The 89,044-nt window shown below is 37.0% G+C and carries 71 protein-coding genes and 2 pseudogenes; 24 read left to right on the plus strand and 49 right to left on the minus strand.

Going from position 1 to position 89,044, the window contains the following annotated elements:
• Positions 1-256 precede the first annotated feature (256 nt).
• The 11 genes from V6256_RS04205 to V6256_RS04255 all read right to left on the minus strand — a co-directional run bounded on the left by V6256_RS04205 (position 257) and on the right by V6256_RS04255 (position 13,619).
• Positions 257-1,399, minus strand: coding sequence for a cytochrome-c peroxidase (locus V6256_RS04205; RefSeq protein ID WP_341596811.1), 1,143 nt, complete (start codon positions 1,397-1,399; stop codon positions 257-259).
• Positions 1,396-2,310, minus strand: a complete 915-nt coding sequence (locus V6256_RS04210) for a sterol desaturase family protein (RefSeq protein WP_341596812.1) — start codon at positions 2,308-2,310, stop codon at positions 1,396-1,398. Before V6256_RS04210 ends, V6256_RS04205 begins: the two co-directional genes overlap by 4 nt.
• On the minus strand, positions 2,300-3,286 hold the full coding sequence (locus tag V6256_RS04215; RefSeq protein ID WP_341596813.1) for an imelysin family protein: 987 nt from the start codon (positions 3,284-3,286) through the stop codon (positions 2,300-2,302). Before V6256_RS04215 ends, V6256_RS04210 begins: the two co-directional genes overlap by 11 nt.
• Entirely contained in the window at positions 3,283-4,683 is a 1,401-nt protein-coding gene (locus V6256_RS04220; protein WP_341596814.1) for a di-heme oxidoredictase family protein, read from the minus strand. The genes V6256_RS04215 and V6256_RS04220 overlap by 4 nt, the downstream gene beginning before the upstream one ends.
• Before the next feature lie 131 nt (positions 4,684-4,814).
• Positions 4,815-6,221 (minus strand): imelysin family protein, encoded by a 1,407-nt coding sequence (locus V6256_RS04225; RefSeq protein ID WP_341596815.1) that lies wholly within the window; start codon positions 6,219-6,221, stop codon positions 4,815-4,817.
• 129 nt (positions 6,222-6,350) lie between these two features.
• Entirely contained in the window at positions 6,351-7,223 is an 873-nt protein-coding gene (locus tag V6256_RS04230) for an FTR1 family iron permease (RefSeq protein ID WP_341596816.1), read from the minus strand.
• 3 nt (positions 7,224-7,226) lie between these two features.
• Positions 7,227-7,643, minus strand: coding sequence for a cupredoxin domain-containing protein (locus tag V6256_RS04235; RefSeq protein ID WP_341596817.1), 417 nt, complete (start codon positions 7,641-7,643; stop codon positions 7,227-7,229).
• Positions 7,644-7,974: 331 nt separating this feature from the next.
• Complete coding sequence (locus V6256_RS04240; protein ID WP_341596818.1) at positions 7,975-9,747, minus strand: sodium:solute symporter family transporter; 1,773 nt, start codon at positions 9,745-9,747, stop codon at positions 7,975-7,977.
• A 265-nt stretch (positions 9,748-10,012) separates the two neighbouring features.
• Positions 10,013-10,657, minus strand: coding sequence for a hypothetical protein (locus tag V6256_RS04245; protein ID WP_341596819.1), 645 nt, complete (start codon positions 10,655-10,657; stop codon positions 10,013-10,015).
• A gap of 89 nt (positions 10,658-10,746) precedes the next feature.
• Complete coding sequence (uxaC, locus tag V6256_RS04250; RefSeq protein WP_341596821.1) at positions 10,747-12,147, minus strand: glucuronate isomerase; 1,401 nt, start codon at positions 12,145-12,147, stop codon at positions 10,747-10,749.
• An 11-nt stretch (positions 12,148-12,158) separates the two neighbouring features.
• Positions 12,159-13,619, minus strand: coding sequence for a fructuronate reductase (locus tag V6256_RS04255; RefSeq protein WP_341596822.1), 1,461 nt, complete (start codon positions 13,617-13,619; stop codon positions 12,159-12,161).
• A 317-nt stretch (positions 13,620-13,936) separates the two neighbouring features.
• Here V6256_RS04255 and uxuA point away from each other — a divergent pair, with 317 nt between their 5' ends.
• Both uxuA and V6256_RS04265 read left to right on the plus strand, forming a co-directional pair.
• Positions 13,937-15,115: a mannonate dehydratase gene (gene uxuA / locus V6256_RS04260; RefSeq protein ID WP_341596823.1), complete on the plus strand. Its 1,179-nt coding sequence runs from the start codon at positions 13,937-13,939 to the stop codon at positions 15,113-15,115.
• Positions 15,116-15,306: 191 nt separating this feature from the next.
• Positions 15,307-16,128 carry an FCD domain-containing protein gene (locus tag V6256_RS04265; protein ID WP_341596824.1) on the plus strand — a complete coding sequence of 274 codons (822 nt, stop codon included), beginning with the start codon at positions 15,307-15,309 and terminating at the stop codon, positions 16,126-16,128.
• A gap of 80 nt (positions 16,129-16,208) precedes the next feature.
• Here V6256_RS04265 and V6256_RS04270 read toward each other — a convergent pair whose 3' ends face one another.
• Complete coding sequence (locus V6256_RS04270; RefSeq protein ID WP_341596825.1) at positions 16,209-17,513, minus strand: NRAMP family divalent metal transporter; 1,305 nt, start codon at positions 17,511-17,513, stop codon at positions 16,209-16,211.
• 490 nt (positions 17,514-18,003) lie between these two features.
• Between V6256_RS04270 and V6256_RS04275 the strand changes: the two genes are divergently transcribed.
• From V6256_RS04275 to V6256_RS04315, 9 genes are all read left to right on the plus strand, one after another.
• On the plus strand, positions 18,004-19,095 hold the full coding sequence (locus V6256_RS04275; RefSeq protein ID WP_341596826.1) for a class I mannose-6-phosphate isomerase: 1,092 nt from the start codon (positions 18,004-18,006) through the stop codon (positions 19,093-19,095).
• Positions 19,096-19,366: 271 nt separating this feature from the next.
• A complete protein-coding gene (bcsE, locus tag V6256_RS04280) occupies positions 19,367-20,932 on the plus strand; it encodes a cellulose biosynthesis protein BcsE (RefSeq protein WP_341596828.1) in 1,566 nt (521 codons plus the stop codon).
• Between the two features lie 205 nt (positions 20,933-21,137).
• A complete protein-coding gene (gene bcsG / locus V6256_RS04285; RefSeq protein WP_341596829.1) occupies positions 21,138-22,754 on the plus strand; it encodes a cellulose biosynthesis protein BcsG in 1,617 nt (538 codons plus the stop codon).
• A 65-nt stretch (positions 22,755-22,819) separates the two neighbouring features.
• Entirely contained in the window at positions 22,820-23,029 is a 210-nt protein-coding gene (locus V6256_RS04290) for a hypothetical protein (protein WP_341596831.1), read from the plus strand.
• A gap of 2 nt (positions 23,030-23,031) precedes the next feature.
• Positions 23,032-23,817 carry a cellulose biosynthesis protein BcsQ gene (bcsQ, locus tag V6256_RS04295; protein WP_341596832.1) on the plus strand — a complete coding sequence of 262 codons (786 nt, stop codon included), beginning with the start codon at positions 23,032-23,034 and terminating at the stop codon, positions 23,815-23,817.
• Positions 23,810-26,428: a UDP-forming cellulose synthase catalytic subunit gene (gene bcsA, locus V6256_RS04300; RefSeq protein ID WP_341596833.1), complete on the plus strand. Its 2,619-nt coding sequence runs from the start codon at positions 23,810-23,812 to the stop codon at positions 26,426-26,428. The genes bcsQ and bcsA overlap by 8 nt, the downstream gene beginning before the upstream one ends.
• A gap of 1 nt (position 26,429) precedes the next feature.
• Positions 26,430-28,784: a cellulose biosynthesis cyclic di-GMP-binding regulatory protein BcsB gene (bcsB, locus tag V6256_RS04305; protein WP_341596834.1), complete on the plus strand. Its 2,355-nt coding sequence runs from the start codon at positions 26,430-26,432 to the stop codon at positions 28,782-28,784.
• Between the two features lie 5 nt (positions 28,785-28,789).
• Positions 28,790-29,956 (plus strand): cellulose synthase complex periplasmic endoglucanase BcsZ, encoded by a 1,167-nt coding sequence (gene bcsZ, locus V6256_RS04310; RefSeq protein ID WP_341596835.1) that lies wholly within the window; start codon positions 28,790-28,792, stop codon positions 29,954-29,956.
• Positions 29,944-33,732 (plus strand): cellulose synthase subunit BcsC-related outer membrane protein, encoded by a 3,789-nt coding sequence (locus V6256_RS04315; RefSeq protein ID WP_341596836.1) that lies wholly within the window; start codon positions 29,944-29,946, stop codon positions 33,730-33,732. The genes bcsZ and V6256_RS04315 overlap by 13 nt, the downstream gene beginning before the upstream one ends.
• A 255-nt stretch (positions 33,733-33,987) precedes the next feature.
• Here the strand turns inward: V6256_RS04315 and V6256_RS04320 are convergent, their stop codons facing one another.
• Positions 33,988-34,536 (minus strand): HPP family protein, encoded by a 549-nt coding sequence (locus V6256_RS04320; RefSeq protein ID WP_341596837.1) that lies wholly within the window; start codon positions 34,534-34,536, stop codon positions 33,988-33,990.
• A 604-nt stretch (positions 34,537-35,140) separates the two neighbouring features.
• Here V6256_RS04320 and V6256_RS04325 point away from each other — a divergent pair.
• Positions 35,141-35,914, plus strand: a complete 774-nt coding sequence (locus V6256_RS04325; protein WP_341596838.1) for a siderophore-interacting protein — start codon at positions 35,141-35,143, stop codon at positions 35,912-35,914.
• Positions 35,915-36,285: 371 nt separating this feature from the next.
• Here V6256_RS04325 and V6256_RS04330 read toward each other — a convergent pair whose 3' ends face one another.
• On the minus strand, positions 36,286-36,807 hold the full coding sequence (locus V6256_RS04330; RefSeq protein WP_341596839.1) for a TetR/AcrR family transcriptional regulator: 522 nt from the start codon (positions 36,805-36,807) through the stop codon (positions 36,286-36,288).
• Between the two features lie 481 nt (positions 36,808-37,288).
• Between V6256_RS04330 and V6256_RS04335 the strand changes: the two genes are divergently transcribed.
• Both V6256_RS04335 and V6256_RS04340 read left to right on the plus strand, forming a co-directional pair.
• Positions 37,289-37,657, plus strand: coding sequence for a VOC family protein (locus V6256_RS04335; protein WP_341596840.1), 369 nt, complete (start codon positions 37,289-37,291; stop codon positions 37,655-37,657).
• Between the two features lie 230 nt (positions 37,658-37,887).
• A complete protein-coding gene (locus V6256_RS04340; RefSeq protein ID WP_341596841.1) occupies positions 37,888-38,580 on the plus strand; it encodes a cupin domain-containing protein in 693 nt (230 codons plus the stop codon).
• Between the two features lie 75 nt (positions 38,581-38,655).
• On the opposite strand, the gene V6256_RS04345 is transcribed toward V6256_RS04340, so the two are convergent.
• A complete protein-coding gene (locus tag V6256_RS04345) occupies positions 38,656-39,576 on the minus strand; it encodes a DMT family transporter (protein ID WP_341596890.1) in 921 nt (306 codons plus the stop codon).
• A 169-nt stretch (positions 39,577-39,745) separates the two neighbouring features.
• Between V6256_RS04345 and V6256_RS04350 the strand changes: the two genes are divergently transcribed.
• A complete protein-coding gene (locus tag V6256_RS04350) occupies positions 39,746-40,645 on the plus strand; it encodes a LysR family transcriptional regulator (protein WP_341596843.1) in 900 nt (299 codons plus the stop codon).
• A gap of 256 nt (positions 40,646-40,901) precedes the next feature.
• On the opposite strand, the gene V6256_RS04355 is transcribed toward V6256_RS04350, so the two are convergent.
• Positions 40,902-42,143 carry an NAD(P)/FAD-dependent oxidoreductase gene (locus V6256_RS04355; RefSeq protein WP_341596844.1) on the minus strand — a complete coding sequence of 414 codons (1,242 nt, stop codon included), beginning with the start codon at positions 42,141-42,143 and terminating at the stop codon, positions 40,902-40,904.
• Positions 42,144-42,174: 31 nt separating this feature from the next.
• A complete protein-coding gene (locus V6256_RS04360; protein WP_341596845.1) occupies positions 42,175-43,569 on the minus strand; it encodes an aminotransferase-like domain-containing protein in 1,395 nt (464 codons plus the stop codon).
• A gap of 186 nt (positions 43,570-43,755) precedes the next feature.
• Here V6256_RS04360 and dctP point away from each other — a divergent pair, with 186 nt between their 5' ends.
• From dctP to V6256_RS04380, 4 genes are all read left to right on the plus strand, one after another.
• On the plus strand, positions 43,756-44,772 hold the full coding sequence (gene dctP, locus V6256_RS04365; protein ID WP_341596847.1) for a TRAP transporter substrate-binding protein DctP: 1,017 nt from the start codon (positions 43,756-43,758) through the stop codon (positions 44,770-44,772).
• Positions 44,773-44,870: 98 nt separating this feature from the next.
• Positions 44,871-45,317 carry a TRAP transporter small permease gene (locus V6256_RS04370; RefSeq protein ID WP_341596848.1) on the plus strand — a complete coding sequence of 149 codons (447 nt, stop codon included), beginning with the start codon at positions 44,871-44,873 and terminating at the stop codon, positions 45,315-45,317.
• A complete protein-coding gene (locus V6256_RS04375; protein ID WP_341596849.1) occupies positions 45,314-46,624 on the plus strand; it encodes a TRAP transporter large permease in 1,311 nt (436 codons plus the stop codon). The genes V6256_RS04370 and V6256_RS04375 overlap by 4 nt, the downstream gene beginning before the upstream one ends.
• 319 nt (positions 46,625-46,943) lie before the next feature.
• Positions 46,944-47,804, plus strand: a complete 861-nt coding sequence (locus V6256_RS04380; RefSeq protein ID WP_341596850.1) for an NAD(P)-dependent oxidoreductase — start codon at positions 46,944-46,946, stop codon at positions 47,802-47,804.
• Positions 47,805-47,983: 179 nt separating this feature from the next.
• Here the strand turns inward: V6256_RS04380 and V6256_RS04385 are convergent, their stop codons facing one another.
• From V6256_RS04385 to V6256_RS04425, 9 genes are all read right to left on the minus strand, one after another.
• On the minus strand, positions 47,984-48,349 hold the full coding sequence (locus V6256_RS04385) for a Na+/H+ antiporter subunit G (protein ID WP_341596852.1): 366 nt from the start codon (positions 48,347-48,349) through the stop codon (positions 47,984-47,986).
• A 9-nt stretch (positions 48,350-48,358) separates the two neighbouring features.
• Positions 48,359-48,628 (minus strand): K+/H+ antiporter subunit F, encoded by a 270-nt coding sequence (locus tag V6256_RS04390; RefSeq protein ID WP_341596853.1) that lies wholly within the window; start codon positions 48,626-48,628, stop codon positions 48,359-48,361.
• Positions 48,622-49,122, minus strand: coding sequence for a Na+/H+ antiporter subunit E (locus tag V6256_RS04395; protein WP_341596854.1), 501 nt, complete (start codon positions 49,120-49,122; stop codon positions 48,622-48,624). The genes V6256_RS04390 and V6256_RS04395 overlap by 7 nt, the downstream gene beginning before the upstream one ends.
• On the minus strand, positions 49,122-50,633 hold the full coding sequence (locus tag V6256_RS04400) for a monovalent cation/H+ antiporter subunit D (RefSeq protein WP_341596855.1): 1,512 nt from the start codon (positions 50,631-50,633) through the stop codon (positions 49,122-49,124). Before V6256_RS04400 ends, V6256_RS04395 begins: the two co-directional genes overlap by 1 nt.
• Entirely contained in the window at positions 50,633-50,983 is a 351-nt protein-coding gene (locus tag V6256_RS04405) for a Na+/H+ antiporter subunit C (RefSeq protein ID WP_341596856.1), read from the minus strand. Before V6256_RS04405 ends, V6256_RS04400 begins: the two co-directional genes overlap by 1 nt.
• Positions 50,983-53,778, minus strand: coding sequence for a monovalent cation/H+ antiporter subunit A (locus V6256_RS04410; protein ID WP_341596858.1), 2,796 nt, complete (start codon positions 53,776-53,778; stop codon positions 50,983-50,985). The genes V6256_RS04405 and V6256_RS04410 overlap by 1 nt, the downstream gene beginning before the upstream one ends.
• Positions 53,779-54,195: 417 nt before the next feature.
• Positions 54,196-55,548 (minus strand): NADP-specific glutamate dehydrogenase, encoded by a 1,353-nt coding sequence (gene gdhA, locus V6256_RS04415; RefSeq protein ID WP_341596859.1) that lies wholly within the window; start codon positions 55,546-55,548, stop codon positions 54,196-54,198.
• 345 nt (positions 55,549-55,893) lie between these two features.
• Positions 55,894-56,685 carry an aspartate dehydrogenase domain-containing protein gene (locus V6256_RS04420; RefSeq protein ID WP_341596861.1) on the minus strand — a complete coding sequence of 264 codons (792 nt, stop codon included), beginning with the start codon at positions 56,683-56,685 and terminating at the stop codon, positions 55,894-55,896.
• Between the two features lie 60 nt (positions 56,686-56,745).
• Positions 56,746-57,618, minus strand: a complete 873-nt coding sequence (locus V6256_RS04425) for a DMT family transporter (protein ID WP_341596863.1) — start codon at positions 57,616-57,618, stop codon at positions 56,746-56,748.
• Between the two features lie 778 nt (positions 57,619-58,396).
• On the opposite strand from V6256_RS04425, the gene V6256_RS04430 reads away from it, so the two are divergent.
• The 3 genes from V6256_RS04430 to V6256_RS04440 all read left to right on the plus strand — a co-directional run bounded on the left by V6256_RS04430 (position 58,397) and on the right by V6256_RS04440 (position 62,733).
• The gene (locus V6256_RS04430) at positions 58,397-59,341 is read left to right on the plus strand and encodes a formate/nitrite transporter family protein (protein WP_341596864.1); all 945 of its coding nucleotides are present in this window, start codon (positions 58,397-58,399) and stop codon (positions 59,339-59,341) included.
• Positions 59,342-59,413: 72 nt separating this feature from the next.
• Positions 59,414-62,140 (plus strand): aconitate hydratase AcnA, encoded by a 2,727-nt coding sequence (gene acnA, locus V6256_RS04435; protein ID WP_341596865.1) that lies wholly within the window; start codon positions 59,414-59,416, stop codon positions 62,138-62,140.
• Between the two features lie 395 nt (positions 62,141-62,535).
• On the plus strand, positions 62,536-62,733 hold the full coding sequence (locus V6256_RS04440) for a hypothetical protein (RefSeq protein ID WP_341596866.1): 198 nt from the start codon (positions 62,536-62,538) through the stop codon (positions 62,731-62,733).
• A gap of 200 nt (positions 62,734-62,933) precedes the next feature.
• Here V6256_RS04440 and V6256_RS04445 read toward each other — a convergent pair whose 3' ends face one another.
• The 15 genes and pseudogenes from V6256_RS04445 to V6256_RS04510 form a co-directional block, all read right to left on the minus strand.
• A complete protein-coding gene (locus V6256_RS04445) occupies positions 62,934-64,907 on the minus strand; it encodes an acyltransferase family protein (protein WP_341596867.1) in 1,974 nt (657 codons plus the stop codon).
• A gap of 471 nt (positions 64,908-65,378) precedes the next feature.
• Complete coding sequence (locus V6256_RS16405) at positions 65,379-65,483, minus strand: IS3 family transposase (protein WP_424141045.1); 105 nt, start codon at positions 65,481-65,483, stop codon at positions 65,379-65,381.
• A 117-nt stretch (positions 65,484-65,600) separates the two neighbouring features.
• On the minus strand, positions 65,601-65,954 hold the full coding sequence (locus V6256_RS04450; RefSeq protein WP_341596868.1) for a hypothetical protein: 354 nt from the start codon (positions 65,952-65,954) through the stop codon (positions 65,601-65,603).
• Between the two features lie 204 nt (positions 65,955-66,158).
• Positions 66,159-66,507, minus strand: a pseudogene (locus V6256_RS16410) (transposase); the annotation flags it as partial.
• 195 nt (positions 66,508-66,702) lie between these two features.
• Positions 66,703-67,035 (minus strand): hypothetical protein, encoded by a 333-nt coding sequence (locus tag V6256_RS04460; RefSeq protein ID WP_341596870.1) that lies wholly within the window; start codon positions 67,033-67,035, stop codon positions 66,703-66,705.
• A gap of 294 nt (positions 67,036-67,329) precedes the next feature.
• Positions 67,330-67,911 carry a GNAT family N-acetyltransferase gene (locus V6256_RS04465; RefSeq protein WP_341596871.1) on the minus strand — a complete coding sequence of 194 codons (582 nt, stop codon included), beginning with the start codon at positions 67,909-67,911 and terminating at the stop codon, positions 67,330-67,332.
• Positions 67,912-68,087: 176 nt separating this feature from the next.
• Positions 68,088-68,990, minus strand: a complete 903-nt coding sequence (locus V6256_RS04470; protein ID WP_341596872.1) for an HPP family protein — start codon at positions 68,988-68,990, stop codon at positions 68,088-68,090.
• Positions 68,991-69,417: 427 nt separating this feature from the next.
• Positions 69,418-69,585, minus strand: a pseudogene (locus tag V6256_RS04475) (transposase); the annotation flags it as partial.
• A gap of 214 nt (positions 69,586-69,799) precedes the next feature.
• Positions 69,800-71,641, minus strand: a complete 1,842-nt coding sequence (locus V6256_RS04480) for an FG-GAP repeat protein (protein ID WP_341596873.1) — start codon at positions 71,639-71,641, stop codon at positions 69,800-69,802.
• A gap of 219 nt (positions 71,642-71,860) precedes the next feature.
• Entirely contained in the window at positions 71,861-72,865 is a 1,005-nt protein-coding gene (locus V6256_RS04485) for a putative transporter (RefSeq protein ID WP_341596874.1), read from the minus strand.
• Between the two features lie 29 nt (positions 72,866-72,894).
• The gene (locus V6256_RS04490) at positions 72,895-73,746 is read right to left on the minus strand and encodes an energy transducer TonB family protein (RefSeq protein ID WP_341596875.1); all 852 of its coding nucleotides are present in this window, start codon (positions 73,744-73,746) and stop codon (positions 72,895-72,897) included.
• Positions 73,743-74,180, minus strand: coding sequence for an ExbD/TolR family protein (locus V6256_RS04495; protein ID WP_341596876.1), 438 nt, complete (start codon positions 74,178-74,180; stop codon positions 73,743-73,745). Before V6256_RS04495 ends, V6256_RS04490 begins: the two co-directional genes overlap by 4 nt.
• Positions 74,177-74,803, minus strand: coding sequence for a MotA/TolQ/ExbB proton channel family protein (locus V6256_RS04500; protein WP_341596877.1), 627 nt, complete (start codon positions 74,801-74,803; stop codon positions 74,177-74,179). The genes V6256_RS04495 and V6256_RS04500 overlap by 4 nt, the downstream gene beginning before the upstream one ends.
• Positions 74,804-74,858: 55 nt before the next feature.
• Entirely contained in the window at positions 74,859-77,645 is a 2,787-nt protein-coding gene (locus tag V6256_RS04505; RefSeq protein ID WP_341596878.1) for a M16 family metallopeptidase, read from the minus strand.
• Between the two features lie 89 nt (positions 77,646-77,734).
• A complete protein-coding gene (locus V6256_RS04510; protein ID WP_341596879.1) occupies positions 77,735-79,729 on the minus strand; it encodes an FG-GAP repeat protein in 1,995 nt (664 codons plus the stop codon).
• A 401-nt stretch (positions 79,730-80,130) separates the two neighbouring features.
• On the opposite strand from V6256_RS04510, the gene V6256_RS04515 reads away from it, so the two are divergent.
• Entirely contained in the window at positions 80,131-82,650 is a 2,520-nt protein-coding gene (locus tag V6256_RS04515; protein ID WP_341596880.1) for a TonB-dependent receptor plug domain-containing protein, read from the plus strand.
• Positions 82,651-83,202: 552 nt separating this feature from the next.
• Here V6256_RS04515 and V6256_RS04520 read toward each other — a convergent pair.
• From V6256_RS04520 to V6256_RS04530, 3 genes are all read right to left on the minus strand, one after another.
• A complete protein-coding gene (locus V6256_RS04520; protein WP_341596881.1) occupies positions 83,203-83,493 on the minus strand; it encodes a DDE-type integrase/transposase/recombinase in 291 nt (96 codons plus the stop codon).
• A 270-nt stretch (positions 83,494-83,763) separates the two neighbouring features.
• Entirely contained in the window at positions 83,764-84,042 is a 279-nt protein-coding gene (locus tag V6256_RS04525) for a hypothetical protein (protein ID WP_341596882.1), read from the minus strand.
• Positions 84,043-84,369, minus strand: a complete 327-nt coding sequence (locus V6256_RS04530) for a hypothetical protein (RefSeq protein ID WP_341596883.1) — start codon at positions 84,367-84,369, stop codon at positions 84,043-84,045.
• A 177-nt stretch (positions 84,370-84,546) separates the two neighbouring features.
• Here V6256_RS04530 and V6256_RS04535 point away from each other — a divergent pair, with 177 nt between their 5' ends.
• The gene (locus tag V6256_RS04535) at positions 84,547-85,503 is read left to right on the plus strand and encodes a TDT family transporter (RefSeq protein WP_341596884.1); all 957 of its coding nucleotides are present in this window, start codon (positions 84,547-84,549) and stop codon (positions 85,501-85,503) included.
• A 353-nt stretch (positions 85,504-85,856) separates the two neighbouring features.
• Here V6256_RS04535 and V6256_RS04540 read toward each other — a convergent pair whose 3' ends face one another.
• From V6256_RS04540 to V6256_RS04560, 5 genes are all read right to left on the minus strand, one after another.
• A complete protein-coding gene (locus V6256_RS04540; protein ID WP_341596885.1) occupies positions 85,857-86,120 on the minus strand; it encodes a sunset domain-containing protein in 264 nt (87 codons plus the stop codon).
• Between the two features lie 146 nt (positions 86,121-86,266).
• Entirely contained in the window at positions 86,267-86,602 is a 336-nt protein-coding gene (locus V6256_RS04545) for a hypothetical protein (RefSeq protein WP_341596886.1), read from the minus strand.
• Between the two features lie 130 nt (positions 86,603-86,732).
• Positions 86,733-86,984 (minus strand): hypothetical protein, encoded by a 252-nt coding sequence (locus tag V6256_RS04550; protein WP_341596887.1) that lies wholly within the window; start codon positions 86,982-86,984, stop codon positions 86,733-86,735.
• Positions 86,985-87,191: 207 nt separating this feature from the next.
• The gene (locus tag V6256_RS04555) at positions 87,192-88,061 is read right to left on the minus strand and encodes a DUF4238 domain-containing protein (RefSeq protein WP_341596888.1); all 870 of its coding nucleotides are present in this window, start codon (positions 88,059-88,061) and stop codon (positions 87,192-87,194) included.
• Entirely contained in the window at positions 88,019-88,894 is an 876-nt protein-coding gene (locus V6256_RS04560; protein ID WP_341596889.1) for a hypothetical protein, read from the minus strand. Before V6256_RS04560 ends, V6256_RS04555 begins: the two co-directional genes overlap by 43 nt.
• Between the last annotated feature and the right edge of the window lie 150 nt (positions 88,895-89,044).

Here is an 89,044-nt window from a genome sequence, read left to right on the forward strand (position 1 = left end):
GACCGCCTGTTACCATGGAATTTCAAAAAATAGGTGTGGTTTGCTAGACGCTTACTCTTATTATAGACTAAGTGCTATTTCTAGCTAAGTAGATGGATTGATTAAACACAAAGGTAGAGTCTTAAGGGATAGAGCAGAAGCTCTCTGAAAGGTAAACATGTGAGTGTATTACACTGGATAACTGTGCAGAGGGTAAAGCATTAAACAATATGACGGCTATACCAAGATCTTCTTGATATAACCGCCAATAATCAATCTATTTATCATCAATTAATGATTCAAAGCGTTGATCGGTTAATATTTTCATAAAGGCAATTAAAGCATCAATTTTACGATCCGTTAATGCCTGTCCCTTAAGATCTTCCATATCTATGGTAAGAGGAACTTCAGGGGCACGCCAAGGTTCGCCTGTTTCAGGGTTAATAGTACGTTCAAGGTTATTATAGTGATCATAAAACTCCATCACTGTACGTAACTCTTTAAACACGCCATTGTGCATATAAGGGGCTGTAACAGCGACATTACGTAATGAAGGTGTTTTGAATTTACCATCATATTTTGGATCATCCACTAAAGGGTTCTCCAATAAACCATGATCAATAAAATCGATCTTTAAATGGCCAAGACTAAACAGATCAACATTTGAAGGTACACCAATATTACGGTATTGATGATTAGTAAAAGGCTCTTTTTCGCTGTCTTCGGCTTTTAGTAAATGGCAAGTACTGCAATTCACATTATTATTAGAGAAAAATAAGGTACGCCCTAAATCCTCCAACACTGTTAACTCATACTCGCCTTTTAAAAAACGATCGTACTTACTGTCATAAGTGGAAAATGCGTCAGTCTTTTCAAAAGCTTGTATTGCATTAGCAAAAGCTTGAAAGGCAGGTAATACCTCATCAGTGGGTTTAGCATCAAAAACGTCATCTCCGTATAACTCTTTAAAAGTAGAGACATAAAAAGGATTTTCTTTAATGCGGTCAACAACCGTTTGTGCGCTTGGCAATCCCATTTCAACTAAATTAAGAGGCGGTCCCATCGCTTGGTCGGCTAAAGTATTAGAACGACCATCCCAAAACTGCCCTCCAACATACTCGTTTAATTCCTCATTAAAATGAAATGAAGGCGATGTATTCGCATAAGCAGCCATTGGCGTATTACGAGTTCCAAAAGAACTGAGGTCATCACCTAAGGAAACTATCTTCTTGCCTGCATTTACACGCTGATCTGCAAAGCTTTTAGTAGGCTCATGGCAAGTTGCGCAAGACATGGTTCTATTAACAGAAAAGCTCGGATCAAGAAACAAAACCTGTCCTAATTGTGCCTCTGTTAGTTGAGCAGCATTAACTTGGGAAAAAGTCATACCGATGAAGAATAAATAAAGAATTTTTTTCACTTAAGTGTCCGTTTTATACTTGTCATTATATTAAAAAAGGGGCGAGTCATAATTTTGATCACACTATCAAAATCTTGTCTTTTACCTTCCCCTAAACCAAATTTTTGCACCGTAGCCGCATCCTTGGTTAGCCTCAACGATCCAAATAACCAATCCCATAAGGCTAATACACTACCGTAATTTTTTCGCATACTCTCTTGTTGATGATGTACTTGATGTTGAGCTGGAGAAATTAATAATCGCTCCATCCAACGCCCATAAGTTAAACGAATATGACTATGTCTTAGGTTTCCAGTAAAAGAAAATAAGATAACCACAAACAGGTTACCGCCTAACACCGTATATAAATCAACACGAGCACCAAAACAAAAGATGAAAACACCTGTTACCACACCTGCAACAATCGCGTTGCGTAATGCAAATAACAATATCTCTACTGGATGCAAACGATAGAAGGTTAATGGATTTAATGACTCAGCACTATGATGTACCTCATGAAACTTCCATAACCAACGATTTGTATGCATCAAACGATGTAGCCAATAACGACTTAAATCACCTAATACAAATAAACAAAGTGTATAAGACAAGATAATATCGCGATAATACCAAGATAGGAACAACGGTTCATAATGAGAGTTGAGATAATTTAACACCCACAGTGCCACCGTTTGGCCTGATAATAATAATGGAATAATGAGCAGTTTTTTTAACAGCCAATTAACCAAAAAATAACGATAGTCGAGTTTAGCATCAGCATTTAACCAATAGGCTTTGATATTAGTGACAGAAAACTTATGGCCCTGCCACACATACCATATGGTTGCGATCAACGCGCTAGCAATTAGGTAGCCCCAAAATATACGTTGGCTACCATTTAAGAACAGCGCTAATGGAGTATCAATCGCCATCTGCATCGATTAAGTTCGCAGACACGCCGATACGGCTTACTAATTCTCTATAAAATGCTTTTTGTACATCTAATAAACCTTGAAATAATGGGATCATGTCATTCAAGTTAAAATTATGGTCAGCAGGTGTATTGTTATAAGCTTCTACCGAAGCCGTTAATGCATTTTGCACTGCTTTAATACCTTCAGCGCCGTGTTTCTCATAAGCGATTGTAGCAACATTAGGTTGTTTATCTTCAGCTAATAGTTGCTGATTAGTTTCTAATACGCCACCAATAAATGCCCACGAAGCTTCACTGTATGGAAATTGCTGATGTTCAGGCTTTGTTTCACCTAAGTTAGCTTTTGTTAACCCGCTAACTTGAGCAATACGCCAATCTCGTGTTTTATAGATATGTTCAATTTGCGCATTAACAACTAATGATAAACCTTTATCAACATCAAATAGGAATGCATCACGGTTTGCTTTATAGCCGTCACTAATTTGTGTAAATCGTTTACAAACGTTAGCAACCATCACTTCTGCAAACTCTTTTCTACGTTCAGACCATTCTCCACTAAACATCACCGAATCGATTGCGGTCATGGTTTTATAAGAGTTTTTATACAATGCAGTCTGTGGTTTTGAATCACGACTAATTAAACGCTCAATACTGGCATGAATATCTTCATTACCACTGTGGAAAAAATCCACCATCAATGGATAATCCATGGCATTCATATCATAACCACCGAGTATATAACTTGCTTGTACTTGTCCCCAGCCTTTTGCTAGTTGCTCAAACGCTTGATGGCGAACCTCACCTGAGTCACTGTCTAAAGCACTTTGTAAGTTTGTACAATATTGCACGGCATTATCTGCATTTTGCTGAAGAACATGATCATAAATAGCCGCATAAGGATCTTTCTCCTGTGCACTGCTTAAAGCAGGTATGCTAAGTAAACACATAAATGATAAAGAGGTAAAAATTTTCATAGTTGCTCCAGAAAGTGTAACAAGGCCAAGCGCTGATCTTGGTCTAGTTTAATAAATTTTGATTTAGCTGTTTGCGCTTCTCCACCATGCCATAGAATCGCTTCTTCTGGTGTTTTTGCACGTGCATCATGTAAAAATCGGTGTTGTTTACGAACACGCTGTCCGACACCCCATAATGGCGCAGTACGAAACTCGCGTTCAGTCGCTAAGAACTCAGGACGTCCATCTTGTAGTTCCTCGCCCATATCATGTAAAAGTAAATCGCTATAAGGGTTAAACTCAACACCATCAGATGTTGTTAACGTACTACGATGACAAGCATTGCAACCTACTTCATTAAATAGCTTTTGTCCATGACGCCCTTTAGCATCTAAGTTAACCGTTTTAGGCGCTTTATGGTCACGTATAAAAGCAGCAATTGCTTGTAAACGCAACATCGGAAGGTCTAAATGTCCTAATGGTGTATCGTCTCCCTTAGGCGCTGCTAAACAATCTTTTTGTGCTGGCTGACAACGTTCTTCCATGAAAAAGGGATTAGTTAACCCTAAGTCATGCGCCGCTGCATTTGCAGTTTGATTAACAATGCCTGCAGCACTACTTTTCCAATTAAGGCGTCCTAGTATTTTTTCATCTTGATCTGGTGAGTTTAACCAGTTTGCTCGTCCGCTAATGCCATCTTGATTTTTATCTGTTGGATCTTCCCAAGCTAGAATCTCTTCATTTGGGACTTGTTCAATTAATCTTAAACCAGCTAATGTCGGCGGTTGTCTTAGCGAGATCGTTGTCTCTTTTGCTAATGGACCATAAGCTAACTTGTCTAAATAAGGTTTAAATTTTGTTAAGGTCAATGTCTGCCGATCAGGGTAAGTAAAGGGAACAGACTCTACTTTTAATCGAGTTTGAGCTTCTGGTTTTACTTTACCGTTACCTCTAATTGATACTTGTACACCGTAGACAGGATCAGGTACGTTATCATGGGCTGGTGTATCAATATTATTAATTAACCAACGTGAGTCATGTTTACTAGGCTGGGTTAATTTAAATACCAATGCTCTTAGCGGCTGGTTTTTACTACTTAATGTTGGTGCGCTGCCGTTATTTTCATGACAACTAACACAAGTATTGGAACTAAAATGTGGGCCTAAACCATCTCGAGCAGTAGTCGCACTTGGCGCCTCTACCCAAGGGATAGTAAAAAATGAACGGCCAAGTATATATTGGTCAAACTCTTCATCATTCATTTTAATTGGATGTGAAAAAGGTTTACTGCCACTCGCATTACTAAACTCATTTGTGTTGAACTGGCTAGTATCACCATGTGCAACAGTATTGCACCCTAACAACAAAAAAATGCCGCGAAGAAGATGCTTCGAGACCTTGGAATAATTACTTTTCATAGTTCACTTTCAAAATGAATGGTCTGCCATAATGTGTATAAATAACGCAAAACGCCACCGACCGAATACGGCAAGTGGCGTCTGATCTTTCATAACTGCACTACATGACTGTATTGCAGTGATAGAAGTCCTTACAGCTGAGTTTCTTCAGCATCAGTTACATCGTTTGTTGTTAACGAAATACCGTAAGCTTTAGAGACTACAACCATTTGGTCACCTAAACGGCGTAATTGGTTTTTAAGCGTTACAATATTTTGAACACTTTCTTCGTTTTCTGGACGAATTTGGTAATCAAAGTGCATTGTTGTTGTTGCTAGAGTGTTGATTTTAGCAATACGCGCTTCAATGTCTGTCATTAATTCAGTAATAGCAGCTTTTTCTTCATCGGATACGTTATCAATGAATCCAGGGCCTACTTTTTTACCTTTGTATTCACCTAGTAATACGTTTTTAATACCTTGATAGTTCAAGTCAATATCACGGTGTGTATTATCAGAGAAACATGAATGCTCATCTTCTTCACTTGGTGTTAATACTGCAACAGCAATACGCTCATTTGCTAATTCTGATTTAGAGAATACACCAACACCAGCAAAAATTTGTTTAAGTGCAGTTGGTAGTTCAATATTTTTAGACGCTTGATCACCTGTTAACTGCTCTAATAAAGCGGCACGGTAAAGACCTTTATCACCCTCTACTTTATCTTCCCAAGCACTTGCTACAACTGATAAATCATCAACCATTTTTTCAGCAACAGCACCAAGATAAGCAAGACGACGCTCAGCTAATTTATCAGTAGTGAAATCAGTTAATGGACGTTGACCAGCAGTCATTGCACCATTGCTGATAGTATCTTCAATCATGTTGTTGTAATCTTGATCCTGACCCCAAAGCATGAACTCGATTGCATGGTAACCAGCTGCTACGTTAGCATCACCACCATTAGTATTTAGCTCACCTAGCACTTCAGGTGTGATCGTTGTTACATCAACAGCTGTTACGTCTTCACCACCTGGTGTAAATGTACCTTGAGTGTCAATAATGTTACCACTTGTACGCTCATTATTTGCGTTCACAGTGTAATCGATCATGTTTTCATCTAGTGGCCATGAGTTAAGTTCACCTTCAACGCCACCGTAAGTTTCAGCAACCCAACCGTCTTCAGCATCGATTGGACCGTTAGAAAGACGGAAAATTTCTGTTGTACCGTAGCTTTCACGTGATACTAACCATGCATCTTTTGCTGCTTGTAATGTCGCTTCAGTCGGCTCAGCTACAAAAGCACTGATTGCTTCTTGTAACGTTTTTGCATCTTTTACTGCATCAGAGTAGTTCGCAGACGCAATGTTTGCATAAGTTGATAAGGTTGCTAGTTTATCGCTAGTTGATAAACCTGTTGTCGCTGCTTCACTCGGAGCAACCGCTTCTACTGCTGCAGGTGCTTCAGTTTGCGCTGCAACTGGCTCTTCAGTTTCTGAGTTACAAGCAGAAACTAATAAAGCTCCTGCAATCATTGTGCTTAACATTGTCTTTTTCACTGTAATACTCCTGGATGTACCATAAAAACGTTAGTGAGCTTTACCATCATTAATAAAACTCATTGTGTTAATTGCTTCCTGCACTGTGTTAACTGTGTTCTGCAATTGTTTATAAAAATATTTTACTGTTTAAGCTTGTTCTGCAGTGGCTTGAACAGTAGGTGTTACTTTTGCTTTCATTTGCCACTTAAGAATAGCAATGACAGTCACCCAATAAGCCCCTAGCACTGCTAAGTCCCATCCTATTGGTTGTGAGCGATAAGCAAACAAAGAGGCTAATAAGTTACCTAATATTGAGCTGTCACTTAATACACTACTCATATCCCAAACGTTGCTATACAGCCAAGCTGGTAAATCAGTTGCAGCAAGCGGGCCACCTAATAATTTCTCTGAAGCGGCTAGGAACAATGCAGATCCAAGGAATAACAACATAATTTCCGTTACCTTGAAGAACCATTTCCAAGAAATAAACTTGCCACCTAGCTGTAATGCATAAAACATCACCATGGCTAAGGCTAAACCAATAGCGACAGCACTAAAAAAGCTCACATAAGAAGCTAAGGTACCCAGTTGTAACAATGAACCATATAGGAACATCACTGTTTCAGAACCTTCACGACCAACGGCAATCATTGCCAGGAAAAATACGCTCCACCAACTTTTCTTGCCTTGTAAGCTTTTTTCTAAACCAGCTTCTAATTCTTTCTTTAATGTTCGGCCGTGAACTCTCATCCACAGCACCATTTGTACAATCAATGCACTAGCAAACGTTAACATACCGATTTCAAACCAAGCGCGGCTTTCACCACCTAGTAGGTCTGAAACACCAATTAACGTTAACGTTAATAACGCAGCTAAACCAAAGCCAGCAACTACACCTGCAAACAACCATTTTTTACCCGTTGCTGCATCCGCTCTTCCATCCATCCAAGCATAAAGAATTCCGATCACTAAGAGTGCTTCAATGCTCTCTCTACAGACGACAAATATTGTTTGTCCCATCTTTTAATCCTTAGCTTTTACTACTATTTTACCGTGTGTTGTTGGTGCGAAATCATCAAAATAATCATAAGTACCGACATCAAGCGGTATGATCACTAACGTTGTTTCCGCATTCATAAATAACACTTTCTCTTGACGTAACTGGTTACTTTCAAACTCAGCAGGTTTATTGCCAAGATTACGCACTACCAAGCGAAATTTAGTTTTTTCAGGTACCACTAGTTCAGCAGGGGTTAGTACGCCATCCTTCATTTCGACAAGATAGGTTTTTAATTTTGTATAACGAGGATCATTCATTTCTACACTGAAACCATCAGCACCTAGTTGTGCAGTATTTGGCGCTTCACTAGCCACAGCTAATGATTTGAATGTAATAAGTGCAATAAATGAGGTAAGAAAAAATTTACTAATAGGCTTCATTGATAATATCCAACTATCTAAGTTAAAAACGGCGGGTTAAAAAAACGCACCAATTCTATCACTTTTTATTTTGAGAACTACATAATAAAGCAATAATCATTTTCATTCAATAATAACTATCATTAAGCTTTACTTGTGAAAGTAGGGACAAAAAACTAACTAGATAATGGCAAAAACACGATAAAGAAAGCTATCTCGTAGGTTATAGTTACTAAAAAGTAACTCTTATTACTTTACGTTTTTTAAGCGAAGATGAGAAAGCCACCTGAGAAGGTAGGGTCATATCTTAACAGATGGCTTTTATTAAAAAGGATACTTACTTAAAAGAAAATTAAAGTGATAATTTTTTCAATTTCACATCTTCCATTTTAGCGGCACGTAACAATAACCATGCAATAAAGCCTACTATTCCCGCCATTAATACAAATAACATTCTCCCCCACATTTCATTTGGTATTAATGTTAAAAGAAGCAGAGCGATACTGGTTGCTACTAATACTTTTCCAAGTAATTTATATTGGTGTCTATCAGCTTCAAAGCTTTGACGAGATTCTTCAACTACAATCGGCGTTGCAACATTACTAAAGAATTCATTAATTTCTTCCGCACGTTTACCTGTAGGCTCTTTATAAAAGAGTTGTGTTAACAAGAAGAAGCCGCCAGTAATAATGATATGCCCTGTCACACCCATCGTAATCGATTTCAACTCAGCAAATTCACGTTTAGACAAAGGCTCAGCTAGATTAAATATACTCTCAATCATTGGTGCGCTGGTCATCGCGATAACAAAAGAAACACATGCCCCCACAGCAATGGTCGCCCAACAAGACCAATCAGGTGTTTTCTTAATAAAGAAACATAGTAGTGAAGGAATTAAAACAGGGAATGCAACTAGTGTACTTACCATCATAAGCGCGTCGAATAACCCAAAGTCTTTCAATTTACTCATAAATAAGCCAGCGACAATAATAAGTAAACCAAATACCACTGTTGCGATTTTACTTGCAGCAAGAATTGATTTATCTGACTTATCTTTAGCAAAGTATGGTTCATATACATTTTTAATAAAGATACCAGCATTTCTGTTCAAAGCTGAATCCATTGAAGACATAGTCGCAGCAAACATCGCAGACATCATTAAGCCAACCATACCGAGTGGCATTTCATTACGAACAAACACAAAGTAAGTCGCATTTGAAATATCTTTTCCTAGTACATCTAACCCCCAAGTAGACATGTCAGGGTAGTTACCACTTACATACCATGCAGGTAAGAACCAAATAAACGGACCAATCGCCATTAAACAACAAGCTAAGATTGCCGCTTTACGTGCATTATTGGTGTCTTTAGCAGCAATATAACGGTAAGAATCAATCATATTATTCGTGCTGAAGAATTGCTTGATAAAGATACAAATAAACCAACCAACAAATAAGTAAGCGTAACTGTAACCTTCACCAACAAATCCTTGATCAGGTAAGCCTTTTTCTAAAATTGGGGTAACACCGCCTGCTTTTACAACAGCAACAATAGTCGCAATAAAAGTAACAACAGTGATAATAATCATTTGGATGAAATCAGATGCAACAACCGCCCAACTTCCTCCTACTAGAGACATGACCAGTACAACACCACCAGCAGCGATAATAGTTGTCTCAATTGGGATATTGAACACGGCACTGGCAAAAATAGCCAAGGCATTCAACCAAAGGGCTGCTTGTAATACACTTGAAGGAACCGTTGCCCAAGTCACAACTTGCTCACTCACAGGGCCAAAACGTTTACGAATCCCTTGAATCGGGCTGATCACTCTCATTTGACGAGCACGAGCGGCAAAGAATAGGTAGTTACAGAAGTAACCTAGTGCATTGGCAAAGAATATAATCGCAATAGATAAACCAACATCTAACGCTTTACCCATTACACCAGTAAAGGTCATCGCACTTAATGCCTGTAAAAAAGCAGTAGATCCAACCATCCACCACAACATTTTACCGCCCCCTCTAAAGTAATCACTTGTCGAAGAAGTCGCTGAACGAAACATCCAACCAACCACCAGGAGGAAAGCGAAGTAACCTATAACTATCACTATATCTATATTCATATATTAGCCTTAATCTTAACCTAACTCTACTCTTGGCATTTAAACACTAAACGCCTTACGTTGTGCCGGTAGCATATCGATTTATTTATTCTTTGGTCAACTTTGGAATACCAATAAGAAGTATTGGTTCACAGAAAAAGGAATGGCAACGATAAAGTAATTATAATTATGCGGGTTAATTTACACAATTCAATAACTTGCTAACGATTTGGCGTATCACCCACTTGGTGTACCAACTAATAATAATTAACGAACTATTAGTGAGCTATAGCTTAGCTTGCAAGTATTGCAGGCATAGCTCTGGACTACTATAGATGGGTAATCGACTCTCTTTTTTGATATCACTTAAAGCAGGAGCCATAGACGCTTGAGCAAGTAAGATAACATCGTATTCATTGCTGAAACGTGGGGATAATGCCATTAAATAATCTTTAATTGATTTAATATATCCCTCTGTATTGCCAGCAGCATAATACGCCCAAGCACCTTCGACTAACTCAGTATCAATAACTAAGTCCATTGCTTTATTAACTTGCTGTAATAAATGAATTGAAGGCTCAAATGTACTTTCAACAGCAGCAAGTATTAATACTTTAGAATAACCAACCGTCGCTTCAGCCATTGGGCGATCCACACGTAATACACATATATCGGAACTTACGTTGACTTCTTCCGCTAGTGCACCAATTGTTGAACAGCTACAAATAATGGTGTTAAACCCGTTTTCTATTAGTTTTTTTACTGCTTGGCTAACATCTTCTCTGACAGATTCGACCCCATGCGACATAGCATTTTTCAATAAACTTTCATCGACATAATGATGAACTAAAATACCAGGCAAGTACGCTTCTATATAAGGATTAAAAAGTTTTATATTGGCATCTAGTGTGTGTAGAAAAGCAATTTTCATCAGTACCTCCCAATAAATAAAGGCTCCAAAATAGAAGCCTTATTAAGTTATCAATAAATATTTCCAGTCAATGGTCGTGTTATATAGCGCTATTCAAAATATGATTTAGCATTATTAAAACAAATATCCTTAACCATTGTTCCTAATAATGATAAATCATTAGGCAACTCTCCATTTTCCGTCCAAGTACCTATCATATTACAAAGAATACGACGAAAATATTCATGCCGAGTGTAAGACAATAGACAACGAGAATCTGTCAACATCCCCACAAATTTGGTTAACAACCCCATTTGAGATAGCTGTAAAATTTGACGTTCCATCCCATCTTTTTGATCATTGAACCACCAACCAGAACCAAATTGAATTTTACCTGCTATTCCCCCCCCCTGAAAATTACCAATCATAGCGGCGATCATTTCATTATCCCGAGGATTTAAACAGTACAAAATAGTTTTGGGCAACTCATCAGTACGATCCATTTCATCAAGTAGATGAGCGAGTTCAAATGAGAACGTTCTATCACTCATTGAATCAAAGCCAGCATCCGCACCTAATAACTGAAACATACGTGAATTATTGTTGCGCTGAGCTCCTATATGCATTTGCATAACCCAACCTAAATTTGTATAACGTTTACCTAACCAAACCTGTACTGCAGTGGAAAACTGGGCAACTTCAAGCTCAGATAACGTTTCCCCCTGTAAGCGGCGTATAAATAATCTATTTAAATCTATATCAGATGGAATAGCTGCATAACGCACAATTTCAATACCATGATCAGCGGCACGACAACCATGTAAGTCAAAATGGAGTAGACGTTTATCTAATGCATTTAGTAGATCTGCATAGCTAGTAATATCAATATCGGCAGACTCTCCTAATAACGACATATAATCATTAAAGCCATCTGATTCAATTTTAAATGCTTTATCAGGACGCCAACTTGGTAAAATATCAACGTCAAATTCCTCATCGTTAGCAATCAATTTATGGCTTTCTAATGAATCAATAGGATCATCAGTTGTCCCAGCCATCACTACATTCATTTGCTTCAATATGCCACGAGCAGAGAATTCGGGAGTAGCTAACAGCTGGTTACACTCATTCCATATATCATCAGCAGTATCAGGTCCTAATAATTTTCCGGTCATTCCAAAAGGGCGACGAAGCTCTAAATGTGTCCAATGGTAAAGGGGATTACCTAACGTCTGTGGTACAGTTTTAGCCCAGGCCTGAAACTTTTCATAATCAGATACATTACCAGTAATTAATTTTTCAGGTACACCAGCTGAGCGCATGCCTCGCCATTTTAAATGGTCAGCTAGCCAGATCTGGGTCATATTTTCAAAACGACGATCGTCTGCTATTTCCAGAGGGTTTAGGTGACAGTGATAATCATAAATAGGCTGACTTGATGCATATTCATGATACAGACGGCGTGCAGTTTCATTGCTTAATAAGAAATCATCGCATAAAAACGCTTTCATTTTTTCTCTCCTTAAAGTGCTGAAACAGTGGCTTTAGCACCTTTATCTAGAAGAGATTGATAAGCAATATAGACTGCTTCGATGACTTTAGGATTTTGTCCGATAGCAGGATCAAAAATAGTTTCAATAGAGAGTAAAACAGGGACAACTGAAGCACTCGATTCATGCCTATCACAAACGTCTTTTAGCATTTTCGCCATTGGGTCATGAACGTCTATTTTGCTCCCATTTTCATCAACTCCAGAAACAAAGCGCATCCAGCCAGCAATGCCAAGTGCTAACCATTTAAAATCAGAGCCATTTTCTAAATGAAATTGTAAGCTTTTTCCCATACGTTGAGGTATTTTTTGGCTGCCATCCATTGCAATTTGAGCTGTTTGATGTTTTAAACTTGGATTACTAAAACGCTCAATAAGTGATATAGCATAGCCATTTAAATCAGTTCCTTTCGGCATAGATAACGAAGGGGCTTGAGCTTTAATCATCATATCAAATGCCGCCTTACGATAGTTTATGTCCTTCATGGTATCAGAAATATGTGCATAGCCACCGAGGTAGCCAAGGTAAGCTAAGAATGAATGGCTGCCATTTAGCATACGTAGCTTCATTTCCTCATAAGGAACAACATCAGCAACAAACTCAGCTCCCATTACATCCCAATCGGGACGTCCTGCTACAAAGTTATCTTCAATCACCCATTGACGAAAAGGTTCACAAGCAATGGCACAAGGATCTTCAACACCAATTAAGTCTGTAATCTCATCAAGTGTTTCTTTTGTCGCGGCAGGTACGATACGATCAACCATGGTACACGGGAAAGTAACCTTATCTTCTATCCATTGACTTAATTCAACATCTAATAACTTAGCGAAGCCTATAATTGCAGATTTCGCAATATGCCCATTTTCTTGGACATTATCACAAGACATAACTGTAAATGGTTTGATATTACGCTCCCGACGTAACCTAAGTGCTTGAACTATGTAACCAAGAGCAGACCTTGGTTGTAATGGATCTTTGAGATCGCTAACAATTAGTGGGTTACTTTGAGCTAATTGTCCCGTTGTATGATCTACACAATATCCTTTTTCTGTAACTGTCATTGATACAATAGCAACTTGTGGTTCAGCCATCTTTTCAATAATTGCAAGAGCACCATCAAAAGTTGGATGCAAAGATTCTTTTACAGCGCCCACAACTTTTACAACGGTTTCTGTAGCTCCTTTCTCTGCAACTGTATACAAATGATCTTGTTGACGTAAATCAGTGATTAATGCCTCACCATTAAATAAACTGACCTCACAAATTCCCCAATCACTGTTTGTTTTCTCCAACATTTGACTTGTATAGAGCCCTTGATGAGCGCGATGAAAAGCACCAAATCCTATGTGTACTATGCGACTTTTAAGATTATCTCTATTAACTTTAGTAGCAATAACTGCAGGGTTTAATGGCATTGTTGCGATAGACATAGCTTCTCCAAATTTTTTATTTGAAATAGCAAAACACATAACTTGGTATTCCAATTTAAAGTGTTAGCTCCTTTAATTTACTGAGCATAATAAAGAAATTATTATGAAAAGCTAAGAAATAAACAAGATAACCTCATTTGGCATACATATATAAATGAACGATCACACTTTTGGAATGCCAATTAGATAAATTGGTTGTAAGCAAAATAGGTAGACTATATATTTATCAATACTGTACGAGCAAAAATTGGAATTCCAATTTCAATTCGTTTAAATAATTTAGATTAACATGTTAATTGGTATAAGGAGACAGAATAATGGAACAAACTTGGCGCTGGTATGGCCCAAATGATCCGGTTTCGTTGAACGATATTCGACAAGCAGGAGCTACAGGCATTGTAAATGCTCTACACCATATTCCTAACGGCGAGGTATGGCAAAAAGAAGAAATTCTTAAAAGAAAAGCGATTATAGAAGAAAAAGGCTTAACTTGGTCAGTTGTTGAAAGCGTACCTGTGCATGAAGAGATTAAAACACGTTCAGGAGAGTATGTACGATGGGTTGAAAACTATAAGCAAACCTTAATAAACCTAGCAGAGTGTGGAATAGATACCGTTTGTTATAACTTCATGCCTGTTTTAGATTGGACTCGTACCGACCTAGAATATGAGATGGCAGACGGCTCAAAAGCTCTCCGTTTCGATCAAGTTGCGTTTGCAGCATTTGAATTATATATATTAAAACGTCCTGGAGCAGAAAAGGCGTATACAGCTCAAGAACAATCTCAAGCTCAGTTATACTTTAACAATATGTCACAAGCTGACATTGAAAAGCTAACTTCTAACATCATCGCCGGCCTACCTGGAGCAGAAGAAGGTTACACTTTAACTGAATTCCAAGCACAATTAGATCGCTATCAAGGCATAGATAAAAATCAATTAAGAGAGCATTTAGGTTTATTCCTAGAAGCATTAATGCCTGTGTGTGATATACACGGCCTTAAACTTGCCATACATCCAGATGATCCACCTCGTCCTATTCTTGGCTTGCCTCGGGTAGTTTCAACTATTGAAGATATCGAATGGCTCACCAATAAAGTACCTAATAAAATGAATGGTATCACGATGTGTACAGGCTCTTATGGTGTGCGAGGCGATAATGATCTAGTCAACATGATTAAACAATATGGTGACCGTATTTACTTTACGCATTTACGTTCAACACAACGAGAAGACAACCAACTGAGTTTTCATGAAGCGGCACACCTTGATGGCGATGTCGATATGTATAGCGTTGTTATGGAAATACTTAGAGAAGAACAACGAAGAGAAAAAAATGGTAATTTACGCTTAATTCCAATGCGTCCAGATCATGGTCATCAAATGCTGGATGATCTTAATAAAAAAACAAACCCAGGCTATTCTTGTATTGGCCGTTTAAAAGGACTTGCAGAGGTACGAGGCCTTGAGTTAGCGCTAAAACGCGCTTTTTTCTAGCCTGTAAACACTTCGGTATCCCCTTTTATCGAAGTGTTTTCCATTTTTCTGCCCCCCTTATCTATACTACCTCCCTAATATTTATGAAGTAAGCTCCATTGATTAAAAATAACAGCAAAATAATACATAATGGGTGATTCTGATTTTTCTATAGTATAATCAATTTAAATTGTCCGAGAGAAGTTATTAACATGCCTAGCACACATATTGAACCACAAAATACCAGACGCTATGTCGTTATTGGAAAAGAACTAAGAGAACAACTAGCGAATAACGTATACAAGATTGGTGACCGCCTACCAACCGAACGTGAGATAGCAGAATCTTATGGTGTCAGCCGTACCGTTATTCGAGAAGCCATTATTATGTTGGAAATTGAAGGTTTAGTTGAGGTACGTAAAGGTTCAGGTGTTTACGTAACTAGCTTACCATTATCATCTACTCTACCTTTTCAAAATATCAGTAATAATACAGATACCAATAATATGATATCTGCTTTTTCTGGGTTAACAGGCACAGACATTGGCCCTTTTGAACTATTACAGGCGCGTCAACTGATTGAAAGTAATATTGCAGAATTTGCAGCTCTTCAAATAACTAAAGCAGAAATAGATGCCATAAAGAAAGTATTACAGAAAGAAAAACGTTCTCTCGAAATAGGTGATAGTAATGAGGATTATGATCGACAATTTCATATTCTTGTTGCAGAAGCCACTAAAAACACCTTTTTTTCTGATGTCGTCAAACTGATGTGGAGAATGAGGTTAGAAAGTAAAATGTGGGCTCAACTGCATACACATATTGACACCATAGACTATCGAAAAACCTGGCTAAATGAGCATGCTGCGATACTATCAGCATTACAAAAAAAAGATGCCGCTGCAGCAAAACAAGCTATGTGGCAACACTTTGAAAGCATTAAGTCAACGCTACTTGCACTTTCTGATGTCGATGATGAAAATTTTGACGGTTATTTATTTGATTCATATCCACTAACAAAAGCTACAGTATAAGCTAAAGCTGCAATTGCATAATAAAAAAGGCCCCTTGCTACCGGACATAGCAAGGGGCCTAAATATTTATACAAAGTAATTTACATAAAAGACTCTATTAAACTTTTCATAGCTAAGAACCCCATACCTAAAGTAAATAGGCTAACTAAAGCAAATACCGCATTTTCCCATGGTTTACACTTATATTTACCCATTAAACTAGTTTGATTTGCTAAATAAAACATCGCTAACACTGTTCCAGGAAGAATGACTGCATTAAATGCTTGTGACGCAATCATAATAAATACAGGTCTAGCATCAAAAATAGGAACAACTAAACATAATAGCGATAATCCAGTCATTATCCACAGATAGGGCTTATGCGTTAATCCATTGTCATTATTTTTGATATCACTAATAAACCAAGGGGCAATTGCAATATTAGGGAACTGACTTGAAAATCCCGCGGCTGCAATACCAATAACAAAAATAAGTACAGCTCCTGGGCCTGCTAATGGACGTAACATTTCAATCATGTCTGAAGTGTTTTCTAGTGTTAAACCTTGCTTAAATAGTGTTGCGGCAGCTGCAGCCATTACAGCTGCACTGATAATAAACATTAATGTTGTACTAACAATTGCATCAAGGTTTTGCTCTTTAAGATTTTCCACTGTCCACTTAGCATTTTTAACTAGTGTTGTTCTCATTAAAAACATAGCAGGTGCAACAGTAGTTCCGACCATACTAGCAATAACTAGCATTGGGCTAATCGATGAATCAGTAGTGACTGGAATTGAAGGGATAAATCCATTTAACATATCAGCAACAGGAGGCATCATTAAGAAAAAGTTAATAATAAAAGCAAGCGCCATTAATGCGACAAGACCAGACAAAACTTTATCTACTAGGGTACCTTTATTTGTCCATAACACTGCATTTATAACAATCACTCCAGCCACCGCCCAAGATAAAGCAGATATACCTCCAGTGATAAAGCTTTGAGACCAGACGTATAACACATCAACAACAATTCCCATTACTCCCATAATTGAACCACAAGTTGCAGTAACAATCCCGATTAGAAAAAACATTGCTACACTTGGATGTAAGTGCTTTTTAAATGCAGTAAGCGCTCTCTCTCCAGTTACCGTTGTATAACGGCCATAAATCCTAATTAAAAAATAAGTAATAAAGCAAGATATTGCTAATGTCCACAGTAAGGAAACACCATAATTTGCTCCCGCTTTTGCCATTGATGTGATACTTCCGGTGCCAATGTTATAACCAATTAACATAATACCTGGAATAAAAACTGCTATTTTTTTTAATAAGCTAGATGATATTCCTCCATTACTTTCTCTTTTTGTGGAGCTTTCTTTATTAATATTTAAAGCATGATCATTCATTAGGTTATCCTTTGCTGTTTTATATTGTTTAAAGTTGCATTCTTGATATCTATAAGCACTTATCCCGTGCAGATACCCAATAAGACTACTTAAAACAAAAACTGGCAAACCAATTGACATTAAAACCCTACCCCGATCACCAATTGGAATACCAAAAATAAATAATATGTGATCTAGGCACATATGAAGGTAAACAATAAAATATCACTGCAAAAATCACGCTTTCTAAAAAATCTAATAAAAAAACAAAATAACACATAATAAACAACGACTTAATAAATTAAAATTAAAATTAGTTTGGCAATAAATATGGCTTCAAACAAAATAGACTAGCGACCTTTATCAATTTTAAATTATAAAATTTTATTACACGATCTAGTTCACATATAATTAACTCCACACAACAATTGGTACACCAAATGAATTAAGGTAAGCTTAAAGTAACCTACAAATATAATTAAAAATCAGATTTAATAAGGAGTAAAAAAACATGGACTATCAACAGCAGTTAGTCATTTTTAAACAAAATAGAGTATGGCGAACATATACTGGCGGCAAAGTGCTAGATGAAATGAATGGAGAGGCACAGCCCAAAGATAGTCACTTCCCAGAAGACTGGATAGGTTCAACAACGCAAGCCAAAAACATTGGTAGAGAAGAAGTTTGTGAGGGGTTATCGGATGCTTTTATTAATGGTAAAAAAACCAAGTTTGATCAACTAATTAAGCAAGATCCAGAATACTTTCTTGGAAAAAAACATGTAGCAGCTTTTGATAACAACCCAATGTTACTGGTCAAGTATTTAGATTCATCTGTTCGCTTGCATTTTCAGGCTCACCCAACAGCAGAGTTTGCACAAAAGCACTTAAACTCAAGGTGTGGTAAAGCAGAAGCTTATTATGTACTGGAATCCAGGGATAGCATTGAGCAACCTTATATCTATTTAGGTTTCCAACAATCACCAAGTCGCCACGACTTTAAAGATATGATTGAAAATCAACACATAGATAAAATGGAAGCTTGCTTTGAAAAAATCAATATATCTCCAGGGGATTGCTTTTATATTCCGGGCGGAATGCCTCATGCCATTGGCGAAGGTGTATTGATTATTGAAATAATGGAACCATCAGATCTGGCCGTTAGGTTTGAATTTGAGAAATCAGGTTATGTAATGCCTGTTGATGCTCGATTCATGAAAAAAGACCTCGATTTTTGCTTAGATGTTTTCGATTATAATCAATATTCAGTAGAAGATATTATTAACCAATACCGACAAACTGCCAATCTTGTCTGTAAGTACAATGAGAGTTCTTACAAAGAATCTTTGATTGATTCAGCAACGACACTTAGCTTCAGAGTAGCGAAGTCATCAATTACCGGTAAAGTAGATAAATCAGAAGAAGACTTTTATATTGGTATTGTAACAAAAGGTGATTGTGTCATTACCTGTAATGGGGAAACTTATCATCTAAAACAATATGAGCGATTCTTTTGTCCTGCCGGTTTGAATTTATTAACAATAGAGTCTACAACAGGTGTTGAAATATTAGAGTGTTACCCTCCTATTGCAGGAACGCTATAAGCTTAAAATTTCCTTACTTAATACAGGCTGTTTGTATCGACTATATCAACAAACGGCCCAATAACTCTCCTCTTAAAAAACCTTAATGTGGTATTTTTCATCATAAAATTAATGCTTCTAAAGTGATGCACTAATCACAAGATAAAAAGAAAACCTACAAGTAGGTATATCCAAAATAATTATAAATCAATTGTTATTGGTGGTTATACTTGACTAAAATAATATGCTATAAATAATAATTGATATGGGTATTGGTAGAGTAGCTTAACATATGTTTGGAATCAATAATTTAAGTACAAAACATCATGCACAAAATCCTTCTGGGTTATATGTGACAACAGCGATCAATTACAATATTTCAATACTTTATTTAAATACCCTATTACAATCAAAAGCTAAAAATACCTTCGTTTCATTTGCTCCACTTGCCATTATTTTGGAAGAACTCGAGAAACCCTTAAAAAACAAAATTCAAAATGTTTTTCAGAAGCAAACTTGTTTCTTTCTTAATCAATACAGTGCTAATAAAAGCTTAGACAAATTAAGTAAAGATATTAATAACATTCAATTTAAAAAAAATGACAGTGTTGTTTTTTATATTCCAGATCAAACGATTTTATTATCAGAGCATAAAAGCCGCATTCAGTTTTTCAAAAATATAAATAAGCTCGCTAAACTCAAAAAGCTCACCATTAGCATGGTGTTATTTGGCAGTGAATATCAAATTCTTAACCGGTGGTTAATGGAACATCCTGATCTTTTTTTCGGGATTAGTGCGATTCACAAAACTGATTCAACACAATATATCTATCAAATTAACTATTGGATTTCGCAAGGTCAAGTAACGGCTAATCACGAATATGAAATAACCCCGCAAAGTGATCAAACGTTCTCAACAACAGCAATATCAATACACAAGCAGCAAAATTTACAGGTTGATATTAATGATAAGAACACGATACATATCGTAGAAAACGCTATCGAGCCAACTCAGAAAATAACTGAATCGATGACAAGTTATACGACTAACCAAGTATTATTTGAGAAAATAGCTCAAGCTCACACCTGTATTATTGTACTGAGTATTTATCAACACCAAGAAGTTCATGATATTGCAACGGGCATATATCAATTGCGTCGAAAATTTGGACTTAAATTTAAGCTTGTATTAAGAGAAATGAAACAATGTATTCGTTACTCTGATGAAGTATTCCTCTCTAAGATAGGGGTTAACTTAATTTTAGCACCTAACATTAGTTTTTCTCGCATGATGAATATGTTGGAGACACTACAACGTCAAGAAACTAAAGCAGTGACACCAAACTCTGTAGATGAATTAATGTATCTTGAAAACACCTCTCGCTATTCATACAAAGGTTATATGGATACTGAAGAATTTATCCATAGATGTAATCGTTTGATTGAGCGACATGAGCAAACAAAGATCCAATATGCGCTAATTAAATTAGATTTGCTACCAGGGATTGAAATGGATTCCTGTTTAAGTATGTGTAATATAAAACGTGATGGCGATATTATCACTGCCTGTAGTAGTGCGCTTTACTTACTGCTTTCTTCAGTACGGGAAAATGACATACAACCAACATTAAGCCATATTTTTAAATTGCCTATTGCTGATATGTTTCGCAGTAATACAACCTATACAACACCGCATAGAATTAAGTCAGAGTTACCAGAAATTCGACTGCAAGCAGTTAAGATTAATAAAGACACAGCCAGCTTAACGACAACCCCAGCGCTGTTTACAACAGGCTCTGAAAATAAAAAAATGTATAAAGCATTTTCCTATGCTACGCACAAACCACTCGAGTTATAAATATGAACATTGATAACTTTATCTTAACCGTCAGTATCAGTCTCGCAGTAGGTTTACTTGCTGGATTTTTTTTAAGGGATTTTTTGCAATTTATTGCACATCTATACAAACGATTTATTCGTAAACCAAAGCATTTCCAACATACAACGTTTAAAGACTTAGATACTTTGACCCAAGACGAAACTCATGGAAAGAATGATTAGATATGAAGAAATATAGTGAAACAGAAAAAAGCATGATGTTAGGGCTAGGTTGGTGGAATGTATATTTCATCATCAAACTGGTTTTATTCTCGCAAGATACTATTGAGTTTCATCCAATAGAGAACTTTGCTTTTGTTATTTATTTAATCATTCCACTTCGCTCTCAACTATTAAAGGTTATTAGAACGATTGTCGCTTTCCCTATTGCATTCTATTTAGCGCACTATGACTCATATCTACCACCTTTAGAGCGTTTATGGAGTCAAATGGGCGCTTTATTAGACTTTAAATTCAATTACTTATTAGAGTTAGCCTCGCGTATTATTTCTTTACAAACATTGTTAGCAATCATTGTTTTAGCCTTTGCTTATTATTTTTTAAGTCGTATTTTCCGCGTTTCAATGTTTGTTATTATTGCTATGCTATATTTTAGCTTGCCAGAAAGAGCGCCTGATGTAACTCCACAGCTAGCAGCCGCGTCTCCAACCACAACGAAAACTCAAACAGCAAACCAAGCCGATGAAAGTGGGCCAGTGAATGATCAGATTTTAAACCTGGCTAAGCAAAGCTTTTTTGAGAAAGAAGCAGAGAGAGTATCAAGTCTTGCTCAAAGTAATGCCGATGCTGCCCCCTTTGATCTACTCTTTTTAAGTATTTGTTCTGTAGCCTGGGACGACCTTAAAATCACAGGGTTAGATAAACATCCTCTATTTGATGAATTCGATATCGTTTTTGATAAATTTAGTGCGGCAACCTCTTATAGTGGCCCAGCGCTTATTCACTTTTTAAGAGCAAGCTGTGGCCAACAAGCACACGAGCAATTATTTGAAGATGAGTTAAATCCGCAGTGTTACTTATTCGATAACCTCGCTAAGCTGGGATATGGTGAAACGCTAATGCTCAATCACGATGGCGCTTTTGAAGACTTTACAGGCTTACTAAAAGAAAATGAAGTTAAGGCTTCTGCAATGAGCAAATCAGGATTAGACCCATACCAAACAGCATTTGACGGTTCGAATATTTACCGTGATACCGATATGCTCAACCGTTGGTTAGCTAAGCGTGAAAATGATCCAACGGCAAAAGTTGCTGCATTATATAACACTATTTCTTTACATGATGGAAATCGTATTATCAGTGATAGCAGCAAAGTGGGAATGGAAAGCTACAAAATCCGTTTAACTAACTTACTAGATGATTTGTATGCCTTCTTCCAAACACTAAAAAAATCTAATCGTAATGTTGTCGTGATGCTTGTTCCTGAACACGGAGCAGGTATTCGTGGTGATAAAATGCAAATATCAGGTATGCGCGAGATCCCAACAGAAGCAATTGTTCATACCCCAGTGGCAATGAAAGTATTTGGTCCGAATATCAAACGACAAGGTGAAGCGTACCACATCGAAGAACCATCGAGTTATTTAGCCGTTTCCGATTTAATAAATCGCTTACTAGAAGAAGATATTTACGCTAAAGGTAACTTTTCAGCAGAAGCATTAGCTACGGATTTACCAAGTACGAAAATGCTATCGCAGAATGCCGGTAGTACGACAATGGAATATAATGGAAAAGTTTACGTTACCTTAGATGACCAAACTTGGCAGGAATACCCTGAATAAGTCTATTATAAATAATCATTCTTCTCGTTTTAAGTTAACGAGAAGAACCATTTAAAGGAATGAATATGCCTAATAGATTAAGCGATGATATTAGCGGTTTATTTAAAGCTTATAGTGTCGATCAACCTGAATACGAAGAGCTATCAGAACTTGAACGTTATCAAAAAGTAAAACAGAAATGGCAAGGTTTAAAAGCAACGACTAACCCTGCTGATTCTTTTAAAAATACTAATAATGAAAATGTATCTATTACTGGGAACAAGGAAAAGCCATAACCATGAAGCGTATCGTCATAACAGGAATTCAAGGAGGTGTGGGGGCTACGACAGTCGCTGCAAACCTGACAATAGCTTTGCATTCTATTGAGCAAAAAGCTCACGCTATTGATATGAATCCAACTAACTTTATGCGTTTACACTTCTCCATGGACCCTAATAATAACGATGGCTGGATGCTACGTAGATACCATCAAGAACCATGGCAACAAGCTGGTTATCAAAATCATCACCAAATACCATTTGTCCCTTTTGGAGAGCTGACAGAAGCACAATATCAACAGCAATTAACAGCACTCCAGCAACAGCCGATGACGTTGTTAAATAATATCAGCCCGGAAAATAAAGAAGCTGAATCAAAGTCTGACTGGCAGATTATTTTATTACCAGAAATAACCTCATTACAAAACTTTCATCGTCCATTGTTAGATGAGGCAGATTTAGTAATTTGTGTTGTACGACCAGATATACAAAGCTATCTCTCTTTACAGAAAAATAGGCATTATCAAGCGCTCCACGAAAAGCATAATATAAAACTATTAATGAATGCTTTTAATGCAAATAGTGAGGTTAGTCGAGATTTACAATTGGTGATAAAACATGAATATCAAGAGATGATTATTCCTACCTTAATGCATTTCGATACAGCTGTGCCGGAAGCGGTAGCAAACTTAACATCGGTTTTAGAAGCAGCACCATATAGCCAAGCAGCTCAAGATTACCGCTCTTTTGCTTTTTGGTGTTTAACGCACGTAAACCAAGAAATAATGGTAACGCCTAATGTTTAAATGGCTTTCTTTACTATTTCAACCACGTATTTTTATGCAGCTTAAGCAGCAGTTAAGCTTCTACGCTAATGGTGGCGCTGTGTCTCAGACGGGCAGGCTTTGCCTTTCCATTTGGTTTTTATTTGCCTTTCTTTTATTAAAACCAGCTATATCGGGAATTCCCTCTTGGAAACTTCCTTATTTGCTATTTCCAAATGTTAATTTTGCGCGTCCGCGTCCGCTGGATTTAATCAGGTTCATCGCACAAACACTTTGGCTAATCCTATTCCAGCAAAACCGAGCACCTAAAAAACCAATATCCTTACTATCTATTGCTTTTAGACTATTTTCGACCATAAAAAGTATCTTCTATCTGCCATTAAATTTACTGATTAAGTGGACCCAATGGCTTGAAAAGAAAGCAGAAAATATGGCTTATGAAACAACGCTGAAAATGAACCAAAAGAAACATAAAACAAGCTTCTTTTCATCGGTTATCAATGCTCTATTAATGCTCTTTATTATCATTTTAGCGGTTCTTTGTTTCACTGTGCCATTTAGCTTAGAAGCCCAAGCTTTTTTCGTTATCATATTGTGGGTAATGGCCATGATGTTCCGTAGAATGCCAGGCCGTTTTGCAACCATGCCAATGATTATACTTTCTGTAACGATCTCTTGTCGTTACCTATGGTGGCGAGTCACATCAACACTCAATTATGATGATCCTTTAGCATTGATTTTAGGTGTGATTCTATTAATGGCAGAAAGTTACTCTTGGTTAGTTTTAATGTTGGGTTACTTTCAGAATATCTGGCCATTAAAACGTAAACCCGTAGCAATGACTGGCGATCCTAAAGATTGGCCTGCCATTGATCTTATGATCCCAACCTATAATGAAGACTTAGATGTTGTCAGAGCGACTGTTTATGCCTCATTAGGAGTCGATTGGCCAAGTGATAAAATTAATATCTATATTTTGGATGATGGAAAGCGTGATAGCTTCCGCGACTTTGCTGAAGAAGTTGGCGTAGGTTATATCCGTCGTCCTAAAAACAACCATGCTAAAGCAGGTAACATAAACTATGCACTAGAGCAGACCTCTGGTGAGTATGTCGCTATCTTCGATTGTGACCATATTCCAACACGTGCTTTCTTCCAAATGAGTATGGGATGGTTTCTCAAAGATCCTAAACTGGCAATGATTCAAACGCCTCACCATTTCTTCTCTCCCGATCCATTTGAAAGAAACCTCTCAAACTTTAGAGACGTGCCTAATGAAGGTAACCTTTTCTATGGTTTAATTCAGGATGGTAATGACCTATGGGATAGTACTTTTTTCTGTGGATCTTGTGCGATTATACGTAGAGAACCGCTTGTTGCTGTGGGTGGTATTGCCGTCGAAACAGTCACTGAAGATGCGCATACGTCATTGCGTATGCATCGCTTAGGGTACCGCTCAGCTTATTTACGTAAGCCACTATCAGCAGGCTTAGCAACAGAAACCTTGTCGGCACACATTGGGCAGCGTATTCGCTGGGCCAGAGGCATGGCACAAATATTCCGAATCGATAACCCAATTACTGGTAAAGGGTTAAAATGGCAACAGCGACTGTGTTATGCCAATGCAATGCTGCATTTCTTGTCTGGTATTCCTAGAATTATCTACCTATTAGCGCCGTTAGCATTCTTGGTATTACATACCTATATTATTTATGCACCTGCATTAGCCATTATTTTATATGCGCTACCTAATATGATTCATTCTAGTATGACTAACTCTCGAATTCAGGGGCAATATCGCCACTCTTTCTGGGGTGAAGTATATGAAACCGTACTGTCTTGGTACATTGCAAGGCCTACAACCGTCGCACTATTCTTTCCAAATAAAGGAACGTTTAATGTAACCGCGAAAGGCGGGTTAATCGAAAAAGAGTACTTTGACTGGGGACTTTCAACACCTTATATCGCTTTAGTACTATTAAACTTATTGGGCATCTGTTTTGGGGTCTATAGATTAGTTTATGGCGCTAGTGAAGAGGTTGGCAGTGTACTGGTTAACCTCTTTTGGGTGCTTTATAACTTATTAATTCTAGGTGGTGCCGTTGCCGTTGCCGAAGAAGCTAAACAAGTACGTAAAAATCACCGTATAGAGGTTGATATTCCAATCCGTTTAGCACTTAAATCCGGACATATTATCCGTTGTACAATGAAAGACTTTTCATTTGGTGGTGTTAGTGTAGAACTTCCAAAGTCAGTTAATCTTAAATACGGTGAGCAATTAGATGTGATATTACAGCGTGGAGAGCAATCCTATGTTTTTCCTATGACACCTATCTATAGTCAAGATAAAATCCTAGGGTTAAACCTGATGGACTTAGATGAACAGCAACAAATTGATTACGTACAATGTACTTTTGCTAGAGCAGACACTTGGGCACAATGGCAAAGTGAATACCAAGTAGATAAACCATTAGTTAGTATGTACCGAGTGTTACGAATTGGAGCAGAAGGATACAGCCGTATTCTATTTAATGGCCCTCCTTTTGTCCGTATGCTAACCAGATCAGCAGTGACACTATGGCGTGTAATTTATTCATTAAAACCACAAAAGATAACATTAAAGAGCGAGTAATATGCGAATAAACGATAAAATTAAAGTACTGGCTTACGCAGTGAGTTTAGCATTTGGTAGCCCGCTGCTTGCGACCAATGCCTTGGCCGTTGAAACAAATGCAGAAGTTGCCACTGCTACAACATCAGCATTGACAACAAATACTCGCTCGACTTTAGATTCAGGGTCAACATCGCCACGTAAAGTATCGCCGAATGTTCAAGAGCGCATTCTAAACTTTAATGATCTTGGCTATTCAGGTTCGATTCTTATGCAAGGAAGTGAAAGCCAAGTTTATGTTGGTTTTGGCTCGCGTTTAGATGAAATAACATCAAAAGCAACTTTATCACTGGATTTCATTCCTTCACCAGCTTTGCTGTCTGTTGTGTCGCATATGAAAGTATATTTTAATAATGAATTAATGAGCGTTATTTCTATTGCTGATGGCACACAAGGTAAAAAAGTCCAAGCATCAATTCCTTTAGATCCTCGTTTGTTTAGTAACTATAACCAACTTCGTTTTGAAATGATCGGCGATATCGATCAGCTTTGTCGAGATCCAAACCATGCGAGTATTTGGGCAGAGATCAGCCAAAATAGTCATATTGCATTGCAAGTTCAAAAAACCCAAATTGCTAATGATTTAAGCCTTCTCCCTGCTCCCTTCTTTGATCAACGAGATATGACGTCATTGGTTTTACCAATGGTGATTGGCGACAATGCAGATATCGATGAGATTAAAGCATTAGGTATTGCCTCATCGTATTTTGGTTCTTTGGCTGAATGGCGTAAAACAAGTTTTCCTGTATTACAAGATGAAGCACCTGATGACCATGCCATTGTATTTGTGACCAATGATAATAAACCTGAATTTTTAAAGGATTACCCGGATGTAGATGGGCCTTATCTGCAGATGATCTCTCACCCAAGTAAACCCTATGTGAAATTATTGGTGGTTAGTGGACGAGATAATAAAGATCTAATTAAAGCAGTGAAAGGTTTAGCCTTTGGACAACACCTATTAACGGGTCCAATTGCAAAAGTAACACGTATTCAACAAATAAAACCGCGTAAACCTTATGATGCACCTAATTGGGTTAATACAGAACGCCCAGTAACACTGGCAGAAATGGTTAAAGATCAAAATCGTCTACAAATTGAAGGACAAACGCCTCCACCTGTGACTGTTGACTTCCAATTACCGCCAGACCTCTTCACTTGGCAAAGTAATGGTATTCCATTTGAGCTAGCATATCGCTACTCTCCACAAAATGACAATTCAGGCTCTCGTATGAGTTTGAGCATTAATAATCAATTTATTAAGGCATTTCCTCTCACTAGTGAAGGTGAATCCCAACACGCAGATCGATTACGTATTCCATTATTAGATGATGCATCGTTAAGTGATAAAGGTGAAGTACACATTCCAGCTTTCAAAGTGGGTAGCCGTAATAACTTAAAATTTGAGTTTGGATTTTCTTCTCCTACCAGTGGTGGAGCATTAAAAGATGGCGCGTTAACTTGTCAGAGTATACAACCAAGTAAACAATATGCAGCCATTGATGCAAACTCCTACGTAGACTTTTCTGGTTTTGCGCATTATATACAAATGCCTAATATGCGCTCATTTGCCAACTCTGGTTTTCCATTCACCCGTATGGCTGACCTATCTGATACTGTGATCGTGTTACCTGAACAGCCAACTCAAGGCGAAATAGAAACCTTTGCTAATATGATGGGAAGATTTGCTGCCAATACTGGCTACCCAGCTGTAAATATTGAGCTAACCAATAAATGGTCAGAAAAGGCTTTACAAGATAAAGATATTTTAACGATAGGTATTGAGCAAAACTTAAAAGAGGTCAGTGAAAACTACTCTCCTAACATGCTCTTAAATGATGAGTTACGCTTAAGTCAATTACCGAGTAAAAATGAGAATCAACAAGGTAAGAATTGGGTTTCTCCTGCGACTAGTGAACCTCAACCAGCCGATCTAGTTGAAATATCAGCAAAAGGTAATTTTGCGGCAATAACCAGTTACCAATCGCCATTTAGCCCTCAACGGACGGTTGTTAATATACTAGCTAACTCAGCACCTGCGTTAAATTTAGTTAATGAAGCACTGAACGATACAAGTAAAGTTGACAGCATGTTTGGCTCTGTTATTACAATCCGAGACAACTCAATTGCTAGCTTTAATGTCGGTGAACACTACTATGTTGGTCACTTACCGGTGTGGCAACTAGTGATGTACCATTTTTCACAATATCCAATATTAATGTCTTTTGCAGCCCTATTGTTAGTTATCTTAGTCACACTGGCACTTTGGCGCGTACTAAGACGTATCGCTAGAAGCCGAATTGAAGATACGGAGTAAACTCAATGAAATTAGTTCATCTTTTATTAGTTAGTTTCTTAGCTCTGCCAACATTAGTAATGGCCGAGGTTGAGTCAACGACTCAGCAAAACAGTCAAGCTGAGTTGTCCATCCAACAATGTGCTTGGCCACTATGGCAGCGCTTCAAGGATAACTATATTAAAGATGGACGAGTGGTTGATGATAGTGAGTCACGCGATATAACCACTTCAGAAGGACAATCTTACGGAATGTTTTTTGCTTTGGTTGCCAATGATCAAAAAGCCTTTGACTCGCTATTAGAATGGACTGAAATTAATTTATCTGATGGCGATCTAACGGCGCACTTACCTTCGTGGCTATGGGGTGCATTGCCTACAGGTAAGAAAGGGATTTTAGATTATAATACAGCATCAGATTCAGACTTATGGATAGCCTATAACTTAGTTGAAGCTGGACGACTGTGGGATAATTACTACTATCAAACACTCGGCTATGCGATAGCTGCTCGTATTCTAAAAGAGGAAACCATTGAAGTAGATAACTATGGCACCGTCTTATTACCAGGCCGAACAGGTTTTGTATCAGATAAGAACCATGTTCGCTTAAATCCAAGTTATCTACCAATGCAATTACTGGTTCGTATGCAGGCTTTATATCCAGATTATCAATGGCAAGCATTGATAGATAGCTCTAATAAGTTACTGCTAGATAGCATGCCCATGGGCTTTAGTCCTGATTGGGTTGAAGTGACCGCCAATGGACTACAAACCGATACAGCAACTCAAGGTATCGGTAGTTATAATGCAATTCGCACTTACCTATGGGCAGGACTACTCTCTGATCAAAGTTCACATAAAGCACCACTAATTAAGGCTATGCAACCGTTAGTTGAAGTATTAAAAGAAACGAATGCAATGCCTGAAACATTGAATGCTAACGATGGCAGTTATCAAGGTAATGCAGGGTTAGGTTTAACAGCAGCGATTACACCTTTATTAATGGCGTCAGGTGAAACCGATTTAGCGAAGCAAATCTTTAATCGTACTCAAGATAATCTAGCGAGTATTGAGCATAAACATTACTATCAAAGTGTCTTAATGTTATTTGCACAAGGTTGGATGAATAAGCTTTACCAATTTGATGCACAAGGTCGAGTAATACCTCATTGGTTAACATCATGTCAAAAATAACCCTGATAACAACAAATATGATCAATAGATATAAACCTTTTATGCCAGCAAAACGACTGGCATTGCTTATTACACCATTAATGCTCGGTACTTTCTTGTTTAGCCTTGTTTATACTAAAAATACATACGCTAATGAGAATACATCAAATTCAATCATTACCTATCAGCCCTTTACATTTACCACAGATCTTACTTCGGTGGACTCACAAGAGTGGCTGATCAACCAATTAGTATATGCACAACTATTAAATCGACCTGATATTAGCGAGGCAACATTAGAACGCTTGCTTGCCATCAACCCAAATAGCCTCGCAGGTTTAAAATATCAGGCGCTGTACTTATCTAAAATACAAAAAGTAGATAAAGCACAAGCGGCATTAAAAAAACTCCAATCTCAATACCCTAATGCACCAGAAACAAAGCAGGTGGCATCGTACTTATCTATATATTCAAGTAATCGTAATGACTATCAACAAGCAAAATTATTAAGCATATCAGGGCAGTATGCGGCTGCATTAGCAATATATAACAAGATTTTTAGCGACGGTATCCCAACTCCAGCACTGCAACTTGAATACATATTATTAGAAGATAATAAAACAGGTAATTGGCAACAAACTCAAAACAAACTAATTAAACTCAACAATGATTACCCGGGCACCCCACAATTTCAATTAGCGTTAGCGCGTCACACATTAAGTGAAAAACCAACTGATACTGAAGCATTAACCGCTTTACAACAATTAACTCTAGCCCCTTCGACGAGTAATAGTGCAGCTAAAATTTGGTTAGCACTTTTAGATAAGCAACGGATCACCGCTGATGTATTAAAACAATACGCCATCTTAAGCAGCTATAGATCCGGCGATCAAACCTATCTAAAAGCCTATGATGATGCAAAAAAACGCTTTGAAGAAGAGAAAGAAAGACTTAAAGATCCAACTTATATTACCAAGCTTGAAGGGTTGGCATTATTTGAGGCCAAACGCTATTATGCCGCGGAACCAAAACTGCTAGCAGCGCTAAAAACACGCCCCAAAGATCTTGAGATTGTTGCCGCACTTGGTTACGTATACTTAAGAACAGGTAGACAAGGGCTTGCTGTTAACTATTTTAAACAAGCTGAGCAATATGATCCTGATAAGCGTTATCAAAGTAGGTGGCAGGCATTGACCACCGAATCATTGTATTGGGTAAATATTGACCAAGGCGACCTTTATATGGAAAGAGGTCAATATACTAAAGCCAAACAAAAATACCAAGCGTCTGTGAAATTACAACCTGATACAGTAAACGCATATAATGCATTGGCAGAATTAGCATTTATTCAAAAGCAATATTCAGTTGCTGAAAAATACTATTTAATCACACTGAAAAAACAGCCATTAAATAAAAATGCACTTATTGGCCGAATTGATATTCGAGAAGAGCAGCAAAATAAATTAGCAGCTTATCGATTTTCGCAAGGCTATAGCGCAGCGCAACGCAAAGTAGTGAGAAGTCAAATAGGCGCTTTGTATAGTGATGTTTTATTAGCAGATCTCAAACAAGCACTAGCAGAAAATAACTATCAAACTGCCACGGACAAAGTCAATCAACTGCTGAAAAATCCTCCTTCTTCAGTTTGGGATAAAGCAGATATTGCTTATGCTTTGCAAACAATGGGCGAAGCGACACGTGCTGATAGATTAATGAAACAATGGTCATCTAATAAAGATCCAAACTTCCAATTTGCCTATGCTTTATATTTATCTCGGTATGGTGAAACTGAAACAGCAATAGAAGTGCTACAAGCAATACCACCAAAGCAGCGTACTACTGCGATGCAAAATAATCTTGATAGGTTAAGTTTATCTCTCGCTTTTGAGCAATTATCAGAGCTGGTTAAAACGGATCCCGATGCAGCAAAAGCGAAAATAGATCAGATGTTATTAGAGAATCAAAACCGCTCACAAGTATCGATCCAACTAATTACAATGAAATATCAGCTAGGTTTTGAACAGGAAGCATATACTGATATTAATAAGCAAAGCCCTGAATCGACTTGGTCTTATCAAACTCAGCTTGATTACGGTAATTTGCTTTATGAACTCAATATAGATAAGAAGTTTGTAGCTTGGAAAGATCAACTTCCAGCGCCCAAAGGTACCCAAGCTGAAGTTGTAAATTACACTCAACAACGCGATATACTATTCGCCAAGTACGCAATGGGTAACAAAGATTACGCTACCGCTGAGGCTTTATATTACCCAATTGCAACAGGTAATACTAACGATGCTATTGATGCACAATACGCTTTAGTTGATATTTATAGTGCACAAGGAAATACAGCTGCATTAGAGAAAATGACATTACAGCTGTACAAAGACAAACAGAAGCTAAGCAATTACCAAGTCGCTCAATTATCTCAATTATTGAATGAGCAAGGACAAACACAACAAGCTCTGACGCTCAGTAGACAATTATCAACAACCAAAAATGCAGGGGCTTTTGACTATCGAACAGGTATGAATGTAGCGATGGACAATCAAGAATATGAACTAGCCAAGTCGTTAGGCTATCAAGCATTATTAAGCGATCAACAAGCTAAGTCTCCTTCAACAACTACAAATGACAACAAAGATTTTCAACAGCTCTATGATGAAGCAGATGACTATTGGCTAACACGCAGTGTGAAGTCTGATATTGATACAATCCATAAACGCAACGATGGTTATATTGAATTTGGAATCGATTATAGCGGCCGTGATAGTGAAAATAATGCCACTCAAATTCCTGTAGAAATCAGTATTCCGATGCCAGATTACGATGGTCATTTAATATTACGTGCAGATATGGTGGCATTAAACTCTGGTGACTTAAATTATTTTAATAAAGATACTGGTAGTAATAGCGACACACAATTTAGCTCCACAGAAAATGGCATAGAATTAGGAATTGGTTGGAGAGCAAATACTTGGTCAGCAGATATTGGTACAACGCCGATTGGGTTTGAAACCCAAACCTGGGTCGGTGGATTGAATCTTTCTGGTGACCTAGGTGACTTTGGCTGGAGAACAACTTTATCACGTCGTTCCGATACCAGTAGCACATTATCATTTGGTGGTATGCAAGTACCTGATATCGACATTGAAAGTGATAATGAGCATATCGGAGAGTATTGGGGTAATGTTGTCCGTACTGGCGTCAAATTAGGCCTAAGCTATGATACAGGGGCTCCTGTCGGCTATTGGGGTGGGCTACAGTATCATTACATCACAGGTCATAACGTAGAAGATAATACCAGTTTAGCTTTACTTGGCGGGGCATACTGGAAGCTGATTAGTGAAAGAGATAAACAATTAAGCGTCGGGCTTAATAGCTTTTATAGCCAATACGATAAAAACTTAAGTGAGTATGCGTATGGTTACGGGGGCTACTATAGCCCTCAGCAATATATCTCATTATCCATTCCGGTAAATTGGTATCAACGTATTAATAATGATTTTTCATACTTAATCAGAGGCTCTATATCCAACTCTTGGTCAGAAGAAGATCCATTATATGGCGCGGCTGGTGAAAGTTCATCAGGTGGTGGCATTGGCTACTCATTTGAAGCTGCATTAGAAAAACGTGTTAGTGATCATTGGTATATTGGTTTAGCTGTCGATATGCAACTATCTGACTTCTATGAGCCACGTCATGGTCTATTGTATGCCCGCTATACTTTCTCAGACCGCTGGCAACCAATAGAAATGCCAGTTGACCCAATCAGTTTATACTCTGAGTTTGACTAGTACAATTAGCGATCAAATCGACTAATACCAATTATATTAAATAAGTGATCTAAATTTTGCGCAGGAAAAATGACTGATTTCAAGGCGTAATTTGAGTTAAATAGTTGTTCTATTTACGAAAATTACAACGAAGAAATAAGTTATTTTAACAAGTAAAATAGATCAGTTAATTAGTGTGATTGGTATAAGCCTCATGCAGAGGCTTAGTAACCACTTACTCTAAAATAATGTCAATAACTTAGAAGATAATGGGGTTTAAAGCCAATAACGAGGGTAATGCCTTGCTGGATTACTAGATAAGTTATTTACCGCTAAAGCAATGATCACAAGCATGATGGCACCAATGGCTATCGGGCTAATCACAAAATAATAACCGCTCTCAATAATATTAGTACTGCCTGAAATAGCAATTAATGCTGTAGCCCCACCTGGCGGATGGAGAGTACGCGTAAAATGCATGCCAACAATAGATAGGGAAACAGCGAGTGCTGCTAATAGCGCCATATCTAATGGAACATACTTCTGCAAAGTAACGCCGATAAAAGCACAAAGCACATGCCCACCAATAACATTTCTTGGTTGTGAAAAATCTGCTTGTGGTGCCCCATATAATAAAACAGAAGAAGCGCCAAACGATCCCACTAAATACATGCTATGTAATGCATCTAATTCAGTAAAACGATTTAAAATAGCAACGCAATATATGCCTAAGAAAGCCCCAAGCCAAGACCATGCCACTTTAGAAAGAGGCGTTCTAGGTGGGCAAATAGCACCACCTTTCATTCTGTAAAATATCTGTTTCACGCTAAAAACCTTTGCTCATTGGTGTGCATTAAAAATACAAATTCGCACCATACTAATGCATAAATAGGTATAAAATACAGTTTTCAAGGCAATTTTTCAAAATAAGCACCACTCTGAAACAAAAATAACAATATGCACCAATAAAGAACGAATAAACAATGACTTCCAAGGTAGCTAACAAAATGATCTTTGTAAGGCATATTCACTAAAATCTAAAAATAAGGACAGTGTGATTATTGTCAGTACCCGCTTAAATAACCTGTCATACCAATAACAAATTTTATTTATGTAAAACTCTTTAAATGATATTAAATATCATTTGCATGATTGAGAGGCGGGAAATATAATGACCTTTAAATTGTTAAGAATAGTAATGTAATTAGCATGATTAGAAGCCATTACATTTAATACGTTGATTACATTTGATAGGGAGATAATAAGATAATTAATCACACTCTATTAAATCTGGCATATTCAAGAGATACAAAAACAGCCTGCTATGCTAACTTTTCAAAAGATACTACATCCCCTTCTAGATAAAGACTGCTAATGTCTCTTATGCACACAATAACTTAAACACATTACATCATAAGCGAATATTAATATGAAAAAACCTATGCCTAAAAAAGTACAAGTTATTAAAACACAAAAAATTACAGAAAATTTGCAACGTATTGTATTAATGAGTGAGCAGCTTGATGCATTCCCAGATAACTGCGATGGCGGCTATTTCAAGCTACTTTTTAATGCTGAAGGCGGAACAGATTTATCTACTTTAGAAGAAGGTCAACGCCCTATAATGCGTACTTATACTATTCGAAAATTTTCTAGAGAAGATCATACAATTGAAGTTGATTTTGTACGTCATAGCGTCACCGATTTACAATGTGGTTTTGCTGCGCGCTGGGCAATTAATGCCAAAGTAGGAGACACTATTTCGATTAATGGTCCTGGTCTTATTGAAGATATTAATCCACAAGTAGATTGGTTTTTCATGGCGGCAGATATGACTTCATTACCCGCCCTATCTGCTAAAATAGCTAAGCTGCCTGAACAAGCTCAAGGTTATGCTGTTATTAAAGTGATCGATGAAGCTGATATACAAGCACTTAAAGCACCAGCTAATATTAAGTTTATTTGGTTAACAGAGAAGCAGTCACTTATAGAGCAAGTTCGCGCATTAACATGGTTACCCGGAGACGTCTCTGTATGGGCTGCTTGTGAGTTTGATAGCATGCGTGCATTACGCACCTACTTCCGTAATGAAAAACAGGTTAACAAAGAAAATCTTTACCTGAGCAGTTATTGGAAGCACGGTGTAACAGAAGATGGTCATAAAGTGATAAAACGCAAAGATGCACTAGAAACTCAGAACTAATCAGATTTCGACACAGAGGGTAATGGTAATACTCAACTGTCGATACTGATAACAGAGGTTTCGTCTCAGTTAGAATGAAATAATACCAATTATATTAAATAAGTGATCTAAATTTTGCGCAGGAAAAATGACTGAGTTCAAGGCGTAATTTGAGTTAAATAGTTGTTCTATTTACGAAAATTACAACGAAGAAATAAGTTATTTTAACAAGCAAAATAGATCAGTTAATTAGTGTGATTGGTATAAATATTGCTACTAATCCATATCGGTTTTCAGCAATATTTATTTTACTTAACCATCCTTGTGCTCAGTAAGCCATTAAATGGCACCTTATGGAATGGCAAAGCTAAGTGAAGGGCTTTATTAGGTCGTTATTTTGCAGTGGCAATTTTAAAATAGCTATGATCATTAAGTGCTTTGCTAATCATCATCGCCCCTTCTAATAAGCTGATAGTAGTAATAGCTGCCTGTGGAGGGTTTTCTTCCCCATTGGCTTCATGGGCAGCTGTCAGCCAAGTTAAATTCTTATGGAAAAAGCGTTTTACTTCTATTTGTACTTTTTCTGGTAAAGTTTCATTTTGTGCCCCAAGCAGTCCACAAAGACACATTTTATTATCAATCAATAATGCGCCATTGAATAGTCCAGTATAAACATCAATCGGGTTTTTCCCTTGTGCTTTTATGTCTTCAATATCACCTAATGCAGCTAAAAAATTATCTGTATATTGGTGTGCTAATTCAGCACCTAAATCAGCTTTTGTTGGAAAATGATAGTGAACACTGGAATTTTTGATACCAACTTCATTAGCAAGCTCTCTAAAACTAAAGTTACTATAACCTCCTGATCGCACTTTGTTTTCAGCAATCCTTAAAAGTTCTTCTTTTTTACCCATGTTCATCTTCCTACAACTGAGATAGTCATTTCTAATCACGATTATCTAATAGCCAAGATCCCATTACAAGGGCTTTCATTTTTACAAGTAACCTACACAACTTGATAATTTTTTATTTAAAAAAATGAGCACATTCTCAAACTAGAGTGGCAAACCATATCTAGCATCCTTCTGTCGTTTTTTTGCACCTAAAACCCTTTATTCACCTTTAACTTATTTTCAATACTTAATCGACTTTAACAAAATCACTATTTTATTAATTTATTTAAAAATAAATTACCTATTAAAAATCAGCAACCTAGGTAAATTTTTAAGACGTTAGTAAAAAGGAAAAGCAATAAAGTGACAAAACAACAGTTGACTACCTTCTGGTAGGTAGACTATTATTTAGTTGTTCAAAACAAAGTGCATGCTTATTCAATTAGCCTTATTTACACGCATGCTATCAAAAAATATAACTTATGATATGAAGGAATTAACAATGATTGGATATACTACAATTGGTTCAAAAAACTTAGATAACGCCGTTGCTTTTTACGATGCACTACTTGATCTAGTAGGTGGCAAAAGAGTGATGGAAATGGATCGCATTAAATTTTATGGTACAGAAGCCGGCGGTGCTATGTTAGCTGTTTGTACCCCACATGATAATAAAGAACAAAGTGCCGGTAATGGCCAACAAGTTGCTATTCCGGGCGGTTCTATTGAAGGAGCAAAAGCGCTTTACAATAAAGCAATTGAGTTAGGTGCAACTGATGCAGGTGAACCAGGCCAACGTTTTGATTTCTTCTACGGCTCATATGTATATGATCTAGATGGTAATAAATTATGTTTCTTCCACATGACTTAATAATTTAATATAAACACAAAAGAGGTCGATAATGACTAGGCCTCTTTAATTTTCACGCTATTAAGCCCCTTACTTGGTAGGCTTTAATAACAAAATACTTTATTGAAGTAAGCTAAAAACGTTAAACAAATTGCTCATCAAAGTATCGTTTAATCCGTTAAATTATTAACAATGAATATTAGCAATTATTATTATGCTGAATACCCAATAAAAAAATAAAGGAATTAAACATGAAAATTGCTGCTGATTTTGAACAACGTGTTGTTGTAGATAGTAACTCACTTGAATGGGTTCAATCGCCGATCAAAGGAGTGGATAGAAAACCACTTGATAGAGTAGGTAATGAAGTTGCAAGAGCAACAACTATTGTACGTTATGCACCACAAAGTACTTTTTCACCACATGTACATCCGGGTGGCGAAGAATTCATTGTTCTTGAAGGCACTTTTCAAGATGAACATGGTGACTTTCCTGTCGGTTCATACATTAGAAACCCACCGCAATCCAAACACCAACCGGGCTCTGAAAAAGGTTGCGTCATTTTTGTTAAGCTGTGGCAATTCCAACCTGATGATAGAACACATGTTCGTATTCAAACAAACCTTGTAGATAGCATCCCACACAAAGATTACGCCGGGTTATCCGTGACTCCTTTGTATAAAGATGCCTTTGAAGAAGTCAGCTTATTGCATTTTCAAGCACAAGCAGAAATAAGCATCGAAGCGAAGGCAGGTGCTGAATTATTGGTACTAGAAGGTTCACTACAGGAACAAGGTGACACACTCATAAAACACAGTTGGTTACGTACACCTATCAATAGTGAACTAAAAATAAAAGCAGGTAAAAATGGTGCGAAAGTATGGCTAAAAAAAGATCATTTATTAGATGTTGAAAATCAAATAAGTCGGGTAGAAAACGCATAAATAGGCAGTATAAACCACCTAGGAAAGATGCCTAAATCGTTAGGTATTTCAATTATTTATAGTAAAAATTAATGCTTATAAAGAAGATGCTGGCGACTTCTGATCCTTTTCCAATACCATTGGTAGGGTCTTAGTCTCACGTATACTGAGCGCAACAATCACTAATAGCATCGCTGTAACATCGAGTCGTGTCAGAGCTTGACCGAGAAAAAGAGCACTGGAAAGCATCGCTACAACAAGCTCAACCGCCCCCAAAATAACAATCACTTCAGGCTTTGTTCTAAGTGCACCGATAACAAATAAGTATTGCGGCAAAGCAGCAGCAATAAATGCTAAGCCTAATAAAGCCCACCAGCCGTTTATTTGCTCGGGTAAGGTTATTTCAGGTGATGCAAAAACAGCGAGGGGAATGAGAACAATTAAGTGCCCCATGGTACTCCAAGCCATTCGGCTTAACGCCGTTAAGTGTTGCTTTGGTTTAGCCAAATATTGTATTTGCAAAGCAAACACCATAGGTGCTAAAAAACAGCCCACTAATGCCCATGTCGAGGCGACCGATAACTGCGAAGGCTCTATCACTAAAGACGCAGCGATTAATACTAAAAATGCGGATAGCAAAGCATTTATACTTAGCGAACGCTTAAAGATCAACACGCCAATCAACAGAGAGAAAAAAGGGTAAGTATAATAAATTAAGATAGCAGTGGCTGGTGTTAAAGTCTGTAATGCATAAAAATAAGCGAGTACACCCAAAGCATTAGCAAAGCCAAGCATAAGCATTCGTATAACTTCTGGCCATAACAGCATGGAAGTACGTAAATAGAATGACAACAAAACGCCCGGTAAAATAAAGCGACACAATGTAACAACTTCTACTGACATTCCCTGTGCAAAAAGAATTTGTGCAAACAGCGGGTTAAAACCAAAACCCACCGCGGCCAATAGAACTAATACAGAGCCGTTCATTTTTGATGTTATTCCGCCTACCTTATTCATGTTATCCACATATCTCCCTTGTAAGCTCTAATAAAATGAAGTGTTAATATTGACGTTACTCTGTATTTTTGAAAGCTAGACATTAGCCCCTTTTACATTAATATATAAGTGAATTTTATAATTAATACATGCATATAATTCATCTTTTAACATTCTTATCTGGCCTTATATGAAACTCGATATTAGACACTGGCAAATGCTCAAAGCGCTCTCTGAAGTAGGTCATGTGGCACAAGCTGCTGAAATACTGGGTATTAGCCAATCAGCATTAAGTCATCGAATTGCAGAAGCAGAACGCCGTCTCGGTGGAAAACTTTTTGAAAAAGAAGGACGCCGCTTAAAATTAACACCTGCGGGCAAGTTGCTCACACAGGTTACATTGCAGACGTTACCCGCTTTAGCACGAGCAGAAGCCGATTTTGAACAAACGGCAGATCGCGAAAGTCAGGTTGTCCGATTAGGAGTAGCCTCTTATTCTAGCTATTACTGGATCCCTGAGTTTATTAAATATGTGAATCAAAAAGCCAGCCATCTCAAGTTAAGATTAGTCGCCTCAGCAACACAAAATCCGGTTTCCAGCTTACAACATGGCTCTGTCGATATAGTCATTGCACCGGGTTACTTGGCCACACCGGGTATTATTAACACACCGCTTTTTATGGATGAACTGGTCTTAGTTACTCCCTATAACCATTCACTCAGCCATCAAGCATTTATTAACCCTCAAGATCTCAGTGAGATTCAGTATTACACCTATAGTCAAACTGTTTTACCAGGCTTTGAATATGAGCGTTTTATTCGACCATCAGGGGTGATCCCAAAACAAGTAGAAGTTGTTGAAATGACCGATGCCATCATTGAGTTAATCAGCGCAGGTTTGGGTGTGAGTATATTGTCAAAATGGGCGGTGAGTGCTGCCCTTCAATCTCATAGAATCAGCTCGACTCAAGTTGGGCAACAGGGACTGGATCTTGCCTGGTCAGCGCTTACCCGAGAGAGTGAAATCAACAATAGTCCCAGCAAGCAAATCGCTAAATTATTAGCAGCTTGGTATAAACAGCTTAATTAAGTAAAAGAATAGAGGTTACTTTTGGGAAGAGAAATAATCTGACCATAAGCAGGCCAGATTATACCTAACATGTAGTTAATAAAGTCACTTAAGACTTAAGTATGCTTATTTTAAATATTATCGCTCTATCAATAAGCCAACACCTAAAAGCTGACCTTCTTCATATTTTATTACAGACATATATAACACTACACTGATGGAAGTTAACTCTTAATAAGTCCTGATAGCTCATCACAAAATTATTACATATAACATTTTATAAAAATCTTTTAGGTGAGAATGCAGATAAATCTAATGATTGCTCCCCTTTGGCCCAATCTGCAACTATTTTGCCTGTTATTCCAGCCAATGTAACACCAATATGTTGATGTCCAAACGCATACATAATTCTATTATCTTTAGAGGACTCACCAATAACAGGTAAATAATCAGGAAGAGTTGGCCTTAAACCAAGCTTTCTTTCAATAACAGGCGCATCTGTCTCTAATATTCTTCTTGCATGCTTCTCTACGTAATCTAAACGCTTTCTAGTTGCTTTAGGATCAAAATTACTTAATTCAACTGTACCCGCTGCTCTGATAACACCATTCCTTTGAGGTGTCATATAAAAAGCATTCGCTGATGGACAAATAGGTCTTTCTATAGGCATTTTGTCAAATTGAAATTCAACATGATAACCTCGTTCAGCAACCATCGGAATACGATCTCCAAGGGTTTTCGCCAAAGATTCACTCCATACACCAGTAGCCATTACTAAACGTTTTGTTTTCCAAGTACGGCCATCCGAAGATGTTACGTATATAGCATCACCTTTTGGTTTAATATCGATTACTTCAGCTTTTGTTATACGCTTTTCTTCTATCAAAGGAGTGGCTAATTGAACAAAAAATCCATTGGAGTTAGAGATATGGGAGGCAGTTGTAAAGTGTACTCCACCAGCCGTTTTCCCAGTAAGTATTGGCTCTAAAGCCTCCATTTCTTCACGAGACAATTGTTTTTGATTGATCCCCAATTGCTCCCTTAATTTAAAATTACTCTCTCCATTTTTAACATCCTTATTCGATGAATAAGAATATAAGCATCCCTTAGATGTCATCATACTTTTAGCGATTAAATTATCATTGAGCAGTGGAGAATAACCGTCATAAGTTTTAGATAATAAATTAGCCAATGCTTCCGAACTTTTTTCATACTTTTGTTGCGTACACGAACCTAAAAAGCGAAATAACCAAGGTGATAGCCCTAACGAGCTTAACCAGTTAATAACAAAGGGTGAATCCTTAGAATACAATAAACTGGGTAATGTTTTAATGATACTAGGTTGAGGGATAGGAGAGCAGGCGTAGTCTGCAATAGTGGCTGCATTACAATAAGTTGTTTGACTAGCAATATCATTTCTATCTAATGTTTCAACATCAAAACCTTGTTTACGCAACCATAAGGAAGCCCCAATGCCGGTAGCACCAGCACCTATAACGATAACATCTCTAACTTCCATTTCTAAATCTCCAAGTATTATAGGTAAATAATTATTTTGATTGTAAAACCGATACTATAATTTCTAATGCTGTTTTTAATTGTTCTCGATTTACTGCAGCACCTAGATTCACACGAACCCCTTGTCTATAGCCCTCTTTATTTAAATTAAATTCACTACCAGGTAGAAGTGCTACCCCTTGAGATATACAGGCTTTAGTAAATTCAATATCTGTCCATGAATCTGGCAGTAATAACCATGCATGAGGTGAATTACCGGATGTCCATATATCACAATCACCTTTATATTTATTAAGAATTGCATGACGAGCTCTTAATTCTTCTCTTTGAACAACGACCAAGTCACCAGCTCTACCTGATTCAATTAAGATCGTGGTTACTAGGGCAGTAAGAGTGGAGGTACACCAACAATTTATTCGTAAACTTGTTGAGATATCATCGACAAAATTAGGAGGAGAAACAATAAAGCCAGCTCTTAACCCAGGAGCAACACATTTAGATAAAGACGATATATATACAGTTCGCTCTGGTGCTAAATTTATGACTGGCTCAATTTTTATATCTAATAGCGCCTGATAAACACCATCTTCTATAATTAAAAAATCATATTTATCTGCTAAACTAGCAATTTTCTTCCTTGTCGCTAAAGATAAAGTCGCAGTAGTTGGGTTTTGAGATGAACTAGTTATAAATAATGCACTTGGACTTTTTTCTTTAACCGCTTTAGTCAAAGCTGGTATGGATATGCCATCATGATCTGTATTAATCCCAATTAAATCTATATCTAATGCTTTACAAGCTGCAATTAACCCTTGATATGTATAAGAATCCGTATAAATAACATCACCAGGCTTAAACAAAGCACTAAGTGTGACGGTTAATGCATGTTGAGCACCACCGCATAGGACGACTTGATTTATCGAAGCATTAACCCCTAAAGATCTTGCCCACCAAGTCATTGCTTTTCTTGCCCATAATGGCCCTTGAGCAGGTTGATAATCTTTAATGGATGAAAACCTCTTATCACTAGATATATTAGATAAAGTTTCTAGTAATAAGTAATCAAAAGAATCTGTAGAAGGTCTATTAACTGTCAAATCAATAATTGAAGGATCATTCGAGGGAGATGATTTAAATTGAGTTTCGCCTTGATGATGCAAAGCAACTCGAGTACCACGGCCTGCGCTTGTTTCAATTAATTTTTCATCTAATAAAACCCCCATCGACCTTGTAATGGTTGTAATGTTCAAATTTAGGTAATTAGCCAGTTCCCTATTAGTTGGTAACTTTTGCCCATTACTTATCCTACCACTCAGAATCTCTTTAGAGATGTACTCTGCAACCCTTTTGTATATTGGATCTTGAGTGTTCTCGTCTGTATCTAAATGATTTTTAATGGTTCCTAATATTTCGTCATTAGTACTCATACGGCCTATCCCTTCTAATTAATATAATAAATTATATCTACTTTACAAACCAATACAACAAGCATTCAAAAAAATAAGTTGTAATGGTTGTATTGACTAAGATAATTCATTGTGTGATTATTTCTTCCGCATTAGACGGATTACTATGTATTAAATATGAGCATTACATTGCCTGGAGGGCACCACATGAAGTTTTTAAAAAAGAAAATCGCAATATATTCACTATCATTAATTACTTTAGGACTGGGTTCTATTTCAACCAGTTACGCAACAACACTACGTTTAACCCATTTCTTCAAAGCAGACTCACAAGCAGGAAAGGCAGCAAGTGAGTTTGCAGAAAAAGTAGAAGAACAAAGTGATGGTCGTATAAAAATAAAAGTTTATCCATCTAGTCAATTAGGTGACTGGGTAGAAACACATACCCTACTCATGCAAGGGGCTATAGATATAGGCCTTCAGCCACTATCGACTAACTTTGATCCAAGGTTAGCAATCGCTTGGTTCCCTTACATCGCGCCAACCTACGAAGCAGCTGAAAAGGCTTACAATAAAGATGGTTTTGCTTATAAAACAGTACAAAAAATTATTGAGCCACAAAATCTACAATTGCTAGGAGTATTTGCAGATGGAATGGGAGGTGCAGGATTCACTAAAGAGATTAAAAACCCTGAAAACCCAAATGAAAAGCACAATAGTCGAATTCGTGTATGGCCAGGTGGTACAACTCATCAGGTATTAATGCAAAAACTAGGGTATCAAGTTGCAACACTACCATGGGCCGAGTTATACACAGGCATGCAAACTGGTGTAATAGATGGACAAATTGGTGGCTCTCCAGAGTTAGCAAATAGTAACTTTAAAGATATCAATAAATTTTGGATTCAATATAACGACCATTTAGAACTTGCATGGTTTGTTATGAATAGTGCGAAATTACAATCTTTACCAGCTGAAGATCAAGAAATTATTAAAAATGTTGCCAATGCAATATCGACCCACCGCTTCCAAACAGTAAAAGATTCAGATAAAGAACAACTGGATATTATGAGAGAGAATGGGACAACTGTTGTAACGTTCACCGATCAAGAACTGGAAACTCTTGCTGAATTTACACGTACACAAGTATGGCCTCTAATAGGTGAAGAGCTTGGTGATGATGTAATGAAAGATATTAAAATTGGCTTAGGTATTGAAGATTAAGATTATCTGTTAGCTTAAACAAGAGGGCCTTACAAATGGTAATTAGCAAATCAAGCTTGTATAGAATATGGAATTTTAAGATACACATGCAGAGGGTTATGTTAACCATAAGCGGGCTCTCTCTAACAATATTAATTTTTACTCAAGTTGTCTCTAGATATGTATTTAACATGCCAATATTTGGTATTGAAGAATTAGCATCATGTATAGCTGTTTGGATGTACTTTATTGGCTGCTCTGTTGGCGCAGAGCAAAAAGAGCATATATCGGCTTCATTAGCAGAAATGTTTATTAAAACGCCAAAAGGAAAAAGAATTCATAGTATTACAGTCAGTATTTTAAATGCAGTTATCTCAGGTTGGATGACTGTTTGGGCTTGGCAATTAACATCATGGACGTTGAAATTCAATATGACTTCTACTGAATTAAACATAGCAATCGGCTATATACAGTTAGCTATGCCAATAGGTCTAGGGTTGATGACATTTTATTTTTTAACAGACCTAATTCAAAAAACAATAGGTAGAAAACAGGAGTTTGAATGAGTATTTATATTATATTGGATGTAGTTATCTTGTGTCTTTTTTTAATTATTGGTGTTCCCGTCCCTTTATGCTTTGCAGCAGCAGTTTTATTTCTCTATATGACAGGAGACTTCTCAAGTTCAGGTTTTTTAGTAAGCGCTGGTTACAGTCAAATGTCATCGATTATCTTATTGGCAATTCCTTTATATATCATAGCGGGTAATATAATGAGCCAAGGCGGTATTGCAACACGCCTAATAGCCCTTGCAGAAGTTACTGTTGGCCGCTTTACCGGTGGTTTAGGTATAGTTGTTATTTTTTCAACTGCTATATTCGGTGCAATTTCAGGCATGGCCTCATCAGCGGTCGCAGCAATTGGAAGCATAATGATCCCACGCATGGTTGAAAGAGGCTATGACAAAGGTTATGCAGCATCACTTGTATCATGCTCTGCGGTACTAGCTTTATTAATTCCCCCAAGTGCTTCTATGATTTTATATGGTTGGATATCTGGTACATCGATTATTGCATCATTTCTTGCCCCCATTATCCCAGCTATTTTACTTATTTCTTTATTTATCTTTTGGAATTATATTTTAACTAGAAAAATGGACATACAGTCTAATCATTATGAGAACCAGTCTTTATCAGCTTGGGGAAGTGAGGTTAAAGTAAAAACTAAAAAAGCAGCCCTTGGCTTATTTATGCCACTTATAATTCTTGGCTGTATTTACGGAGGAATAACAACTCCAACAGAGGCCGCTGCCATTGCAGTGCTATATGCAATCCCTCTAAGTATCTATATATACAAGGAAATGAATTACAAGCAATTATATAACGTGCTTTGGGAATCAGGAAAAATAACAGGTATTTTACTCGTCCTTGTCTTCTTTGCATCAATGCTATCTCGCATGTTTACCATGGAAAATGTTCCGCAAATTTTATTAGAAAGTTTCACAACCATCAGCGAAAACAAGATAATTATACTTTTATTAGTTAATGTATTTTTATTGATGGTTGGCATGTTCATGGACGATATCAGTGGCATTTTGCTGGCTACTCCGATGTTAATGCCAGTAATGCATGGACTTGACGTAGACTCAATTCAGTTTGCGGCTATTATCGCAACCAATCTAGGGATGGGTTTAATTACCCCACCTACCGCTCCTATTTTATATTTAGGGGGGCATATAGGAAAAACTAATCTAAAATCCATGTTAACTCCTACCTTCTTCTTGTTATTTGGAGCTTATTTGCCAGTCGTACTATTTACAACGTTTGTTCCTGAAGCTTCATTATTTCTACCTGAATTAATATTAGGGAATTAAACATCTATTTATTTTTTCTACTGAATTATTAAGTTTACTCAAATTTATAAAGTGAATACGAAAAGGTACTTATGCCGATGACTATTAGTCAAAGGCATGAACTCTCTACTATGTAATTATTAAAAGGATGAACAAATACATAGGTAAAGATAACTGATAAATGTAAGTAACAATACTTCATTAAAAATATTGCTATTTACTAATGCATATTTGCTGATTTATTACAGCAAATCTATTTATTCGAAAGATATCCGATTATTTAACACGATATCTTTCTACTTTTAATAAAAAATTAATTAAAAATAAGGAAATACTATTTATGAAAAAATTTGGTTTTATCGGCTTGGGAATTATGGGTCACGCAATGGCATCAAACTTAATTAAAGCAGGATTGGATGTCACTGTATGGAACCGTAATCTTGATAAATGTACTGATCTTGTTGCATCAGGAGCTCATCAAGGGAAATCACCAAAACAAGTCGCAGAAACATGTGATATCACTTTTACTATTGTTTCTGACCCTACTGCTGCATTAGCTATTTGTGAAGGACCTGAAGGTATATTGGCAGGTATTGGAGAAGGACGCAGTTATATTGACATGTCTACTGTTGATGATGAAACTTCACAAACTATCTCAGCGGCTATAACCAAGGCAGGTGGACGATTTTTAGAAGCACCCGTTTCTGGTACAAAAAAACCAGCTGAAGACGGTACTTTGATTATTTTAGCTGCTGGAGATAAGTCACTTTATGACGATGCATTACCAGCTTTTGAAATAATGGGTAAAATGTCTCCATACCTAGGTGAGATTGGTCAAGGTGCCAAAATGAAATTAGTCGTCAATATGATGATGGGGGGAATGCTCAGTATTTTCAGTGAAGGGATGTCACTGGGCCTTAAAGCAAACCTAGATGGCCAACAGATACTTGATATCGTTGCTGCTGGTGCCATGACAAACCCTATGTTCAATGTTAAAGGGCCAATGCTATTAAATGAAAATTACACAACGAGTTTCCCACTAAAGCATATGCAAAAAGACATGAGGCTAGCTATCGACTTAGGTGATAAATTAAACTTAACATTGCCGACAGCCACTACCACAAATGAATCTTTTAAACAGGCTCGTAAAGCTGGTTACGCAGATGAAGATATTGCTGCAATTTATAAAACAGTAAAATAAGCCTACAATAATCTTAAGCTACCTATGCATGCTAATAGGTAGCTTTATTATTCCCCAATTTTTTAAAATTAGAATCAACTACCCTATTAAATAATTAAAACTTTATATCACCCGAAAGACATTACCTTTCCCAGTCAAGAATATTCTCCTGTACTTATTAAATACAAAACGAAAGAAGGTTATTTCTCATCCGGGTGTTGTTGAAGATAAGCTTTTTTAGCTAGATGTTGGTTTTGGGTGCTATCTGTCATTTTAACTTTATAGTGCAGTCCCGCTTTCGCTAACATATGTGCAGCCACAGGTGCTGTAATCAATAAAAACATACTGATCAGTACTTCTTTAAAGGTCACATGACCGAGCTGAACCATGAAAAAAATCATTGAAGCAATTAAGATACAAGCAACACCTAGCGTACTTGCCTTAGTTGGCGCATGTAAACGCGTAAAATAGTCTGGGAATTTGGCTAAACCAATCGACCCTATTAGCATAACAAGGCTACCAAGCACGATTAACAGACTTACTACTACTTCTAAAAATACAGTCATCAGTTTTCCTTATTCGATAATGTCGCCGCGTAGTAAGTACTTACAAAACGCAGAAGTACTTACGAAACCAAGCAGTGCAATCAATAGTGCCCCTTCATAATAAATAGGCGATCCTTGGTGGAGTCCTAACAATATGATCAAAGCAATGCTATTAATGTACATAGTATCCACGGCAATGATTCTGTCTGGCGTTGTTGGGCCAATGATTAAACGCCAAGCATTCAACGCTAAGGCAACACAAATTAACGCACAAGCAATCAGTATAGCGTAACTTAACATCCGAAAATCTCCTTTAAAGGCGCTTCATAACGATCTTTAATCAGCTTAATTAATGCAGGCTCATCCTCAAGGTGTAACACATGCACATATAACCATTTTCTATCTTCTGATAACTCAACACTCACTGTACCAGGGGTTAATGACACACTACTGGTAAAAATCGTGAGAGGAACAGGCTCTTTAATATCTAAAGGCACCACAATAAACGCAGGCTTCAAACTACGATTACTTTTTAATACACGTTTTGCTACATCGTAATTCGAAACTGCAATATCAATGAATAAACGAAACATAAATATCACAGCCTTAATAGGCTTTTTAGCGATTACAGCATCTTCACTGAGCGGTGCTACGATCCAAGGAATGACAATCGCAAATATCGCACCTAAGACCATGTGACCACGACTAAAATCATGCAGGACTTGCCACACTAGCCATAATAAAACACTAGTGAAGGGCGTCGGGAACCAAACAAACTTACGAACTTTATCCATTATTTCGCGACCTCGTTAAGTTGTTGCAAACTCAAACCTGATTTAAGTTGCTCTGCGGCCAATTGCGTATAATCGTTCACTGTCCCTCCAAAAATAACCAATAGAGGAAGGATTGCGACCAATAAACCAATTGCTAAATACTGACTAGGATGGCCTTTTAATGCGCCCTTGTTTTCACCGCTAGTACGCCAAAATAGTGAGGTACCCGCTCGTGATAAGGCGATCAAGGCGATTAAGCCCCCTCCTAGCACAATTGGGAAAACCCAGATTGCTTGACTAGCTTCAGTAACTGACTGCAAAATTAATGCTTTGCCTACAAAACCAGATAATGGCGGCATACCAATTAAAGCAATTGCCAATAACACAAAGATAAAGCCTAAAATGCCAGCTTGAGGCATCGCTCTAGCAGCAACAAAACGGTCTTCAGCTTGGCCACGCTGCTGCTGAATTAACCCTGTTAATAAGAACATAGCCGCACAAGCGATAGTACTATGAATTAAATAATAAATACCTGCTGAAGTTGCCTGTACCGTATTCACACTGATAGCGACCAATAACGTACCAACAGATACAATCACCAAATTACTACACAGTACGCGTAAATTTTGGCTGGCTAAGATGGCAATCGCACCCACAACAATCGTTAATAAAGCAATTGGCCACAACCATGGTAAAGCAATATTGGCGAGTCCTCCGGCTTGATCACCAAACATCACTCCATGTACTCGCCAAATACTATAAATACCCACTTTAGTCATAATCGCAAACAGTGCAGCAACGGGAGTACTGGTTGTTGAGTAAGCTTTAGGTAACCAAAAATGTAAAGGCAGCATCCCGGCTTTTAAACCAAAAACAGCCAATAATAATAAGGCACCTGCTTTGGCTATCAATAACTCATTGCTTGATAACAATGGAATTCTATCAGCCATATCGGCAAAGTTGAGAGTCCCCAACGTACCGTACAACGTCCCTAGTGCAAACAAAAATAGTGATGAACCAATTAAGTTAAGGAACACATAATGAATGTTCGCCTGTGTTCGTTGTTTACCACCACCATGAATCATTAACGCATAAGAAGCGATCAACAATACTTCAAAGAATACAAATAAGTTAAAGGCATCACCGGTCAAAAATGCACCATTAATACCCATCAACTGGAACATGATAAGCGGATGAAAGAAGGCGCCTGTTTTATCTTCTCCAGCCGTTGCATATAGGGTTATTGCTAAGCCTAAAACCGCGCTTAAACAAACCATTAACACCGAAAACATATCCGCTACTAAGACAATACCAAAAGGCGCTGACCAATCACCCAGTGCGTACACTTGAATGCCCTGTCCCTCGACTTTAAATAACAGCACAAAGGCAACAACAACAAGAGCAACATGAGCTGTAATGCTGATCACGCGTTGTTTGCTAAGGCAGTTGCTTAAATGTGGAAATAGTAAAACAACGGCCACAAAAAAAGGGATTAATATAGGAAAAATAACTAAGTGTTCAAACAAACTCATTAAGATTTTTCCTCAGATAAAGGATCGAAAGCTTCAGTACCATCAACATGGTCACTGCCCAAGTCCGCACGGCCTCGCATCGCTAAAATAACCGCAAAAGCAGTCATCGCAAAACCAATTACAATCGCTGTTAACACTAACGCTTGTGGTAGTGGGTCAGCGTAATTCTCACTGCTATTAAGCACAGCAGGAGCCCCTATAGTTAAGCCTCCGCTGGCAAATAAAAACAAGTTCACAGCGTAAGACAATAAAGTAAGGCCAATAACTAACGTAAAAGTATGCCCACGTAGCATTAAAAATATGCCGCAGGCACTCATGAAGCCGACACAAATTGCGTAGACTAATTCCATTATCTTTCTCCTACTGTAAGTCGTTCTGTCGTGGTCAACTTCCCTAAGCTCGCTAATATAAGCAAGGTCGCACCGATCACGGTGAAGTAAACCCCAATATCAAATAACAAGGCACTAGCAAGTTCAAACTTGCCTATCCAAGGTAGTGATACATATTCAAACCAAGAAGTTAAAAATGGTCGACCAAATAACCAGCTACCTAAGCCTGTTAAGCCCGCTGTAATTAATCCAATCGCGATCATATAGTGATAATTGATACTTACCCTTTTCACCATCCAACCAACACCGTTTGCGAGGTATTGTTGAATTAACGCAATAGAAGTAATCAAACCAGCAATGAAACCGCCGCCTGGCAAGTTATGGCCGCGCATAAAGATATACACAGAAATAAGCAAGAACAGAGGCAATAAGCTTTGTGAAACAACCGATAACAACACAGGGTATTTTTCTTTAGCCCAACGTCGCCCATCATCGTCCTTGTTATGCGTTGATAAACGCATACGTGCGATTAACTTATGGATACCTAATGCCGCAATCCCAAGCACCGTAATCTCACCAAAGGTATCAAAACCACGGAAATCAACCAGAATAACGTTTACTACATTAGTACCGCCGCCACCTGTTTTCGAGTTCGCTAAGAAGAAGGCAGAAATACTATCTAAAGGATGTGTCATTAAAGCAAAACTGATGCTACCGATGATACAACCAATTAATGATGCCACTGCCAAGTCACGAACGAAGCGACTCGGACGACTTTTACTGGTTGGCGTATGCTGAGGGAAGAAGTACAGCGCCAGCAATAATAAAATAACCGTTACAATCTCTACCGAGAGCTGAGTTAATGCCAAGTCAGGCGCAGAAAAGTAAGCGAAAGTAATTGAGACAACTAATCCCACTAATGACAACATCAATAAAGCAATCAGACGGTAGTGACTCCAAATGATAGTCGCCAGTGACCCTGCAATAATTAACACTGCGGCAATAATCACAGCACCATTGAGGGGTGTGCCAGGTAAACTTCCTCGCGTTGTCTCTAGCTCAAATAAAGGCGGTGCGATAAGCAATAAAGCGAAGAAACAAAGACAAAAAGCGTAACGCTGTAAAGAGCCATTCTCTAATCCGTTAGTGACTTTTTGAGCCCATCTTACACAGGCTTGAATACAGCCTTCAAAGATGAATTTAGCATCAATATCCGGGAACATTCCTGCAAATTTAAATAAATGCTTACGGTTTAAGTAAATACCCACTCCGCCCAGCGTCGCCATTCCACTCATAAGTAGCGGCAGATTAAATCCATGCCAAATGGAAATACTATATTCAGGTAGTGGATGATTAAACACAGCTAATGACGCATTTTCTAGCAATGGCCCAATAGTATAATTAGGGAAAATACCCACCAGCAAACAGATCGCCACTAAAATTTCTACTGGTACACGCATATAACGTGGAGGTTCATGTGGTGTTTTAGGAAGCCCTTTTGGCTCACCATTAAAGAACACATCATGAATAAAGCGTAATGAATAAGCCACAGAAAAGGCAGCAGCAATGGTTGCTAAAACAGGGACTAACCACGACATAGAGCCTAAAATGCTTTGCGCTAGCGTTTCAGTAAAGAACATTTCTTTAGATAAGAAACCATTCAGTAGAGGTACACCTGCCATCGCAGCAGAAGCCACCATCGCCAACGTTGCAGTGACCGGCATGTATTTCCACAAACCATTAATCTTACGCATATCTCGCGAACCAGATTCATGGTCAATAATACCTGCTGCCATAAATAATGAAGCTTTAAAAACAGCGTGGTTCATGATGTGGAATATCGCTGCAATCGCCGCTAATTCAGTATTTAAGCCAAGTAACAAGACAATTAAACCAAGGTGGCTAATCGTCGAATAAGCTAATAACCCTTTCAAATCATGTTTAAATAATGCGGTGTAAGCCCCCAATAACATCGTAAATAAACCCGTTAAAGAGACCACAACAAACCACGTTTCTGTGCCTGCAAGTACTGGATAAAAACGTGCTAATAAAAAGATACCCGCTTTAACCATAGTAGCCGAGTGTAAGTAAGCACTTACAGGCGTAGGAGCTGCCATTGCATGCGGTAACCAAAAGTGAAACGGAAATTGAGCTGACTTAGTGAATGCACCAATTAAAAATAGGCCTAAGATAGCCAAATAATAAGGGCTTTGTCTTACTAATTCACCACTGTTCAGGACCACATCTAACTCATAACTTCCAACCACTTGAGCTAATAGAATAATCCCGGCTAATAATGCTAAACCACCAGCACCAGTGATAGTAAGGGCCATTCTAGCGCCTTTACGTGCATCACTATTGTATGACCAGAAACCAATCAATAAGAAGGAACTAATACTCGTCAACTCCCAATAGAACCAGAGTTGCAGCATATTGTTTGACATCACAATACCGAGCATTGCTGTCATAAACATAATCAAATAACAGTAAAAACGCCCCATATTATCTTTGGCAGATAAATAATAGCGTGCGTACAGAATAACCAGTAAACCAATCCCTAAGATCAATATACTGAATAATGCAGCTAAACCATCAAGTCGAAATGATAACGATAAACCTAATTGCGGGATCCACTCAAAACTTTTATGAAAAGATTCTCCAGCCAAAATGGCCGGTAAATCCAGAAAAATCAAGCAAAGGGCTACAGCCGGTAACAACGCGGTTGTCAGTGCACATGCACTGCGATTAAGTTTATTAGTTAGTAAGGGAATGATAATCCCTAACATGGGTAAAAATGGCACCCAGAAATAATCCATTTAAGCGAAGCTCCGTTAGCTAAGTGATTAATATTTTAGAACTACGATAGTGATTAATTTAGAAAAAATCAATGCCTTATTATGTCCGAGATCAATAAACAGCTGATTACAAATAATTTCTGTTTTCATAATTAACTTGTAGGCTGTAAAACTTATTGACGCTGTTTGCTGTAAGGAGTGATGGATACTGACTTCATCTAAATAAAATCTATCTATTATCAAGGCTGTTAAGATAAAACAGCTTGGTTGGAACGGCTAGATAAATTAACCTTTATTAATTGTACCCTGTTACTCTCTATAACTATAGGCTTGTCAGACTGGAAGGTGATGTTACTTAGATAATTAATATTGGTGATAGTAAAGAGGACTAACAGCATTAGCCCTCATTTCATGATGTTTAGGTTAAAAAAGCTTAAGTTACACAACGCCCTGTTCAATCATTGCATCAGCAACGCGTCTAAACCCAGCAATATTAGCACCTAATAATAGATTATCAGGCTCCCCAAATTCATCCGCAGTTTCACTTGCAGTAATGAAGATAGATTCCATAATTTTCTTCAATCTTTCATCTACCTCTTCAAATGTCCAAGTTTGCATACTTGCATTTTGAGCCATCTCTAACTGACTCGTTGCAACGCCTCCTGCATTAGCAGCTTTACCCGGGCCATAAGCAATTTTTGCATCAATAAAACAATCAATCGCTTCTTTAGTAGAAGGCATATTCGCCCCTTCTGCCACTAACTTACAACCGTTACTTAATAAGCTTTGTGCGTCCGCTTCTGTTAATTCATTTTGAGTAGCACATGGGAAAGCCGCATCTGCAGGTAACCGCCATACTGCATGGCCATCTTCTGGATAATCACTCACAGGAATATATTTAGCATCAGCGTGCGTTTCTAAGTAAACACTTAAGGATTCTCTAGACTGCTCTTTTAAACGCTTAACAAGCTCAAGATCAATACCCGTTTCGTGATATATCGAACCACGAGAATCACTACAAGTCACAGGAGTTGCACCTAATTGATATAATTTCTCCATGGCATAAATAGCCACATTACCAGCACCAGAGATTAAACAACGCTTACCTTCTAATGTTTCACCCTTAGCCTTAAGCATATAATTAGCAAAATAAACTGCTCCGTAACCCGTTGCTTCTTTACGAACTAACGAGCCGCCCCAAGATAAGCTTTTGCCTGTTAAAACACCTTCATAGCGTCCCGTTAAACGCTTATATTGACCAAATAAGTATCCGATCTCTCTAGCGCCAACACCAATATCCCCAGCAGGCACATCAGTTGTTGGTCCAATATGACGATAAAGCTCTGTCATAAATGATTGGCAAAAACGCATAATTTCAGCATCTGAACGACCTTTAGGGTTGAAGTTTGAACCACCTTTACCGCCACCAATTGGTAACCCCGTTAAAGCATTTTTAAAAATTTGTTCAAAACCTAAAAATTTAATAACACTTGCATTTACACTATGGTGAAAGCGTAAACCGCCTTTATAAGGCCCTAATGCAGAATTAAACTCAATTCTATATCCTTTATTAACTTGGATGGCACCTTGGTCGTCAAGCCAAGGAACTCTGAAAAATATCTGACGCTCAGGCTCCACTAAACGCTCAATAATAGCTTGCTTCTGATATTTTGGGGAATGCTCGAGGATAGGCTCAAGTGATTCAAGTACTTCTTCAACTGCTTGATAAAATTCGAATTGTGCTGGGCTAGATTCTTTCAGTTGTGCGATAGTTGTCGCTAAATATTGCATATTTTTATTCCGTAGTAATAGCTAAATTGGTGATTCAAATGTTATAGAAAACATAATCGATTTTGTGTTTTTTTAATTACCCTCTACATAATTAAGCCCAAGACTGTATCAAGATATCCATTCCTTGAAAAACCAGAATTAAGTGCCCCTTTGAGTTACTGATATTGATTATCTTGTCAACATTTCGAATCAGATATTCAGGCTAATAAAATGTTGAAGGATCAGGTTTTAATGCTGTACCGCAGCATAAAATTCAACTTAGTTAAAATTCAACTTAGTCCTCATTAACTGCTAGGTTAGAAGTGACTACATTTAAATAAAGTGGGGTCCCTTTAACTCTCTTTTTTACATAAACACCACTGGCGAAGCGGCATTTTTTAAAATAGAAACAACACTCCATGCCGCAATCGCATAATCACCAGATTTAATAGTTAAATCTAAAGCAACTTGATCGCCATTTACTTCAATCCTGTAATCATCGCCAGTAAAGTTAGGTACCGCATCAATATTAAATTTTGTTGCTTCAGGGCCAGCACTTGCTAACGCTGTAGCGTAAACTACATTAAAAACATAAGGGAAGGTATCAATAATCCCCTTCGCTGTCCCCGTAAAAACGCGCTCTGGTTTAGAGATATTCATTAAACCTTGTTTATAAAAAGGCGTTCGGGCAATAAACCCCGTTGATTTTTTAGATGTGATGGTAACATCAATTGGTGTAGAGCTCATCAGTGACGCAGTTTGCAGAAGGTTAAATCCACCTGTTGCTCCGCCCGCAATGTATATTTTGGTATTATTTTCTGATGCGGTTTTTATTGCTCTTTCATATAAAGCGACATCTGCAAAAGCAGCCGTAGATAAAACAATAATATGTGCACCGCCTGCTAATATTGTTTCTGCGTAATCAATCACTGATTCCGCTGATGCAGCTTCAGCAACAAACTCAGGTGTTAATGCCAAAACAGCATCAATATCAAGGCATGGTTTACAGTTAAAATAATCAGCAAATATTTTGGTTCTAACAGGATCTCTACCTAGAACAGCAACCAATTCATATTCAGGAAGGCGTCCATCATGTATGGCTTGAGCAATTGTTTGGCTTAAATATCCACAACCAATTAACGCTAACTTTTTTTTCATCTTAATATTCCGATCTTTTAGAGTTCTACTCACAATAATGCGTTGTAAAATACTTGCTAACTACACGCTCAATCTCAATACGATAACGCCTATAAATGCGGCCGACAGCCCCAACACTTCCTGTGTAGTAAAGGAATCCTTCAACACAACACGAGAATAAAGCAAAATAATTAAAATGTTCATGCCAGAAATAGCAGACACTAAGCCTGTGTTACCAATCGCAAACGCAGATATGATTGCGATCATGCCAAAGAAGTTAGTTAATCCAATCAACAAACCACAACCAAACGTCCTACCACCAGACCAGCTAGGTCGAGGATCATTTTCATCAATAACCAGTTTGTTGCGATTAACAAGCCAGCTAATAGCAAACAGTAAGCTCCCAAAACCAAACATCGAGGTTAAGGTCGCAAACAAATCTGCATTAAGGAGCGTCGACTGCTTACCCAATAAGTCATTAAAAGAAAAAAACAAGGCTGCTAATAAGCCCCACTGCGCACCCTGTAAGTTACTGAATGAGATGTCATTGGAGTAGCGGATAATATAAAGGCCGCCAAAAATAATAAAAAAACCAACCAGTTGCATTGTTGTTAGCGCTTCTTGCCATAGCAAATACGCAAACATCAATACAAATAAAGGGGTTAGCCCTGACAAAATACTAATAAGGGATGCTTTTCCCACTGAAAAGCCTTTATGTAAAAAGCCATTAGCAGCAAAAGATCCAAAACCAAGCGCTAAACCAACGCACAGATCTTGCCATCCATACCATTTTTGATTAAGTATGGTCATAGTGGAAAGGCTAATAACAAACCCAATAAAAAACACACCAAATAACAGTAAATTACGGTCCATCGCTCGTTGCGAAGTCCATTGATACAGTATGCCGCGAGCACCAAAAGAAAGGGTTGCCAGTAGCGCAAAAATTATCCACATAAAATACGTTTCCTTTACAGAATGTGTAACGTAAAAATCGTCTCTTTTAATCAATCATATTGATTTTTAAGCTAATGAAAATGATATTAAACTAACCTTTCAAAAAACCACATTTTCTAGCGTCATTTCGAGTTTCTAAAAAATGGATAGTGTATTGATTTCAAAATTGAAATAAAGATCCAAAAATAAGAACTTAAATTCCATATATGGTAAATAAAAGAAAGCTAGCAATATTGGAAGTAGAATAACGTGAGATTATCTGCCTATAGAAGCCTAAGAAATCCCTCTAAGCCCCACAAGATCTTAAGATCCTTATCTTGTAAAATTTATACTCATCAAGTAAAGCTTACACGGCTGATGCTGATTATATTAAATTTAATATTACAATCGACTAGTTTAAAACAAGAAAAAATAAACCTATATAACTGATAAATAATAGTTTTTATTCTTATCGATTAATGCTCCCTCTTCTTCTCCTATCTTGGCACAGTGATTGCAATTACCTCTGTAGTTAATGTAAAAATTTATTGGTTGGTATTTAAAATCATAGATAACAAAGTAAGAAGGCAACGTATAGCTTGCCCTTTTATTTACCTAGAAATATCCAGAGTCTATTTGTAAAAGAAACTTAAAACCTTGCTTAAAGAAACAATAAACTGAATAAGGATGTCGACACATTTCATCTCAATACCATCTACAACAGCTTATTTTTATTATTCATTTTGCAGTCCTTCTTTAAGTTATTTTTAATTTATTTTGAGTACCTAAGAGAAAACTTATGACAAATAAAACAACATTCAATAAAAGAGCGTTGGGTCAGCAACAGAACTCATACGATATCGAAAAGATTAAAAACCGTATTGCGATGAATAACATCGAGCAAGGCAAGAGTGAAAGAAAAAAAGAACGTAAAATAGAAGCAGAGCAATATAAGCAAGTCATTGTAAAGCGTATCGATAGCACTTTTAGGCATGCTGATGATATTTTACAATTAGCGATCCACGAAGGTAAAAGCCAAATAGAAAGACCCATGATCGGTTTATTATTATCATCATTTGCAGCCGGTATGATCATCGGCTTTACAGTACTCGCAGTCGCAGTGCTTACCAGTATTTTAGGCAGCACCGAAGGCATAAACCGCCTATTCATCGCTTTCTTATATCCCCTTGGTTTTGTGTTATGTATTTTAAGTAGAACACAGCTCTTTACTGAACATACCGCCACAGCTGTTTACCCACTACTCGACAAATCCACTGATGTCGCTGGTGTGTTAAAACTTTGGGTGATTGTTATTTTGGGTAACTTAATAGGCGGGTTTATTATTTCCAGTTTACTGTTTGCTGCTGAACCTGTTATCCATGCAAAACAAGGGTATTTACTCATTGCAGAGCATGTATTGCAGTATGATTCTACAAGTTTGCTGGTTAGTGCCCTGTTAGCAGGTTGGTTAATGGCCATTGGCGCCTGGACGATTCTTTCCACCCACTCAACGTCTAGCCAAATTCTGTGTATTTATATTGCTACATTTCTTATCGGCATTGGTGGACTTCACCATTCTATTGCCGGATCGGTTGAATTATTTATTGGATATTTAATGTCTCCAAATATTACATTAATCACAATAACACCAGTTATCTTATTAACTTTATTGGGTAATGCCATTGGCGGTAGTATTTTTGTTGCATTGTTAAATTATGGGCATATAAGAGGTCTCAATAAGTAATAAAACATGATCGAATCACAACTAGATTGAATTTTACAATTAAAGCATTTTAAGCGTAATAAGGAGAGTAAAGTGACATCATCAAACAAATACTTATCAAACTTGACGGTTAACGGTAAAGACTACAACTATTTCGACCTATCAAGCTTAGATATTGATATTAACCGACTTCCTTTAACTGCAAAAATTTTATTAGAAAACTTACTTCGTCACAGTGAACAACTGTATGTGCAAGAAGATGATATTAAAGCTTTATCCAAATGGGATACTAAAGCTGAACTTGATACAGAGATTGCATTTGTGCCATCTCGAGTCATCTTACAAGACTTTACTGGTGTCCCTGCTGTTGTTGACTTAGCGGCAATGCGTAATGCAATGCTAGAACTGGGCGGCGATGCAAATAAAATCAATCCGTTAAAGCCTGTAGATTTAGTCATAGACCACTCCATTATGGTCGATGAATTTGGTAAAGCAGACTCCTTTGAAAAAAATACTGAAATTGAAGTCGCCCGAAATAAAGAGCGTTATCAGTTTTTAAAATGGGGACAAAGTGCATTTGATAACTTTAAAGTTGTACCGCCGGGTAAAGGCATCGTGCATCAAGTTAATTTAGAGTACTTAGCAAGAGTTACCTTTGTTGATGACCAACATGATACTCCCCTGTTATATCCCGATACGCTAGTTGGAACCGATTCCCACACCACCATGATCAATGGACTAGGTGTATTAGGCTGGGGTGTTGGTGGTATAGAAGCTGAAGCCGCGATGCTTGGCCAGCCAGTTACCATGTTAATTCCGGAAGTAGTCGGCATGGAATTAACCGGTAAATTACCAGCAGGCGCAACAGCAACAGACTTAGTGTTAGCTGTTACCGAAAAATTAAGAGCACACGGTGTGGTTGGTAAATTTGTCGAATTCTTTGGTTCAGGCATCCAGCACCTAACAGTGGCTGACCGTGCAACGATTGCCAATATGTCACCAGAATATGGCGCAACCTGTGGTTTATTCCCAATTGACCAACAAACATCAAAATATCTCGAGCTAACAGGCAGAAGCCAAGAGCAAATCGATATCATAGAAGCCTATGCAAAAGCGCAAGGTATGTGGGGAAGTGAGTCGCAACAAAAAGCTGAATACCACGCCCAAGTCAGCCTCGATTTAGAGCAAGTCGTACCAGCGATTGCAGGCCCTAAACGCCCACAAGACCGAATTGATTTAGACCAAGCAGCACCCGCTTTTGAAGACTGGATCAAACAACAAAACGAGCTAACAATCATTCCACCAGAAAAGCAGAAAAAACGCTTTGACGATGAAGGTGGTACTGAAAATATTGGCTCAACAGATATGGCACCCAAAACATCCGCCTCTTATCACCTAGAGGGGGAAGATGTAGAGCTACACGAAGGCGCCGTGGTGATCGCAGCCATCACCAGCTGTACAAACACATCAAACCCATCGGTATTGATTGCTGCTGCATTACTCGCCCAAAAAGCCAATGCATTAGGATTAACCGTTAAGCCTTGGGTAAAAACCAGCTTTGCGCCTGGCTCACAAGTCGTTACTGAATATTTAAATAGTGCAGGTTTATCAAAAGAGCTGAATAAATTGGGTTTCAATTTAGTTGGGTATGGTTGTACAACCTGTATTGGTAATTCAGGTCCACTAGCGGACCCAATAAGCAATGCCATACAAGAAAATGATTTAACCGTCACGTCAGTATTATCGGGAAACCGAAACTTTGAGGGGCGTATCCACCCAGATGTGAAAGCCAATTACCTAGCGTCACCACCACTTGTTGTTGCTTACGCTTTAGCAGGTAACATGAAAATGGATATAGCCAATGAACCCTTAGGGATTAGTCATGATGGCGACCCTGTTTACTTAAAAAACATTTGGCCAGAGCAACAAGAAATACAAGACATTGTCACTCGCGTGGTTAACAAAAAAATGTTCTCAGATAAATATGGTTCAGTATATGACGGTGGTGATAGCTGGAAAAACCTTGAAACTGTTGATAGCGATATTTATAACTGGCCAACAAGTACCTATGTTAAAAAACCAAGCTTTTTTGACAACATGAAAGTACAACCAGAGCCAGTAAAAGCCATTGAAAATGCACGTTGTTTATTAAAACTAGGTGACAGTGTGACAACCGATCACATCTCCCCTGCCGGCTCTATCGGCAAAGAGACACCCGCAGCTAAATACCTTGTTGAAAACCAAGTACAAGCAAAAGACTTTAACTCTTATGGCTCAAGACGTGGTAATCACGAAGTAATGATGCGCGGTACTTTCGCTAACGTCAGATTAAAAAACCAACTTGCACCGGGTACAGAAGGCGGATTTACCACTTATCAACCTGAAGGCAAGCAAATGACCGTATTTGAGGCTGCACAACAATACACAGCTAATAAAATACCAACGGTCGTTATTGCAGGTAAAGAATATGGTACAGGTAGTTCTCGTGATTGGGCTGCAAAAGGACCTCTATTACTAGGCGTTAAAGCAACTATTGCAGAAACCTATGAACGTATCCATCGCTCGAATCTAATCGGTATGGGTATATTGCCGTTACAATTCAAAAAAGGAGAAGGTGCTGAAAAATATAACTTAGACGGTACTGAATCTTTTTCAATTGAAGCGATTACAGCAGAACAAAAACAAGTCACCGTTAATGTAACCAAAGAAAATGGAGACGCTATTTCGTTTGAGGCTGATATTCGTATTGATACCCCTAATGAATTTGAATACTTCCGTCATGGCGGCATACTTCAATATGTAATGAGATCACTGCTTTAATTAGCAGACTGCTTTTAATATAAAGCAGCTCGAAATCTATCACACAATATCCTCGATAGATTTCGAGTTCTCGTAACTAAGTCGATTATTATTACTTAGTACTATTAAAAGTAATATGTATTCAACTTGATAAAATTAAGTAGCTGTTATTTTAGCGAATAAACTTGATAGGCAAAGTACCTAACGGGAAAAGCTTAAAATAATAGCTACTTTTTATAACCTCTACATCAGCGCTACATCTCTAAATGATACTTGTGATTGAGGAGACAGAATAATTATTACTCGTTAGTGTTTATGGGAGCTCAAGCGCTTTAATACCTAGGATTTTTAATGGTAGGATAACCCTTTTATTTTCTATTAATAAATAGAGAGCCATTAATTTTTAAGGGATCTTCATGATAAATTTTCGTTTTTTACCGTTTATATTTTTAGCATTGCTAACAGGATGTGAAGTAGTAGGTCCATCAATGAAAGTAAGCGGCCCTAAAGTTATTCTTGGTGATTCAGGCCATCAAGATGTTATCTATACAGAAAAGAGTAAGAGTAAAGGTAAATTTTGCCCACCAGGACAAGCAAAGAAAGGAAACTGTTAATTACGGCTAAAATATAGAAAAATACAGGACACCCGATAATTTTAAATCGTAAAACTCTGATTTTATTGTGAGCAACTAATCGGTGTCTAAGATCTTTTCAATTACAGTATTTTCCCCCTGTCGATAATTCTACTTTTTTACCAGAAAATATAAATAAAAAGACTGACACCGAGTCGATGTCAGACTTTTTAGTTTTAATGCTAAAGAGGGTTTGTGTTCCTCTGTAGATATATCTCACCTAATTTTTTCGCACCAATATAATTAAGGTGGTTACTATCTCTATAGAGAGGTGTTTTATCTACATTAATATGGCATAAATATTCATCACAAATTAACGACTTCATATCAAGAAAAATAACTTCAGGGTATTTTTTTTCAACCTCTTCAAAATAATTAAGTACTGTTTCCTGTTGTTCTACAACATTCGAAAGAGTTATGCTTTCTACACAATTGAAATCTATACCCATTCTATCACTCAGAATAGGGCATCGAGAACGATCTACCCCAAAATCAGGTGTATCTTTTACAATAATTAATTTTTTATCAAGATGCAAAATACTTTCTATCGTTTCATCAAAACTACTTTTGAAATTAGCGATAGATGTTTTACTGTCAAGACTATCTCCTTCTTTATAAAAGAAATCTTTGCTTTCTTCACGCAAGTACCTCGAATACCTTCCGGCTATAATTACTGTATCTCCTTGAAATTCAGTAATTATATTTAATGTTTTCTGATTTTTTATAGAAAATGATTTCTTAACAGCTTCTCTAGTAATATCGTATTTTTGTACACCAATTAAAAACGGAGTTCCACCATTAGAAATTAGTGATCCATTTTTCATAGATTGGTTAGCCAAAACATTCATAAAACCTTCCAAAGACTCTGCATGAGAGTCTCCCACTAATAAAAAGTCTGCATCCAGTGGTGGGTTATCAAATTTATTCAAAAATGTGTCTATACAATAATCATTGTGACAGTCATTGTATTTTTTAGATAATAAAACCTGTGTTAAGTTTCCATCTGAAGGTGTAAACCTACTCTTAAATCCTTCAGAATATCTTGATAAAAGAATGAATATAGCAAACGCAACAAATGGTATCGCTAAAAATAACACGGCTGTTTTTTTAAAGTTATAAATTAAAACCAATCTGAACTTTTGCTCTATAAAGTAGTAACTTAATATAGATAAAGAAAAAGATAATAGAATAATAAAAAACTTAACGGTCATGGACTTATCGATAGCCATGTAGTTTATAAGCCCAATAATTGGCCAATGCCATAAATAAAGTGAATACGATATTAAACCAATAAAGACCAATAATCGTGTTGATAAAATATAGTTAATAATACCTTGATTATCATTATCTTTACCTGAAATTAATAGGCATACAGTAGATAAACAAACAATAGCTGCATTTATACCAGGGAAAACATCCGCCTTACTTAAAAATAATGAAGTTAAAATAATACCGCTCAAGCCTAATAACGATAAGCCATGATTCAAGAATAAATTTATTTTCTTCATCTTTGGTAAAAACAGTGCAAGTGTTGCCCCTGAAGCTAGTTCAAATGCACGAGCTGGCAATAAATAATATGCAGAGTTTGAGTGAGTGATCGCTAAAAATTCAGATAAAACAAATAATGCGCTAGTAACCCCAAGTAACAGCAATTGATGATGTTTTTGGGGTATAACTTTAAACATCAGGAGCATTGTTGCGGGCCAAATAATATAAAATTGCTCTTCAACAGACAAAGACCAAGTATGCAATAACGGAATAGACTCCGCCTTTACCCCCCAATAACCATCCGTAATATTATTGAAATAAAAATTACTTAATGATAAAAAAGATAACCCAGCACTTTGGGTTAAACGAATATAGTCTTCAGGAAACATTACAAACCATGCAGCAATGCATGTTAAAATAATTACAAATAATAAAACTGGAACAATTCTTCTTATTCGCCTTAAATAAAACTCATGATAAGTAAATTTATCATTAAGCAAATCGCGATATATGATCGATGTAATAAGAAAACCTGATAACACAAAGAAAACGTCAACACCAATAAACCCACCTGGTATTTCTTCAATCCCAATATGAAAAAAGATAACAAGCAAAACGGCGATAGCCCTTAATCCACTAATATCTTTTCTATATGAAAGATTCTTCATTATTATTAACCTTAAATGTACTATTAAAAACTTTAGAGATAAGTCAGCCTAAAAACGTAGCTAACGACGGAGAGTTTACTTTCGTTGAACTAATGTGAAGTAAAAAGGGAGACTACATTAAAGCACCTAACTGCTCAATGTGATTATTGACAGCAAAGCGCTACAAATAAAAAATACAAGACACCCAGTGAATTTACATCGTAAAACGCTGATTTTATTGTGATAGACTAATGAGTTTCCGAAATTTTATCATTGAATTAGTCGTCGCGACAATCATGGTTATTTATGTCAGCTTCCGCTTTATAAAACATCCGTGGTCGATAAAGCGCTAACTTGGCTTATGTGATTACACTTCAGAGGTTATATGTTTAAAATGTAGTGAATAAAAAATAGAGATTTTTTAACGATTAAGTGTGAAAGTGACTTAGGGTTTGTAAAGTAAAAATGATCTTCCCCGACTTTGTAGACACTTTAATTCTCGCTTAAGTACCTTTTTTCATACTCATCAGGAGACACATGGCCAAGGTGACTATGTAATCGCTTCCGATTGTAAAACATCCCAATATAATTGAACAAGTGTTTCCTGCTAACGCCTTGCTAAGCGGACAAAAATAGTGGGTTAAAATGAGTAGCGAAGCGAAACGTAACCCACTATTTTTTTGTTCCGTTGAAACGTCTTGTTAGCAATTTACATTACAGACAAAAGGCTTCATTACGCCAAATTTTATCATTAACTGGACCGTGTATGGTTCCAAAATAATTCTTACACGAAACATGTCTTTCTAAGTTTGTTACCACCCAGTCAATATAGACAATTCCCTCTGCAACATCCTTCACAACACCAATAGCTTTTATAGAGATTGTCGAAGCTCCTTTACCATCACGTTTTTTGACTGCAATTCGATCACCTTGTTTAATGCGATTGATTTTATCTGCGTATCCCGGTTGTTCTGCCTCGTCATACCCCATTTGCCAAGTACCACGAAGGTAAAAACGTTCAGCTTGGTCGTCATGACCCCATGTTGCTCCAACTACCCAGTAATTCATAATATTCCTTGATTGCTAACGAGGCTGTAGAATTTCTCATTTTCAGCCCGATTATTTAAAATAAAAACTACATTAATTCATATTTAGTTGAGATTCCAATAGATAATTCGGATTTTCAATAAATGATTGATTAATTTGAGCTGTAGAGGCGTTTATGAGGGTAATTAGACTGTATTATTGCGATTTAAGGGCTTAGCCCTTGGCTTAATGTAAACTATTCCTTAACTTTTCTATATTATGAACGGACAGTACATTTTCCATTGGGCATTCACTTTTTCTTGCCCGCGCAGCTTGAATTTATTCATGCCTTTATTCACCGTGATATTACCAAATACGGGTTCAATGGCACCTAATCGTTTGCTGTATTGGCGCAGTCCTATTGGACTATCTATCTTAACTTTCATTTTGTCGCCATAGCTTAGCTTTTTCCGTGATTCATTATTTTAAAATTGGACTTGTCTTCCTCTATCCTTCGGTGGTTTAGCATGCATTGCTGTTGTAAAGGGCATACCTTACAGTCTTTTAAATAACCACAGAATCGTGTGTATTGTTGCTTGAATAATAATAGGAATAATAATAGCGGACACCCATTAATTGAAGACTATAAAATCAATTAATTACAATTTAAAGTCGATGGGTGTCCAGCCTTTATGTTAAATCGTAAAACTCTGATTTTATTATAATCAACTAATGGGTGTCCGAAATTTTTTCGAAATTTTTTATAAGTTAGCCATACTTTGTAAGCTTTTTAACATTTTCCTGCTGCGCTACTAAGCGCATCACATTGGCTTACTTTATCTTCCTTTTCAGTACTGCCAAATTCAGTGCAAAGCGCGTCAGATTTAACGATAAGAGCGGTAGTATAATAGCAGCTATATTCATTGCCATTTGCGACTGCATCAAACGTTATTTTTTGTAGACCACCTTGAATATTTGATACATTGATATTTTCAGGCTTAACACCTAAAGCCATTGATGCTTTTGCTTGTAGGCTGCTTTCTTCCACAGTATTTTTTTCTAATACAGCACAACCAGATAATGTAGCCATAACAATGGCAGCCGTAATTATTTTTATATTCATGAGTGTTTATATTCCTATTAGTTAATAATCTATTAAGTTATATTAATTATTGTTATTTAGTTACAGTAAAGCGAATTAAACTACAACTTTGCAATTTAGGTTTTCTTAGGGCAACAATTAATTTTTATTTTTTGTATGATAGAGATACAAAGCGAGAATAAGGGTAGAGAAAAGTATTTACAACAACAAAAATACAAGACACCCAGTGAATTTACATCGTAAAACGCTGATTTTATTGTGATAGACCAATGGGTGTCCAAGATTTCTTACAGATCTTTTTCAGCGATAGCTTTATTAGCCGAGCTTACTTTGCAAGTTATTCTTAACGGCAGGCCATTCAGAGTTAATGATAGAATAAACGGCAGTATCTCTAATTGAACCATCACTTAAAACCTGATGATTACGTAGAATGCCATCTTGCTTGGCCCCTAACCGTTCAATTGCTCGTCTAGAACCCTGATTAAAAAAGTGTGTTCTAAATTCTACTGCAATTGCAGAATGCGTTTCAAAAACATGATTCAGTAACAATAACTTACACTCTGTATTAATAGGCGTACGTCTGGCTGAAAATGAATACCAAGTATACCCTAGCATTGCTCTTTTATTTTTAGCGTCAACACCATAAAAACGAGTTGTTCCTACGATCTTATTAGTAGTATTGCACCTAACAGCAAATGCTATATTGCCGCTCTTCGCCTCTTTAATTGCCGTATCGACATAATCAGCCATCAAGTCTGGAGATGGAACATTGGCGTACCATAACTTCCAAGATTCACCATCTAAAACAGCTTCTTTAAGCTCATCGACATGAGCAACACTCAACGGCTCTAATGTAACGTACTTCCCTTGTATTTTAGGACAAGATAACCAATCCATATGCACCTCTTTTATACTACGAATGATACTGTCAGTATCCCTTCATGTTTTATAAGGCACAGCAGTTTGATAAGTTAATTGTTAGATAAAGTGAAAAAATATTGAATACCCAGTGATTTAAAGTCTTAAAGAGCTGATTTTATTATGAGCAACTAATGGATGCCCGAAATCTTTTTTTAATTTTTAGGTCTCATTTTTTCATTCGCCCACTCAGCAAACTCTTGTAAAGTGCAACTATCCGTTGATCCTTTTTTTTCTCCATCTGCAATTCGATAAATGACAAGATAGCGTAAAGGATCTTTATGTTTACGCTGATCAATGACCTGACGAACTGCCCACTGTCTGCCTGGCTTAGCATTCGTATAATATGTGCCTAACTCAAGCACAAATTCATTAATTAATTCTTCATGATAGATAGCATCAGCTAAATCAACCACTCGCTTTATCTGTTCATCACTGGCATCAACAACTAACTCTGAACGCTTAATTGCTTCATGGATATGTTGCATTTTGATACGACGTGTATCTGGATGATACCCAACACTTTGATAACGCATTAAGCTTTGTGGATATCGTCGCCAGTGGAAGAGATTATTAAAGATCATCGCGGCGAAAAATAATATGGTGCAGTTAATCAGGGTTGGCGTAATAACATACCAATAACCCAATTCATGTATAGTAGGGCCACCTATTACAGCAGCCAACGCAGTTGCTCCACCGGGCGGGTGTAAGCTTCGAGTGAGATGCATCACTAAGATAGACAATGCAACAGCGAGTCCAGCAGCGACAAATGTAACATCTATCAAGCTTGCGCAAGTAACCCCTACAATTGCCGAAAGAATATTTCCAACTAAAAAAGCCCATGGTGTAGAAAGCTGCCCATGAGGGACCGCAAAAAGTAAGACTGCTGAAGCTCCCATAGAAGGTAAAATAGCAATAGACCCTTGCTCACCAGTTAAATGTATTGTTGTATAGTAACAACAAAAAATAGCGAGCATTCCCCCTATCGTTGCAACCGCTTTCTCGGAATCAACGACGCCACTTTGAATGCCTAAAAAGCGACTAATTCTCTTAATCATTTTTCTCACTTACTTTACTTCTCTATTTATATTTTTGTATCGATTAGAGTACTTCTTCAACCATTAATTTTCTTGGGAAATATAGATATAACATGAAAATAAAATATGCCGATTTTAGTATCTACAATAGACCTTTACTATTTAAAATAATATAAACGACACAATTAAAAAGCCTCAAAAGGTAAAGCTCTACAATGGAAGTAAAAAATCATAGGTTTTAATTTTCAATATTATGCAATCCAAAAGCTAAGAGAACTTCATTACAAAGCTCAATTAATTGAGAGCTTACATTAAGCCCTGCTGATCTTTAATAATTTGTAACAAAAAAGGTAAAAAATTACGGTTAAGATGTGAACCTTGATTTCATTAGAAAAATACAGACACCTAGTGACTTTAAATTGATCAGGTATCATTGGTGTAGCCTTGGTTTATCCTTACGCTCTTCTTTTAACTGCCTAATCCACTTATCCGTTGTCGATTTACCAACGTTCATTGCTGTTGCAATTTCTCGTACTGATTACCTTTGATTAACAACCAACTGCGTTGATTCTAATTTAAACTCTGAAATGAAATTACGCTTACCTGTTCTGACCATTTTAATCACCTATAAAATTATCGAGATGAATAATATCAACTCTACTTAGGTGGCCAAAACCACTGTACCACTATAGGTTCAATTAGGCCTGAATATGATGCTCTTAAATTTCGGGATATAATGATTGAAGATTATTGATTAAATAAGAGATATTATAATTAGCAAAAACATAGAAGAATACAAAGTATATTCCTCTATGTTTTTCGTTTAATACTTAGTATATATAAACGGCACCTGAAGCTGAAAGTGAACTATCAGTTTGATCGCCATCAATACCTGATGCAGCAGAGTCTTCATTTTTTGCACCCACCATTAGTTTTTTACCATCTGAGCTAAGCGCTAATGAAGCACCAAATGACTCCTGACCATCCGCTTTTGTATTCGATGCTTTAATATATGCATATTGAATCCAACCTTCATTCTCATATTTGAAAGCGTAAACAGCCCCATTATATTTACCTGAGCTTGTCTGATCTCCATCAATGCCAGTAGCTAGCGAAGCTTCATAATCAGCTGAAGCAACCAATATATTACCATCAGCGCTTAACACTACATTTTTACCAAAACTATCACCATCAGCGGCATTTGAAGTTTTAAGGTAAGCTTCTTCAGACCAGTTATTATCACTATATTTAAATACATGGACGGCACCACTACCACTAAACAGAGAATCATCACTGTAAGCACCGACAGCTAAAGTGTTTCCATCTTCACTCAAAGAAACAGAATTACCAAAGTAACTGTCTTCAGTTGGTGTTCCAGCTTTAATTAAAGCTTGCTGTGTCCAAGCGTTACCATCCTGTCTAAATATATAAGCAGCACCACTTCCACTTAGGCTGTTATCATCTTCACCATCGTTCCCATTAGAATCCTCACTATAAGCACCTACCGCTAAGGTCGTTCCATCGCCACTTAGAGAAACCGAATTTCCAAAGTAGTCTCGGTCATCTGTATTTGAAGCTTTAATATAAGCTTCTTGATCCCAAGTTGCTCCATTATATCTAAAGAGATAAGCAGCGCCTGCACTTACCGCATCATTATTCGCTTGTTCATCTTCATTAGTCACTGATTCTTCTGAAGTATAAATGCCTGTTGCATCTGAATCTTCAGCTTTCGTTCCAATCGCTAACACATCACCATCATCACTGAGTGATACTTTCAAACCAAAATTATCACCAGCATCTGTGTTAGATGCTTTAATGTAAGCTTCTTCAGACCAATTAGTACCATCAAAACGGAATATATATGCAGCTCCAGCGCTGTTATAATCTCCATTTGATTCACTGTTAACACCTGTTGTACTAGAGTCTTCACCTATACTACCAACAGCTAAAACGGTACCATCTTCATTTAATGATACTGACTCACCAAACTTATTACTTTTTAATGAATTCGATGCTTTCACATAAGCTTCTTGAGACCAATCACTCCCATTATTTTTAAAAATATAAACGGCTCCACTGGCTGATGCATCATTATCATCTTGTAAATCAGAATTAATACCTGTTGCACTTGAGTCTTCCGTGTAAGCTCCCACAGCCAAAGTAAGACCATCTCCACTTAATGAGGCAGAATATCCAAACCGGTCATTTGCATCTGGATTTGACGCTTTAACATATCGAATAAGATCAGTCACATTTTGGTTTGAAAGTGACAAATAATTACTCGCTGTATATGAATTACCATTACTCGCTAATATAAAGTACTCTGATGAGTACCTGCCAAATAAAGAGTCTATTTTTGTCTCGATAGAGTTTGATTCTGTGGTAGTCGCTATTTCAGAGCAATTATTTTCAGCTTCAATATTATTTTCACATAAAGTATACGTTAATCCAGTGCTATCGCCATCCCACGTAAAAGTTACTGCACCGGATTCACTTTCACTTCCATCGATATCAATGAAATTAAATGAAGGTATGGATACGACCTCTTCTTCAGGTACGGATACAACCTCCTCTTCAGGTACGGACACAACCTCTTCTTCGTTAGAGTTATCTTCACTTGCGCAGGAAAAAAGAAGAAATGAACTTAATGTAATAGAAATTATACGATACATAATTAACCTTAATTTAAATTTAAAATTTTGGATATATGGTAGGTAGAAAATAAATGAGGTATAACGATAGTTTAATCATTTAAACTCAACTGACTAACGTAGCTATATATTCCATGCTAAATCGTTCACCAACGCAATCGATAACCAGCTGCACTTGGATTCGCCAATGATAATCATTATCACCAAGAGAATCAAGGGCAATTTTACTTAGTTATTAATTTAAATAGTGTTAAGAGAGGTTTTTGCTAATTTACTGTCATAAATTTTTTGTTCAAATGCTTTTAAGCGTTTGTAAACTGAAATCAATTCAACAATTGTAGACCAACTATAAACAAGATAGTGTAAAGAACCTTCTACCTTACTAAATGCACGAAGAATTTGCTGTAATACCCCTAGTGTTATCGCTCCTGCAACAATAGTCGGTGTTAACATGATATATGGCATAACGGAAGAAAACTGTAGGTAAGATTGCTTCACTAAATCAAAATATAAGTAATGACGATACATCGTTAAATAATTTAAGCGTACACTTTGAAATAACTCAGCTACTGTTTGAGGTTTAGCTCTACTACTATCATCCTCCCCCAAAACTAACTCTTTCCTAAGGGCCGCTTCTGCCTTTTGATTATTAAACTCTAATCCAGGTAATTTAATACCTACCATAGCTAAAATAACTGTTCCAAAAATAGCGGAAATTATCGCTAAGTAGATAAGCACATGATCGACTTCTCCAATTAACGGAACTTCTTTCACTTTTTTACTGAGTTCCCAGAGTAGTGGTTGAAAAGCAATTAATGTTAATAATGAACGTAATAAAGAGATACCTAAACGCTCAACAATCTGTGCAAAACGCATTGTATCTTCTTGAACTCGTTGAGAAGCCCCTTCAGTACCTCTGACAAGAGGCCAATATTGAGTGTAATAATTTTGCATTGCCGTTCGCCACCTGAATACATAGTGACGAACAAAAAACTCTAAAAATACAGCAACAAGAATAAAAATTAGTGATATTTTACCAAAGTCCCATAGATGGCCTAATAACATTTCACTTGTTACTGTACCTGGATTTGATAATGCATCTTGAATCGAGTCATAAAAACTTCCAAACCATTCATTAACTTGAACATCTAATTGCACTTTGTACCAAGTGGAGATAAGAATTAAAATACTACCGCACCATGCCCAAATTCGCCATTTAGCATCGAGAAAAAAACTGTGAAACATAAAAAAGACCTTAAATATTTAGAAACGAATTAATCGAGTTTATAACTGAATACCAAGCGGTATTCACGTGTTGCCCAAGTTGTATTCTCTGGCGGTAAGGGTATTGGTTGAGCTTCGTCAAATAAACGTCTTATAGCACGGTCAAAGGCTCTATCTCCTGTTCGTTTAACTACTTTATGGTTTAATACTTTTCCTTGTTTGTTAATATTAAAAACGACTTCGACAGTCCCTTCTTTTCTTTTAATTTTTAGTGTTCGAGGATAACGCTTAAATTTCATCAAATGCTTTCGTAACAATGCATCATAAATAGCACTATCTGGGTCACCGCTTAAGGTTTCTGCTTGTCCACTTTCATGAACCTTAAGTTTGTTATCTACTGAACCATCAATACCTCCAGCGCCTTGAATTTGTTTTTTCTGCTGAACAGTTGGCACGACTTTATTAACTTGTGAAGTTTCTCTTTCTTCTGTTATTTTCTTTATTTTTTCTTTTTGTTTTTTTCCTTGTTTTTTCTTAGTCGATGGAGCTTCTACAATCGGTTTTGGCTTTTTTTTCTTTATCTTTTCTAGACCTAATTTTTTGTTTGTTTCCTTCAATTTATTATTTTTTAAAGTTTGAGGTTCACTTACGGGCGTTTTTATGGGTTTGGCTTTTTGTTGTATTGGTTTTACAGCTTCCTGAGGAGCCACTTCATTACTTGCAATCTTCCCTGCAGCTGCACTACGAAAGCCGATACTTACTTTAGCCTTAGGCGCATGTTGTAGTGCTACATTTTCAATCTTTATTTTCCAAAATAATGCTGCAATTAAAATAATATGCAAAACAAAAACCCACGTAACAATTGACCTAAATGAACTTGGGCCAACATCTGACTGATTCATAATCCATCAACCACTTTTTGTTCTAATGCGATATGAGTATTATTGATACCTAGTCGCTTTAAGATATCTAAAGTTTCAATCATCCTTTGAGCAGGGCTGTTTTGGTCAATATCTAATACGGTAGCTACAGGCTCATCCGCATTTACCACTAACGTCATTAGCTTTGTTTTCAATTTATTTTCTGAAGTAATAAGTTCATCAGCGATCAACCATTGATTATTTTCTTCCAGAATTTGTAAATGAATCACTTTCTCTTCAGCTGGAGATTGAATATCGGCTTGATTAATATCAGGTAAATCAATATCCATTGTCATTAAGGGCGTGTTAATCATTAACATCATAAAAGCAATTAGAGATAAAATAACATCAATCATCGGAGTCATGGTCTCCGGTGTTATTGGCTCCAATCCACTATCTTCTTCAAACTGGATCATATATTTTTCTCTTGTTTCTTATTACGTTGTTGCATTAATTGCGATAGGCTATTCAATAGAAACTGACTACGAGTCAACATTTTTTTTATTTTTGAAGTGAAAATTGCATGAGCAAGCACACAGAAAACCGCTATGACTAAGCCCGCTGCTGTTGTAGAAAGTGCTTGCCATAATCCATTGGCCACAATGGAAGGCTCTACAGGACCGGCATGCTCACCAATCTTTTGAAACGCCCTCATTAATCCTATTATTGTCCCTAATAACCCCAACATGGGAGCAAGTGAAGCAACCGTCACTAAACCACTGACTCTTTGACGTAAACGACTATTAAACATCACCATTAATGTTGAAACTTGCTCATCTCTAACGTCTTTATCGCTATGCTGTTCTTTTTTCATTAACAGAAGCGCTTTGCAATAAAATGGTTTCAAGTTGATTAATTCATCAATTGCTTGTTCCAGCTTTGATGTCGATATCATCTCTAAGATATTTTCATATTCAACCTGAGTAATATCTTTTTGACGTAACAGAAAAATTGCTTTTTCTATAATTAAACTTATTGCGATAACGGAACAAAGTAATAAGGGTACACCTGTGGCAATATGCCAAATATTATTAAACATAATTTTTCTCTATAGCTGTGCCTGAATTAACTTAACTCAGGCTAAATAAAACAAATTAGTATTGAGGAGAATACTGACTTTCGATTAATACTTGATTTTCTATTGGGAACACTGATTCGCTTAGTTTTACTAACTCATTAATTGAAAGTTCATTAGGAATTGTAAGCATAGAATCCAAATAGCGCGGATCGTTATATTCTCGATAACTCAGCATCAAACGACGTAACCATGTAGACGAAACTTCAAGTCGAGTGCTTTCTGCAAACTTAATATCTTCTTTAACACGCTCAATATTCATTGACTGGATATAAGGTGTTAAATGACTTAATACAGCTAAGGCTTCATTAGTAAGCTCACTAGATCTTTTAGGATCACTCAGAAAGCTCAGCTCAGTTTCAACTTGATTATTATTAGGGTTCAACTTCATTTCGAAAATAACTCTGTAGGTTCCTGCCAGTTCAAGCCTAAGTTTTTTTCGTAGCGCTTCTTGTATAACAGGATTAAGTGTAGAAAGTATAAAAGCACGCTCAGGTGTCCAATCTAAACTTTTACTGCCATATATAGTTGTTCTAGTTTTTAAGTCACCGCTAAGTTCACGTATAAAACTGTGACTACCTACTCGCTGAGAAACAGGTTTACTTGTCATTGCAGAGGTATTAACGAATGGTGACAAGTATTGAGCTATTAACTTTTCTAAATATTTAGTATCAATTTCTCCTACAATAAACATTGTTTGTGTTTGATTAAGTAAGCTATTTGATACTGACTCCAAGGTAGATGTGGTAATACTTTTTAATCTCTTTTCAATAGCGGTTTTATCTTGCTTCTCTCCATAACGAAGCTCAGATAAATTGAGTGTTTTATCACTTTTTAACGCCATAGCAACTGATTCATTAAGTGCTTCAATAGCGTTATTATCGAAATCCCTCTTCTGATGATTTAACCAAAAAGCGTAAAAAGTACTTTCTAAATCATCAACTGTCGTTGCAATGCTCAAATCCAAGTGCTGAGGATGAAGTTTGAACTTCCATTTTGAATTATTTTCTTTTTGCCAATCTAACCAATCTTGTGGCTTAACACCTACTGGATGGTTTTGTTCGAAAAGTTGTAAGGCACTTTGTGATAACCATTCAGGTTGTTCTTGGTTCTCATATCCAATATTAGTTATTGCTTTTAATAGTATTTTATTTGAGGGAGTAGGACGATTTAACCACACAACTCGATTACCATTTTCAAGTTTCCATTCAAAGACTGATTGTTTTTCATGGTATTGAAACGAAGGTATTTTTTTATTTATCTGAGGTGGCGCTATCGGTAATTTAACCTCCTCTTTTTCTTCTCTAGGCAAAGCCATTAATGGCTTTTCATTAGAAAAACTCTGTTTTATTGGTTGCTCTATACTTTCTAAAGCAATGCCGCGCTTCCACTCCTCAACTTCCTCCACACTCGGTAGTGATAATTTAATATCACCAGGCGCTTGATAGTAAATAAAAATGTCAGGTGCATTAAGTATTTCTACTAATCTCGCATTTATCCTTTCTAAAGTAACGCCGTTTAATAATTTCATTGTGTATTCAAACTTTTCGTTTGGATCTGCAACGACGGTGTCAGTTAATAATGCATTAGTAATTTTATCTTCCCAGCTAGCATAACTACGTTTACTAGTAGAAGTGGCATTGCGTCGCGCTGTAGCCTTCGTATTGCTTAAAACTTTTTGTAAACTTTCTTCTGAAAAACCATATCGACGTAAACGTTCGATTTCCTTCAAAATAGCTTGTACCCCATCATCATGGTCTTCAGTTTTAGCTGAAAAAGCTAACACTAAACGTTCATTGCTTGGTTCTTTTAATACACCACTAATAGAACTCACTGACTCAGGGTAAAACACCGCATTACGGTGTATTTGCGGCATCAATAATTTTCGGATGATATAGTTTTCAAGTCTTAAATTAATGCCCTCGGAAGTGCTTTTAGGAGGAAGTGCCATTCTTAACCCTAAAGCGACTTTAGATGTAGTCCCTTCTCGATCTTGAACTTTATTAAGTTTGATAGTCTGATCTAATGGGAAATCAACATAATTCCGTTCAGGTTTTGGCACTGTAGGCAGATATTCGAATGTATCTTCAATATTATGAACTAAATTTTCAGGTTTAAAATAACCACTAATGATCAAGCTCATATTGCTTGCAACGTAATTACTTTCATAAAATGCTTTTAAGTCACTCTGTGTTATTTCATTAATACTTTGATAAGAACCAATGACAGTACCTTCTGCATATTTTGAATTTGCCTTTGTACTCTGTTTAATCTGTTTACTTAAACGCTTTATTACATGCTCACCCTGCCGTTTCTCTTCTATTATTATTTTTTTCTCTTTTTCCCATTGTTCCTCTAACATCTTTGCACCACCAGCAATATCAGCTAACAACTGCAGTGAGCCTTTAAGATCAAGTGCATCGTGCGGGCGAGTACGTATCATATAATTAGTTTCAGTTTGCCCGGTTTTAGCATTTACTTCTTTGCCAGCTTTCCAACCAATTTTGCTCAAATAATCATGAATTCCCTCTGGATGATTGACTGATTGATTGAAAACCATATGCTCTACTGCATGAGCAATACCTTTAATTTCAGGTTCATCGATTGAACCTGCATGGACAATCAGCCTTACATTAAATGGTTCATCAGCATTATCGGAGTGATAGGCAAAATACTGCAACCCATTTTCTAGCTTGCCATGTTGTATTTTTGAATCCCAATCTGGTATTGAAGAAGTTGCAGTGTGAGAGAAGGTGGTTGCAAATCCAATGCATAAAATTACCCAACTGGCTTTGAACAGTTTCAAGATACTTCCTTAAGAATTTCCGAGAGAGAGAGTAAAGTCACACCATTTAGTGGTGCGACTTTGTTGTTATTTAATAAGCAACCTGTTGCTTAAAACACATAAACAGCACCTGAATAATTTTCATCATTGCTATCATCATCATCACGGTTAGTATCCTCACTATTTATTCCAGTCTCGCCAGAACTTTCATTATGAGCAGCAACGACTAACGTCTTTCCATCTTGACTTAAATCGACGGTAGACCCAAAACTATCAATTTCTTCTGTGTTTGGAGCTTTAACATAAGCTGTTTGTTCCCAACTTTGAGATGTTTCATCATATGCAAACATATAAACAGCACCCGCTCCTTTTGCTGTGTTATCTGATTCATCCCAATTAATACCAATTGTAGCGGAATCTTCATTAGATGAACCAATAGCTAATACCGTTGCGTCTCCATTAAACGCAATTGAGTTACCAAAATGATCTCCCCAATTGTCATCTGAAGCATCAAGAGCAGACTCTGGCGCAGTTTCTTCACTAGCACCTTCTGTGTTAGAACCCTTTAAATACGCAACTTCATTCCAAGTACTGCCGTTATAATTAAATAGGTAAACTGCGCCTGCGCCCTGCCCCTCATTATTACTACTATCTTCATAAGTAGCGCCTACAGCGAGCATTTCTCCATCATCACTCAACTTAATAGGGTTTCCAAAATAATCCCCTTCTTCTGCATTGGATGCTTTAAGGTAAGATGTTTGCTCCCACTGTTCGACATTATTTTCATGAAAAATGTAAACAGCACCGGCACTTTCTGCTTCATCGTTGAACCCAGTTCCATTTATACCAGTCTCTGAAGAGTCTTCGACAAATGAAGCAACAGCTAACGTTTCGCCGTCTCCACTTAACGACATCATGTGCCCAAACCTGTCATCTTCACTTTGGTTATGAGACTCAAGATAAGCAATGCTTTCCCACTCGCTACCATTAAAATCAAACAGACTGACTGAGCCTGATTCAACAACGATACTCCCACCTTCAGTTGAAGTATGGAATGGAGAACTAACTGCTAAACGATTGCCATCAAGGCTTAAAGAAACAACGGTACCAAAATGGTCATTTTCTTCTGGATTTTCATTTTTAAGGTAAGCAGATTGATTCCAGTTAGCACCGTCATAATTAAATACGTATGTAGCACCTGAATAAGAGACGCTATTATCGCTTTCATCACTTGCATCGCCGGAGTCTTCACCAGGAGCCCCCACAACCAAGACTGTTCCATCTTCATTGATATCAAGAGAGGTTCCAAAGTAATCTTGCGAGTCTGGTGCCGATGCTTTGATATATGCAGTTTGTTTCCAATTATTGTTACCATCAGAACTAAATATATAAACGGCTCCTGTAGCCCCTGTTGAAGCACTATCACCTTGATCTCCATTTATGCCAGAAGATGGTGAATCTTCATAAACAGCAGCGACAGCCATTGTTAGTCCATCTGCACTAATAACGACTGGCTTACCAAAATCATCTGCATAACCTGAGTTAGAAGCTTTAAAGTACCCAGCCATTTTACTGAATTCGCCTGGGTGAATTGCTTTTTCAGATGAGATTAATTGTTCTGCGCCATTATCTGCAATCACAAAGTAGTGTTGACCTATCGTATCTAAAACACTAGTAACTTCAGTAGCGAAAGAGTAAGTATTTACGGTAGTACCTAGTTCATTGCAGTTTTCAGCTTCTAAAATATCTGATTGGCAAATAGTATAAATAACGTTATTTGAAGTATCTGGAAATGCATTCTCCCAAGTAAAATTAATTTGTCGTATATTGCCAGAGCCATCTTCGTTTCGAGTGTTAGCAGCTTCGATTGTTGATAAATTAAAATCACCTGAATTTATTTCAACCCCTCCTGAAGTGGCTTGAGAGTCAAAGTTGTCATTAATGATTTCTTGTTCAATTGGCGTATCGTCTACAACGAGCTCTCCTGAAGATCCTTCATCACCTCCACCTCCACCTCCACCACCACAACCAGCTAATGAGAGTGCAAATACTAAAGTAGGTAATTTAGCTTTATTGAATGGATTGCGTTGTGGGTTACGTGTCATTTTAGGTTCACTTTTACTTGAGAGAATATTAGATAAAGCTATTTAACTTGATACACAGCTTTAAATTAAATTTTAAAATCAGAACGATTAAAGAAAAAGTATATTTGAGTTAAAAAGTAACGTTTCACTGTTGAAGGATACTAAAAACCCTTTCAGGACTATTATTGTGTGGTTGTTATTCAAATCCCTTGATATACCGCTTTAAAACATCCATTTGATTTTTTAAAAAAAATGATACTAATATAACCTCAACACTATTGCAAATGATTATCATTAGCCAACGGTATTGATTATCATATAGATTAAATGTAATATCCACTCAAAAAATAAAGCCTTCTAAATATAAAATTTAAATGTACGTAGAGGGAGATGGAACGAAAATATAAAAGTTACGGATAACGATGAAAATAATTAATAACCTTTTGATTTTAAGCCTAGCGATACCTGCATTGTCACAAGCTGAAGATACTTTAAACGTATCTGAGATCAAAAATAACAATAATGAAATAAATCAAAATTCTAGCAAAAACAGCATCAGTTCAGAAGAGTCAATAAAACTAGAAGATATTTCCATTGTTGGTGAAATTGAGCAAGAAAATGAAACCCTACAGGCTACAACAAGTTATGAAAGTTACGATCCACTTGATAGCGGATTAAGCGTTATCTCTGAGAATTCAATAAATGAATCACAACAGGGAGACATGGATACAACGGAATTACTCAAAGTCCTTCCTTTTGTTCAAACAGATATCGAGCGTTATGATGGTAGTGCTCAAAGTGAACAACATATACGCCCTTCGGATTTCTCGATATCTGGTGGCAGTTATTACGATAACAATATAATGATAGATGGAGTGTCCGTAAACTCAGTGATGGATGTAACCCAGAGCACTGACAATGAAAATTATGATGAAGTAAATGGTCAAACTTCTCAAACTTTATATGTTGCCCCCTCTCTATTACAGGCAGTAGAAGTTCAAGATTCTAACATTTCAGCACAATATGGTGGATTTAGTGGCGGAACAGTCGATTATCAAGTTCGTGAAGCGGGCGATGAATTTAAAGCCCAAATTAGCACAGGGTTTCAATTTGATGAAATGGTTAGTTATTTAGGTGAAGATCCTGATGGTGACCCTAAACCTGACTTTATAAAATATCGAACTTCAATGAGCTTTGATTTACCGATATCCGATAAATTTAAACTATTAGTCGCATACTCTCGTGCAGAATCTCAGTCTTATTACCAAATGGATGAACAGTATGGCAATGAAGATTATACAAATGGAGATCTTTCCCAAAACTTTTTATTAAAAGGTACTTATCAATTTAATGATAATCTCTCAGCAACAGGCATGATGATGTATAGCCCTTATGAAAGTGAATACACTGCTGATGATGATTATGATAGTGAACGATTAACACTCAGTACTGGTTTTGCTACCTATTTACAACTTGATGGATACCATAACCAATTCGATTGGTCAGCTCGTCTATCTTATAATCAATCTGATAATAGCCGAGATTGGGATGGGGACAGGTATAAATGGGACACGGGATCTGCATACGGTAGTACGCTTTGTGATAGCACTTATTGTTATGAAGGTGGTTTTGGTGACATTGAACAAACCCAAGAAGATTACACATTAAAACTATCTGCTAGCCGTAATATAAATGATGGAGTCCTTAGTTTCGGTTCTGAATCAAGCTATACAAGAGCTTATAAACAAAGACCAGAAGATTCTTGGTATTATTATCAATATGCAATTGACCAAAATAACGGTATCGTTTGCAGCAGTGGTGATGATGCTTGTATGAGTGATATTGCATTTACTGACGCAGTTCGATATGAAAGTTATGAAGCTGATGTTGGGGTATATCAACAAGCACTATGGGCCGAATATCAGCAGTATTTTGGCCCTGTAGATCTACGCTTAGGCGTACGTTATGAATATGATAACTTTATGCATAACCATAATATTGCTCCACGCCTTAACGTGAGTTGGGAAGTCTTCTCTGACTACTTTGTCAGCTTTGGTGCTAACCGTTATTACACCAATAATATGCTCGCTTATGCAATTCGCTCTGCAACTCCAGCAACAACGACATATCACCGAGATTTGAATGGTGATAGTACATTGAGTGAATGGGATTTAGCTTCAGTTAATACTAATTATGATTATTCACAAGGTAACCTAAATACACCTTACAGTGATGAAATTACACTTGCCTTTACTGTACCAACAGCTTTAGACGGGACGTTTAGAATAAAAGGAATTAAACGCTGGGGACGTGATAAATTTTCAACTTCTAGAGAGTATGATCAAAATAGTGATCTTGGTTATACTCTAGCTAACGATGGTAAAACTGACTACCACGGTATTTCATTAGAATGGAATGGTCGCATTGGCGATCATGTATTTACAGCTAATACAACGTGGTCAGAAACAATCACGTTTGGTGGTCCTGACTATTTTTCTGAAACAGACATTGACGATATGGAAAGTACATATCTTTATTATAATGGAGAAGTTATTTCAGAATACCAACTTAGCAATATAAGAAAACAACAAAACTATGCAGCACCATTTAGAGCTCACTTAAGTTGGGGCACTTCATGGTTTAATAAGCGACTATTAACCAAAACTTCCCTTAATTACCGAGGCGAATACACCAACATTGACAGTGATGGAACTGCAATAGAGGTTGATGGACAAAATTACGACGTTTACGACGAAACAACGATTGATGCTTTTGCAGATATTAGTTTGAATGCAATGATGGAAGTATATAAAACGGTAGATACCTCTACTGTTGTCGATATGCGAGTAACCAACTTATTAAACCAAAATCCTTACTCAGCGGCAAGTAGCTATCAAAGAGGAAGAAGTTTTTGGCTTGGCATAAGCGTAAACTTAAAATAGTCCATCTAACGATCCCTATTTAAATATACTTATTAGTATAATTTTTAATGCAAGAAGTATTAACAAAAAGTAAATTTATCAAAATTCAAACAGGCCCTTGGAAAATTGAATAATCATCTAGTAGTTATGATAAAAAATTGATTTATATGAAAAATATCGACTTTCCACTTGCAATATTTCTAATTATTGATGAGGAAAATGCACTTTTTAGTTACCAATAAAGTATTAATAATACCAATTATATTAAATAAGTGATCTAAATTTTGCGCAGGAAAAATGACTGAGTTCAAGGCGTAATTTGAGTTAAATAGTTGTTCTATTTACGAAAATTACAACGAAGAAATAAGTTATTTTAACAAGCAAAATAGATCAGTTAATTAGTGTGATTGGTATAAGGATGCATCTGCGGTTTAGTTTAAGATAGACGTTATATCGATGTTTAGCTTGCATTAAATGACGGCCAAAAACGAAACAGATGATGAACAACACCGTGACAACTTAAAACTATTAAGCTTGCCCCTATGATTTGAATTTACGCATCTGTCGTTCTTGTTATCGAATAGGCTGATGCGAGAGTACACATCTGTTATTTTCATACTGAATAGTTGAGTGCTCGACAGTTGGTATTAATTCTTTTTTGGCAGCAGAGTAACTTGCGAGTTTATCCATCACAACGTTTAATGGCGTACTCCTTTGTCCTTTTAATAATCGTTTAAAGAAGCGCATCGCTGCCGTCTTATTCTTTCGTTTCTGAACCAAAATATCTATTTCGTCACCATCTTGAACTACAGCTCGCCAAAGGTAATGTAATACCTCAATTATTTTGATGGAAACCTCATCCAAATGCCAAGTATCACCAAGTAGCCTCTGTTCTCTTTAATTTAGTTACAATAGATAGGATAGCACGGATTTTTTACACCACTGGCGACTCGTTTCATAAGTGACAACAATGCCTATCACCGCAAGTAATTCTTCAATATCACGAAAGTTCAGTGTAAATCGATGATAAAGCCAAACGGCATGGCTAATAATTTGTGCAGGATAACGATAGACTGCGTAGAGTTTAGAATTATTCATTTGCAGGTTATGGCATAACTATTTATTTAAATATCATCACCATGTGAAGTCTTTAATCTGTTGCTTTGTTAATGAGATTTGCCAAACAGGTATTTCAGCATCTATTTTTTCATTAAACAGTTCACCATCTTCAGTCGTTATATTATCAAGGCCCAACAGCTTTAATGTGTTGGAATCGTAATTCCAACCCGAGTAATATAAATCATCATTAGGAGCATCGTATTCTTTTGACTGTCCTATTACTGGAAGATATTTACTGACTTGAAGATCTAGATAAAAATCGGCTTCTCTGGCTTTCCAGTCATCTCTTGCCATCTACTGATCAATAATAATCATCAATGGAAAAACATATAAATACCAAGGGTAATTTCTACGCCAGATTTTCTGAAGTGCACCGCCATGCAAACCGGCAATTGATCTAGATTTAATCAAGACACTTGAGGCTCCCGGTATAAAATAATTAGCACAAGATGAGAAACAATTACCTTCCACAATTAATGAGATATTATTTTCCTTAATCCAATCTGCTAAATCCATCGCAGCATGTACGTTACCTCCTAGAGAGTTAACGGTAAAAGAGCCAATTTCCTTATTCTCTATTTGATTAAAGATTGCATCAATAGAAGTCCGAGATCTTTTCACTCAAAAAAATAAACATAGAAATAAAAGCAGTGTAACTTCTCAAAAAATATTATATTAGTCAGGCTTTATCGCCACGCAAAGGTTGGAGTTGTGCATTATTTTTGTATTGGCATGATAGCTGTAGAGATAACAGGCTGAAAATAGTCGATCACTCGTTCTTAAGAATAAGAGAAAATAATGAATACGCCCAAAGCCATGAAGCAATTTTTTAGTAAGGTTCCGAGCCCATTGGCAGGTTTAGCGCTCGCTATTGCCAGTTTAGGTTTGTGTTGGGAGCACGTTGTTGATGTCGCAGGAGCGGCTCAAGCATTGGGTGCTTTACTGGCTGGGGCTATTTTAATTCCGCTATTTTTAAAATTTATAATGAACCCTGCTATTTTAAAGCAAGAGTTGCAGCACCCTTTAGCGAGTAGTGTTATTCCCACATTAACAATGGCGACTATGGTTGTTGCCAATGCCATTTCAAATACTTATTTTCAGCTAGGATTAGCTATCAGCTGGTTCGCCATTATTTTGCAATTATGTTTTTTCGCCAGCTTTGTTTTTTATCGCAGTAAGCATTTTAATTTCGCACACGTTCTACCAAGTTGGTTTATTCCTCCGATTGGCTTAACACTGGCCATTATCACCCATCCAGGTGGCTTACCAATAGTGTTAAGTAATACTCTTTTAATACTTGGGTTACTGTCTTATGCGCTTTTATTACCCGTCATATTGTATCGTTTGTTATTTTCTGAGGCGTTAGATAGCAATCAAAAGCCAATCACTACTATCTTAGCCACACCTGCTAACCTATTAATCGTCGCTTATTTAATTGTGGCAACTGAAGTAAATCCATTCCTGTTTGGCACCCTATTATTCTTAGCAGTCCTGTTAACTTTATACGTCTATATTATGCTGCCTAATCTACTACGATTGCCTTTCAGTCCGGCTTACTCTGCTTTCACCTTTCCGCTAGTTGTTGGCCCGCTTGCTTTATCTAAAAGCGCAGAGCAGCTATTACAAGAAGGTGTGGATACGAAATGGGTTTGGTTAATGACACAACTCGCTAATTTTGAATTAGTCGTCGCAACAGCCATGGTTATTTATGTCAGCTTCCGCTTTATAAGACATCCGTGGTCGATAAAGCGCTAACTTGGCTTATGTGATTACACTTCAAAGGTTATATGTCTAAAATGTAGTGAATAAAAAATAGAGATTTTTTAACGATTAAGTGTGAAAGTGACTTAGGGTCTATGAAGTAAAAATGATCTTCCCCCGACTTTGTAGACACTTTAATTCTCGATTAAGTACCTTTTTTAATACTCATCAGGAGACACATGGCCAAGGTGACTATGTAATCACTTCCGATTGTAAAACATCCCAATATAATTGAACAAATGTTGCCTGTTAACGCTCCTATTAACGGGCAAAATATAGTTGGCTATAATATTTGAGGGGCGAAAATAGCCAACTATATTTTGTCCTGTTGAATAGCTGGTTATCCCTTAACTTTCTGATTTACGCCAACCTTGTTTTTTTGCTTCAGCTTCTGAACAAAAATACTTTTCACCTTTATTCTCATTTATTTTAGTTTTTTCATAATATTTCTGACCTTTTACATGATAAATTTTTTCGCCAGTATTATATGAAATATTTCCTTTTATATTGCATGTTCCATTTTCACTCGAATTGGCATTTAATGCTAATAAACATACTGTACTTGCAATAATTATGACTAATGATCTGATTTGTAAGTTACTTTTTTGCATTGAAGTAGAATTCCTTTTATTCAACAACGATTATATAATGAAGCATAACGCCCACTTAAGCGGACAAAAATAGTGGGCTAAAATTTTGTTGAGGAACGAAACATAGCCCGCTGTTTTTGTTCCGATTTAAAGTGCTTGTTATGTGTTTAAGCCTGAACATTCCACTTGGGATTGAGGTTACCGATTAATTCTCGCTCTAAAATTACAGCTTCATCAGCGGTAGAGACTATCTGTATACTTATGATTATATTGCTTTTATTTTCATGCATTTTTAAACCAGCTGGGTAATTTCTAGCACTATTACTCACGCGAGTATAATCTCTTAAGCGTTTACGATAGCCACCATTATTTAGCTCAGTCGCTTTCCCAACATAAACTAACTCACCATCTATTTCACCTTTATAAGCGCCAATCTTATTATTGTAATTAGAAAAATCACAATCTGACTCATCAAGTAATCCAATACATATCCAAGCTGACATTTTAAACTCCTATTGAACGACACATAACGCTTTGCTAAGAGGAAAATTATGGTTGGCTAAAATGTGCGAGGCACGAGTACAGCCAACTGTAATTTTTCCTTTTGAGCAACTTGTTAGTAGTATGATTGAGTTAACGACTTGCGATTAACTCTTGAAGTTTTGTATTAACACGTTGGTAATCATCAGTACCTAATGGGTATGATGGACTACGGCGTCCAGCAACAACTCCGTCATAAACCATTTGAATTTTTACAACTTCGTGGTTTTCACCACCCCAAACTTCCGAACCTATTGATATTTTATATTCTGTATTTTCTGGATGAGGGGTGCTTGCACTTACAAAAGCTATTTTATCTGCGTGCGGGAAAAACGTTTTAGCCATAATAATGTGCCTTTTCTTATAAATGAAACATAATCATAGCACCTAGATAACCCAAAAGAAACCTTTAGATTTCCAAAGGTTTCTTTTGGGTTGGTATGACTGCATACGAATACTACTAACGCCGCATTAAACGGACTAAAATTGTGAGTTATACTGTGGAGCGAAGCGGAACGTAACCCACTGTTTTAGTTACGTTTAAATGCCTTGTTAGGCGTACTTTTCAATAGACCTACCAAATATAATATTTTTTGATTTAACATATGATCTTGTATTAGCATCTTTTGACTGAGCTAGTGACAACTCAGGAACTGCTTTACCTGCAAGTAAGCATATAGATGGTGTTATAGGGATGAAGAGGTCATTTTCAGGGGAATCTGGAACTATCAAGTCTAAGTGTAAGCTTTTAACTAAACACCAACTTAAATCTTCATGGATTCGGTTAAACATCATGACTTGTCCTTGTAGTTCAATCCCTCGCATATTCCTTGATGGAAGAGAGCCACTTTCATCTACATAATTAATGTGTAATTCATCTAAAAGATTCTTTTCATCCGGATCAGTTACTGTAGGAGTAAGTTTAGAAGCTTCGTGAATAGGATACGGATCACTGTCCATAGATGCACGAAACTTCCATAAAGCTAGAAACCTAGTAATAGACCTATGCTGCTTTTTTGGTATTGCGTAATCACCACACTGTAATATCTGTTCGATGACAATTTGAAATTCATCTTCAATTTGTTTACCAAAAGACTTTTCAGCGGCTTGATCCCAGACTCTAGTAACGCAGAATATCTTATTGTTCGGTTTAACTAAAAATTTTTTACCTGAAGCCTTTCTCAAAACTTCGACGTTTCCATTTGTTGTACAAAACCTCTGAATAGACCTAGACGGTAAAATGTGTTGATTTTTTACGATGATACCACTCATAGCTACCCTTACGCCTAACGCCCACATTAAGCGGACTAAAATTGTGTGCCAAACTTGTTGAGGAACGAAACATGGCACACTGTTTAAGTTCCGTTTAAATTGACTTGTTATATGCCAGCTTGAACAATATCTTGCTTGCACTTTTGCCATGCAACAATGTGATCCATATTTAATTCATTTACAGGCTCTACATGAAGCTCATTGAATTGAATATGATTTATAACTTTTAGAGCCAAAATCGATGGGTTAAATGCGTAAGTTAATAGCGCAGAAAATTTATCTCGATGTTTTTCTAAAAGAGCATCTATTTTTTCTTTTCCAAATTTGTGTTCAAAAATAAAATCTTGGTCATTAATTGGAATCATCATATGTAGCCCCCCTTGTGCTGCGGGGTGACTAAGTTGGCATAGTTCAGAATAACAATCATAAAAATCTGAGCCTGTTTCTTCATCTAACTTTTTAACGTAGCGTGCGGCTGTTTCTGCTTTATGAGAATCAGGCGCAGATTCACCACTATTTAATCTTCTAGCATGGGAATAGTGGATAAGTTGATTTTCTAAATCTGTGCATATATAGAAATTTGGGGAGTTTTGATTAATGGAGCTATTAATATTTTTTATGTTTTTTGAAAGAGTGGAGCATAAATTTGATAGAGAAAAATAACTGTCGGCTGCTGACTCAATAAGACACCTAAATGAAGATGCAAACGGCAAATATAATCCAGCCTCATATGAATTATGCATTCCTCTTAACCATTCATAATTTTTAGCAATTGCAGATAAGGAACCAAAATTTGCTCTATACAATAATTCCTTCATATATTGAGATTGTCCCTCGCATGGAGAAGTTTGCATTAGGGATGTAAATTCACTCTCGTTCATGAAATGATATTCATGATTTCTAACTTCAGAAAGAATCTTATTAATTACGGGGATAAACTGTGATGCGTCTTTACCTAGTATTTTTTCGTACGTGTTTTCCATTACAATTTAACTCCTTTGATGAGCCTGAATATTTCGCCAATAGTCGATTTGGCATATAACGCCTTGCTAAGCGGATAAAAATGGTTGGCTATAATCGGTGTTTTTCAAGACAGTTGGCACTCATTAGCTAATTTTTATGCGACTTCTTTC

The organism is Psychromonas aquatilis (assembly GCF_038155185.1).
GTDB lineage: Bacteria > Pseudomonadota > Gammaproteobacteria > Enterobacterales > Psychromonadaceae > Psychromonas > Psychromonas aquatilis.

What these genes read in the sequence shown, in the direction of transcription:
- V6256_RS04210 (WP_341596812.1), bottom strand. Translation starts at nt 2,310, where the DNA reads ATGGCGATTGATACTCCATTAGCGCTGTTCTTAAATGGTAGCCAACGT.
- V6256_RS04215 (WP_341596813.1), bottom strand. Translation starts at nt 3,286, where the DNA reads ATGAAAATTTTTACCTCTTTATCATTTATGTGTTTACTTAGCATACCT.
- V6256_RS04220 (WP_341596814.1), bottom strand. Translation starts at nt 4,683, where the DNA reads ATGAAAAGTAATTATTCCAAGGTCTCGAAGCATCTTCTTCGCGGCATT.
- V6256_RS04230 (WP_341596816.1), bottom strand. Translation starts at nt 7,223, where the DNA reads ATGGGACAAACAATATTTGTCGTCTGTAGAGAGAGCATTGAAGCACTC.
- V6256_RS04235 (WP_341596817.1), bottom strand. Translation starts at nt 7,643, where the DNA reads ATGAAGCCTATTAGTAAATTTTTTCTTACCTCATTTATTGCACTTATT.
- V6256_RS04240 (WP_341596818.1), bottom strand. Translation starts at nt 9,747, where the DNA reads ATGAATATAGATATAGTGATAGTTATAGGTTACTTCGCTTTCCTCCTG.
- V6256_RS04245 (WP_341596819.1), bottom strand. Translation starts at nt 10,657, where the DNA reads ATGAAAATTGCTTTTCTACACACACTAGATGCCAATATAAAACTTTTT.
- uxaC (WP_341596821.1), bottom strand. Translation starts at nt 12,147, where the DNA reads ATGAAAGCGTTTTTATGCGATGATTTCTTATTAAGCAATGAAACTGCA.
- V6256_RS04255 (WP_341596822.1), bottom strand. Translation starts at nt 13,619, where the DNA reads ATGTCTATCGCAACAATGCCATTAAACCCTGCAGTTATTGCTACTAAA.
- uxuA (WP_341596823.1), top strand. Translation starts at nt 13,937, where the DNA reads ATGGAACAAACTTGGCGCTGGTATGGCCCAAATGATCCGGTTTCGTTG.
- V6256_RS04265 (WP_341596824.1), top strand. Translation starts at nt 15,307, where the DNA reads ATGCCTAGCACACATATTGAACCACAAAATACCAGACGCTATGTCGTT.
- V6256_RS04270 (WP_341596825.1), bottom strand. Translation starts at nt 17,513, where the DNA reads ATGAATGATCATGCTTTAAATATTAATAAAGAAAGCTCCACAAAAAGA.
- V6256_RS04275 (WP_341596826.1), top strand. Translation starts at nt 18,004, where the DNA reads ATGGACTATCAACAGCAGTTAGTCATTTTTAAACAAAATAGAGTATGG.
- bcsE (WP_341596828.1), top strand. Translation starts at nt 19,367, where the DNA reads ATGTTTGGAATCAATAATTTAAGTACAAAACATCATGCACAAAATCCT.
- bcsG (WP_341596829.1), top strand. Translation starts at nt 21,138, where the DNA reads ATGAAGAAATATAGTGAAACAGAAAAAAGCATGATGTTAGGGCTAGGT.
- V6256_RS04290 (WP_341596831.1), top strand. Translation starts at nt 22,820, where the DNA reads ATGCCTAATAGATTAAGCGATGATATTAGCGGTTTATTTAAAGCTTAT.
- bcsQ (WP_341596832.1), top strand. Translation starts at nt 23,032, where the DNA reads ATGAAGCGTATCGTCATAACAGGAATTCAAGGAGGTGTGGGGGCTACG.
- bcsA (WP_341596833.1), top strand. Translation starts at nt 23,810, where the DNA reads ATGTTTAAATGGCTTTCTTTACTATTTCAACCACGTATTTTTATGCAG.
- bcsB (WP_341596834.1), top strand. Translation starts at nt 26,430, where the DNA reads ATGCGAATAAACGATAAAATTAAAGTACTGGCTTACGCAGTGAGTTTA.
- bcsZ (WP_341596835.1), top strand. Translation starts at nt 28,790, where the DNA reads ATGAAATTAGTTCATCTTTTATTAGTTAGTTTCTTAGCTCTGCCAACA.
- V6256_RS04315 (WP_341596836.1), top strand. Translation starts at nt 29,944, where the DNA reads ATGTCAAAAATAACCCTGATAACAACAAATATGATCAATAGATATAAA.
- V6256_RS04325 (WP_341596838.1), top strand. Translation starts at nt 35,141, where the DNA reads ATGAAAAAACCTATGCCTAAAAAAGTACAAGTTATTAAAACACAAAAA.
- V6256_RS04330 (WP_341596839.1), bottom strand. Translation starts at nt 36,807, where the DNA reads ATGGGTAAAAAAGAAGAACTTTTAAGGATTGCTGAAAACAAAGTGCGA.
- V6256_RS04335 (WP_341596840.1), top strand. Translation starts at nt 37,289, where the DNA reads ATGATTGGATATACTACAATTGGTTCAAAAAACTTAGATAACGCCGTT.
- V6256_RS04340 (WP_341596841.1), top strand. Translation starts at nt 37,888, where the DNA reads ATGAAAATTGCTGCTGATTTTGAACAACGTGTTGTTGTAGATAGTAAC.
- V6256_RS04345 (WP_341596890.1), bottom strand. Translation starts at nt 39,576, where the DNA reads ATGAATAAGGTAGGCGGAATAACATCAAAAATGAACGGCTCTGTATTA.
- V6256_RS04350 (WP_341596843.1), top strand. Translation starts at nt 39,746, where the DNA reads ATGAAACTCGATATTAGACACTGGCAAATGCTCAAAGCGCTCTCTGAA.
- V6256_RS04355 (WP_341596844.1), bottom strand. Translation starts at nt 42,143, where the DNA reads ATGGAAGTTAGAGATGTTATCGTTATAGGTGCTGGTGCTACCGGCATT.
- V6256_RS04360 (WP_341596845.1), bottom strand. Translation starts at nt 43,569, where the DNA reads ATGAGTACTAATGACGAAATATTAGGAACCATTAAAAATCATTTAGAT.
- dctP (WP_341596847.1), top strand. Translation starts at nt 43,756, where the DNA reads ATGAAGTTTTTAAAAAAGAAAATCGCAATATATTCACTATCATTAATT.
- V6256_RS04370 (WP_341596848.1), top strand. Translation starts at nt 44,871, where the DNA reads ATGTTAACCATAAGCGGGCTCTCTCTAACAATATTAATTTTTACTCAA.
- V6256_RS04375 (WP_341596849.1), top strand. Translation starts at nt 45,314, where the DNA reads ATGAGTATTTATATTATATTGGATGTAGTTATCTTGTGTCTTTTTTTA.
- V6256_RS04380 (WP_341596850.1), top strand. Translation starts at nt 46,944, where the DNA reads ATGAAAAAATTTGGTTTTATCGGCTTGGGAATTATGGGTCACGCAATG.
- V6256_RS04385 (WP_341596852.1), bottom strand. Translation starts at nt 48,349, where the DNA reads ATGACTGTATTTTTAGAAGTAGTAGTAAGTCTGTTAATCGTGCTTGGT.
- V6256_RS04390 (WP_341596853.1), bottom strand. Translation starts at nt 48,628, where the DNA reads ATGTTAAGTTACGCTATACTGATTGCTTGTGCGTTAATTTGTGTTGCC.
- V6256_RS04395 (WP_341596854.1), bottom strand. Translation starts at nt 49,122, where the DNA reads ATGGATAAAGTTCGTAAGTTTGTTTGGTTCCCGACGCCCTTCACTAGT.
- V6256_RS04400 (WP_341596855.1), bottom strand. Translation starts at nt 50,633, where the DNA reads ATGAGTTTGTTTGAACACTTAGTTATTTTTCCTATATTAATCCCTTTT.
- V6256_RS04405 (WP_341596856.1), bottom strand. Translation starts at nt 50,983, where the DNA reads ATGGAATTAGTCTACGCAATTTGTGTCGGCTTCATGAGTGCCTGCGGC.
- V6256_RS04410 (WP_341596858.1), bottom strand. Translation starts at nt 53,778, where the DNA reads ATGGATTATTTCTGGGTGCCATTTTTACCCATGTTAGGGATTATCATT.
- gdhA (WP_341596859.1), bottom strand. Translation starts at nt 55,548, where the DNA reads ATGCAATATTTAGCGACAACTATCGCACAACTGAAAGAATCTAGCCCA.
- V6256_RS04420 (WP_341596861.1), bottom strand. Translation starts at nt 56,685, where the DNA reads ATGAAAAAAAAGTTAGCGTTAATTGGTTGTGGATATTTAAGCCAAACA.
- V6256_RS04425 (WP_341596863.1), bottom strand. Translation starts at nt 57,618, where the DNA reads ATGTGGATAATTTTTGCGCTACTGGCAACCCTTTCTTTTGGTGCTCGC.
- V6256_RS04430 (WP_341596864.1), top strand. Translation starts at nt 58,397, where the DNA reads ATGACAAATAAAACAACATTCAATAAAAGAGCGTTGGGTCAGCAACAG.
- V6256_RS04440 (WP_341596866.1), top strand. Translation starts at nt 62,536, where the DNA reads ATGATAAATTTTCGTTTTTTACCGTTTATATTTTTAGCATTGCTAACA.
- V6256_RS04445 (WP_341596867.1), bottom strand. Translation starts at nt 64,907, where the DNA reads ATGAAGAATCTTTCATATAGAAAAGATATTAGTGGATTAAGGGCTATC.
- V6256_RS04450 (WP_341596868.1), bottom strand. Translation starts at nt 65,954, where the DNA reads ATGAATTACTGGGTAGTTGGAGCAACATGGGGTCATGACGACCAAGCT.
- V6256_RS04460 (WP_341596870.1), bottom strand. Translation starts at nt 67,035, where the DNA reads ATGAATATAAAAATAATTACGGCTGCCATTGTTATGGCTACATTATCT.
- V6256_RS04465 (WP_341596871.1), bottom strand. Translation starts at nt 67,911, where the DNA reads ATGGATTGGTTATCTTGTCCTAAAATACAAGGGAAGTACGTTACATTA.
- V6256_RS04470 (WP_341596872.1), bottom strand. Translation starts at nt 68,990, where the DNA reads ATGATTAAGAGAATTAGTCGCTTTTTAGGCATTCAAAGTGGCGTCGTT.
- V6256_RS04480 (WP_341596873.1), bottom strand. Translation starts at nt 71,641, where the DNA reads ATGTATCGTATAATTTCTATTACATTAAGTTCATTTCTTCTTTTTTCC.
- V6256_RS04485 (WP_341596874.1), bottom strand. Translation starts at nt 72,865, where the DNA reads ATGTTTCACAGTTTTTTTCTCGATGCTAAATGGCGAATTTGGGCATGG.
- V6256_RS04490 (WP_341596875.1), bottom strand. Translation starts at nt 73,746, where the DNA reads ATGAATCAGTCAGATGTTGGCCCAAGTTCATTTAGGTCAATTGTTACG.
- V6256_RS04495 (WP_341596876.1), bottom strand. Translation starts at nt 74,180, where the DNA reads ATGATCCAGTTTGAAGAAGATAGTGGATTGGAGCCAATAACACCGGAG.
- V6256_RS04500 (WP_341596877.1), bottom strand. Translation starts at nt 74,803, where the DNA reads ATGTTTAATAATATTTGGCATATTGCCACAGGTGTACCCTTATTACTT.
- V6256_RS04510 (WP_341596879.1), bottom strand. Translation starts at nt 79,729, where the DNA reads ATGACACGTAACCCACAACGCAATCCATTCAATAAAGCTAAATTACCT.
- V6256_RS04515 (WP_341596880.1), top strand. Translation starts at nt 80,131, where the DNA reads ATGAAAATAATTAATAACCTTTTGATTTTAAGCCTAGCGATACCTGCA.
- V6256_RS04525 (WP_341596882.1), bottom strand. Translation starts at nt 84,042, where the DNA reads ATGGCAAGAGATGACTGGAAAGCCAGAGAAGCCGATTTTTATCTAGAT.
- V6256_RS04535 (WP_341596884.1), top strand. Translation starts at nt 84,547, where the DNA reads ATGAATACGCCCAAAGCCATGAAGCAATTTTTTAGTAAGGTTCCGAGC.
- V6256_RS04540 (WP_341596885.1), bottom strand. Translation starts at nt 86,120, where the DNA reads ATGCAAAAAAGTAACTTACAAATCAGATCATTAGTCATAATTATTGCA.
- V6256_RS04545 (WP_341596886.1), bottom strand. Translation starts at nt 86,602, where the DNA reads ATGTCAGCTTGGATATGTATTGGATTACTTGATGAGTCAGATTGTGAT.
- V6256_RS04550 (WP_341596887.1), bottom strand. Translation starts at nt 86,984, where the DNA reads ATGGCTAAAACGTTTTTCCCGCACGCAGATAAAATAGCTTTTGTAAGT.
- V6256_RS04555 (WP_341596888.1), bottom strand. Translation starts at nt 88,061, where the DNA reads ATGGCAAAAGTGCAAGCAAGATATTGTTCAAGCTGGCATATAACAAGT.
- V6256_RS04560 (WP_341596889.1), bottom strand. Translation starts at nt 88,894, where the DNA reads ATGGAAAACACGTACGAAAAAATACTAGGTAAAGACGCATCACAGTTT.